Source organism: Marinomonas rhizomae (assembly GCF_003315485.1).
GTDB lineage: Bacteria > Pseudomonadota > Gammaproteobacteria > Pseudomonadales > Marinomonadaceae > Marinomonas > Marinomonas rhizomae.
The window spans coordinates 1-94,698 of record NZ_QNSE01000014.1 but is presented as its reverse complement, the minus strand read 5'-3'; the positions used below and the strand labels follow the sequence as shown (position 1 = coordinate 94,698).

The 94,698-nt window shown below is 43.6% G+C and carries 89 protein-coding genes; 33 read left to right on the top strand and 56 right to left on the bottom strand.

Annotation, left to right across the window (positions count from 1 at the left end; all coding sequences use genetic code 11):
- Positions 1-62: 62 nt before the first annotated feature.
- The gene (hydA, locus tag DFP80_RS17440) at positions 63-1,172 is read left to right on the top strand and encodes a dihydropyrimidinase (RefSeq protein WP_258546993.1); all 1,110 of its coding nucleotides are present in this window, start codon (positions 63-65) and stop codon (positions 1,170-1,172) included.
- 155 nt (positions 1,173-1,327) lie between these two features.
- Here the strand turns inward: hydA and DFP80_RS17435 are convergent, their stop codons facing one another.
- A complete protein-coding gene (locus tag DFP80_RS17435) occupies positions 1,328-3,841 on the bottom strand; it encodes a CoA transferase (RefSeq protein ID WP_113918093.1) in 2,514 nt (837 codons plus the stop codon).
- A gap of 527 nt (positions 3,842-4,368) precedes the next feature.
- On the opposite strand from DFP80_RS17435, the gene DFP80_RS17430 reads away from it, so the two are divergent.
- The 4 genes from DFP80_RS17430 to DFP80_RS17415 all read left to right on the top strand — a co-directional run bounded on the left by DFP80_RS17430 (position 4,369) and on the right by DFP80_RS17415 (position 9,895).
- On the top strand, positions 4,369-5,952 hold the full coding sequence (locus tag DFP80_RS17430) for a BCCT family transporter (RefSeq protein WP_113918092.1): 1,584 nt from the start codon (positions 4,369-4,371) through the stop codon (positions 5,950-5,952).
- A gap of 123 nt (positions 5,953-6,075) precedes the next feature.
- Positions 6,076-7,236: an iron-containing alcohol dehydrogenase gene (locus DFP80_RS17425; protein WP_113918091.1), complete on the top strand. Its 1,161-nt coding sequence runs from the start codon at positions 6,076-6,078 to the stop codon at positions 7,234-7,236.
- Positions 7,237-7,295: 59 nt separating this feature from the next.
- Positions 7,296-8,792: a CoA-acylating methylmalonate-semialdehyde dehydrogenase gene (locus tag DFP80_RS17420; protein WP_113918090.1), complete on the top strand. Its 1,497-nt coding sequence runs from the start codon at positions 7,296-7,298 to the stop codon at positions 8,790-8,792.
- A gap of 209 nt (positions 8,793-9,001) precedes the next feature.
- Positions 9,002-9,895, top strand: a complete 894-nt coding sequence (locus DFP80_RS17415) for a LysR family transcriptional regulator (protein WP_113918089.1) — start codon at positions 9,002-9,004, stop codon at positions 9,893-9,895.
- A gap of 86 nt (positions 9,896-9,981) precedes the next feature.
- Here DFP80_RS17415 and DFP80_RS17410 read toward each other — a convergent pair whose 3' ends face one another.
- The 5 genes from DFP80_RS17410 to DFP80_RS17390 form a co-directional block, all read right to left on the bottom strand.
- Complete coding sequence (locus tag DFP80_RS17410; RefSeq protein ID WP_113918088.1) at positions 9,982-10,464, bottom strand: phosphatidylglycerophosphatase A family protein; 483 nt, start codon at positions 10,462-10,464, stop codon at positions 9,982-9,984.
- A gap of 60 nt (positions 10,465-10,524) precedes the next feature.
- A complete protein-coding gene (gene thiL / locus DFP80_RS17405; RefSeq protein ID WP_113918087.1) occupies positions 10,525-11,475 on the bottom strand; it encodes a thiamine-phosphate kinase in 951 nt (316 codons plus the stop codon).
- A gap of 192 nt (positions 11,476-11,667) precedes the next feature.
- Positions 11,668-11,955: a DUF6172 family protein gene (locus DFP80_RS17400; protein WP_113918086.1), complete on the bottom strand. Its 288-nt coding sequence runs from the start codon at positions 11,953-11,955 to the stop codon at positions 11,668-11,670.
- Positions 11,956-12,074: 119 nt separating this feature from the next.
- Complete coding sequence (locus tag DFP80_RS17395) at positions 12,075-13,364, bottom strand: MFS transporter (RefSeq protein ID WP_113918085.1); 1,290 nt, start codon at positions 13,362-13,364, stop codon at positions 12,075-12,077.
- A 181-nt stretch (positions 13,365-13,545) separates the two neighbouring features.
- Positions 13,546-14,694 carry an MFS transporter gene (locus tag DFP80_RS17390; protein WP_113918084.1) on the bottom strand — a complete coding sequence of 383 codons (1,149 nt, stop codon included), beginning with the start codon at positions 14,692-14,694 and terminating at the stop codon, positions 13,546-13,548.
- Positions 14,695-14,792: 98 nt separating this feature from the next.
- Here DFP80_RS17390 and DFP80_RS17385 point away from each other — a divergent pair, with 98 nt between their 5' ends.
- Positions 14,793-15,707 (top strand): LysR family transcriptional regulator, encoded by a 915-nt coding sequence (locus DFP80_RS17385; protein ID WP_113918083.1) that lies wholly within the window; start codon positions 14,793-14,795, stop codon positions 15,705-15,707.
- Between the two features lie 124 nt (positions 15,708-15,831).
- On the opposite strand, the gene nusB is transcribed toward DFP80_RS17385, so the two are convergent.
- From nusB to nrdR, 3 genes are all read right to left on the bottom strand, one after another.
- Complete coding sequence (gene nusB / locus DFP80_RS17380) at positions 15,832-16,356, bottom strand: transcription antitermination factor NusB (RefSeq protein ID WP_113918082.1); 525 nt, start codon at positions 16,354-16,356, stop codon at positions 15,832-15,834.
- Between the two features lie 277 nt (positions 16,357-16,633).
- A complete protein-coding gene (ribD, locus tag DFP80_RS17375; protein ID WP_113918081.1) occupies positions 16,634-17,788 on the bottom strand; it encodes a bifunctional diaminohydroxyphosphoribosylaminopyrimidine deaminase/5-amino-6-(5-phosphoribosylamino)uracil reductase RibD in 1,155 nt (384 codons plus the stop codon).
- The gene (gene nrdR / locus DFP80_RS17370; RefSeq protein ID WP_113918080.1) at positions 17,785-18,297 is read right to left on the bottom strand and encodes a transcriptional regulator NrdR; all 513 of its coding nucleotides are present in this window, start codon (positions 18,295-18,297) and stop codon (positions 17,785-17,787) included. The genes ribD and nrdR overlap by 4 nt, the downstream gene beginning before the upstream one ends.
- Before the next feature lie 163 nt (positions 18,298-18,460).
- Between nrdR and DFP80_RS17365 the strand changes: the two genes are divergently transcribed.
- Positions 18,461-19,366 carry a DMT family transporter gene (locus DFP80_RS17365; protein ID WP_113918079.1) on the top strand — a complete coding sequence of 302 codons (906 nt, stop codon included), beginning with the start codon at positions 18,461-18,463 and terminating at the stop codon, positions 19,364-19,366.
- Between the two features lie 116 nt (positions 19,367-19,482).
- Entirely contained in the window at positions 19,483-21,144 is a 1,662-nt protein-coding gene (ettA, locus tag DFP80_RS17360; RefSeq protein WP_113918078.1) for an energy-dependent translational throttle protein EttA, read from the top strand.
- Between the two features lie 101 nt (positions 21,145-21,245).
- On the opposite strand, the gene DFP80_RS17355 is transcribed toward ettA, so the two are convergent.
- The 5 genes from DFP80_RS17355 to DFP80_RS17330 all read right to left on the bottom strand — a co-directional run bounded on the left by DFP80_RS17355 (position 21,246) and on the right by DFP80_RS17330 (position 25,303).
- A complete protein-coding gene (locus DFP80_RS17355) occupies positions 21,246-22,589 on the bottom strand; it encodes an SNIPE associated domain-containing protein (RefSeq protein WP_206610615.1) in 1,344 nt (447 codons plus the stop codon).
- Positions 22,590-22,670: 81 nt separating this feature from the next.
- Complete coding sequence (locus DFP80_RS17350; RefSeq protein WP_113918097.1) at positions 22,671-22,985, bottom strand: hypothetical protein; 315 nt, start codon at positions 22,983-22,985, stop codon at positions 22,671-22,673.
- Positions 22,986-23,539: 554 nt separating this feature from the next.
- Positions 23,540-23,944 (bottom strand): type II toxin-antitoxin system HicB family antitoxin, encoded by a 405-nt coding sequence (locus DFP80_RS17340; RefSeq protein WP_113918075.1) that lies wholly within the window; start codon positions 23,942-23,944, stop codon positions 23,540-23,542.
- Between the two features lie 32 nt (positions 23,945-23,976).
- A complete protein-coding gene (locus DFP80_RS17335; RefSeq protein WP_113918074.1) occupies positions 23,977-24,159 on the bottom strand; it encodes a type II toxin-antitoxin system HicA family toxin in 183 nt (60 codons plus the stop codon).
- Positions 24,160-24,346: 187 nt separating this feature from the next.
- Positions 24,347-25,303 (bottom strand): DMT family transporter, encoded by a 957-nt coding sequence (locus DFP80_RS17330; RefSeq protein ID WP_113918073.1) that lies wholly within the window; start codon positions 25,301-25,303, stop codon positions 24,347-24,349.
- Between the two features lie 136 nt (positions 25,304-25,439).
- On the opposite strand from DFP80_RS17330, the gene DFP80_RS17325 reads away from it, so the two are divergent.
- Complete coding sequence (locus DFP80_RS17325) at positions 25,440-25,901, top strand: Lrp/AsnC family transcriptional regulator (protein WP_113918072.1); 462 nt, start codon at positions 25,440-25,442, stop codon at positions 25,899-25,901.
- Between the two features lie 75 nt (positions 25,902-25,976).
- On the opposite strand, the gene DFP80_RS17320 is transcribed toward DFP80_RS17325, so the two are convergent.
- Positions 25,977-27,590 carry a methyl-accepting chemotaxis protein gene (locus tag DFP80_RS17320; RefSeq protein ID WP_113918071.1) on the bottom strand — a complete coding sequence of 538 codons (1,614 nt, stop codon included), beginning with the start codon at positions 27,588-27,590 and terminating at the stop codon, positions 25,977-25,979.
- Between the two features lie 302 nt (positions 27,591-27,892).
- Here DFP80_RS17320 and DFP80_RS17315 point away from each other — a divergent pair, with 302 nt between their 5' ends.
- The gene (locus DFP80_RS17315; RefSeq protein ID WP_113918070.1) at positions 27,893-29,218 is read left to right on the top strand and encodes a DUF2868 domain-containing protein; all 1,326 of its coding nucleotides are present in this window, start codon (positions 27,893-27,895) and stop codon (positions 29,216-29,218) included.
- Positions 29,219-29,221: 3 nt separating this feature from the next.
- Positions 29,222-30,598, top strand: a complete 1,377-nt coding sequence (locus DFP80_RS17310) for a DUF3482 domain-containing protein (RefSeq protein WP_113918069.1) — start codon at positions 29,222-29,224, stop codon at positions 30,596-30,598.
- Here DFP80_RS17310 and DFP80_RS17305 read toward each other — a convergent pair.
- From DFP80_RS17305 to DFP80_RS17290, 4 genes are all read right to left on the bottom strand, one after another.
- Entirely contained in the window at positions 30,595-31,320 is a 726-nt protein-coding gene (locus tag DFP80_RS17305; protein WP_113918068.1) for a 1-acylglycerol-3-phosphate O-acyltransferase, read from the bottom strand. The two genes, DFP80_RS17310 and DFP80_RS17305, sit on opposite strands and share 4 nt — an antisense overlap.
- Positions 31,321-31,365: 45 nt before the next feature.
- The gene (locus tag DFP80_RS17300) at positions 31,366-33,672 is read right to left on the bottom strand and encodes a putative bifunctional diguanylate cyclase/phosphodiesterase (protein ID WP_113918067.1); all 2,307 of its coding nucleotides are present in this window, start codon (positions 33,670-33,672) and stop codon (positions 31,366-31,368) included.
- A gap of 116 nt (positions 33,673-33,788) precedes the next feature.
- On the bottom strand, positions 33,789-34,772 hold the full coding sequence (gene rlmF, locus DFP80_RS17295) for a 23S rRNA (adenine(1618)-N(6))-methyltransferase RlmF (RefSeq protein WP_113918066.1): 984 nt from the start codon (positions 34,770-34,772) through the stop codon (positions 33,789-33,791).
- Between the two features lie 77 nt (positions 34,773-34,849).
- Positions 34,850-35,794: a LysR family transcriptional regulator gene (locus DFP80_RS17290; RefSeq protein WP_113918065.1), complete on the bottom strand. Its 945-nt coding sequence runs from the start codon at positions 35,792-35,794 to the stop codon at positions 34,850-34,852.
- Between the two features lie 112 nt (positions 35,795-35,906).
- On the opposite strand from DFP80_RS17290, the gene DFP80_RS17285 reads away from it, so the two are divergent.
- Entirely contained in the window at positions 35,907-36,872 is a 966-nt protein-coding gene (locus DFP80_RS17285) for a DMT family transporter (RefSeq protein ID WP_113918064.1), read from the top strand.
- Positions 36,873-36,888: 16 nt separating this feature from the next.
- On the opposite strand, the gene DFP80_RS17280 is transcribed toward DFP80_RS17285, so the two are convergent.
- From DFP80_RS17280 to DFP80_RS17235, 10 genes are all read right to left on the bottom strand, one after another.
- Positions 36,889-37,239, bottom strand: coding sequence for a DUF6164 family protein (locus DFP80_RS17280; protein ID WP_113918063.1), 351 nt, complete (start codon positions 37,237-37,239; stop codon positions 36,889-36,891).
- A gap of 86 nt (positions 37,240-37,325) precedes the next feature.
- Positions 37,326-38,879, bottom strand: a complete 1,554-nt coding sequence (locus DFP80_RS17275) for an EAL domain-containing protein (RefSeq protein WP_113918062.1) — start codon at positions 38,877-38,879, stop codon at positions 37,326-37,328.
- 254 nt (positions 38,880-39,133) lie between these two features.
- Positions 39,134-39,685, bottom strand: a complete 552-nt coding sequence (locus DFP80_RS17270; protein WP_113918061.1) for a DUF3833 domain-containing protein — start codon at positions 39,683-39,685, stop codon at positions 39,134-39,136.
- A gap of 30 nt (positions 39,686-39,715) precedes the next feature.
- Positions 39,716-40,444, bottom strand: coding sequence for a hypothetical protein (locus tag DFP80_RS17265; protein ID WP_175020633.1), 729 nt, complete (start codon positions 40,442-40,444; stop codon positions 39,716-39,718).
- Positions 40,445-40,449: 5 nt separating this feature from the next.
- Entirely contained in the window at positions 40,450-40,968 is a 519-nt protein-coding gene (locus tag DFP80_RS17260; RefSeq protein WP_113918060.1) for a DUF2878 domain-containing protein, read from the bottom strand.
- A 17-nt stretch (positions 40,969-40,985) separates the two neighbouring features.
- Positions 40,986-42,251 (bottom strand): SAM-dependent methyltransferase, encoded by a 1,266-nt coding sequence (locus tag DFP80_RS17255; protein WP_113918059.1) that lies wholly within the window; start codon positions 42,249-42,251, stop codon positions 40,986-40,988.
- A 45-nt stretch (positions 42,252-42,296) separates the two neighbouring features.
- Positions 42,297-43,076, bottom strand: a complete 780-nt coding sequence (locus DFP80_RS17250) for a DUF1365 domain-containing protein (protein ID WP_113918058.1) — start codon at positions 43,074-43,076, stop codon at positions 42,297-42,299.
- A complete protein-coding gene (locus DFP80_RS17245) occupies positions 43,070-44,320 on the bottom strand; it encodes an NAD(P)/FAD-dependent oxidoreductase (protein WP_113918057.1) in 1,251 nt (416 codons plus the stop codon). Before DFP80_RS17245 ends, DFP80_RS17250 begins: the two co-directional genes overlap by 7 nt.
- Before the next feature lie 66 nt (positions 44,321-44,386).
- A complete protein-coding gene (locus tag DFP80_RS17240) occupies positions 44,387-45,136 on the bottom strand; it encodes an SDR family NAD(P)-dependent oxidoreductase (RefSeq protein ID WP_113918056.1) in 750 nt (249 codons plus the stop codon).
- Positions 45,137-45,146: 10 nt separating this feature from the next.
- A complete protein-coding gene (locus DFP80_RS17235) occupies positions 45,147-45,590 on the bottom strand; it encodes a nuclear transport factor 2 family protein (RefSeq protein WP_241560301.1) in 444 nt (147 codons plus the stop codon).
- A gap of 265 nt (positions 45,591-45,855) precedes the next feature.
- Between DFP80_RS17235 and DFP80_RS17230 the strand changes: the two genes are divergently transcribed.
- The 3 genes from DFP80_RS17230 to DFP80_RS17220 all read left to right on the top strand — a co-directional run bounded on the left by DFP80_RS17230 (position 45,856) and on the right by DFP80_RS17220 (position 47,441).
- Positions 45,856-46,431 (top strand): sigma-70 family RNA polymerase sigma factor, encoded by a 576-nt coding sequence (locus DFP80_RS17230; protein ID WP_113918054.1) that lies wholly within the window; start codon positions 45,856-45,858, stop codon positions 46,429-46,431.
- Between the two features lie 5 nt (positions 46,432-46,436).
- A complete protein-coding gene (locus DFP80_RS17225; protein ID WP_113918053.1) occupies positions 46,437-47,129 on the top strand; it encodes a ChrR family anti-sigma-E factor in 693 nt (230 codons plus the stop codon).
- 129 nt (positions 47,130-47,258) lie between these two features.
- On the top strand, positions 47,259-47,441 hold the full coding sequence (locus DFP80_RS17220) for a PFL_1563 family small protein (protein WP_048814147.1): 183 nt from the start codon (positions 47,259-47,261) through the stop codon (positions 47,439-47,441).
- Positions 47,442-47,525: 84 nt separating this feature from the next.
- On the opposite strand, the gene DFP80_RS17215 is transcribed toward DFP80_RS17220, so the two are convergent.
- Positions 47,526-48,371, bottom strand: coding sequence for a MurR/RpiR family transcriptional regulator (locus DFP80_RS17215; RefSeq protein ID WP_113918052.1), 846 nt, complete (start codon positions 48,369-48,371; stop codon positions 47,526-47,528).
- A 198-nt stretch (positions 48,372-48,569) separates the two neighbouring features.
- Here DFP80_RS17215 and DFP80_RS17210 point away from each other — a divergent pair, with 198 nt between their 5' ends.
- Positions 48,570-48,758 (top strand): hypothetical protein, encoded by a 189-nt coding sequence (locus DFP80_RS17210; RefSeq protein WP_113918051.1) that lies wholly within the window; start codon positions 48,570-48,572, stop codon positions 48,756-48,758.
- 71 nt (positions 48,759-48,829) lie between these two features.
- On the top strand, positions 48,830-49,864 hold the full coding sequence (locus DFP80_RS17205; RefSeq protein WP_113918050.1) for a LacI family DNA-binding transcriptional regulator: 1,035 nt from the start codon (positions 48,830-48,832) through the stop codon (positions 49,862-49,864).
- A 228-nt stretch (positions 49,865-50,092) separates the two neighbouring features.
- Here DFP80_RS17205 and DFP80_RS17200 read toward each other — a convergent pair whose 3' ends face one another.
- Complete coding sequence (locus DFP80_RS17200; protein WP_175020632.1) at positions 50,093-51,136, bottom strand: ABC transporter permease; 1,044 nt, start codon at positions 51,134-51,136, stop codon at positions 50,093-50,095.
- A gap of 32 nt (positions 51,137-51,168) precedes the next feature.
- Positions 51,169-52,719, bottom strand: coding sequence for a sugar ABC transporter ATP-binding protein (locus DFP80_RS17195; protein WP_113918049.1), 1,551 nt, complete (start codon positions 52,717-52,719; stop codon positions 51,169-51,171).
- 495 nt (positions 52,720-53,214) lie between these two features.
- Here DFP80_RS17195 and DFP80_RS20720 point away from each other — a divergent pair, with 495 nt between their 5' ends.
- The 8 genes from DFP80_RS20720 to olsF all read left to right on the top strand — a co-directional run bounded on the left by DFP80_RS20720 (position 53,215) and on the right by olsF (position 64,097).
- Positions 53,215-53,352: a hypothetical protein gene (locus DFP80_RS20720; RefSeq protein ID WP_158601374.1), complete on the top strand. Its 138-nt coding sequence runs from the start codon at positions 53,215-53,217 to the stop codon at positions 53,350-53,352.
- Positions 53,353-53,454: 102 nt separating this feature from the next.
- Positions 53,455-54,351: a sugar phosphate isomerase/epimerase family protein gene (locus DFP80_RS17190; protein WP_113918048.1), complete on the top strand. Its 897-nt coding sequence runs from the start codon at positions 53,455-53,457 to the stop codon at positions 54,349-54,351.
- A gap of 520 nt (positions 54,352-54,871) precedes the next feature.
- Entirely contained in the window at positions 54,872-56,809 is a 1,938-nt protein-coding gene (locus DFP80_RS17185; protein WP_113918047.1) for a bifunctional 5-dehydro-2-deoxygluconokinase/5-dehydro-2-deoxyphosphogluconate aldolase, read from the top strand.
- Between the two features lie 11 nt (positions 56,810-56,820).
- A complete protein-coding gene (gene iolD / locus DFP80_RS17180; protein ID WP_113918046.1) occupies positions 56,821-58,671 on the top strand; it encodes a 3D-(3,5/4)-trihydroxycyclohexane-1,2-dione acylhydrolase (decyclizing) in 1,851 nt (616 codons plus the stop codon).
- 29 nt (positions 58,672-58,700) lie between these two features.
- Entirely contained in the window at positions 58,701-59,600 is a 900-nt protein-coding gene (iolE, locus tag DFP80_RS17175; protein ID WP_113918045.1) for a myo-inosose-2 dehydratase, read from the top strand.
- A 56-nt stretch (positions 59,601-59,656) separates the two neighbouring features.
- Positions 59,657-61,159, top strand: a complete 1,503-nt coding sequence (locus tag DFP80_RS17170) for a CoA-acylating methylmalonate-semialdehyde dehydrogenase (protein ID WP_113918044.1) — start codon at positions 59,657-59,659, stop codon at positions 61,157-61,159.
- A gap of 70 nt (positions 61,160-61,229) precedes the next feature.
- Positions 61,230-62,168 (top strand): sugar ABC transporter substrate-binding protein, encoded by a 939-nt coding sequence (locus tag DFP80_RS17165; protein WP_113918043.1) that lies wholly within the window; start codon positions 61,230-61,232, stop codon positions 62,166-62,168.
- Between the two features lie 198 nt (positions 62,169-62,366).
- Positions 62,367-64,097 (top strand): bifunctional ornithine lipid synthase OlsF, encoded by a 1,731-nt coding sequence (gene olsF, locus DFP80_RS17160; RefSeq protein WP_175020631.1) that lies wholly within the window; start codon positions 62,367-62,369, stop codon positions 64,095-64,097.
- Positions 64,098-64,107: 10 nt separating this feature from the next.
- Here olsF and DFP80_RS20715 read toward each other — a convergent pair whose 3' ends face one another.
- The gene (locus tag DFP80_RS20715; protein WP_158601373.1) at positions 64,108-64,254 is read right to left on the bottom strand and encodes a hypothetical protein; all 147 of its coding nucleotides are present in this window, start codon (positions 64,252-64,254) and stop codon (positions 64,108-64,110) included.
- Positions 64,255-64,625: 371 nt separating this feature from the next.
- Here DFP80_RS20715 and DFP80_RS17155 point away from each other — a divergent pair, with 371 nt between their 5' ends.
- The 3 genes from DFP80_RS17155 to betA all read left to right on the top strand — a co-directional run bounded on the left by DFP80_RS17155 (position 64,626) and on the right by betA (position 68,386).
- Positions 64,626-64,931, top strand: a complete 306-nt coding sequence (locus DFP80_RS17155) for an isoamylase early set domain-containing protein (RefSeq protein WP_113918042.1) — start codon at positions 64,626-64,628, stop codon at positions 64,929-64,931.
- Positions 64,932-65,227: 296 nt separating this feature from the next.
- On the top strand, positions 65,228-66,685 hold the full coding sequence (gene betB, locus DFP80_RS17150) for a betaine-aldehyde dehydrogenase (protein ID WP_113918041.1): 1,458 nt from the start codon (positions 65,228-65,230) through the stop codon (positions 66,683-66,685).
- A gap of 33 nt (positions 66,686-66,718) precedes the next feature.
- Positions 66,719-68,386, top strand: coding sequence for a choline dehydrogenase (gene betA / locus DFP80_RS17145; RefSeq protein ID WP_113918040.1), 1,668 nt, complete (start codon positions 66,719-66,721; stop codon positions 68,384-68,386).
- A gap of 167 nt (positions 68,387-68,553) precedes the next feature.
- Here betA and DFP80_RS17140 read toward each other — a convergent pair whose 3' ends face one another.
- The 6 genes from DFP80_RS17140 to DFP80_RS17115 all read right to left on the bottom strand — a co-directional run bounded on the left by DFP80_RS17140 (position 68,554) and on the right by DFP80_RS17115 (position 74,404).
- Complete coding sequence (locus DFP80_RS17140; RefSeq protein WP_113918039.1) at positions 68,554-68,760, bottom strand: hypothetical protein; 207 nt, start codon at positions 68,758-68,760, stop codon at positions 68,554-68,556.
- Between the two features lie 47 nt (positions 68,761-68,807).
- A complete protein-coding gene (locus DFP80_RS17135; protein WP_113918038.1) occupies positions 68,808-69,077 on the bottom strand; it encodes an EF-hand domain-containing protein in 270 nt (89 codons plus the stop codon).
- A gap of 96 nt (positions 69,078-69,173) precedes the next feature.
- The gene (locus DFP80_RS17130) at positions 69,174-69,851 is read right to left on the bottom strand and encodes a response regulator (protein WP_113918037.1); all 678 of its coding nucleotides are present in this window, start codon (positions 69,849-69,851) and stop codon (positions 69,174-69,176) included.
- Positions 69,852-69,854: 3 nt separating this feature from the next.
- Complete coding sequence (locus DFP80_RS17125) at positions 69,855-71,387, bottom strand: ATP-binding protein (protein WP_113918036.1); 1,533 nt, start codon at positions 71,385-71,387, stop codon at positions 69,855-69,857.
- A gap of 201 nt (positions 71,388-71,588) precedes the next feature.
- Positions 71,589-73,523 carry a bifunctional 2',3'-cyclic-nucleotide 2'-phosphodiesterase/3'-nucleotidase gene (locus tag DFP80_RS17120; protein WP_113918035.1) on the bottom strand — a complete coding sequence of 645 codons (1,935 nt, stop codon included), beginning with the start codon at positions 73,521-73,523 and terminating at the stop codon, positions 71,589-71,591.
- 203 nt (positions 73,524-73,726) lie between these two features.
- The gene (locus DFP80_RS17115) at positions 73,727-74,404 is read right to left on the bottom strand and encodes a zinc metallopeptidase (RefSeq protein WP_113918034.1); all 678 of its coding nucleotides are present in this window, start codon (positions 74,402-74,404) and stop codon (positions 73,727-73,729) included.
- Between the two features lie 107 nt (positions 74,405-74,511).
- On the opposite strand from DFP80_RS17115, the gene DFP80_RS17110 reads away from it, so the two are divergent.
- Positions 74,512-75,090 carry a DNA-J related domain-containing protein gene (locus tag DFP80_RS17110; RefSeq protein ID WP_113918033.1) on the top strand — a complete coding sequence of 193 codons (579 nt, stop codon included), beginning with the start codon at positions 74,512-74,514 and terminating at the stop codon, positions 75,088-75,090.
- 158 nt (positions 75,091-75,248) lie between these two features.
- Positions 75,249-76,439 carry a murein transglycosylase A gene (gene mltA / locus DFP80_RS17105; protein ID WP_113918032.1) on the top strand — a complete coding sequence of 397 codons (1,191 nt, stop codon included), beginning with the start codon at positions 75,249-75,251 and terminating at the stop codon, positions 76,437-76,439.
- Between the two features lie 91 nt (positions 76,440-76,530).
- Here the strand turns inward: mltA and DFP80_RS17100 are convergent, their stop codons facing one another.
- From DFP80_RS17100 to DFP80_RS17060, 9 genes are all read right to left on the bottom strand, one after another.
- Positions 76,531-77,409 (bottom strand): energy transducer TonB, encoded by an 879-nt coding sequence (locus DFP80_RS17100; protein ID WP_113918031.1) that lies wholly within the window; start codon positions 77,407-77,409, stop codon positions 76,531-76,533.
- On the bottom strand, positions 77,406-77,837 hold the full coding sequence (locus DFP80_RS17095; RefSeq protein WP_113918030.1) for an ExbD/TolR family protein: 432 nt from the start codon (positions 77,835-77,837) through the stop codon (positions 77,406-77,408). The genes DFP80_RS17100 and DFP80_RS17095 overlap by 4 nt, the downstream gene beginning before the upstream one ends.
- A complete protein-coding gene (locus tag DFP80_RS17090) occupies positions 77,834-78,256 on the bottom strand; it encodes an ExbD/TolR family protein (RefSeq protein ID WP_113918029.1) in 423 nt (140 codons plus the stop codon). Before DFP80_RS17090 ends, DFP80_RS17095 begins: the two co-directional genes overlap by 4 nt.
- Positions 78,246-78,926, bottom strand: coding sequence for a MotA/TolQ/ExbB proton channel family protein (locus tag DFP80_RS17085; protein WP_113918028.1), 681 nt, complete (start codon positions 78,924-78,926; stop codon positions 78,246-78,248). Before DFP80_RS17085 ends, DFP80_RS17090 begins: the two co-directional genes overlap by 11 nt.
- 476 nt (positions 78,927-79,402) lie before the next feature.
- A complete protein-coding gene (locus DFP80_RS17080; protein WP_113918027.1) occupies positions 79,403-80,146 on the bottom strand; it encodes an amino acid ABC transporter ATP-binding protein in 744 nt (247 codons plus the stop codon).
- A gap of 12 nt (positions 80,147-80,158) precedes the next feature.
- Complete coding sequence (locus DFP80_RS17075; RefSeq protein WP_113918026.1) at positions 80,159-81,265, bottom strand: amino acid ABC transporter permease; 1,107 nt, start codon at positions 81,263-81,265, stop codon at positions 80,159-80,161.
- 1 nt (position 81,266) lies between these two features.
- Positions 81,267-82,289: an ABC transporter permease subunit gene (locus tag DFP80_RS17070; RefSeq protein WP_241560300.1), complete on the bottom strand. Its 1,023-nt coding sequence runs from the start codon at positions 82,287-82,289 to the stop codon at positions 81,267-81,269.
- Between the two features lie 200 nt (positions 82,290-82,489).
- A complete protein-coding gene (locus tag DFP80_RS17065; RefSeq protein WP_113918024.1) occupies positions 82,490-83,509 on the bottom strand; it encodes an amino acid ABC transporter substrate-binding protein in 1,020 nt (339 codons plus the stop codon).
- A gap of 221 nt (positions 83,510-83,730) precedes the next feature.
- On the bottom strand, positions 83,731-84,402 hold the full coding sequence (locus DFP80_RS17060) for a GntR family transcriptional regulator (RefSeq protein ID WP_113918023.1): 672 nt from the start codon (positions 84,400-84,402) through the stop codon (positions 83,731-83,733).
- A 185-nt stretch (positions 84,403-84,587) separates the two neighbouring features.
- Here DFP80_RS17060 and iadA point away from each other — a divergent pair, with 185 nt between their 5' ends.
- On the top strand, positions 84,588-85,757 hold the full coding sequence (gene iadA / locus DFP80_RS17055) for a beta-aspartyl-peptidase (RefSeq protein WP_241560299.1): 1,170 nt from the start codon (positions 84,588-84,590) through the stop codon (positions 85,755-85,757).
- Positions 85,758-85,805: 48 nt separating this feature from the next.
- Here iadA and DFP80_RS17050 read toward each other — a convergent pair whose 3' ends face one another.
- The 7 genes from DFP80_RS17050 to DFP80_RS17020 all read right to left on the bottom strand — a co-directional run bounded on the left by DFP80_RS17050 (position 85,806) and on the right by DFP80_RS17020 (position 91,739).
- Positions 85,806-86,021, bottom strand: a complete 216-nt coding sequence (locus DFP80_RS17050) for a hypothetical protein (RefSeq protein ID WP_113918021.1) — start codon at positions 86,019-86,021, stop codon at positions 85,806-85,808.
- 147 nt (positions 86,022-86,168) lie between these two features.
- A complete protein-coding gene (locus DFP80_RS17045) occupies positions 86,169-86,753 on the bottom strand; it encodes a LysE family translocator (RefSeq protein ID WP_113918020.1) in 585 nt (194 codons plus the stop codon).
- A 73-nt stretch (positions 86,754-86,826) separates the two neighbouring features.
- Positions 86,827-87,654: an AraC family transcriptional regulator gene (locus DFP80_RS17040; RefSeq protein WP_113918019.1), complete on the bottom strand. Its 828-nt coding sequence runs from the start codon at positions 87,652-87,654 to the stop codon at positions 86,827-86,829.
- Positions 87,655-87,863: 209 nt separating this feature from the next.
- Positions 87,864-88,757, bottom strand: coding sequence for a helix-turn-helix domain-containing protein (locus DFP80_RS17035; RefSeq protein WP_113918018.1), 894 nt, complete (start codon positions 88,755-88,757; stop codon positions 87,864-87,866).
- A 183-nt stretch (positions 88,758-88,940) separates the two neighbouring features.
- Positions 88,941-89,735 carry a heme ABC transporter ATP-binding protein gene (locus tag DFP80_RS17030; protein ID WP_113918017.1) on the bottom strand — a complete coding sequence of 265 codons (795 nt, stop codon included), beginning with the start codon at positions 89,733-89,735 and terminating at the stop codon, positions 88,941-88,943.
- 24 nt (positions 89,736-89,759) lie between these two features.
- Positions 89,760-90,770 carry a FecCD family ABC transporter permease gene (locus tag DFP80_RS17025; protein ID WP_206610614.1) on the bottom strand — a complete coding sequence of 337 codons (1,011 nt, stop codon included), beginning with the start codon at positions 90,768-90,770 and terminating at the stop codon, positions 89,760-89,762.
- A gap of 51 nt (positions 90,771-90,821) precedes the next feature.
- A complete protein-coding gene (locus DFP80_RS17020) occupies positions 90,822-91,739 on the bottom strand; it encodes a heme/hemin ABC transporter substrate-binding protein (protein ID WP_113918016.1) in 918 nt (305 codons plus the stop codon).
- A 177-nt stretch (positions 91,740-91,916) separates the two neighbouring features.
- Between DFP80_RS17020 and DFP80_RS17015 the strand changes: the two genes are divergently transcribed.
- Together DFP80_RS17015 and DFP80_RS17010 are read left to right on the top strand one after the other, a co-directional pair.
- The gene (locus DFP80_RS17015; protein WP_113918015.1) at positions 91,917-94,001 is read left to right on the top strand and encodes a TonB-dependent receptor; all 2,085 of its coding nucleotides are present in this window, start codon (positions 91,917-91,919) and stop codon (positions 93,999-94,001) included.
- 20 nt (positions 94,002-94,021) lie between these two features.
- The gene (locus tag DFP80_RS17010; RefSeq protein ID WP_113918014.1) at positions 94,022-94,474 is read left to right on the top strand and encodes a hypothetical protein; all 453 of its coding nucleotides are present in this window, start codon (positions 94,022-94,024) and stop codon (positions 94,472-94,474) included.
- A 72-nt stretch (positions 94,475-94,546) separates the two neighbouring features.
- Here the strand turns inward: DFP80_RS17010 and DFP80_RS17005 are convergent.
- A partial coding sequence (locus tag DFP80_RS17005; RefSeq protein ID WP_147243845.1) for an IS3 family transposase occupies positions 94,547-94,698 on the bottom strand: 152 nt, incomplete at its 5' end.

Genomic DNA, 94,698 nt, shown 5'->3' with positions numbered 1-94,698 from the left:
GCATTGCTGAGCTAATGTGATTTTAAAAGCACGACTGTACTTTGACATAAAAAGAACCCCCAATGTTGTTTGTCCAACTATTGGGGGTCACTTCATTTCATGTGGCTATTACCTGGTGGGATGACACGGTCGCAGAGGAAATGAAAATCCTGGTAAAAGATCATGGCGTAAACAGCTTCAAACACTTTATGGCCTACAAAAATGCCATCATGGCAACGGATGACATTTTGGTGGCGAGCTTCACAAAATGTCTAGAACTCGGAGCAATCCCAACCGTTCACGCTGAAAATGGCGAGCTGGTTTATCACCTACAAAACAAACTTATGGCCGAAGGCATGACTGGTCCAGAAGCGCATCCGCTATCTCGCCCTTCATCAGTGGAAGGCGAAGCCGCCAACCGTGCGATTAGTATTGCCAACACACTCGGTGCGCCCATCTATCTTGTCCACGTTTCTACCGAAGAAGCCGTCGACGCCATTCGCTACGCCAAAGATCACGGACAAACCGTCTTTGGTGAAGTGCTTGCTGGGCACTTAACCGTTGACGACAGTGTGTACCAAAATCCAGATTGGGCCACCGCTGCAGCACATGTAATGAGTCCGCCCTTCAGACCAAAACATCATCAAGATGCGCTTTGGAAAGGCGTACAAGGTGGCACCTTACAAACTACTGCCACTGACCATTGCGCTTTTTGTGCTGAACAAAAAGCCATGGGACAAGACAACTTTACGCAAATTCCAAACGGCACAGCCGGAGTAGAAGAACGCATGATGGTACTCTGGGAGAAAGGCGTAAACGAAGGCAAAATCACCATGAATGAATTTGTTGCCTTAACATCAACCAACACAGCAAAAATCTTTAACATGTATCCAAACAAGGGTTGTATTCGTGTTGGCGCGGATGCTGATTTAGTGATTTGGAATCCTGCTGCGACCAAAACGCTTTCCGCGAAAACGCATCATTCGAAAATCGAGCACAGTATTTTTGAAGGCATGGAAATTCATGGTGTACCAGAAACCACAATTTGTAATGGTAAGCTCGCTTGGCATGACAATGTGCTAATCGCTGAATCTGGCGATGGACAATACATAGATCGCCCGACTTACGCGCCTTATTACGAATCTCTCAGAAAACGCAAAGAGCTGAATCAGCCTAAAGCAGTTACACGCTAACAACATCAAGAGCCTTACGCTTACCTATTTACACATCGCTGACTACTGTAAAAATGCATTTACGATAAATATTTAAAGCCCCCTGTTAATTGTCACAATTATCGAGGGGCTTTAAACACTAGATTATTTTTACTGTAGTGACGCTATTCTGCCACTTAGCTGGGTAGAAACTCCTTTCCCCATCCAGTTGCAACAACCTTTTTCTCTAGCATCATGTTGATATCACTTTCACAGTAACCCAAGTCTTGTAAAACTTTTATGGTCGAATGGCCAAACTTCTCTGTTGGCGTCGCGGCTTTAATAGTCGACTCCATTGGGCGAATCGCATATTGGTCAATTTGCGTGACACAATGCCCACTTGGGTGATCCGCATAAACAGAAAACGCATAGCTGCCTCGGTCGAGGCCAACCGTTTGATCAGCTGGACGACTGTTATTATCGCGCAAATGCTCAATCGACAAAGGCTCGGCACAGGCCACATCCACCTGACGGAAAGCGTCTAACCAAAACTCAGTCTGCTGCATGACAAAAGCATTCGTTAAAAAGTCTTCAATATTTTGACTGGTTTGAATGCCTTCAAGCGCTTTAATTTGACTAATTTTATCCAACTCCGTCGGTTTCGCATCCAGGAATAACCAACCATTTTGGGTTTGATAGAAATGAGACAAAGCATGACTACCAAGCACATATCGACCAGACGGCTCATCAAAAGGGCCTCGACCATCGTAATCAAACGCAAAAGGTAACTGAGCGATATTGGTCACCGCCGACAAGGAGGTTCTCACACGACTTACTTTGCCCGTTTTGCGTTTCTGATAAAGCGCCAGAGCCATGCCTAAACCGGCGGCAAAACCACAGTTCACATCAAGTGTACCTAAATGGGCATGCTCTTCTGGGGTTTCTGGTCGACCAAAACGACTCATGATGCCGCTGTTCGCTTGAATAATATCATCGTAGCCAATGTAATTGGTTTTGCGTCCTTTACGCGGCGCACCGAAGCAATCAAGACGACAAAACAGCACGTCTGGATTAATCGCACTCAAACTCGCTTGATCCAACCCTAACGGCACCATTTGACGCTCTGGGGCATTCATAACCACCATATCGACACTTTTCACCAGCTGCTCAAAAATTCCTCGGCCTTCCGGCGTCGTGATGTCCATAAGAGCACTCTTCTTGCCAACCCCTGCTTGAAAGGTAAAGAGAATACCGATTAACGGATCATAGAGAGGGGTTACTGGGTCTAACTTAATGATATCCGCACCGAAACGGGACAAAAAGGCAGACGAATGAGGTCCGGCAATCACATTGGTTAAATCCAAAATACGAATGCCACTTAACCATCCATCGCCGCTGGCCGCTTGAATGTCTGCTCCGCGAGGGCGCGTCGATTGATCTGTCATTTCAGCGCCTTTCAAACGCGTTATCGCCTCATCAAACGTGACGTTTTCTCGCGCTTTTGGTGACAACATCGGCTCAGCTTCGCCTTCAAACCACACAATTGGGCCTGGCTGTTTCATGGTACCAAATTCGGCATCATCCACTTCCACAATTAACCCAGACTCTTTGGTGTATTCACAATTCACCCATTCTTGTGTGGTTCGATGAGGCGCTCCCGGAATTTGGCCTTCACCAAAAATAACACCCCATTCTTCGGAGGTTTTTTGCAAAAAGGCGCGCTTCATTTTAGCGGAAATAATATCGGCCCATTTTTTCGGCAAGGGGTACACACCGATCGACGTTTCCCCTTCCCATTCCTGAATCGGAGCATGCAAATCTTTCACGTCCGGCAAGCCTTCGGCGATCAATTCATCATAAATACCCAAGACTTTTAAGGCTCTTTTGGCATGATTGCGGTGAGAAGGGCAAACACAGTAAAACATACGCCCATCCGCACACAGGTAAGTACGATAAAACGGATCTAGATACTCTTGTAACTGCTCATAGCTTAGATCCATTTCGATGTTGTTCAACTTACGGTGCTCTATTTCCAATTCACGCATGGTTTTATAGCGTTCAGGGAGTTGATCAACCACATAAGAATTGTAAGAAAGACCTTCCATCAAGGCCGCCGCAACCGGTACTTCAATAGTATCACCTCGACCTGTTTTTTCTCTTTCAAACAGGGCCAAAGCAATGGAACTGGCCGCTAACGTAATGGCATAAGCAGAACCTAAAGGCAGTGGCGAATAGCTTGGATTGACGCCCATTAGCACTCGATTAAAGCCCATGTCGGTAAACGCACCCGACGTGGCCGCGACAACGGCTTCGGTCGCTTTCCAGTCACGGCGAAGTTGGTCGTTACTGGCAAAACCAGGCATGGAAAGTGTGATTAATTCCGGGCGCTGTTGACGCAATTTAACAAAATCAATGCCCAAATTTTTCATCACATCTGGGCGAAAACTTTCAATCACAATGTCGGCATTGGCAATAATCTCTAGCGCTTGATCTAAGCCAGATTGACTCTTGAGATCCAATCGCAGTGACGCTTTATTTCGATTCAGAATAGCATTGGCAGGATGCTGCCAGCTGGGCCCAGTTGGTGGGTCTATATGTACCACCGTTGCCCCTAAATCGGCCAATACCATAGCCACAGCAGGACCCGCAATTTGCTGACCAAAATCGGCCACACGAATACCTGCCAAAGGTAATTGATTGTGTTTGCTCATATTCACTTCATCCTAGTTAACCTAGTGCCAAACCCGCTTATATAAAGGCTTTAAATAGATTGGCATTATTTATTTTTATACCGGTAACCCGGCTGCTTTTAGGTTTATACGACGTGATTGGTAATCGTGAATTTACCCAGCGAATCGTCGAAAGCAGAATCTTAGGAGTGAATTTGAACGCGAACCAGCAAAATAAAAATGGCCTCAGATATCATTTTTTTTATGTCTAAAAAATGGCAAAAATGACCCATAAAATTTATAGGGTCTAAGGTAAATTTTTTATTGCTTCTCAGTTCAGAGGAGATTCATAACAATGTTTTTCGCAACAAAGTCATTAAGACAAACCGACGGGATTTAATCTGCGTTAGTGGTCAATAAATGTCTTAACAATAAAATAAAAATAAAAGAGAGAATCGCAATATGAAACATACTATGCACGCTTGTCTCATCTACGCAGAACAGCCCAGGTTGGCTGAGTTTACTTTGCAAACTTCAAAGAAAAACAACGCGCAGATGGGGTCAACACGATGAATAACAAATCTTATGTTCTCCCAAAAAAAGGGTTGTTTTCCGGCACGCATCCCATTCTAGCTGTTGGCTCCGCCCTGCTAGTTACGGCATTTGTATTGTTTACCGTCTTCGATCCGACCCTTGCAAATACCCTTTACAGCTCAGCCAACAGCTATATTTCGTCTAACTTAGCTTGGTATTACATTGGGTTAATTAGTTTTTTCCTATTTTTCGCGGTTTGGATCAGTTTTAGTCCTTATGGTGATATTCGTCTTGGGAAAGATTCAGATCGTCCAGAATTCAGCAATTATGCTTGGTTCTCCATGCTGTTCAGTGCGGGAATTGGTATCGGCATCCTATTTTGGAGTATTGCCGAACCCATTTATCACTTCCAAAACAACCCGTTTGTCGCAGAATCCCAACAAAATACCGTTGAAGCTGCACAAGTGGCCATGCGCATCGCTATTTTCCATTGGGGTCTTCACGGCTGGGGATTGTTTGCGGTAATTGGGTTGGCATTGGCTTACTTTTCCTACCGAAAAGGCCTACCGCTTTCCATTCGATCTAGCTTACACCCAATCTTTGGAGACCGAATCTACGGACCAATCGGTCACGCGGCCGATTTGCTAGCGGTATTCGGTACTGTATTTGGTATTGCAACCTCTCTAGGTTTAGGCGCGCAGCAGATGAACGCGGGTCTGTCTTATTTGTTTGGCATCGAGATTTCCACAACCAACCAAATTATCCTTATTGCCATCTTGTCGGTGATTGCAACAGGCTCCGTTTTAACGGGCTTAAATAAAGGCATCAAGATTTTAAGTGAGTGGAACATGCACTTAACCATCGTGATCCTTTTGCTGTTCATTGTATTTGGTCCAACGGTGTATGTACTCGGCGCGTTTATTACTAACCTAGGCGATTATGTTTCCCACGTGGTAGAGCTGGGTTTCTGGGTCGATCCTGATCCGAAAGGTCAATGGCAAGGTTGGTGGACAATCTTCTATTGGGGTTGGTGGATTGCTTGGGCGCCTTTCTGCGGCATCTTCATCGCGCGTATTTCTAAAGGTCGTACCATTCGTGAATTCGTCTTCGGTGTATTAATTGCGCCAACGCTTCTTGCCGCATTCTGGATTTCCATTTTTGGTAACACAGCGATGTTTGTGGAATTGTTTGGCGCAGGTGGCATCACCGAAGCGGTGAACGCTGACACGACCATGGCCTTGTTCACCACCATTGAAAGCATGAACGCAGGGGATGTTATCACCATCATCATTTCAAGCCTGTGTACCTTGATGCTAGTCACTTACTTTGTCACCTCAGCGGACTCCGCCACCCTGGTTATTTGTACCATCGTGTCTTTTGGTGATGAGCATCCACCAGCAAAATTCAGAGTCTTTTGGGGCGCTGCTATTGGTGCGGTTGCGGCGGTACTTCTTTACGCCGGTGGATTGAAAGCCTTGCAAACCGCGTCGATTGTCGCCGCTCTGCCTTTCTCTTTCATCGTCATTATGGCCGCGTATGGACTGGTTAAATCCCTAAAAGCCGAGATTCGAACCAACCAAGACGAACAACTTAAACCCGTAACGGAAGCAAAATCTTAACCGATCGCCCAAGGTTTGATTAAACCGACAATCGCGATTTGCACCAGCATTAGCGCAAATCGCGATATGCGCTCGACTAAAGACGCAACCGTTTGTCTCACACACATAACATTAGGAAACAGTATGTCTACTCAAATCATTCTTCCGCGCATGTTACAAGTCGGCAAAGACGCCAGTCATGCCACTCCTAATATTTTAGAGAGCCTTGGCTGTCACCGTCCATTGATCATCACAGACAAAATGATGGTGAAACTGGGCTACGCGGAAAAAATCCAAGCCGTTCTAGCAGAGCAAAACATGTCAGCTGACGTCTTTGACGACACCGTACCTGAACCCACTGTCGCGTCGATTCAATCAGGCGTTAATAAAGTCAGAGAAGGCGATTACGACAGCATCATTGCCTTGGGTGGCGGTAGCCCAATCGACAGCGCCAAAGCCATCAGTATTTTAGGCAAATTTGGTGGTGAGATGCGCGATTATAAATTTCCTCGCGTCGTGACTGAAGCGGGCTTACCCATTATTGCCATTCCGACAACGGCCGGGACGGGATCAGAGGTCACGAAAGTCACCATCATTACAGATGAAAACACAGACGAAAAAATGCTCTGCATGGGCGTCGGTTTCATGCCTGTGGCGGCTTTAGTTGATTACAACTTAACCCTATCGCTACCAGCACGAACCACAGCGGATACTGGTATTGATGCTCTGACACATGCGATGGAAGCGTATGTCAGTAAAAAAGCCAGCCTCTACAGTGACGGTCAAGCCTTAGAAGCCATGCGTTTAATCGCCCCTAATCTTCGCCGTGTTTATCATGATGGCGCTGACGAAACCGCTCGTGAAGCCATGATGCTTGGTTCCACTCTGGCTGGTATCGCCTTTTCAAACGCCTCTGTCGCATTAGTGCATGGTATGAGCCGTCCAATTGGTGCGGCTTTCCATGTACCTCATGGTTTATCCAACGCCATGCTACTCCCTGCTGTCACCGAATATTCTATTCCTGCTGCCGTTCAGCGCTATGCCGATTGTGCCCGCGCAATGGGCATCGCGTCACAGCAAGACAGTAACGACACGGCCAACGAAAAACTGATCGCCGAACTTAAAGCACTAAACGAAGAGCTCAAAGTGCCTACTCCTGAAGAGTTTGGTATCGACAGAACCCATTTCATGGGATTGCTCGACACCATGGCAGAACAAGCGATCGCCTCTGGTTCACCGGGTAACAATCCAAGAGTTCCCAGCCCGGACGAAGTCATTGAGCTTTACAAGCAGCTTTGGGATTAAATTCGATTTAAACATAGAGAGCCCTTTCTACGGCTCAGATAATTTTTGAGGAAACATAAATGAATACCATTGGACAACTGATTAATGGCGAAGTCATCGTCGAAGGCACTCGTCAACAAGACGTTTACAACCCATCTACTGGTGAAGTCAGCAAGCAAGTAGATCTTGCCTCTAAAAGTACAGTAGAGAGCGCCATTGCAGCCGCTCAGGCCGCCTTCCCAGCTTGGCGTAATACCCCTGCGATAAAACGTGCTCGCATCATGTTTAAGTTCAAGACCTTACTAGAAGAACATGCAGATAAAATTTGCGCCATGATCGGCGAAGAGCATGGCAAGATCAGTCATGATGCAGCAGGTGAGTTGCAACGTGGTATTGAAAACGTTGAATACGCTTGTGGCGCTCCTGAACTGTTAAAGGGCGAACACAGTAAGAACGTTGGTCCAAACATCGATTCTTGGAGCGAGTTTCAACCACTGGGTGTGGTGGCTGGCATCACGCCATTTAACTTCCCAGCCATGGTACCGTTGTGGATGTTCCCTATGGCCTTGGTTTGCGGTAACTGCTTCATCCTTAAGCCATCCGAACGTGACCCAAGCTCAACGCTTTTCATCGCTCAGTTGTTAAAAGAAGCCGGTCTGCCAGACGGTGTCATGAGTGTGATTAACGGTGATAAAGAAGCCGTTGACACTTTACTGCATGATGATCATATCAAGGCGGTGAGCTTTGTTGGTTCCACACCGATTGCGGAATACATCTATACCACCGCCAATGCCAATGGCAAACGCTGCCAAGCACTAGGTGGTGCGAAAAACCACGCCATTGTTATGCCGGATGCAGACATGGATAATGCCGTAAATCAGCTAGTCGGGGCGGCCTTTGGTTCCTCTGGCGAACGATGCATGGCTCTGTCTGTGGCGGTTGCTGTAGGCGATGCAGCCGGAGATGCGCTAATATCAAAAATGCAAGAAGCCATGAAAAACCTCAACGTCGGTGCCTACTCTGATGCCACAAACGATTTTGGCCCTGTGATCACCAAAGCTCATCAAGAGAAAGTCATCGGCTATATTAATAGTGCAGAACAGCAAGGCTCTAAGATTGTCGTTGATGGCCGACAAACCAAGGTCGCCGGTTATGAAAACGGCTTCTTTGTTGGTGCCACGCTCATTGATAACGTGAGCTCAGACATGGTCAGCTACAAAGAAGAAATCTTTGGCCCAGTACTACAAGTGGTACGAGTCGGCACCATGCAAGAGGCGATGGATCTTATCGATGCCCACGAATACGGTAATGGCACCTGTATCTTTACTCGTGATGGAGAAGCGGCACGTTACTTCTCTGACAACATTCAAGTGGGCATGGTTGGCATCAATGTTCCATTGCCTGTGCCAGTGGCGTACCACAGCTTTGGCGGTTGGAAACGTTCATTGTTTGGCGACCTTCATGCTTATGGTCCAGATGCGGTACGTTTCTACACCAAGCGTAAAACCGTGACACAACGTTGGCCTTCAGCTGGTGTTCGTGAAGGCGTTGAATTCTCAATGCCTACCATGAAGTAAAAAAACGAACGCTAAGGACAGCAAAAGTGTTATCTTCTCATCGCCATAGCTCTAATGAATAAGAGCTATGGCTTTGTTTTATATGAAAATAAATATAAAAATGGTCATCTAAAAGTCTATTAAGTTCTATTTCCGTTTAGGGTTACTGAAATAGGAAGTTTTGGCATCAATTAATAGCTAACATTGAAATATATGTTGAGATTACGAACATGAAAAAAAGACTGCCTCCACTCAATTGGTTACGTTCATTTGAAGCCTCTGCGCGCCACCTAAATTTCACTCAAGCGGCCAATGAACTCAATCTCACCCAAGCGGCCATTAGCCAGCAAGTCAAAAGTCTTGAATCGCAACTGGGTACGACCCTGTTTAAACGACTGCCACGAGGTCTCGCCTTAACCGATGCTGGCTTAGCCTACATGCCCGCCATACATGACTCGATTGGCAGACTGGCTGCCGTCACAGATGAATTATTTGGCCAAGGCCAGAGTCGACAAGTGACCATTCGTGTCAGCTTGGTCTTCTTTACTACATGGTTGGCCCCAAAGCTGCCACTTTTTTACGAACAATACCCAGACATCCGAGTACGCTTTACCAGCAATATTTGGAAAGAAGAAAAAGAAAAAGACACGGATTTGGACATTCGCTACGGTCGAGGTATATGGTCCGATGTGAAAGCCGAAAGACTGACATGGGATGAGCTCTTTCCTGTCTGCAGTCCTGACCTTATCAAAGATCATCCACTGCCACTTGAAAAAGACTTGCTATCAGAGCACAGGTTACTGCACGTATTAGGTTATGAAGAAGGCTGGGGCTATTGGCTCAACCAAACCAGTACCGACTACCATGACAAGGGCCATGGAATTCAATTCGATACCTTAATATCCGCTCTTGAAATGGCAAAACTGGGACAAGGTTTTGCACTCGGTCGCACCTCATTGGTTTCCGGTATGTTGGAAGAAGGCTGTTTGATTGCCCCGTTTGAAGATAAATTAGAAACCTCAGAAGCGTTTTTCTTAACCCATACAGCCCCACAATTTCTTCACCCAAATGCAGAAATATTTAAAAAATGGGTGCTGGAAACGGCACAAAAACAACGTTCTTAGTACAAGCAATTAACATCAATGCGCTATGACAAACTCATTACAATGAACCGTTTGTCATAGCGATAAAACAAGCAGGCAAAAAACGCTTAAAAAACAAACTTCACCAAAGCCTGTAGAACAACAAAAGACATAATACCGGCCAAAATATCGTCCAACATAATACCAAAGCCACCATGTACGTTTTTATCGACCCAAGAAATTGGCCAAGGTTTCAATATATCGAATAGGCGAAATAACACAAAACCCAGCACGATATAGAACCATCCCGCTGGCGCTAGCCACATGGTAATCCAGAAGCCAACAAACTCGTCCCAAACAATACCAGCATGATCGTGCACTCCCATATCTTTCGAGGTTTTTCCGCAAAGATAGATCCCTACCAACGACGTCACCACCAGTACAATAAAATACGCCGTTGCGGTTAAATCTTGCAGAAACCAAATAAACAAAGGCACCGCGGCCAAAGTACCAAAAGTTCCGGGCGCTTTTGGCGCAGCACCAGAACCAAGGCCAAACGCCAAGAAATGTATCGGATTACGCCATACCGACGCCGGGGCTGAATTCACCATGAAGCCATTTACCTATTTAAATTAAAAACTAAAGATTCTTTACGGGCGTAATAGTCACCCCTAAAAATGTTGCCAGCCTGTTAGCTCGCCATCATACCCCTGAATACTAAAACCTTCCGCGACAATTTCACCCACCTTGCTACAAGGTAAGCTTAACGTTTGAGTAATCAAGGCGATTTCGGCAGCTTGTTCTTTCGATGCGGTAAAGCATAACTCGTAATCATCACCGCCGGTTAACGCTAATATCAGCGCAGATTCTGGCTGCCATCGTTGTAACTCTGCGGAAATCGGCACGCGACTCGCATCGATATTCGCTCCGACACCAGAGGCTTTAAGTATATGCTGGATATCTTGAGCAAGACCATCAGAAATATCCATCATGGCATGAACCACGCGCTTTAGTGCCATGCCTGCAATCAGTCTTGGCTGTGGTCGCCAATAACGATCGTAGAAACAATCAAAGCGCTCACTTGATACTTGCAACTCACCCGTCACAATCGGCACAGCCGCCGCCGCATCGCCTAACAAACCTGTAACATAAATATCATCACCGACTTTTGCACCACTGCGTTTTACCGCCATGTCAGCTTCTACATAACCATGCACTTGTAACGTAATCGTCAGTGGCCCTTTCGTGGTATCACCACCAACCAAAGCCAAGCCTATTGGCTCAGCCAGTTCTGCCATGCCTTGCGCCAAACCTGCTAACCATTGAGGATCGGACTCCGGAATCGTCAGTCCCAAGGTAAAAAAGGCAGGCTTCGCCCCCATCGCGGCTAAATCGCTGACGCAACTTGCCACAGCACGGTAACCAATATCGACAGGATCTGCATCGAAAGGAAAATGTCGCCCCTCGACCAAGGTGTCCATGGAGAACACTAGACTCTGGCCTTGCGGCACTTGCACTTGGGCACAATCATCACCGATGCCCAACAAAAGATCTCCGCGCCCCTGTGTACTAGCCATCACAGACGCTTGAAAGATATTTTGTATCAACTCGAATTCTTTCAACAGAAGGTCCTTTTATCCTAATTAATGGCTCAATCAAGACATTCGCCTAGCGATCAAGACAAGCCCGTTTAATGACCAAGAGGATACCGTATTGTCAACAGGATGTCAGAAGCAAAACAAGGCAGACTGCTTAACGCAGATCTGCCTTGTTTATTATATAAACCGTCGACTGAACTCGCCTTACTACTCGACCTACGAGCGCTTGGCGCGAGTCTTAGGTGTTGGAATAACTTCTAGGTAAAAAGACTTCCAATGCTGACTTTGCGCAGAACTAATATTGGTATTGATATCACCTTCGTGAATCGCTCTCGCCTTGTCTGCACCTTGACCAAACTTACAGTTAAATCCCCAGAAATCAGCCCCTTCTGGCAAGGCTTTATTACGCTCTGCTTTAATGTATTGCTTAACTTCGTTTTTCGCTTCTTCAATGAGACGCTGGTATGGTTTTTTGGGGTGAGATAAAACAAAGTTCTTTTTCATTATGATCCTAAAATTGTAGGGCAAGCTTACATAGTCGCCTTATTACCACGCATAATAACGGGTTCCCTATAAAGCAGCCATCCATATAAAGAATTATAAGAGCTTTTCTTCATGCTCTGCTAGGGTTCTTTATCCTTATACTCTTGTTCGGCATCCAAATCGGCTTGGTGCTCGGCATGATCGATAGCCCATTCGCCCGCAGCTTCCACCGCAACGGCAGACGTGGTTGGTAAAACGCCAAGGTAGCTATCCGTTTCTTCCACCGGCACCTGCCCTCCCTGCAGAGACATACTGTACAGAGCGAAGGCCGCAATTCCTAAAAACGTCACGCCAAGTACCAGCCAAAAAGCGCCCGCGCCAAGTGTTTGCATAAACCAACCACTCAATAACGGGCCTGAAATCGCCCCTAAGCCAAAGGTAAAAACAAGACCTCCTGACGCTGCAGGCATATCACTCGCTGAAAGAGAATCATTAGTATAAGCAAGAAACAAAGCATATAAAGGCGTGGTCACACCACCGGCAAAAAAAGCGGACACCATTAAAGGCCAAAAAGCACTATGGCTCACCCAACCAAATCCACAAGAAGCACCGCCAATACAAGAAGCCCAAAAGATTAATTTGCCTCGACTGACTCTGTCTGACATCCAGCCAATTGGATACTGCATAACCAAAGCACCGGCAAATAACATGGCAACAAATAGAGCAATACTGTTCGCTGAAAGGCCTATTTGACTGGCAAATACAGCCCCCATACCGGACTGAGTGGCGTAAACACATCCTAATAAAAAGATGCCGACAGTGCCCAAAGGAGACTCTTTCAGCAACACTTTAAGTGGCATTGGCCTTGTCACTTCTACAGCAGGTACCGCTGCGGCAGACAACAAAATAGGAGCAAAAGAAATAGAAACTAAAATAGAAGCACAAATAAATAGTACTGAAGTACTGGCATCACCCAACATCAGCAAGCCCTGGGCGCCGATAATACCAAGTGTCTGAGCAATCATGTAGGCAGATAAAACTTTTCCACGGGTGTCATTGGTTGCAGAATCATTCAACCAACTTTCTGCAGCAACATAAATCCCAGACATACAAAAGCCCAACAATAAACGTATTACTGTCCAAGCCCAAGGGTCAGTCAATAATGGAAAGGAAATTAGACCGGCTGACATAAAGCTACCTAACGCAGCAAACACTCTCACATGACCAACACGACGAATCAATAGGGGCGTAAACCGAGCACCGGACAAAAAGCCAACATAATAACCCGAGGTAATAATTGCCAACTCAGCTGAAGAAAAACCCTCAATCCCACCTCGAAGACCGATTAGAGTAAAATGCATGCCATTGCCCAACATAATAAGCACTATGCCAAGCAACAAAGCCCAAACTTTCGTAAGCACTTGAATCATCAACCATCCTCACATATTAAGCTGACAGGCCATTTATTAAGCCTCTCCCAAGAACAATCGAGCAACCCAAGCACTTAGCTGAATCTGCCAATCTAGATGGTTCCATTTGCCCTTACTCTACTCTAATACCTCCTTACTCAATCAACCACTTCCACCACAAAATTGACTATAAACGTCATCACTACTTTGGAATCACTTTCGCAGTAGCACTAATGGAAAAATACAAGAAGGCGGCGGCACTGCAACCTACGGCAAGAACAGAGCAAGCCAAGAAAACCTTATCGTGCGCTAAAGGTAGAAATTCCAAAATAGAAGTCACAAATTGCCCTGAAAATACGGACATTGCAAATAAGGATAAGTTACGCCCTAAATTACCGCTGCTGCTGGCTTCCACCGTTGAATGGTTAAGCAATGGAATAGACAAACCAAACCCTGCTCCAGCAAATACTGAAGCCGTAACAATGTGCCAATTCTCACTACTAAATGCGAATACTACGTGTCCAATTGCATACATTAAAAAGGCCATTCCTAAAGTATGTTTCACACTAAAGCGCGCCACCATTTTAGGCATGGTCATCGCAGAAAATACCGCCACCAAAGAAATAAAAGATAGAACATATCCGGTTTGTGCTTCGCTGTACTGTAAACCAGCAAGAAAGCTCGGTAAGGATATAATAAAACTAAAAAACAAGCCCATTGCCAAGACCGTAAACAATACAATCCACCCCATAGAGGATGAAGGAGGCGCAACGTCGGCATGATTTACTTCCTGTGTATCTACTGATTGATGCTGGGGAACAAAGCATACGGTCAGAACGACACACAAAAAGGCCATTACATACAATAAAAATGGCGCCTGCCAGCTCAACTCACTCAGTAACCCACCAACAAACAAAAAAACAACACCACCAAGTTCTATTGCCATGCCTTGCTTAGCAATCATATTCAGTCGTGCTGTCCCCTGATACCATTGAGAAATCACTGCTGTGCCAGAAGCCATTAATCCCGCAGCAAAGCCACCAAGCATGATGCGATCTATCGCAACCTGCCAGGGACCATGCAAGTAAGCACCTCCAGCTCCCAAAAGAAAATAGCCCCATAAGCCAATCAACAATGTGGTTCTCGCACCAATACGGTCGATTAATTTACCAAAAAAAGGGGCAAAGATAATCGCGCCTAACGCTGGTAATGTTATAAGAAAAGTAGCGTATTCACTGACGCCTAACCCTTCTGCAACACTTTGTAACCCTGGTGCCAGAGCAGCGCCTACCATGATGGTCAACATGGCAACTAAGAGCAATGAAAGCTCGCCTAAACGGGACAACCGCATAAATAGCCTCTAAAAATATTAAAGAGAGATACTTTACAAGGTTAGAACTAATGCGTTAAATGATAAAAATAACCTATATTTATCTTTTTTGAGCATAAATGAATTTTAAACACTTAAAAACTTTTATAGAAGTTGCCAACTGTAAAAGCTTCTCCGTTGCAGCAACTCGCCTACACACGGTGCAAAGCGCTATAAGTCGACATATCAATGCCCTTGAAGAAGAGCTTGGTATTAGTTTGTTTGAACGTAATACTCGGCATGTCGCACTCACCGCATCCGGTGAGGTTTATTTCGCCCATGCGAAAGCGATTCTGAATCACTGCGAGCAAGCTAAAAACGACGCTCAATTAGTTGCTCAAGGGAAGCTGGGAGTTTTACGAATTGGTTATTTAAGTTCGGCCTGTGCTCATTTTTTGCCTTCGGTATTACGACGCTTTAACGAATTCGTACCCAATATAGATGTGAAAATTTTTGAAATGACAGCCGCCCAACAATTACATGCTTTTGTAGAGGGGAGCATAGATATTGGTTTTTCACGCCCCATTGACTATGGTTATGACGGCTTAATCAGACACAAGCACTTAAGCAACGACCCAATTTACCTCGTGGTAAACGACTCCCACCCTTTAGCGCAAAAAAATACAGCACGCCTTACCGATTTAACCCCTTATTCATTAACGCTTTTTGCTCGTGATCAAGCATCTAGTTTATTTGACACCATTATTAGTGCGTTTCACCAACACGAGATAAGACCTAAAGTTCACAGTGAACCTATCTCCATGCAGGCATTATTAACGCAGGTTGCAAGTAGTCAAACCGTCGCTTTAGTTCCAGGCTGCGTCCGTAACTTACAAACCAAGCAATGCTGCTTTATTCCTCTGGATATCCCATTATTTACCCCATTAGAAATGCATTGGACAGCCAGCCCATCCGCCACAGCCAAAACATGGCTTCATTGGTGCGAACAAGATATCAATTTGGAAAAAGAAACGCCTTCTCACAGCCCGTCATGACCTTGTTCAAAATATTTCCTAGCAAAAATGCAAAAAAAAGCCCCGTTATTAGCAAGTAATAACGGGGCGCTTTTAATTGTCTATTTAGGATACTTTAAACAATATTTAAATAATCGTTTCTCGATTACTTATTCGACTCTTTATTCGCCTCTCGACGAGCGGCGATTTCTTCGCGGCGCACGCGTTGTGCTAGTTTATCTAGAATACCGTTTACGTATTTATGGCTTTCTGTCGCGCCGAAGCCTTTTGCCAGCTCTACGCTTTCGTTGATTGCAACGCGGTATGGCACATCTAGACGTTGAGATAATTCAAATGAACCAATACGCATCACGGCCAATTCGATTGGGTCCAGTTCGCTTAGTGGACGATCTAGTAATTCTTCAAACAAAGCGTCCAGTTTTTTCGCGCTAGCAGTAACGCCTTGCAGCAATTCACGGAAGTAAACTTTATCACAAGAATCCATTTCTTGATCTTGGTTCATCACGAATTGAGTTTCGATCTCACTCACTGTAGATTGGTTCATCTGCCACTGGTAGACCGCTTGTAATGCTAAACGACGAGAAGCACTGCGTAATTGCGAACGTGAAGGCTTTTTGCTCTTACGTTTTGGTGCTGGTGTTTGGTCGTTTGTTGTTTCCACTTCGCTCATTTTTCGCCTCAATTGTCCAGACTACGCCGCCTTATGGGCTGACGTTTTTTGTCTGTTTGAACGTACCCTTGGTTGTTAAAGAGCTATATAGATGCTGCCTTTTGACAGTATCTGAGTCATATCGACCAAAGGTACGAATATACGGGTTGTCTTGGTCGGCGATTATAGCAACATTTATTCTAGGTTTCTCGGCAAAGTTCTCTAAATATCAGCAAGAAAAAACGATTTTCAGGCTTTTCTTTAAAAAAGCCTGAAAAAGCAATGACTCAGCTTTTCACTATTCCTCAAAATCGCCTTCAAAATCTTCATCTAAGTATTTTGGCAAATAGACTAAACGAACATCTTGTCCTACTTGGCGAACCGATTTAAGCGTCAAATCAACCGCTTCACCCATTGCCTCTAATGGCAATTTAAATAATGGGCGCGCACTGGAGCCCAGTAATTTTGGAGCCATATACACCACAATCTCATCAATCAGACCTGCTTCTAAAAAACCACCAGCCAGTTCAGCGCCCGCTTCTAACAGCACCTCGTTGATACCTGCGTCTGCCAGTTGCTCCATCGCGTCCAATAAGTCGAGCCGCCCATCTTCACCCCGTGGAGCAAAACACACAGTCACACCTTTCTTAGTGAGCACTTCTAAATGTTCTGTTTCGACCTCTTCTTCGACCGAAAACACCCAAGCTTGATTGCTTGGATAGAGAATTTTCGCTTCTGGAAGAATCGACAACGCGGTATCCATCACCACTCGAATAGGTTGACGCACACTTTTCGAATCAGCGTTCTGGTCATCATTATCAATGCGCACTGTCATGCTTGGGTTGTCTGCCAACACAGAGCCAATACCGGTAACAATAGCGTCACTTTGTGCGCGCAAACGCTGAACATCAAGACGCGCTGCCGCATCGGTAATCCATTGGCTTTCGCCCGATTCCATCGCAGTGCGGCCGTCCATGCTCATGGCCAGTTTCACTCGCACATATGGAAGACCTTCACGCATGCGCTTAATAAAACCTGGATTTAACGCTTCGCAATCCGATTCCAATACAGGCCCAATAACTTCGATGCCCGCTTTTTTGATTTTTGCCAAGCCATTACCAGACACTTCCGGATTGGGGTCTTGCATGCCGTAAACAACGCGCGCTATACCTGCTTTAATCAAGGCATCGGCACAAGGCGGTGTTTTGCCTTGATGGCTACAAGGTTCCAAAGTGACATAAGCGGTCGCGCCAATAGCATCTTGTTTCGCATCCGCCAACGCATTGACCTCCGCGTGGCCTTCTCCAGCTTTCACATGAAAACCTTGACCAATAACTTGCTGGTCTTTCACCAACACACAACCAACGCGAGGGTTAGGGTGTGTTGTATAGCGGCCTTTTTTCGCCAGTTGAATGGCTTTTGCCATCCAATATTCGTGATTGTAAACTGTCATACTTCGTCTTCTTTTTTCGATTCTGGGGCGTTTTTTTCCGACTCTTGAACAGAGGTACCATGGCTTTCTAGGCGATCTATCGCCTCACGAAATTCGCTAATATCTTTAAAGCTTCGATACACAGAGGCAAAGCGAACATAGGCCACTTGATCAAGGCGTTGAAGCTCCTCCATCACGGCTTCGCCAGTCCAGCGAGACGGTAACTCTCGTTCACCAGTAGCTTGCATTTTTTCTTTGATGCGAGTGATGGCAGTTTCTACTGCTTCAATGCTGACAGGCCGTTTTTCAATGGCTTTAATAATGCCATTACGTAATTTGTCTTCATCAAAAGCTTCTCGACTACCATCACTTTTTATCAGTTTAGGCATTTGTAATTCGGCTACTTCAAAAGTGGTGAAGCGCTCTTGGCAATGACTACAGGTACGACGGCGACGAACCTGTGCGCCTTCAGAAACCAATCGAGAATCCACTACTTTAGTATCTTGAGTTCCACAAAAAGGACATCGCATGGTGCTTCCAATATGACTAATTTGGTGTAAGAATGCCTGTTAATTAGGCCATTATTTAATGGTTTAAATGATAGCAACCCCGCCATAATTTAGCTACCGAGCTACTGTGTGTGCTTTTACCATTCTGCTTACTCAGGGAATACATAAGTTTATAAGGATTTATATGCCATTCGCAGAATTATCAGGTTTAGTAGCCGCCTTATGTTGGACTATTTCAAGCCTAATGGCGCCTAACTTAATTCAACGTTTTGGCACCATGCGCTTTAATACTTTCCGTATTGTTATTGCCAGCTCCATCTTGTTAGTCATTTGCTTAATCACTCAGCGCTTCAATGCAACTTTATGGCAACATACTGAGATAATCATGCTGTCTGGCTTATTGGGGATTTTCATTGGCGACACCATGCTGTTTACCGCAGTGCACCGCTTAGGCCCTCGGCGTGCTGGCGTACTTTTTGCTACCAACGCTCCTATGTCGATTGTATTAGGCTGGTTATTTTTAGGCGAAAACCTTTCCTTTAATCAGCTTTTTGCCTGCGGTTTAGTGCTCATCGGCGTGGTGATTGCCATTCTATTTGGTCGCAAAAATAGTCTTCATGCTTGGGAGCAAACCAAAGGCAAGTTAAGCATAGGCATCATACTTGCTCTGGGGGCTGCACTAGGTCAAGCCAGTGGCGCTTTACTCAGCAAACCGGCCTTAATTGATGGTGCTGACCCTGTTGCTGTGTCTGCGTTGCGCGTTGGCACTGGTGCTCTGGCTCTTGTTTTGGCTTATAGCTTGTTCTATCGACATAAACAGCCAGTGGATGCTATTCCATTTAGACAGCTCACACGCTTTGACTTCATCGGTATTGCTACCCTCGCCACGATAGGTATGGTTATCGGCATGAGTGTATTAGTCTGGGGAGTCGGCAACGCCAATGTTGGCATCGTCACGACCTTATCCGCTGTTGTGCCCGTATTAATTTTACCCGGCTTATGGATTACTACCGGACAGCGCCCAGCCTTTGGTGCATGGATTGGTGCGATTTTCGTTGTGGCAGGCGCGGCTTTGATTATTCTGAAATAGCCTTGCCTGTGCTATCCTTAACGCACTCATTTTTCAATCGGCTCTCCGTCGATTTGCCTACTTTGTATTTGGTGAATCTGCGGAGCGTTTTTTAATCTAGGATAAGTGGCATTTCTATGGCTCAGTTCGTATATAGCATGAACCGCGTTGGGAAAGTTGTTCCCCCGAAACGCGAGATTCTAAAAGACATTTCCCTTTCATTCTTCCCTGGCGCTAAGATCGGTGTATTGGGTCTTAACGGTTCTGGTAAATCGACTCTTCTACGCATTATGGCGGGTGTAGATACCGAGCATAATGGTGAAGCACGCCCAATGCCGGGGATCAAAATCGGCTACTTGGAACAAGAACCTCATCTTGATCCAGAAAAAAACGTACGTGGCATTGTTGAAGAAGCCTTCTCTGACGTTATTGAAGCCATGGCACGTTTGGATGCGGTTTACGCAGAATACGCAGAACCCGATGCAGACTTTGATGCCCTAGCAAAAGAACAAGGCCAACTTGAAGCTTTGATCGAAGCAAAAGAAGGTCACAACCTAGAGCGCGCCCTTGAAGTAGCAGCCGATGCGCTACGTCTTCCTCATTGGGATGCAAAAGTAGAGCATCTTTCTGGTGGTGAACGTCGTCGTGTTGCTCTATGTCGTTTGTTGCTTAACAAACCAGACATGATCCTACTAGACGAACCAACCAACCATTTGGATGCGGAATCCGTTGCTTGGCTAGAGCGCTTCCTAAAAGATTACCCAGGCACTGTTGTGGCGATTACCCATGACCGTTACTTCCTAGATAACGCTGCAGGCTGGATTCTGGAACTTGACCGTGGCCACGGTATTCCATACGAAGGTAACTACTCTTCTTGGTTGGAACAAAAAGACGCGCGTCTACAAACTGAAGCGAAGCAACAAGCTTCTCACCAAAAAGCCATTAAATCTGAGCTTGAGTGGGTTCGCCAAAACGCCAAAGGCCGTCAGTCTAAATCCAAAGCCCGTTTGGCTCGATTCGAGGAAATGAACTCGCAAGAGTTCCAAGATCGTAACGAAACCAACGAATTGTACATTCCACCAGGACCACGTCTTGGTTCTAAAGTCATCGAAATCGAAGGCGTTAGCAAAAGCTTCGAACACAAGATGCTACTAGAAGACTTCAACATGGTGGTGCCACAAGGCGCGATCGTTGGTGTGGTTGGTGGTAACGGTGCGGGTAAATCGACTCTGTTCAAAATGATCGCCGGCATCGAGCAACCTGACACAGGTACCGTCACCATAGGTGAAACCGTACAGCTTGCTTACGTTGACCAAATGCGTGAACTGGACGGCGACAAAACTGTCTTCGAAGAAATCGCTGACGGTCAAGACATGATCACGGTTCACAACTACAAAGTGCCGTCTCGTGCTTACATTGGTCGCTTTAACTTCAAAGGGTCTGATCAACAAAAATTGGTTAAGCACTTGTCTGGTGGTGAGCGTAACCGCTTGCACCTTGCGAAACTGCTTAAAGAAGGTGGCAACGTATTGCTACTGGATGAGCCAACCAACGACCTTGACGTAGAAACCTTACGTGCACTGGAAGACGCGTTACTTGCCTTCCCAGGCGCCGCGATTGTTATTTCCCATGACCGTTGGTTCCTAGACCGTATCGCAACACACATCCTAGCGTACGAAGGCGACTCTAAAGCCGTCTTCTTCGAAGGGAACTACGCAGAATACGAAGCCGACTACAAAGCTCGTACCGGCAATGAAGCCACACCGACTCGTATCAAATACAAACGTATTGATGCGTAATTCTATTTAATAGGATTGGTTGGCTTGAATGGAAAGCCGCTTATCGAAAGGTAAGCGGTTTTTTTGATGAGCTTACGAATTAACTTTTTAAAAGCACTCTTTTATGCAGTAGCAGTTAAACGCAAACTTTCATAGTAGTCTTCTGCCAAGGCAGTCATTTTAAAGTCTGCCTCAGTCCCTACGACTTTCTTAACAGCTTCTTGAATCTCTTCTAAATCGACATTAAAGAATTCTTTACGAGTATTAACAGCATTAACACGCTGACGATGAAACTCACGATGCAATGCCGATTCTAATGCTGGCGCATCATCTGTATAGATCATAGCGTGAACATCGAATGAGAACGGCACACTTGCATCACCCAGTTCTTTAACCCTATCCATAGGCTCTAATCTACGAGTTAAACCAATTTTATAGACATCCTCTCCAAATGAACCAATATTACTAATGACATATACATGACCTTTACGAGTTTGTTCGGCCATACTTTTGGCTCGCTCTTCTTTGGCTTCGGCTTCCGCTAATTGCTGCTCTAAAATGGCAATTCTTTGTTCCATTTCACTACGTTCTTGATCCGTAGCTTTAAAAAGCTCATCACGAGCCTTATCAAGAAGGTTACGATACATTTTTTCTTCTTTTTCAGCTTCCGCAATAGCCTTTTCATACTCTTTAATAGCTCGTTGCTCTTCTCTGATCTGTTCTTTTATTAACCTCTGTTCTGCAACCTCTGCTTGTTTCTTCAACATAAATTGGTATTGAAGCTTACACTCCTCAAACTTTAGTTCGATATAATTAATATCAAAGCCACACTCTAATATCGCTGCAGATTTTTCAAGAGTATTAGCTAGCTTTTCAATGCGCTCAAGTGTACGACCAAATGAGCTTGGAGATACTTTACCTATCAATAAATCACACTCAATGTTGAACGCTGTGAGCATCAACTTGACTTGACCATTAAGTATTTTTTTATTGAAAGCACTGTTATCGGAAATGACTTTTGACTCGGGGAAAATAATAGCTGTTTTGTCTTTGATCATATCCTTTTGCTGCTGCCGAACGTCTTTTATTTCTTCGGTGTAGCGATCTGACGTTTCATAAAGGTATTCGGGCATTTCAAAATGACCATGAGATGTGTATTCCTCGAGGCGTGAGTACAAATCTATACTGCTCATTAATTCGTCTAAACTTTCTTCGTTTTTCTCAATATTAACTAAAAGATCGTTTAAAGCGTTTTGATTTTTTTCAAATAATTCATTTTGTTCTCTAATACTTGATTTAATAGAACTCTCTTGTCCTTTCAAAGCTTGTAATTCGGCAGTCTCTTTATCAATTATTGAAAGTTTTTCCTCTGCAAAAGCATTCGTTTTTTTTAACTCTTCGTGCTCTTCTTTGCTTTTCGTTAACGCCTCATCAATAGATTTAAACCCTTCAACCTTTTTGTTCACTGATCGCTTCGTTAATATGTAAGTTAAAAGAATTGCTATTAAAGATATCCCTATAATTATCAACAAGTTATTATACATTTTTTACTTTAAAACCTCTTTTATAAATTGTTTTCTCAAGACTGCCCTTTCCTCGCATCGATCGTTATATTCTTCTTTTGCATCTTCTAGCGCATCTTTCAAAGCTTGTTTTTTTGCTGTCTTATGTAACCTAGCTTGTTTCTGCTGCTCTCGTTGAGCTTCACGTAATGACTTTTCATGACTTCTAATAGCTTGGGCGTCTGCTCTTTGACGCGCTTTTTCTCTACGCTCAGTATCTCGAATAGCCTGTTTATTAGCTCGATCTATTGCTTTAAAAACCTTTACAGCAGTTTTGAAACCACCTCCTCGTCTAGCCAATTGCTTCCTCCTTTGAACCATAAAACCATAGCCAAGATTAGTTTTCATAAAAACTATAATAAAAGGGTTATTAAAATAAAAATTTTCTTACTTCATGATACTGCTTTTTTCAAAATAGAGCTAATTAGTGAAAATCACTATCTAAGTTTAAACCCATATTCGGAACCTATAACAAAGAAAAAGCAATTAACTCTTATGTTAATTAAAAATAAAATACTAGTAAATTTAATAAATTTTGAGAGACAAGAAGCGTACTATCTCATTTATCACCTAAAGTGAGACAAAACTTCCTACAAGTACGGATTGTCTTGGTCATACTAAGCAGTAACTTCCACCGATTGTTGCCTCTCTCAAAAAAGCACTTTCAGCGCGGCGCCTCTGGGCTTGCTTTCACCTTTCTTTGACTCCGACATCTAGTTAGAGAGCATAAAGCATCAAACTGACGCATGGTGGTTTTATCAATCGCACCTGCTTCTTTAAGGCCTTTGGCAGTCTTATGAACAGATTTAAAATATATCTCATGACTACACCTCCTTCGTTTAGTCAAAAAAAGATTAGCTTAACTGCAAAACCTTCTTAGACGCTTCAGCCAAGAACCCAGAACGAGATTTGTATTTCGGATTTGCAGCCACCATTTTGTCGATTTTGGTAATCAGCAAGTGCGGTAAGGTGACGTTAATTTTTTCGCTTTTACCCAACAAGGGTGTGATATCGACATTCACCACAGCCCACACGCCATCGGCGTAGTCTGGGTTGTCTTTATGAACAGAGATTGGACTGGCGGTCGGGATGTCTTCACCGTCTTCCAACAAGAGTTCAAGGTGAGAAAAGATCGCTTCTTCAGCCATTTCCAATGCCTCATCAAATGTATCGCCAGCTGAAAAACAGCCGGGCACATCTGGCACAGTCACGCCGTAACTAACGCCATTGTCGGTATGTAATACAATTGGATATTTCATTGTTCGTACCTCTGCTAAAGCCACTAACGAATTTAGTTGAGCTGAGCTTGTTTCTTTATGCTGTTGAAAGTGCCAATCGGTATGTCTTTCTTCGGATGGGGAACCGTCACTGTGCCTCTTTTATCGGGATGCTTAAATTGCACATGACTACCCTTCGCTCTAAGTTCATACCATCCGTCTTCGACTAGCATTTGGATTACCTCTCGGCTTTTCATATAAATCCTTTCGCCATTCCTTTCCTTAGGATAATTAACAATAACCCTGATAACTCTTGAAAACCAATTGCTTTTCTATATAACTCCAATAACCCTTTAAATAAATAGCTATTACTTTCTGAACGTATAAAAAACAAAACCCCACTTACCATGGGCAAGCGGGGTTGTGTGTTGCTAATTAGTGCGGCTATCGTTTTTTAAAGATGCCGCTGGCGATGACGACGCCGATGCTGACGAAGATGAGTCCGGCGATGGAGTAACCTTCTAGCTGTTCGCCAAGTACTGGAATAGCGATAAGCGCGGCGAGTACTGGAGTGAAGGCGCCGATGGCGGCCATGTTTTCTGCGCCAAGTTTTTGGATGGCGTAGCCGTAGGAAAATCCTGTCATTAAGCCAACCAGAAGGCTTTGTACAAGAATTTGTCCTGCCAGCATGTCCCAAGAAGCCTCAGCCAAGCCGCTAGAAGCCAACCCAGTTGCCCATAAAAACGCGAGTGCGATTAGGGAGACTAAGCCCATCAAAGCGGTTGATACCAAAGGCGGCAAGCCAGCAATCCGTAAACTGACGGTATAAACCGCCCAGAAAAAACTCGCGGCAAGCAGCAGTAAATCGCCTTTCCAAGTGTTCTCAGGCGCTGTTAATAGCGACAAGCTGAATAAAACAATCACTCCGATGCAAACTAAACTCAAGCCCATTTTACGCTCTCGACTGACTTTTTCTTGATAGAAAAGCACAGCTAATAACGTCACAAAGAAGGGAAAAGCACCTAGTATTAACAAACCCGCATGGGATGCTGGCGCGTATGTCAAACCTGTAGCACTAAGGTAGAAAAATGGCAAACCTGCGCCGCAGACAACACCCAACAAAAGTATCGGAGAAACCGCTTTGACTTGCGCTCTTGCGCGCCACAAAAAAGGAAACAGTAACAGAGCAGGCGGTGAGTATCGCAAAATGCCCAGATCAAAAGCGGTCAAGGTGTTGGTCATACCGGCACGCATACTCACCAACCAAGAAGCCCAAATCAAGATACTTACAAAGGCCGCCAATAAGCCAAGACGAAAGCCCCAACCTGTGGCGTATTGTTTGTATTTTGGTGGATCTTGAGCGGGTATTGACGGTGCGTGTTGTATCACTGTTTGGGGCATAACCACCTCATGGGGAATCGATAGCCTTATTATCTGCTCCAAATCGCGAGCATGTCCTTGCTATTTACCCTCAATAAAGGCTATTTTTTAGCATATAACGCTCAAATAAAACCTAAAAAAGATAAAGTGTGCCAATATGAACAAAACCGACTTAGATATTCTTTCCTATCTTCAATCTGATGGCCGCCTTACTAACGTGGCATTGGCAGAGGAAATTCACTTATCGCCCTCACCTTGTTTACGCCGTGTGAAGCAATTAGAAGAAGCTGGCGTGATTGAGGGTTACCACGCTCGCATTGATCGTCAAAAAGCGGGTTTTTCTATGACGGTCTTTGTGGAAGTGCGTTTGAAAAGCCACGCTGGCGACAAGCATATTGTGTTTGAAAAGGCGATTTTAGAAATGGAGGACATCATCAGCGCGCACTTAGTCTCTGGTATTGCAGATTATCGATTAGAAGTCGTCGCGGTGGATTTACAAGACTACGAACGTATTTTGCAAGCCTTACAATCTTTGCCTCATGTAAAAGACATTCAAAGTCATTTTGCAATTCGCTCTGTCAAAACAGCGGCACCATTACCTTTGAAAAAAATCTCTTAAAATGATCTGCCCCAGCATAAACGAAAAAACCGCTTACCTTTCGATAAGCGGTTTTAGGTAACACTGTGAAAAGGGCTAAACTTTAAAGCTACCCACTTGTTGATCTAGAACTGTGTACAGTTTAGTAATATCTTTGGACTGCTGTTGAATAAGGTCCGATACCGACTGAACAGAGTCCGTTTGGTCTTTCAAAGACACCATATTGCGGTTGATATCATTGGAAACAATCGATTGTTCCTGTGTCGCCTGCGCTGTATGAGCCGCCATATCCTGAACTTTCGCAAAAGATTCCTGCAAGCTATTGAAAACGCTGGTTACTTCACCAAAATTGCTCACTGTAGACGATGCATTATCTCGACTGTTTTGAATCGCTTTAGAAGACTCTGCTACGTTGACTTTAAGCTTTTCAATCATGGATTCAATTTCATTGGTACTATCTTGTGTACGAGTCGCTAAGGTACGCACTTCATCCGCAACCACTGCGAAACCACGCCCCTGTTCACCTGCGCGAGCCGCTTCAATTGCCGCGTTCAACGCCAATAAATTAGTTTGTTCGGCGATATTACGAATAACTTCCAATACCGAAGCAATACTTTCTGAACTCTTCTCAAGTTCACCAGAACGACCAAGCGCTAGCTCAATGTCCGACACTAACTCAGTAATAGCATGTTGAGATTTATTAACTGCTGCCATACCACTTTGCGTCAAACTATTAGAATTTTTCGCTTCGTCTGCGGTATCACGCGCCACTGTTGCCATTTGCTGATTAGACATGTCCATTTCATGGCCAGCACTAACAATGGAGGCTGAGGCATTTGCCAGTGCAGTTGTAATACCTGCTGTTTGTGAAGCAACATTATTGAGCTGACCTGTCATTTCACCTAGCGCATCGGATTGTTTATGAATACTGCCGATGATGCCTCTGAGACGTCCAACAAACTCGTTAAATTCATTAGCAAGATCACCTAATTCATCTTTAGTAGAAAATTCGATACGTTGAGTTAAATCGCCGTCGCCTTCCGATATTTCTCGTATACGCTGCCCCAGGTAACGTACTTGATTGGTAAGCGTTTTAGGTGTTGAGTAGCTGAACCAAGCCGCAATCAACAGACCTATAATGACAACAATAATCGCCATTTTTTCAAACTCTTCCTCTTGTTCTATTACGAGTTTTTTAGACGTTTCTGCATAATTATTTACGGCTTCGCCCGCTTGATCCAGTATGTCTCTAAGAGCATTAAAATCGGCGATATTTTTTTGCTCTACAGCGGCAAAATTTGGAGCATTTTTTTCTAATGCTACAAAGGCGTTGGAAGAGTTTAGCCAAGCAGTAAAGGCTTTATCAAAGTCACCTAGTGACTTATAGACTTGAGGCTCTGCTGACAAGTACTGACGGAATAAGTTAAAACGATCTTTTACTTGTTGGGCATTTTCGACACGATCTTTTTCTTCGTCATCAAGCTTGCCCACGCCAACAACAATACGTTGCTCAGCAAGCTTAGCTTGGTAAAGGTCCCGGTCGGCATTTAGAATAACCGCAGAAGCTTTTCCGTAAGAATCAGCCTGTACATTAAGAGCAGTGCTTAGCTGGTTGATAATATACCCCATCGAAACTAGGGCTGTAATAAAGGTAATACTCATCACAAGAACAGGCAAAGAACTTTTCACCCTAATGGAATTCCAACGCATAACTTTGTCTCCTAACAAAAAAGCACCGTATCTACAGCATATACCATCATAATAGAGTTTCTTCATGCTATGAAGCAATCCAGCTTAACAATTACCTACACTTATACTGTACTTAATAACTTATAGACACTGTCTTTTTGACCTAGCGCAAGAAAGCAAACATAACCCTTTAAGTAATTGATAGAATTAATCTTTAAAAATTAACATTTAAATACTAATCGCTCTTTTGCCTTTACAGACAACATCAAGTAAAACAAAGTGGATATTAAAATAGTCACAAATGAAAAGAGCAACGCGATAACATGACTTTCCCAACAGCCCGAGCAAAACTCGCCCTTGCCGCTTGGCTAGAAACTCATAGTGAGTTTCGATTGCCGGCTCACGCACGCCATTTGCCAGATGCTCTAAAAGAGCTAGAAAACTCACCGGCTCCCACCAGCTACTTAGCTCAGTTTAGCCAACTAAAGCGCTACTTTAATCGTGGAATTTTAGGTTTGTTGATCGTTTCCTTGCTATTGGGCTTTATGGCTGTACCACCTGCTTTTGCGACAAGCCAATCTAATCAGGTGAATATTTTCTGGTTGTTCATTATCTTGCTGGGATTTCATGCGCTAAATTTTTGTGTTTGGCTTATCACTATGCTGATGACCATCAAACAGAAAACCGATAACAAGGGCATCTTGCTAAGCCTACTGATTTTCTTAAATAAAAAGATAAGTAAATACTCACATACAGATAAAAATGTAAGCGCGGCTTACCTACATTGGCAGTGCCCCACTCACTCAAATAAATGGCTGATCAGTAGTATTTCCCATGGCGCGTGGAGTTGTTATTTATTGGCGGGCTGGATAATGACTCTACTTTTACTGCTTACCAATCAGGTTAACTTTGCTTGGGAAACCACACTTTTAAGTGACGATGCATTTATTCAACTAACGCAAACCCTCAGTATTATTCCACAGTGGTTTGATATCGCTTTACCGAATCACTTGGATATTCTGGCTAGCCGTGTTGATCTTGTTTCACAAACTGCATCTACAAGACAGCATTGGGCCAATTTCTTACTCGCCAGTATTTTTATTTACGGCGTCTTACCAAGGCTAACCTTTACCGTGATTTGTTTAGGTATGTATCACATTAAACGAGCAGCACAGCCACTGAGCACGGCAGAAACAATCATTCAAAATCGTTATCGCCAACAAGAACACCAGAGTCGAACTATCCTAGACTCGGATCATCATAACCATCCCATATCTACGATAAATACGAGCGAAACTAATATTGCGTCTCTTGCCGACGATGCATTTGCCCAACATTGGGCTTTATTTGAATGGAGCCAAGCGAAACCCGATTATTTAAGCCAAGCGCGCTCAGTATCCGTTTTAAACAGCCGAGAGGAACAAGACCAATTTTTAGCCTCATCCAGCGCCGAGCCTGTTTATATTCTGGTCAATGCAAAGCAAAGTCCCGATCGAGGCACTAGACGCTTTTTTTCCCGAGCCAGTATGGCGCATCCTTCGTTAATATTAGTGATATCCGTGGCTGATAGCGTCACATTCGCCGAAGATTGGCAACGTCTTGCCAGAGAAACACGCCTTAACTCTACACAACTCAAGCAAAAGGACTAAACTGTGTCTATATCCCTTTTGGTCGTTGGCCACGCTAACACAGGCAAAACATCATTGATCCGCACTTTACTGCGAAAGCAAGATTTTGGCGAAATAAGCGATAGAGCTGGAACTACGCGTCATGTAGAAAGCGTGAAGATCAAAATCGGCCAACAATCAGTCATCACATTAACCGACACTCCGGGATTTGAAGACTCCATTGGACTTTGGCATATCCGTCATTCCGACACATTTCGTTCCTACCAGGGCGCAGACTGGCTACAACCATTTAGTGAAAGCCACTTTGCACAAGATGAGTTTGAACAAGAAGCGAAGATTCTTAAGCAATTAACCAAGGCCGATATCATTTTATATGTAATTGATATCCGCCAAGCACCACTTGGCAAGTATTTGGATGAACTGGCGTTACTAGCCAGTGCCAAGAAACCCATTATTCCTATCTTGAATTTCAGCGCATCACCCAGTGCACACTTAAAAGCTTGGCGGAACGTCTTAGCTGAACGCCATTTACACGCGGTGATAAAATACGACACAGTGGCATTTTACTTCGAAGATGAAAAACGTTTATACCAAAGTATTCAAAGCCTAGTGCCAGAAGATTATGACCAGATCAAGCACCTAATTGAATCCCGAGAAGAGGCGGCGCAATTACGCCGTACTATGGCAGTAAGTCAATTAACCGAATTAATACTAAAAGCGGCCAGCACTCGTATTGAATGCTCAAACTACCCGCCAACAAGCAGTGAGTCCTCCACTTTCGAAGATAAAATACGCGCACTGGAAGGCCGTTATATTACCAACCTATTACACCTTTATGAATTCCACGAAGATGACTTAAAAGCCACCCCATTGGCGATTAAAAATGATCGTTGGCAACAAGATATTTTTGATGCTGATACGCTAAAAGAATGGGGAGTAGAAACGGGAACCAGCGCATTAACTGGCGCAGCGATTGGGGCAGGCATTGATGTGATGTCAGCGGGATTAACATTAGGCACAGCAACCACCATTGGCGCTATTTTAGGCGCCACATGGAAAACCGGCCAACGTTATAAAGACACACTAAAAAGCAAACTGACCAAGCGCTATTTCTTGTGTCTTGATAAAGCCACACTAACACTGCTATGTCTTCGCGGTTTATCTGTAATTCACCATTTACACCAACGAGGCCACGCTTCTCAGCAAACCTACGAGCTAGCGAACCAACCCCATGACGAAGGGCTTATTGATCAGATAAAACCTTACTGGAAACAAGCTCAACAACACCCAGAATGGGAGACGCAAGACTTGTCCGATTCTCATCCAAGCAGGCAAGGCTTACAGATCATTTTAGAAAAAGCATTAAAGTCCGTACAAAGTCCTGATAAAAAAACAGACTAACTTTGCTGCTCTAGCAGCTCCTGATCCAAACGCTGCTGAGTTTCATGCATTTGTTGCTCACAGAACGATAATAAATTCACTACGTCGGTTTCATGCATTCCAGCGGTGTCTATTGGCGGCAACATTTCGACGATGACCTTGCCATTATTCCAACGATTTAAGCCAACCTGCCCATGAGTACTACTGCAAACAATCGGAACAATAGGAACACCCGCTTGGACCGCAGCATGAAAAGCGCCGCGTTTAAACGGCAACCAACCTCGTCCGCGACTTCGTGTGCCTTCTGGAAACATCCAGATAGATAAGCCTGTCTTTTTCATGTTGGAGACGATCTGATCAATGGTAGCAATTGCTTGTTTGCGGTTCTCTCGATTAATTAAGAAATTGCCACTGGCCCAATACAAAACACCAAAAAAAGGAATCCAGCGCAAACTGGTTTTACCGACCGTCACGACGCCTTTGGGAACAACAGCCGCTAAAGTGAACAGATCAAAGTTATTTTGATGATTCGCCACATAGACAGCTTGAGGAATATTTTTTGCGGATTCGGCCACTCGGCCTTCTACCGATATACCAAACAGAGGGGCAACTTGAGCAAACACACAACCAAAATAGTAGACTCGATTTCTGGACCACAAGGTAAGCAAGCAAAACACTATGCCTAACAAGGTTACGCCAACAATCAATAATAATAGCAGTGCCATCCGTATCAAAAGCAACATACTGGAATAAACCTCACATTAATAGCGTGTAAGATTGAGTAGAGATTAATGCGAATGAAATGTTTCACGCCATTTAAAAAACTCTTCTGCAACCAAAGGCTTAGAGAAAAAATAGCCTTGTATTTTATCACAATGATACTGCCTTAAAAGTGCAGTCCCTTCGGCATTCTCCGCGCCCTCAGCGGTTACCTGAAAGCCTAAGCTATGAGACAGCTCAATAGTCGCTTTCGTAATAAATTCATCCCCTTTATTGGTATCAATAAACTGAATAAAAGCTCGATCAATTTTCACTTCATTTACGGGTAATTCGCGTAAATAAGATAACGAAGATTGACCGGTACCAAAGTCATCAATCGCAAGGTGAATGCCCATTTCTTGCAAGGCTTGCAAAATACTAATTACCTTTGCTCGGTCTTTCATTACCGCACTTTCGGTTACTTCCAATGCCAAGGCCCGAGTAGGCAATCCATTGGCTTGCAACGCTTCAGATACAATAAAGGGCAATTTTTCATCTAACAAATCATGGGCGGATAAATTCACCGCAACACGTATTTCTTGTCCTTGCGCCCACCACGAACTCAGTTGAGACAAAACCGTATTCAACACCCATTTTGTTAATTGCTGGATACTACCTGCGTGTTCCAACAAAGAAATAAACTCATCAGGTGGAAGAAAACCCAATTCTGGGTGAACCCAGCGTATAAGTGCTTCTGCCTCATGACAATCGTCTCCAGCTAGACCTACCTTAGGCTGATACACAACAAACAGTTGGCCACCTTCTAAGGCTTTCGGTAAATCTCGAATAATCGTCAACTGGCGACGGTGATTTTCATCCTGACCGACTTTATAAAATACGCATAGCGCACTTGATTCCCGAGCCTCATCCGCCACAATGTCCAATCGCCGTAAGGCGCTATTTACCGTGGCAGTAGCATGCTCAAATGGAAGCACAGCAATACTAATGTCTAAACGAATGCCAGACCCTTTTTCTACTTCAAATTCTTCACTGAAAATACACTTTAAATGACTGCAATCTTGATGAGTAATTTCTCTACCAAAAATAAATAGAAATTTGTCGCCGCTTAATCTAGCCAACATATTGGCATCATGCCCCCATGTTTGCAGACGTTCCGCTACTTTTGACAAAAGTAAGTTTCCTACATCAAAGCCCAGCATATTATTAATATCTTTAAAATGACGAATATTAATAAGCACCAAACCACCCTGCTCTTTAGGTAATGTATCGCTTAAATATTGCTCAACCGCACTCTGATTAAATAACCCTGTGAGCTGATCATGAGAAGCCCGATGCGTCAGTTCTTCTTCCCTGTTAATAATCGAGTCTTGCATTGTTTTCATGGTATGAGACAAAACCCCAAATTCACCACCAACATCCGGCGCACTAACTTTATCCTTCGCCCCCCCCAAACCGATCTTCTTAGCATAATCAATCAATCGGCTAATCGGTTTAGTCATATTTCGAGCAAGAGCAATCCCGAAAAGTAGAGCAAGAGCGAGCGCACCAGTAAAAATCAAAACTAACTGATTACGAGTGTTGTTATAACTCTGCAACCAAGGGCCATAAGGTAAATGAATAATCCCCCACTGATTTGGCATGCCTAAGTCTACGCCAAGGGATAGATATTTTTCATCATTCGAAAAAACGGGAGATTTGAGAATACTTTCCACATTACCAATATCTTTAAGTAACGCTTCTTTTTCTTCCTGCGGCAAGGTCGACCCATCCGAAAGAGTGTGAGCATCACCCACGTCGTAAACAAAGCTAATGTCTAGCCCGGTTACATTTTTGATCTGCTCAGCTAAGGCTTGATCTAGTAAAAATGCCATACCAACCCAAGCCACCACATTCGGTGCTTTGATAGGCACTAACACCAGCTGATAAGCACGATTTTCAAAGCCAATCATAGTGCTGATGGATGAGCCACCAGACCGGCGTGCTGCTAAGACCAGTTCGGCAATCGTATTGCTAATATTCAACTCTTGAGTCGCTGTAATTAATTCGCCTTTGGGGGAAACAAGAAGAGATATATCTGCATTAATTCGCGCGCCATGATTTTGTAAAACGGAACGAATCGTACCGGTTTCTCTGGTCGCTACCGCTTGTTTAAAACCAAAATCAGAGGTCAGAATTTCAACCCCCTTGGTTAACTGCTCGGCACGCGCTTCTAAAAATAAATCAAAAACATTACGTGATACATCGATGGAATGAACGCCTTGTCTGTAGTTATCCTCTTTTAAAGAAGATAAAACGGCTAACGCTGTTCCTAATTGCACCAGCGCAAGCAACACTAAAACAAACATAATGAGTCGTGCTTGAAAGCTTTTTAACACCTTAAAACCTCTTTAATGATAACTACCTAGGCTGTTTAGCTTAAATTCCAGAAACACAACGGATAATCAAGAATAATAGGGCTTATCCCATGTTTATGCCATCTCTAACAATTGCTCTAATTTTTCCAGTAATTATCTTTCCAATAATCCACTTGATCATCGCCAAGAAAGCTCCAAGCAACAAATCGACTGACTTTCTGGCCTTGCGCCATTTCAATCGTTTTTACTTGGCGAGCACCGACGTCTTTTAGTGTCCGATAAATGACCTCTAAATTTCCCTGCCGTGCCACCAAGGACGTAAACCAAAAGCAACGGTCCGCGTACTGCACACTTTCTTTTACCATGCGCGAGACAAAACCCGTTTCGCCACCATCACACCATAACTCTGCAGCGGTTCCACCAAAGTTCAGTACTGGCTTAGCTTTCGTCATTGCTTTGCCTTTTACACCACGCCATTTACGTTGCGATTCGTCGATCATTGCCGACTCACTAATATGGAAAGGTGGGTTGCATAAGGTCAAATCGAAGCGGTCTTTTTCCTTCCACACACCATCGAATAACTTAGCAGGTTGAGTTTGTAAACGCGCACTAATCGCGCCTTTTAAACAGGCGTTAGACTTAACAATGGTATCGCACGTTGCGACAGCAACAGGGTTCACGTCAGACCCAACAAACTGCCAGCCATATTCTTGATGACCAATAATCGGATACACACAGTTAGCTCCAACCCCAACATCTAAGACTTTGATGCCCTTTCCCCGAGGAATAACCCCTTGATTGCTGGCGGCTAATAAATCAGCTAAATAATGAATGTAATCCGCTCGGCCGGGAATCGGCGGGCAAAGATAACCAGGAGGAATATCCCAAAAGGCAACGCCATAAAAATGACTCAGCAAAGCTCGGTTTAAAGTTTTCACCGCATTGGGATTGGCAAAGTCCACTGACTCGTTACCATATTGATTCAGTTGGATAAAACCAGAAAGTTCAGGGCAAGAATCCGCCAATAAAGCAAAATCATAACGCGCCCGATGCGGATTACGAGGATGAAGCTCCAGCTTATTGGTACGTTTGCTTTTCGTATTCTTACTTTTTAAGACCACTGTAATGCCATTGTTTTAAACCAAAACGCGAGTATAACCGAATTCCTCAGTTTGGACTAAATGTGCTGAAATATCACTCAGCTAGAAAGGCACAATTCTGGGTAAGGAATTAAGCCTTTGACTACCCGTTCACAAATGTCTCTAAACCAAATCACACCAGGATCCTTTTCTATCGATTTTGGCCAGCTTGAATAATAATGAATAAAGGGAAAATCCATCGGTAGGTCTTTTATCACCAAGCCAAATTGCTGTTGAAAGCGCTCTGGTAGCAAGCCACTATTACTCATTAACAGCGACGTTCTACCTACCGTTTCCAAGGCGGCCAGCATGTAAGGCGTACGAAAGGCAAAGTGCCGCTCCCGTGCGCGTTCGCCAAGTAAAGCATCACTAATGACAGGGTTAGAACCGCCCAAATTCACTAAGACATGGGAGTAAGCCAAATAGTCATCTAGAGTAATACTGTCTTTCGTGGCTAATTCATGATTCGCGGACATAACACAGCGAAATTTTTCACGCCCCAATAGATGTTTCTCAAAACGATTAGGAAGCTGAATGTAATCACTACACAAGGCAAGATCTAAAGAATGCTCGGCTTGATTAAGTAAACTGGTTTCAGTCAGTGTACTGGTTTCCAGTAAGGCAAACGGTGCTTCGAGATAAAACTGTTCAGCAATCGCAGGAATATAAGCTTGCGCCTGATAATGAGTGGTTTGCATGCGAAAAGTTCGATGGCTACTTTGCGGCTGAAATTCAGATTCAGTCCACAACCCTGCCATTTGCTCCAACATAAGTTTTAAAGGCGCTTCTAGGGCTAACGCTTTCGACGTCGGCACCATGCCTTTTGCAGTACGAATAAACAAAGGGTCATCAAAAGCATCTCGCAATCGGTTTAACAATCGACTCATGGCGGATTGGCTCAAGTAAAGACGATCTGCCGCCCGACCAACGTTACGCTCTTCCAATAAATAGAGAAGTCCAGTCAAGGATTTAAGATCCAAATGTTGTAGCGAACTAGGAATCATAACCAAATCTCGAATTGTGCATAATGATTAGAACTATTATGCATTGGATTTAATAAGGAGGGAAAGCCATTATGAAATTTCTGATTCTCTTCACTGTTATAAGGCTACTCCCATGCTAACGGCAAAACAGACTTTCTTGTACGGCCTCTTTTTTAGCTCTATCACGGTACTGTTTTGGGGAATGCTGCCCATTGCGCTCAAATTGTCTGGAGGTTTTTCCGATCCTATTACACTGACTTGGCTACGCTTTTCGGTGGCTGGAATTATTTTGGGCTTATGGCAATGGCAACGCGGTAAACTAGTTGAGTTTAAATCGCTCACGAGAAATAACTGGTTACGTCTGTTCGCCGCAGGGACATTTTTAATTGTTAACTACACCTGCTTTGCATGGAGCTTGAACTTTTTATTACCGGGTTCAGCGCAATTGAGTTTTCAAATCGCGCCTCTGTTTCTTGCCTTGGGTGGTTTGTTCTTTTTGAAAGAAAGCATTAACTGGCAACAATGGTTATGTTTTGTGGGAATCGGTTTGGGGATGTTGGTTTTCTTCCACCCTATTTTTGGGCAAGGCGGTCATGGCTCAATTTGGACTGGTTTTGCCATAGTACAAATGTCTGCGGCGGCATGGTCTATGTATGCTTTGCTGCAAAAGTCATTATTCAAACATTTAGCGCCTTCCAACATTTTACTGGCCATTTATATCTATGCCTTGGTCGTTATGTTGCCATTTTCTTCACCAAGCGAACTATTAAAAATGTCTTATGACGATGCTTGGATTGCCGCTTTCTGCTGCCTTAATACATTGATAGCCTATGGCGCGTTTGCACAAGCTATGCGTTATTGGCAGACCGTACAAGTCAGTGCTTCTGTAGCTCTGACGCCTGTAATGGCTTTCATATTAACGGAGTTCTGTATCGCATTTGGTTGGTGGTCAGACAGCATCAGTTCATCTCATGCGGACTTGCTCAGTTTGTTCGGTATGTTGATTGTCATCGTCAGCGCGATTAATGTGCAATTGATTAGTGCAAGAGTGCAGCGTAAAGCCGCGTTACTAACAAAGCCATTAAATGAAGCCACTTAAATTGACTATCCAGACATTACAGCCACAGCGTAAATGGAACGATTGAAATGCCTAAAATAAGCAACACGGCAATTAAAGTAAAAATGGCTTCCGCTGGATTTTGACGAGCGTGTTGTAAATAGCCCAATATCCACTGCCCAAATGTAATCGGACGCATAGTTTGCGCACGAGCGATTTGGTCTTCTCTGATCAATTCCCGCGCTTTGATGGCTTGCTCTTTGTCTTTTACCCACAGTCCAGCCATAGAGATCTGCCAGCGTCCTGCTGTTGTTTCGTAAAAGGCTATGTCATGGTCTGCTAATAATTGGCGAATATCGTCCGCTTCCTCGTCAGGAACATATTTAAGCCGAAAAACCAGTGTTGCCATAGTGTAAAAACCTTGAACGTAGAAATTGAGCGGTAGAGGGTAAGAGAAGCCAAGTCATAATACAATCCTGCATCACAATCACGCCTTTAATTAGCGGCGTTTTCTTCAAACCAAGCAATAACCTGATCTTTCGGCAAAGGCCGACAGAAGTAGTAACCTTGCACTCTGTCTACACCCAATTCACGAACCGCATTTAGTTGATCTTCACGCTCAACCCCCTCAGCCACCAATTCCATATTTAGCTCTTTGGCCAATTTAGTAACTGAAGTGAGTATCTGACGAGTGAACTGATCGTCCTTCAAACTGGCGATAAAAATTTGGTCCAGCTTTAATGTGTCATATGGGAAACGGCGCAAAAAATCTAACCCCGCATAGCCTGTACCAAAGTCGTCGACGGACAAACCAATACCTAGGGCTTTAATATCTTCGAAGCGGCTCACCATCAAAGGTAACTCAGCAGAATTCAGTGCGGTGGTTTCTGTGACCTCAAGGCCAAGCCGGCCTTTCAGCTCCGGATACTCGCCAAGAATAATAGATAAGTTTGGTGCAAAATAATCTTTAAGGAAACTGTGCCTATCAACATTCACTGAAATTTTAATATCTCTGAGCTGTTCTGGGTATTCTCGGTAAAAATCTCCTACCTTGCGGATCACCATCCAAGTAAGATCATCAATCAAGCCCAGTCGATCAGCCATATCTACAATCACCAGTGGCGAGACTTGACCATGACGAAATGATCGCCACCGGATAAGCGCTTCCATTTCATGAAATCCACCCTCACTTAGTGAAACAATCGGCTGAAAATACACTTCCATTGCGTTATTTCTAATCGCTCGCTTAATGCAGTGGCGTAAAGAGCGACGATAATAAATCAGTACTAAATGACCAATATAAAAGACTGCGAACAAGAACCCCCAGCTCAATAATATAAACGGAGAAATCGACCATAAATGATGCCAATATAGGCTCGAAGGCAAAAACACCACCAGCGTCATTGACCAATCTGCTAAAGACTCTTCTTGCTTAGCAAGCACATCTGAACCAATACCTTCTCTATTGGAAGAAAATACTTGCTTTCCAATGGTCAGCTCATAAAAGTAGTCAGGTAATAGTATTTGATCGACACTGATCGCAATGTTCTTTGGAGGCGCTAATCCATTCACACCAAGGCCATCTGCTCTTTGATAAAAAGCAAAAAAAGTCGACTCACCCAACGTATTAGAATTCACTAAAGAAACCGTTTTACGATCCTTACTCTTTGTGATTCTTGCTGCTATCGAGCTATAAATTTTAAAATCTGTCGGACCTAAATTTGAACAGTACACTCTAAAGTCAGAGTCAAACAAGCCAATTTCTTTCAAGGTTGGAGAATAAAATACCACACGCCTCAAACGTGTTAAGTCCGCTTTTTCACAGGATAGATCGCTATCCTCTGCTGCCTGTTTTAACTCAGTAAAAATGCCATTCATTCGGTCCGACAAGGCTTTTTTAGCCGCGTAAGTACGATCACTGACATCGCTCAACAAATAAAAATAAAGACCTAGAGTAAATATAGCGAGGGTAATAAACAAAGAAAGTAAGCCATAAAAAAAGATGACTCTTTTTTTCGAAGGCTCTATTCCAGTGATAGTCTTAAACACTAAGCTGCCTCCTTATCCTTATGTTTAACCTCAGACTTAAAACACACTTTGTGCAAAAACATTGCACACAATATAATGATAATTACATAGATATTAAAATGTACCAATAAAAAAAGACCACCCGAAGGCAGTCTTATGTATATAACATAGAAAATAAGGTCTTTACTCGATAACTCTACCCAACTAATTCATAAAACATTGGAAGCGTTATTCAACTTTGTATAGAGACTCAGGAAGTCGTTCTGTAACGAGCTTTACTGTGGCGTTTTTTGAATGACAATCGACAAGTAACCCACTTCAAAACCAAATTTCGTCATAACCGATTCATTCATCACGACGCCCTCTTTAACCATGTACATACGATCGTCTACATTAACGTCAAGTAAGTCTCCGTCATAAGGGACTCGCAACACATACTTCATAAACAAAGCATTGCCAGCAAGGTTAATGTCGCCCTTCCCGATAACATCATTGGCTGTTGCGGTGTAATGACCTTGTGCATCTGGAGTCATTATCCAAGTTCTTTTTTGCACCTCCCCATCATCAAACACAAACACTTCAGCGAGTGTTCCAACCCCCTTGTCCCAACTGCCCTCTAGAGTGGCATTGAAATAACGAATCACTTCACCACTGCGATTTTTTAAGATGCCGTGAGCGGTCAAAGAGCCTGAAAAAAATTGTTGTAGCTCAAACTTAGGCTCATTCTTTGCGTATAAAGAAACGTCAGGTGTAGAGCAAGCCGCCAACAACAATGCACATAAAACAACAGCAATTTTGCCTGAAATAGAGCGCCATAGATGAATCATATTGCTTCCTTTGAACACTAAAAAATATGACTAAATGTAATGATATTGAATATCAACCGTTTGATACTTGCCTTGTTCGTCACAAATGTTGGCTCGGCCGGTAAAGCGTAATAATCTTTTATTGGATGGATCATAAGCGACTACAATAGGGTCTACCGCCATCCTGACAAACCAAGAAACAGGCTTAAGCGCGAAGCACATGGCGCCTTCTTTTGTGCCATCAACACAGGTGATCTGACTGAAACGAAAGCTGAATGTTGACTGACGGCTCGGCACCAGATATTCAATGTCCATCTCTTTCCCAGATATTAGACTTCCCCAATACTGTTTTACAAAAGCGTCAAAACCCGCATCAACTACCATTCCTGGAGCTAATTTCAGTACATTTTTTTCAATTTTGGCGTTACTGTTTTCTCGATAACGTATTTGGAGTTGATCACCACGCCGAGTGACATCAATTTTTTCACCATTGCGCTTATTCAATTGAGAGAACGTTGGGGTAATTCGTGATTTGGAAAAATCGATCGTTTTATCCGCAAAAACACGCCCATTTGGCTCTGAGTACTCCACCTTATAAGTATCTTTGCTAACTTGTTGATGAGTTTCTCGGTACAACAAAGCGCCTGTTTCGACACTATAGGCACTGCCAACCAGTTGCGAGAAAGAGTCATCGGCTGCGCCAAAGGAACGACATGAAAAAATCACAATAGCGACAATAAGAGACCACTTTGATAACGGTAGAGCACAAACACGTTTCATCCTCTTTATTCTCCTTCTTCTGGAAATAGAGCCCATTTCTCACAGAGCCATACACCCAACAATAACACCATAGACCAGATGAGAGCGACAATGAACAAACTCAACATAAGGGGCTCAGCCAATCTAATACCCGCTAAATTTGCCCCTGCAAAATAACTCATAGTGGGTCCAACCGCACCAAGTAATGCGCTGAAGAGATAACGCGAACGCAGAAAAGCCAAACTATGAGCGAACAAGGTGCCGACACTCACCCAAAGACAGATCAACCACACTGGTGGCGTATTAAAACCTTTGAGCTCCTCTGCGTTTGTCGAGAAAACACCTATTTGAAATAAGCTGCCGTCTATCACTAAACCAAGAGCAAAAAAGACAAACAACAAACGCCACTCTTTTCGAGTTTGCATAAAATAGCGATCATGCAAAATCAAATAAATTAGAGTAGCGACCAATGCCCAAGTGCTACCTGCCAATAAACAAATAAACCAGACAACTTGAAACAAAATGGCATTCATCAGAGGTTTCATGCCATTCACTCCTTTGATCACTGCGCGATGGACAAACGGTGATCAGGCTTAGCAAAAATGAACTGCCCAGTGCTAATCGCACGCTCCTTAAAACCACCCTCACAATAGGCAAGATAAAAATCCCACATGCGACAGAAAACTTCATCGAATCCCATATCCGTCACTTCGCGACGCGCAGCATGAAAACGTGTACGCCAGTCAGCAAGGGTTTTTGCGTAATGTTCTGTGATGTCTTCTAAGCCGACTATCTGCATGTCTGTTTTAGAGGCAATTTTATGAGCGATTACTTGGTTAGATGGCAGACAACCACCAGGAAATATATAACGCTGAATAAAGTCCACTGAACTGCGGGCGTAATCGTAACGCTGATCAGCAATCGTAATCGCTTGAATGACCATCACACCGTGCGGCTTCAATAGCGCACTACACTTAGAAAAATAGCTGTCGTAGTATTCATGCCCTACCGCTTCGATCATTTCAATCGACACCAATTTGTCATATTGGCCTTGCAGATCACGATAATCTTCAAGCAATAAAGTAATCTTGTCCTGCAAGCCTTCAGCTTCCACTCGCGCTTTGGCAAATTCGTACTGCTCTTTCGAAATAGTGGTCGTGGTCACTTGGCATCCATAATGTTTTGCAGCATGAATCGCCATCCCCCCCCAGCCAGTACCGATCTCTAGCAAGTGATCTTCTTTACTAAGCTGAAGCTTTTGACAGATGCGATCTAATTTATTCACCGAAGCTTCTTCTAGAGAAGAGTGAGCTTGGGGATAAACCGCAGAGGAATACATCATGGTAGGATCTAAAAACAAAGAGAAAAAATCATTACCCAAATCGTAATGAGCAGAGATATTGTCCTTGGAACCCTTCTTAGTATTAGCATTTAGTTTATGAACAATTTTTGTACCGATTCGGCTCCAAATGGGGCGTTTCGCGTCCATTTTATTGATCAGGTTTAAATTAGCGACCATCAAGCGAATAACACCAACCACGTCTGAAGAAGACCACCAGCCTTTCATATAGGCTTCGCCAGCACCAATACTGCTGTTTAAGAACACATCGCGGTAAGCGTGAATATCATGAACATGAATATGGGCGATGTACTGAGTATTTTCTTTCGCTTCACCAAAAGAATAAGTTTCCCCACTCTCCTCCAAAGTAAGATGACCCACTTCCAATTTACCCAACATGGTAAAAACCATCTTACGGGCTAAGTTGTCGAACCATGTGGTTGTGCGATTTTTTCTCACTTTTTGATTATCCATACTGACGGAGTTCATACTGGTTAGTCTCCTATTACATTTGTGCTACAAAATTTATTGTTTCTATTTCGTAGTGGTAGACGATGAATTCGGATGTGAATAAAAAGGTACTTTCTTCATCCAAAGCTTAAGTGCTTGCCAATAAATACCGAATGCGACTTTCATCGTCATGACCGGATAACTAAACAGTACCCTAGCCATAGAACTTGATGTTAGCGTCATTCGAGTCAGGGATAATGTGGCATCAAACACACATTGCTCACCTACTAACTCCCTGTTCTGCATGTGCACCGCTAACTTCTTATTCGGAACGTTGCTACGCCAATCGTAAAAATGTTCCATCGGGTGAAAAGGCGATACATGCATGGCCTTATTAAATTGAATACGCTGCATTTGATCGCTTGGATCACATTTTAAAACGTAAGGGATTTTTTCTTTCCACGGAGTGTTAGTCACTTCAAGCAACATAGCTTGCAGTTGCTCATGTTCATCAAAGCAGTAATAGATGGTAATAGGGTTGATGATAAAGCCAAAGTATCGACAATTAGTCAGCATACGAACTGAGCCAGATAAACTCAGCCCCAGACGGCTATTCACTTCCGATAACACCGCTTGTTTAATGGAGAGAGATTCGTTCCCAAAATAATCCTTTCGAGAAAATCGAGCGAACGACCAATGCTTCATTGACCACCAAGGGCTCATCGCCAACACATCGTCTAACTCGTCTAAATCGAAATACATCATAAAAACACGATAGCGAAATGCATGGGAACGCGGCGTAAAGCGACGATGTCGCACCATGCCATGATAAATAGCGCTGTGCTTAGGAACAAAATCTACCATGAAATACCAAGCCCATTCGCGACACGAACACCGCTCCAACAACCATCTTCGTGAAAACCGTTACGCCAATAAGCGCCACAGAACCATGTTTTATTGACGCCATTAATCTCTGACCAACGATCCTGCGCCTTGATGCCTTCCAAAGTAAAGGTAGGATGAGAATACTGAAAGCGCCCAACTATTTTGTCTTCCGCGATCATATCCGTCTGGTTTAAGGTGACGACATAGGTTGTATCACTTGAAAAATGCTGCAGAATATTCATGTTGTAGCTAAGGGTTGCAGGCTTGGTGCGGTCTTCACCTAAATGATAATTCCAACTCGACCAAGCCAATTTTTTCTTCGGCAATAACTCTATATCAGTGTGGAGCATCACTTCGTTATTTCGATAAGGGATGGCTCCCAAAATTGCTTGTTCGTCTGGTGAAGAATCTGCCAACAAAGCCAAGGCTTCATCACTGTGACAAGCAAACACCACTTGATCGAAAACCTGTGTGGAGCCATCAGCAAAGTGAATTACTACGTTCTCTTCGCTACGATGGACTTTCGCTATATTCGCTCCTAGCTGAATTCGATCTTCGAATGTTTCCACCAGTGGTTTTAAATACGCTGACGAGCCTCCTTCAATGACGCGCCATTGCGGACGATCGTTGACACTTAGCAAACCGTGATTCTTAAAGAAGCGAACAAAAAACACCAAGGGAAATTCCATCATTTCATCCAAGGTAGACGACCAAATCGCACTGCCCATAGGAATTAAATAGTGGCTCGCAAAACGACTACCGTAACCCTTTTCTTTCAGATATTCCCCTAGCGTTACCCCTTCTTTTAATTGGTTACTTTCTAGATCTTGGATGGCCTCTTTATTAAAACGCAAGATGTCTTTTAACATGCCAATAAAAGAGACATTCAGCAGATTGCGACGCTGAGCGAACAAGGTATTTAGGTTATTGCCACCATACTCTAATCCGGTACGCTGACAGCTGACACTAAAACTCATTTCTGTTGCCTTAGACTTCACCCCCAACTCATCCATCAAGCGAATAAAGTTCGGATAGGTCCAGTCATTAAAAACAATAAAACCAGTATCAATTGCCCGAGTACTTCCTGCTTCCTCTACTTGTACGGTCGCGGTATGACCGCCGATCCGCTCTGCGGATTCAAACACCGTTACATCATGTTGCTGCTGTAAAAGATAAGCGCTGGTTAGACCCGAAATCCCTGATCCAATAATGGCAATTTTCACTCATTGTCCCCTTAAAACATATTTTGTTATGACCAGCCAAGCTGGTTTTTTTAAAATTCGAAATGGTTATTTTTTCGGTGCTAACTTAGCAAACCATAATTTAGGAAAGTGCCTTCCAATCCATAACATAGCGGTTAATCGCTTAGGGAAAGCATATTCATATGGACGAGATTCCAAGGCATCAAACATGCGTTTTGCGGCTTCTTCTGGCGACATCAAAAATGGCATATCAAAAGTATTTTTTTGCGTCAAAGGGGTATCAACAAAACCGGGTAACAGACAAGTGACATCAACATTGAATGGTTTCAAATCCATGCGCAAAGAAGATAGGAAATATCGAATCGCCGCTTTACTTGCTCCATAGGCTTCTGCTTGAGGGAAAGCGGCTTGTACGGCTTGAGAGCTCACACCCACCAGATGAGGGCGTGATGCCTTTTTCAGTAAGGGCAAACACACTTCGACACAGTTCACCAAACCCAAAAAGTTAACCGACATAATGCGATTCATCATTTTCCAGTCTGGCTCATGTATGTCTAAATATTCACAAGTACCAGCGTTTAATACAGCACAATCTAAATGAGCTGAATAGGTGCTCAAAGTGTTTTGGACAGTGCCTATTTGGCTATCATCTGTCATATCAAAAGGCACAAAAGTGAGCCTATCAAACTCTTTTAAGAGACTATCAAGCCCACCAGGTGTTCTCGCGCTGGCCAATACCCGCCAACCATCCTCTAAATAACGCCTGCTCAACGCAAGGCCGATGCCAGAGCTTGCTCCAGTTACCCAAACGACTTTTTCATCCACGACAGTGCTCATAATACTCTCCTTAGCTCGCAAGACGTTTCTTTAGACCTTTCACCGCAACCCCTAACAAAGGGACATGTTCATAAAGCATTTGCCCAAGGTCATAAACGTCTTCATGAAAGTAAATACGTTCATTAAATTGCACCTGACTAATACCACGCACTGTAATGGTTTTATTACCTAACTTGGGGTGTTTAAAGTGCATATTCCATTTTATGTAAGCCGTATTTTCAGCAATGACTTGATCCAAATATTCAAAACGACCACTACGAACGTTGACACACATTTCAGATAAATAGGCATGCAAACTTTCAGCTCCACGTAACTCATGGACCGGATCTTTGAACAATACATCTTCTGTATACACGTCATCTATTTTGTCTAGCTTTGGATGCTTTACATCAAGATAAAACGCTTTAAAGCGCTCTATTAACAAAAAATTGGAGTCCATTTTAGAGTCCGCCATGCCCATCACTTACCTTAGCCATCTTGGCTTGTAGAATAGATCGAGATCGATTCGTTTTATTTATTCTAATTAAACGTAGCCAAACACGTTATGGATCACTCTTTTTATATAGAAGGTACAAAAATGGATATTTTTCAGCCTCTCTATTTTTCAGCATTTAAAATACTGAATTTTTTTACTGTTAAAAAAAACGAATGTGATCCATCCTTCTAATCACTGCGTATATTTATAAATCGACATATCAGCTTTCCTTTTGGAGCAATAAATGGAACGCGCAATAGAAATAGAACCAGATGAACAACGCCTAGCGGATATGCTTGCTATTGCGGAACACAGAGATCAAGCGGCACTCGTTCGCCTATTTGATCATTATGTTCCAAAAGTAAGAGCCTTCTGCCTAGCGGCACAACCTGGCGCAAATTTAATGGCCGATGACATTGCTCAAGAAGTGATGATTCGTATCTGGAACAAAGCTCACACTTATAAGCCAGAATCCGCATCCCTAAATACTTGGGTTTTTACTCTAGCAAGAAACGCACGTATTGATTATTTGCGTAAAAACAGTCGCCATCAGTCAGATATTGATCCTGAGTATCTTTGGCAAAATGTAGTCGACGAAAATGCAGACCCATTTAAAGACGCTCAGCAAAAAAGAGATCAAGAACGGATTCAACAAGGCCTAGAAAAATTGCCTGCAGATCAAAAACAGGTTTTAGCCAAAGTTTACTTAGAAGGCAAAACCCACAAAGAAGCAGCGGAAGAGCTATCTCTTCCTCTCGGAACGATAAAGTCTCGTGTTCGCCTTGCTTTGCACAAACTCACTATTTACGTTAAGAGGTAGTATCGATGATTAACTACCATCCATCGATTGAAATACTGACCGACTACGCTGCCGGTTCATTACCATTAGCACACTCTTTATGCGTATCCACGCATCTAGAGCGTTGCCAAGAATGCCAACAGCAAATTCGTAAGCTGGAAATGCTGGGGGCGCACCTTTTTGATAGGACTCACACTGATAGTCGTCAGTTGAGCAATTTAAAAGACAGTTTTTTCGAGAAACTAAACGCCCAAGTCGAACAAAAAAATGAAAGTCTAAGTGTTGAAGAAGAGCCTGTAGAAATTGATTGGGATAACTACGTCATTCCTAATAGCCTGCGGCAATTTATTAAAAAAAGTTATGATGATCTGAATTGGATGCGCTTATCACCCTCGTTTAAGATTGCCACACTTTACAATGAAGAAGGCGGTGCTCAAATTGCGCTGACCAGAGTCAAAGCTGGCGCCCACATGCCAACTCACACGCATACGGGCGATGAAATTACACTTGTATTGGAAGGCGCTTTTTCAGACGAAAGCGGTGTTTATCGTCAGGGCGACTTTATTAATCGTGACGCTAGCCACAAACACAAACCAATAGTCACTAAGGATGCAGAATGCATTTGTTTGACCGTGCTAGACGCACCGATTGAGTTTACTGGTTGGCTAACGCGACTACTGAACCCTCTTATTCGCCGATACCATCCACATTCAAGCTAATGTAAACAGACTGTGCCTATCAACAGAGCCAACGATAGGCACACGATTGCAGACGTTAGCCAATAACAAGCAAATTTTGTGAAAATCTGGTATAGTCCTTGTTCAAACTAAAAACAAGGACTATTTATCATGGCAACTAAGAAGAAACAGCCAGCAGCTTCGGAGACGTCTGAATCCATTGAAAAGCAAATGCAAGAGTTTCTAGCTCGCGGTGGACACATAGATAAAATCGATTCAGGAGTTAGTGGACAATCTCAGCTAACAGGATCACGTCATATTTCTCTAGGAAATAGCAAAACGAAAGCACAATAGGCCTTCGTTTTATTCCGCTAAGACTATACTCATTAGTGAAAGAATAACGCAGACTTGGCTTCCTTTATCAAGCCTGAAGCCAGTCTATGCGTTCTTCCTCTCTAGTTCATAAGCCAAGCCAATCGACAATGCCTGCGCTAAACATAGCGAAGAGGACAAAGAACGAAATGAATCTATCTCAGCTTCTTTGACAACAAAACACACCGACGCAATAGAAGCCAATGGACTAATTTGATTGTCTGTAATAACAATAAGCGGCACATTTTTTTCTGCCGCCGCTTTAGCAACACTTTGCGTTTCCTCAGCATAAGGGTGAAAACTCACCGCAATAAGCACATCATTCTTGCCTAAAGCGCTAGCCTGTTCCTTATACATACCACCTACGCCATCGACTAAATATGCTTTTTGATCAATATGACGCAAAGCATAGGCAAAATAGCTAGCGACAACAAACGCACGCCTCACCCCAACAATATGCGCAGCATGTGCTTGAGACAATATTTGTATTGCCTTATTTAAATCGTCTGCTGCTGTTGTTTCCCCCAAATGACCAAGCGCTATCGCATTCGCATGGGAAAAACGAGTTAATAATTGAGACGGTGACTGCTGATTACTTTCTTCCCCAAACGCCTCTCGCGCCAAACGGATACGATCTTGATAACTAGGCGCTTCCTCCATTAAATTCTGCTGGAATAACTTCTGCATTTCACTAAAACCACTAAAACCGAAAGCATTCGCAAACCGAACCCATGTCGAAGGATGTACTCCAGCGTCTTTAGATAAAGTTGCAACGGTACCAAAGGCAACTTCGCTTGGCGCATCTAATACAAACTCAGCTACTTGGCGTAGTCGTTTACTTAATGTTGAATAATGCTGTTTAATAATTTCTTTCAAATCTGTTAAAGATTCTGGAGCAAGGACATCTGACATGAAATACTCTCTGTACTCAATACTCTCCCAACTAAGGTAGTCATAGCCACATAGAAAAATAGTGAGCCTATTGAGAGAGAAGTAATTATTGCAATGTTAGAATAAAAATTCTAACTTAGTAGTTACTAACATGTCTAGTCTCAAAACATCTAGACAAAGACACTTATTCAATAAAAACTACAAAATAGGATATTGACATTGAACGAAGCAGATCTTAAATTTTTCCGCCCTAAATGGCGTCGTGTTACAGCTACTGTGTTTTGTTTTGGCTGGACATTAGTCGAGTGGCTATCAGGAGAACCTTTCTGGGGGATCATTGCAGCAGGCATTACTTTCTATTGTTTATGGAATTTTTTTTATCAATTCGATGAAAATCAAGATGCATAAGGCATTATGCTGCGCGCTAAAATATCTATTCAAATAACAATAATGTACGGCATATTATCAGGTTATTTTCTATGTCTAAAAGACCAACTATTCACGATTTAGCTAATGCAGCAGGCGTTAGCATCGCCACCGTTGATCGGGTATTAAATAAGCGCTCCAAAGTACGAGAATCAACCTCTCAGCGCGTTCTAATAGCGGCCGAAGATATTGGCTACCACGCGTCAGGCTTACTGAAAAGACGCGTACGAGAATCTAAACCGGTTAAGCGTTTGTCTATTTTACTACAACGTAGCAACGATGAATTCTATGAAAGATTAGGTGCTGCTATTCGCAAAGCCTGCGCACAGGAAACCCAATTCCAATTTGAAACACGAGTGATCTTTATGGATGAAGTCACACCAGAGTATGTCACCGAACAAATAATCAAAGAAAGCAAACACACTGATGGTATTGCAATCGTCGCCTTGGATGATCACACCCTTAATCGACATATAGAACAATTGGTTGAAAAACACACACCTGTCTTTACTATTTTATCTCCTCTTTCTACAAACACCTGTACCGGACACATTGGTGTGGACAATAGAAAGGCCGGACGCACTGCCGCTTGGGCTATTTCTAAACTGGCTAAAACAACCGGTAAGGTCGGTATTTTGCTTGGCAGCCACCGCTATTTAAACCAAGATATTGCTGAGATTAGCTTCATTTCCTATTTTAGAGAAATTAAGCATAACTTCGATTTACTTACCCCTCTCACCAACCTAGATGATGACACGCTCGCTTATCAAGCAACCAAAACGCTACTTACCAAGCACCAGAACGATTTAACCGCCATTTACAGTGCTGGAGGCGGCGTAAGAGGTATTATAAGAGCCTTAAAAGAAGCAGGAAAAAGCCGACAGATAACACTTATTTGCAATGAATTAACATCTTGCACCCGCCTAGCATTAAGTGATGGCACCATAGATATGATTATTGCGACCCCAGTACAAAAACTAGCGCATCAACTGTCAGACCTATTCGCAGAATCTTTTAGTCATAAGAAGTACCGACCTCTTGCTCCAGTCCAACTCTCAGTCGAGCTACATGTAGCGGAAAACCTATAAACTTTTAGAACAATTTTTATAGGTTATAACCTTATTTTATCTGTTTAACTACCCTCTGTCCTAGACTCTATCCGCACAAAGCCAATCCTTTCAATAAGCCTAAAGAATACATTTAACCTTGTTCAACTCCTACTCAGACCTTAAAATCCACACATAAAAAAGCAGCTCGATGTACAACAAAGAGCTGCAATAGGGAATTTAGATCCCCGACAGAGACAGTAAATAACGCTATGTTGTCTTCTTACGCTTGTTCTGACGTTGTTGGTCAATAACCACTGCAACAACGATAATAGCCCCTTTAATAATGTCTTGGTAATAAGCGTCGATCCGTAAAAAAGTAAAACCAGACAACATTACACCTAAGATTAAGGCTCCGACTACGGTTCCTGCAATACGCCCTCGGCCACCAGAGAGAGAAACCCCACCGATAACGGCTGCAGCAATCGCATCCAACTCATACATTAAGCCCATACCAGCTTGAGCGGTTTTAATACGAGCAATTGCAACCATTGCCGCCAAACCAACAAGCAACCCAGCTATCGTATAGACTTTGATTAAATGACGGTCAATATTGATACCGGAAACGCGTGCAGCCTGAGGGTTTGCACCAATTGCATAGGTAAACTTACCAAATCGTGTGTAGCGCATAACAATATGGAAGATAATTGCGACAACAATAAAGATAACTACTGGCATCCAACGATCTAAGGCATTACCGAGCATCGCGAATTCTTTTGTGAAGCCAGATACAGGGCTGCCATCTGTATACCAACGAGCAACACCACGCGCCGAAACCATCATGCCTAATGTTGCAATGAATGGTGGGATTTTCGTCTTCGTGATCAACCAACCGTTCACAAAACCAGCCAATGCACCGACAATGAGGCCGACAATTAAAGGCACCACGAAGGGTAAATCCGTTAACGCAGGCGAAATCACTTTAGGCCAATTACTAGATTGCGCAAATGTCGCAGCAATCATGGCAGACATCGCCACCACAGACCCAGAGGATAAATCGATTCCTCCGGTGATGATCACCATAGTCACCCCGATGGCAATGATCCCAATTACTGAAACTTGCAAAACAATAATCTGTAGACGACTCATGTTCATTAAAAAGCTTTGACCAATAAAGATCCAGCCAAGTATTTCAAACATGATAGAAATACCCACTAACACAAGAAGAATACTCACCTCAGGAGGAATTCTTTTTGTCTTCTTGGCCCCTTGGCTATCTTTAGCCGTTTTCATGGTGTCATTTAACGTAGTCATAAAAAAACCTCTTATTTTTCTAATTTTTTATACTATTGTGCGGCCAAATTCATTACAGATACTTGGTCAGCTTCAGAACGGTCCAAAATGCCAGTAACATGACCTTCGTGCATCACAAGCACCCTATCACTCATGCCCAGTACTTCAGGTAACTCAGAAGAAATCATAATGACAGCAACCCCTTTATGAGCGAGCTGTGTAACTAATGTGTGGATTTCAGACTTAGCCCCAACATCAATCCCTCGAGTAGGCTCATCCAAAATCAAAATGCGCGGGTGGGTAAGTAACCAACGACCTATTAATACTTTTTGCTGATTACCACCTGAAAGATTCTCAATAGACTCTTCCATATTCGGAGTTTTGACGCGCAATTTGCGGCACAACTCTTCGGATTCTTCGTTTAACTTAGTTTGATCAACAAAACCACCGTTATTAACAAAATTTTCATGCAAAACCGCTGATTGAATATTTTCTTGGATATCTAAAGAAAGAAAACAGCCCGTTTCTTTGCGGTCTTCAGTTAAAAAAGCCATGCCTTGTCTAATGGCATCGTTTGGATTTTTAATGTTAACTTCTTCTCCACTAATCCAAACAGTGCCTGAGTCTGCTGGCGTCACACCGAAAATAGCTTCAGCGACATTTGAACGTCCCGAGCCAACAAGGCCAGCAAAGCCTAGAATTTCACCAGCTCTAACATCAAAAGAAACATCGTGAAAAACCCCATCTAACGTCAGGTTTTTTACAGATAATAAGACATCACCTAATTCCACTTCTTCTTTTGGAAACATCTGATCAACACTGCGGCCTACCATCATCTGGATAATGTCATCGCGAGTTACGTTACTAGATGCATGCGTTCCAATGTATTTTCCATCACGGAAAACCGAAAACTCATCAGCAATTTCAAACAGTTCGTTCATTTTGTGTGTGATATAAACAATACCAATACCTTGTTCACGCAGACTACGAATAATTTCAAAAAGGTGAGCCACTTCCGTTTCAGTAATCGCCGAAGTTGGCTCATCCATAATCAATACATCTGAGTTAAAAGACACGGCTTTAGCTATTTCCACCATCTGACGATTAGCGACCGATAGCGTGCTGATCTCTGCTTCAGGATCAAGCTGAATATTAAGGCGTTCAAAAAGCTCCTCTGTCATTTTGTGCATTTCAGAGTGATCAATGAAACCAAAGGAGTTCGTTGGCTCGCGTCGAATCCAAATATTTTCAGCCACTGTCATTTGATTCATCAGCAACAGCTCTTGATGAATCATGGCGATACCGGATTCTTGGGCTTTCAGAGGAGTTTCTAAGGTGATTTTTTCGCCGCGCAACTTGATTTCACCGCGATCAGGCTGATAAATGCCAGCAATAACTTTCATTAAGGTTGATTTGCCAGCCCCATTTTCTCCCATAAGAGCATGCACACTTCCTGGACGAACCTTTAACATCACATCATCCAATGCCAGCACACCAGGAAACTCTTTGCGTACATTAACAACTTCTAAAACGTATTCGAATGATTGCTCTCGGGGAATTGCGCCATTAACAGGCACTGCTTCCTCAACTGCTGCGCTACTCATAACGCAATCCCTCCAATTTTTATTTTAATTTAATGGATTTCTAGTCTTTTAACTTCTAACTATTATTTCAAAATATTTTTTTATTTTGCGATCACCCTAGAAGATAAGCATTTATACGCTTTATTTGTTTTATTTTTCCAATAAGGCAAATAAGCAATTCAATACATAAAGATTTCTTTCTTCTAAGCACATCGCGGAGACGCTACTAATTAGAATATATATATTCCACAAATAAGCATCCTTGGAATATATATTCCAATTTGCTTGATATGACTAATTTTGTCAAGCCTAAAGTTACAATTTTATAGAGATTCATCATTCTCACCAAATGATGTTATTTGATAGTTTATGAATAAATCACAACATTCTTGATTGACGATTTTTTTTTACAGGCGGTACTATGCCAAGGTAAAAATAATTCTAAAATCGCACCCTTGTATTACTTAATTCGTACTTTAAGCAAGAAATACAAGACACTCTTTAAAGGTAAGCAATATGTCTATACGCTCAAAACGCGTCGCTCTAGAAGCGATTGATGCCGCTGATCAAAAAGATAGATTCTACCTAGCCCATGACATATTCCATCATAAAGTTGGAAAACATGAGCCTTTTTCAGAAACATATGGCATTTAAAAATCCAAAACGAGCAACTCAAGACAATATTGATTTTGTTAGTCAAACACTAGTAACTGACCAAATTCATTCTATTAAAATAAATAAAAGGGCTTTATTACTATGAAAATTGCACTCGATCCTTATATGCACCGCCACCTTTCTTTGGAAGAGCTATGTAGAGCAACCAAGGAAATGGGGTACGATCACATTGAGCTGTCACCTCGCGCTGACTTTTTACAGTGGTGGACACGCCCTCGCGTTTATCCTGAGCGTTTACAAAGCTTTAAAAAGGCCATGAAAGATCACGACGTTTCTTTGTCTACTATCCAACCTATGTATCGTTGGTCTAGCCCATACGAAGACGAATGGAAAATGGCCATGGACAATTGGAAGCGAACAATTGAAATCGCCGTTGAACTGGACAATCCATTATTAATCTCCGAATTTGGCCGCGGAGGTTCGCCTGAACGCTCCAATGCGGACCGCCAAGGCATTCACACGCCAGAAGCCTGTGAAAATGCGTTCTGGCGCTCAATGGACGTACTTGTCCCTTTGCTAGAAAAAGAAGGGCTGACCCTATGTGTGGAGCCACACCCGGAAGATTGGGTTGAGGAAATGGCGCCAGCAGTCGAGATTATCAAAACCATCAATTCGCCAGCAGTTCAGTGTTCCTATATCGCACCCCATTCTTTTTATTATGGGGAAGATTTAGCCGAAACTATTCACGCTACCAAAGGTATTTTACAGCATGCGCGAGTGGCCGATACCTACAACCACAAAGGCTCTTCACAGCTACGCTATATCGTCAACCCGCCAGGCTCCAATGCCCGCGTACACCAGCACCTGGATATGGGCGAAGGCGAAATAAATTGGGATATATTCTTTAAAAATTTGCATGAAATTGGCTTTGATGGCGTGCTATCCAGCTGCGTATTTGCATGGGATGAAAGAGCCGAACAGTCATCTCGCTTCATGCGTGATGAAATCCAACGTTATGTTGATAAGTACTGGAAATAAAAACCCTTTATTGACAGCGACCAAGAATAAATCAAAAAAATAAACTCATTATCAGGCCTTGGTACAACCGTTTATAATGGATGGTCACAGGGCTATTAAGAAACCAAGCGATGCCGCCCTCACGATATCAGGGCGGCATCCATGATGAATATCATCTAGCTGCCACATAAATTTATTCTGCTAACAACCACCAATCACCCAAGACCATCAACACACCCCATCAGAGTCCCTAATATTCACACCTAATAGAATACAGGCCGATCGCTTCAAACCTAAAAATTCGCTTTTTTAGGTCAATCTGAAAAACCATTTCAAAAAAAACCTTTAAAACGTTGATTTTTATTGCTTTTTAAAACAAAAAATGAATTTGGAATATTTTATTCATGTGTATTGAAAATATAGAATATATGTTCTAACATTGCTTTAGGTATATTAAACAATAAAAAAACAGCCACTTCATTTTCGACAAAGTACTAATTCACCTTGTTGTCATTTCGGCTGATACAGGAGATGAAGAACCATGCTCAAAGATAAAACGCTAGATCTTATTTGTCTTGGTCGCGCAGCAGTCGATATGTATTCAGAGCAAATAGGAAGCCGCTTAGAAGACGTTAGTAGTTTTGCAAAATACCTTGGAGGCTCATCCGGCAACATGGCATTTGGCACCGCTCGTCTTGGTTTAAAAAGCGCCATGTTAACTCGTGTTGGTAATGAACATATGGGACGCTTCGTAAAAGAAGAGTTGGACCGTGCAGGCGTAGATACCAGTCACATTATTACCGACCCAGAGCGCTTAACTGCTTTGGTAGTACTCGGCATAAAAGATCAAGATACTTTTCCATTAATTTTCTATCGTAATGACTGCGCCGATATGGCGGTAAGTAAAGACGACTTTGACGCAGACTTTATTGGTTCTGCAAAAGCCCTTGTTATTACAGGCACCCACTTCTCCACAGAAAGCACGTACGAGGCCAGTAAACAAGCCATCGCATACGCCAAACAAGCAGGCACTAAATGCGCCTTGGATATTGATTATCGCCCTGTTCTTTGGGGCTTAACAAACCCAGGCGACGGCGAAACACGTTTTATTTCCAATGAAAAAGTTTCGGCGCACATGCAAAGTATTTTGGCTGACTTTGATCTTATCGTTGGTACCGAAGAAGAAGTCCATATTGCTGGCGGCAGCACTGACACTATTACAGCACTGAGAAAAATCCGCGAACTAAGCAACGCCACTATCGTGTTGAAGCTTGGCTCTCAGGGTTGTACGGTTCTTGAAGGAGCTATTCCTGACTCTATGGACGCGTTTGAGCTGCATGTTGGCGTTCGTGTTGATGTACTCAATGTACTTGGCGCCGGCGATGCTTTTATGAGTGGCTTTTTACGTGGTTGGATTCGCGGCGAATCAGCAGAGCAATCTTGCACTTATGCCAATGCATGTGGCGCTTTGGTTGTATCTCGCCATGGTTGTGCTCCTGCAATTCCAAGCGCTGAAGAATTAGATAATTACATTGCTCGGGCAGCACAAATTAAACGCCCTGATTTGGACCGTGAACTGAATCATTTGCATAGAGTCACTACCGAAAGATTACCGTACGACTGGCAAGATCTATGTATTTTTGCTTTTGACCATCGTAAACAGCTCTTTGATATCGCTCGCGAAGAAGGTGCTGCCCCAGCTCGAATTAAAAAGCTCAAGCGCCTATTGGTTGATGCATTAGATGTTGGTGCTCGCGAACTAGGTAACAGTCAATACGGCGTATTAATCGATGACACTTATGGTCAGGACGCCCTAAACGCGGTTACTGGTCGTGGCCTTTGGATTGGTCGCCCAGTCGAGCTACCCAGCTCTCGGCCAATTGAATTAGAAGGTGGACGCAGCATTGGTTCACGCCTAAAAAGCTGGCCGAAAGAGCACATCGTAAAATGCCTTGTTTTCTATCACTCTCAAGATGAAGTGGAAATGCGTGCCGCTCAAGAGCGCCAAGTGATAGAACTATATAAAGCGTGTTGTATTTCTGGTCATGAGCTATTGCTAGAAATTATTCCACCACATGGCAAAGACTTCGACGACAGCCTATTCACTGATTCGATCAAACGCTTCTATCACTTAGATGTGCGCCCGGACTGGTGGAAACTGCCACCTCAATCTAAAACGAACTGGCAAGCCATTACAGACATTGTTCATCATCATGATAAACACTGCCGTGGTGTCGTCATGTTGGGATTGGATGCACCAATGAACGAATTAAAACAAGGTTTCGCCAACAGTGCTGGCTTTGATATTGTCAAAGGTTTTGCGGTAGGCCGTTCTATTTTTAGCGAGCCTAGCCGCGCATGGTTGGGGAATCGTTTTAATGATCAGCAACTCATTGACGCCATCGTCTCTAACTATTTGGAATTAGTATCCTACTGGAAAGAACGCCATAGCACTCAGCCACAACAGAAACAGGCTTAAAGGGAATACACATGACAACAATAAAACTGACCATGGCCCAAGCCGTCATCCGATTTATGATGGCGCAAAAGATTGAAACAGACGAAGGCACTAAACCCATGTTTGCCGGAGTTTGGGCGATTTTCGGTCACGGCAACGTCGCCGGACTTGGTGAAGCGCTTTACCATGTAAAAGAGACACTTCCAACGTACCGTGCCCATAACGAACAAGGTATGGCCCACGCTGCGATTGCGTTTGCTAAGACCAAAAACCGTCAGCAAATGATGGCGTGTACGGCCTCAGCGGGGCCGGGTGCCGTCAATATGGTGACAGCAGCGGCTGTGGCACATGTTAACCGTCTGCCTGTGCTATTTTTACCAGGTGACACCTTTGCAACACGTATGCCAGACCCCGTTCTGCAACAAGTTGAAAATTACCATGATCATACACTGACATCGAACGATTGTTTCCGTCCAGTCAGCCGTTTCTTTGATCGTATTACGCGTCCAGAACAATTGTTGACATCCTTGCCACAAGCTATGCGTGTACTAACGGACCCAGTTGAATGTGGCCCTGTCACCTTGGCTATGCCACAAGATGTGCAAACTATGGCGTTTGATTTTCCAGAAACGTTCTTTGAAGAAAAAGTACATCGTTTACGTCGTCAGGGACCGGATGCCTTTGAATTGGCACAAGCCATTGACGCCATTAAACAGGCAAAAAACCCCGTGGTGATAGCGGGTGGTGGCGTGCATTACTCTGGCGCAATCGAAGAGTTGGATCAGTTTGTCTCAGCGCTGAAGATTCCTGTCGGTGAAACTCAAGCAGGGAAAGGCGCCCTTCCTTGGGACCACACACAAAACATGGGCACCATCGGTGTTACCGGTGCAGGCTCAACCAACCGTCTTTGCCAAGAGACCGATTTAATCATTGCCATCGGTACTCGCTTAGGCGACTTCGCTTCGGGTTCACGTTCATTGATCAACCCTAAGGCCAAGTTGCTGTCTCTGAACGTGGCGTCTTTTGATGCCATCAAACACAAGGCTGTGTCGTTGGTCGGAGATGCAAAACTGACGCTACCTTTATTGACCGAAGCATTAAGTGACTATCAAGCCGATGGTGCTTGGATTGATCGCGCAGAAACCGAGCGTCTGGCATGGAATAAAGACGTCGATGAAGCCACACGAGATCGTGGTACGGATTTACCGAGCGACGGAGAAGTGGTGGGAGCGGTTAACCGTGCTGCCGGCGAAAAAGACATCGTAGTATGTGCCGCAGGTGGTTTGCCAGGCGAACTACAGAAACTGTGGCGTACCCGTTACAGTCGTGGCTACCACATGGAGTACGGCTACTCCTGCATGGGTTATGAGATAGCGGGAGGTGTCGGCACCAAAATGGCGGCTCCTGACTCGGAGGTATTCGTTATGGTTGGAGATGGCTCTTACCTAATGATGAACTCCGAGATTGCCACCTCTGTCATGTTGGGCCTAAAAGTCGTTTTCGTTGTACTAGACAACCGCGGCTACGGTTGTATCCATCGCTTGCAACAGTTCTGTGGCGGCCCGGGGTTCAACAATATGCTCGAAGACTGCTTAACAGTCGAAGATGGCGCTCCAAAAACGGACTTTGTCGCACATGGTAAAGCACTGGGTGCCAAGGGTGAAAAAGTAGCTAACATTCAAGAGCTTGAAGCGGCACTTGAACGAGCAAAAGCGTCTCCGATTAGTTATCTCATCGAAATTGATACCGATCCCGCCATTGTTACGGAAAGTGGTGGACACTGGTGGGATGTTGCTGTGCCAGAAGTATCAGAGCGTGAGCAAGTACGTGACGCTCGTAAAGTATATGAAGAGCATAAAGCTCGCCAGTTTAAAAACCTTTAATGCCCACTATTTTTGAGCGGAGAATAACAATGAGCGTTCGTATAGGTATTAACCCTTTATCATGGACCAACGACGACCTGCCTACTCTTGGCGCGGATACAACATTGGAAACATGTTTAACAGAAGGCAAACAAGCGGGCTTTAGCGGCTTTGAATTGGGACAGAAGTTCCCACGTGATCCTGCTGTATTAGAGCCGATTTTAAAAAATTATGAATTAGACCTAGTGTCAGGCTGGTTCAGCGGTGAGCTTCTTACTCGCAGTGTGGAGGAGGAAATCGAAGCCATCAAGCCGCATTTACACCTACTCAAAACATTAGGCGCTAAAGTGATGGTGTACTGTGAAGTGACCGACTGTATTCACGGTGAAATAGACACGCCGCTGTCACACCGCCCTCGCCTTACAGAAGAGCGCATCGCAGAGTTCGGCAAGAAACTGACTCAAGTAGCGGACTTCACGTTGTCTGAAGGCGTTCAGATTGCATATCACCACCATATGGGCACTGTGATTCAAACAGAGGAAGACGTCGCCCTTTTGATGAAGCATACCGGGCCATCTGTCGGGTTGCTGCTGGATACAGGACACATGACGTTTGCAGGCGGTGATCCTTACGCCGTACAAGAACGCCATGCGGACCGTATTAATCACGTCCACTGCAAGGATATGCGTAAAGACATTTTAGCCGATGCATTGAACCGCGACTTACCGTTTTTACGGGCGATGTTAAACGGTACATTCACCGTTCCAAGTGATGGTTTCATCGATTACGGTCGTTTATTTAAACAACTTAAAGCAAGCAACTACTCTGGCTGGTTAGTCGTTGAGGCCGAACAAGACCCTTCGGTTGCGCACCCTTTGACTTACGCGACTAAAGGCGCAAATGGTTTGAAGCAATTCTGCCAAGATGCGGGTTTAGATCTGATCAACTAATTTCGTGAATGTCACCTTTTGACAAATAAAGGCGACGCCAACAAAAAGGTAATGTAATGGAAACGTTAGGAAACTTCATCAATGGCCAGCATGTGGCTAGCCAAAGTGGCCGCCTAGGCCCTGTTTATAATCCAGCTACGGGCGCACAAAGCCTAAATGTGTCTTTATCCAGCGCAGACGAAACACGTGATGCCATCGCTGTTGCGGAGAAAGCCTTCGAAACATGGCGTAAAGTGACACCTCTTAACCGTGCTCGCGTATTGTTTAAATACAAAGCACTGCTAGAGCAACATGCTGACGAAATCGCTGAGTTAATCACCAAAGAACACGGTAAAGTTTTCTCTGATGCTAAGGGTGAATTAACACGCGGCCTTGAAGTCGTTGAGTTTGCTTGTGGCATTCCACACCTGCAAAAAGGTGAGCACAGCTTAAACGTAGGTCGCGGCGTAGACAGTATGTCTTTGATGCAACCATTAGGGGTTTGTGCGGGTATCGCACCGTTTAACTTCCCTGCGATGGTTCCTATGTGGATGTTCCCTGTCGCCATTGCTTGCGGTAACACCTTCATTATGAAGCCGTCTGAAAAAGACCCTTCTGTACCTTTGCGTCTTGCTGAGTTGCTAACAGAAGCAGGCCTACCTGATGGCGTCTTTAACATCGTTAACGGTGATAAAGAATCTGTAGACGTTCTACTGACAGACGAACGTGTTCAAGCCGTGAGCTTTGTCGGCTCTACGCCAATCGCTGAATACATTTACTCTACGGCCTCCGCGCACGGCAAGCGCGTTCAAGCATTAGGTGGCGCGAAAAACCATATGATCGTCATGCCAGATGCTGACCCACAACAAGTTGTGGGCTCACTGATGGGTGCCGCCTTTGGTTCTGCAGGCGAGCGCTGTATGGCAATTTCTGTTGCTGTCTGTGTCGGTGATGACGTAGCGGATAACTTGATCGAAAGCCTAAGCAAAGAAATCGATGGCATGCGTGTGGGTCCTGGTCTGGGCCTTGCAGACGAAGCACACATGGGCCCTGTCATTTCGAAGGAACATTGCGCGAAGATCAAAGATTACATCGGCGTCGGTATTGAAGAAGGTGCGACCATCGTTCGTGATGGTCGCGAGTTCGTCGTAAAAGGCCATGAGAACGGCTACTTTGTTGGCCCAACATTGTTCGACAATGTTAAGAAAGGCATGCGTATTTACGAAGAAGAAATCTTTGGTCCAGTGTTGTGTGTGGTCCGTGCTGAAAGCTACGCACAAGCGGTGGAAATGATCAACTCTCACGAATACGGTAACGGTACCTCTATCTTTACACGTGACGGTGATACCGCTCGTCAGTTCTGTGAAGAGATTCAAGTGGGCATGGTCGGTGTTAACGTTCCTATCCCAGTACCGATGGCGTTCCACAGCTTCGGTGGCTGGAAGCGCTCATTGTTTGGACCACTTCATATGCATGGTCCAGATGGCGTTCGTTTTTACACTCGCATGAAAACAGTGACCGCACGCTGGCCGACAGGTCTACGCGCTGGTAACGAGTTCTCCATGCCAACAATGAAGTAATCACATTTTGTCCGCTGCGCTCACTGTGAGCGCAGCATTCTTCTAAAATAACAACACTAGGAAGAACATCATGAGTACATTCAAAGCACTAACCCTAAGTACCAGTTTGATTGCAGCTTCGTTCGCATTACCTGCACAGGCAGCCAACATAGGTGTCACGATGACATCCTTTGATAACCCTTTCTTAAACATTTTGATTAATGGTATGAAGTCTGCGGATCAATCAAATGACGATATATCACTACAGTTTGAAGACGCTAATATGGATATTGGTCGTCAGTTAAATCAAGTTCAAAGCTTTATTGCAAGTGGTGTCGATGCCATTATCGTTAACGCTGTAGATGGTGACTCAACTATGGCCATCACACAAATGACCGATGAAGCAGGTATTCCTTTAGTTTATGTAAACCACCCGCCCATCGATATTGATCAATTGCCTGATACAGCCAGTTTTATTGGTTCAAATGAACTAGATTCAGGCACATTACAAACAGAAGAAGTATGTCGCCTTTTAAACGGTAAAGGGAATGCTCTTGTCATTATCGGGCCTCTCGAAAACCATTCTGCGTTAACACGCACCAAAGATGTCGAAGAAGTATTGTCTCGCCCTGAATGCTCTGGCATTAAAATACTAGATAAACAAGTTGCAAACTGGTCGCGTACGCAGGCCTACAACCTAATGACAAATTGGATTACTTCTGGAATCGAGTTTAACACTGTCATTGCCAATAATGATGAAATGGCAATTGGAGCCATCCAAGCTATTAAGGCATCCAATCTAAACATCAACGATATTATTATTGCTGGAATTGACGCAACATCGGACGGTTTGGCTGCAATGAAATCTGGAGAATTGAATATTACAGTTTTTCAAAATGCTAAAAAACAAGGTCAAGTTTCTGTTGAAACAGCCTATAAAATGGCTCAAGGAGAAACTGTCGAACGCAACCTTTGGATTCCATTTGAATTAGTAACACAACAGAACGTTTCCCAATACTCTTCAAAGTAGCGGGATCACCCTAGCTCAGTCGCGGATTGTTTATTGTCTGACTCTCTAGTAAGCGGCTATTTAGCCCACCTTTTGGTGGGCTTTTTTTTATTCTGCGCTCATTCACATATTCGCCACATAACCGTCACGACGTTGTCATATTAACGCCCTACTCTCATTAATAAGATACCTAAAAGCTTATTAGAGCGGAGCGTCACCGTGATACAAGTCGAGCAAATGATTGCCAGTAAATCTCCTCAGTTTTTTGATAAAAGCCCACTGATCACTCGCCCAACGTTAAGCGTGCTAAAGCGCTTATTCCACGAAAGTGAAGTAAACCAATTCCTGGAAAAAAACCACGGCTGTGTCGGCTTCGAATTTATTGATCGAGTTCTGGATCACTTCAACTTTAGTTATCAAGTAAGCCAAGTTGATCGTCGAAACATTCCCGCCAGCGGCCGGGTAATGATCATTGCTAATCACCCTCTTGGCGCATTAGATGGCCTTGCTTTACTTAGGTTAATCGGTGAAATTCGCCCAGACGTGAAAATCGTCGCGAATGATTTGTTAATGGGCTTTGATGGTTTAAAACAGCTGACTCTTCCTGTCGACAACCTCGGTGGAAAAACCGGACGCCAGCAACTCAAAGCCATCATGAGCTGCCTACATAACGAAGAAGCCGTGATTATTTTCCCAGCAGGCGAAGTGTCTCGCATGTCGCCAAGCGGCGTAAAAGATCAGCAATGGAATCAGAACTATCTAAAACTGGCGCAAAAGACCAACAGCCCATTATTGCCCGTTCATATTGGTGGTCGTAACTCCATGCTGTTTTATACCAGTTCGCTTTTATATCGCCCACTATCAACCATTCAGCTCGCTAACGAGATGTTTCGTCAACGCAACCGTAAAATCCCCATGCAAGTTGGCCAAGCTATTCCGATTCAAGAACTGGCTCAACTGCCACTAAGTGATAAAGAAAAAAACAAACTGGTAAAACGTCACTTATACCGTATCGCTAAAGGTAAAAAGCCGCTGTTAAAAACCGAAAAAACGGTTGAGCACCCACAGAACAGACAGATGATCAAACAAGAGCTCAAGGTTGCTGAACACCTTGGCAGCACCAAAGACAATAAACAAATTTACCTGTTTGATTATGATCCGATGTCAGTAACAATGAAAGAGATCGGGCGCTTACGCGAAATCGCCTTCCGTAAAGTCGGTGAAGGCACAGGTGAACGTTCAGATTTGGATAAATTCGACCAATACTATCGCCACCTGATTCTATGGGATGAAGAAGAACTGGAAATTGTTGGCGCTTATCGTATTGGTGAAGTTGCACGCTATATGAAATCAGATACACCAAATCGCATCTATAGCGCTGAATTATTCCAATACTCTTGTGATATGGAGCCTTATTTCGAGCAAGGTATTGAGCTAGGGCGCAGCTTTATTCAACCAAAATATTGGGGCAAACGCAGCTTAGATTATTTGTGGTACGGCATTGGCGCTTACTTAGATAGACACCCTGAAATTCGCTACATGTTTGGCCCCGTGAGTCTGAGCAACAGCTACCCACAAGCAGCAAAAGATTTCATTGTTTCTTTTTACAAGCTCTATTACGCCGACAAAGAACACTTGGCGCGCTCTTTTACGCCTTATCAAATCAACGCCGAACACGCTGATATTATTTCAGCCATGTTCAGCGGTGATAATTATGACGAAGACTTTAGAACACTAAAAGAGCAGCTCAGCCACTTCGGCGCCAGCGTACCAACACTGTTCAAACAATACAGTGAATTATGTGAAGCAGGTGGAGTTCGCTTCTTAGACTTTGGAGTCGATGCCGACTTTGGCTACTGTGTGGACGGTTTAGTCCTAGTAGACCTAAATACAGTAAAAGAAGCGAAAAACAAACGTTACCGCGGTCACAACGATGGCACTCAAGCTTGAGTGACTACCTTTAATCGTGATGATGTTCACGATAATGGCGACTGTGGGAGTGATGGCTATGTAAGTGGTCATCATCATGTTGTTCCGGGCGTTTAAAGACAACCAGATACACAATCTTAACGACTAACATTATGCTTAATACAATAAGAACGATCATTTGAATATCCATAAAACACCTCGTTTTTTTTGTTGGTGTCATTTGAGTATAGGGCATGAAAACCGTTTTGAGTGTGAACGAGTGTGAATTTACGTCTTAAGTTTGTATTGATGTGATAGGCCCAAAAATAGCGCATTTAACATCATGAAAAACACTAAGATGGACCAAAAAGATTAAATAGCAAGCAAATAAAAACATCTTTTATCTTACAAAATAATCAGTTGAAAAATATGGCGTAACCTTTGCTTCGTTGCTAAAAAGCCTGTTTAAAATGCTTTTTCAAAGATTAATTTAAAGAATTCGTTTCATCTACCGTCGGGCTTGTGTCGTAGCCTTACACATTTGTCTATCGCTAAACCATGGAGCTGGAAATGATTGAAAAAAACTATTTGAAAACCAAACCCGAATGCAAAGTAAAATTCACATTACCTGCTGACATCATTGGAGATGCCAAAAGCGTCGCTGTGGTTGGCGATTTTAATAATTGGGACTGCAAAGCCAACCCAATGAAAAAACAGAAGTCAGGTGTTTTTGCCTCAACTCTAAACCTGGATATAAAAAAATCTTATCAATTTCGATATGTTCTAGACGACACAGAATGGTTAAATGATGAGATGGCGGATGCCTATGTTCCAAGCCCTATAAGCTACGACACAAATGGTGTCATCAGCTTATAAAAGTGATTCGCTACTCACATAAAATGCGTCTTACTTATAGACTTTAAGCCAAGACGCTCACCTCTGCTAACCTTACTTTGAGGGGGCTTATACACTTAATCTCCCAAAGATTTGATCAGTCACTTTCTTCCTAGTACACCACCCTTTTTTGCTCCAAAACTACTAATTCACGGATTCGAGCTGCAATTTATAGTCAAAATCTGTACAATTGTTTTTATTAAACGCGCGTTTAATAAAAACTCAAATACCTCAACGACTCGAAACTGAGCGCTGAAACAGACATAAAGAGGCACATCATGGCACATCAGCAGCAATACATTCATGGCCGCTACCATGCATCCACCAGCGGTGAACACTTTGAGACAATCAACCCAGCTACCGGCGAAGTGATTGCAACAGTAGAACACGCAGGACAAGCTGAATTAGATGCTGCTATTGAGTCTGCAAAACAAGGTCAAAAAGTATGGGCAGCAATGAGCCCAGTTGAACGCGGACGCATTCTTAAAAAAGCCGCTGATCTATTACGCGAAAATAACGAGGAACTTGCTCGTCTCGAAGTACTAGATACAGGCAAACCACTGCAAGAAGCCATTTGCGTGGACATTCAAACTGGCGCTGATGTGATCGAATATTACGCAGGCCTAACTGATAAGATTCAAGGCGATTACCAAGATCTTGGTACTGGTAACTTTTTCTACACTCGCCGCGAGCCACTTGGCATTTGCGCTGGTATCGGTGCGTGGAACTACCCTATTCAAATCGCCATGTGGAAATCTGGCCCTGCGCTGGCTGCAGGTAATGCGATGATTTTCAAGCCTTCCGAAGAAACACCGCTTACAGCACTGAAACTAGCGGAAATATACACGCAAGCAGGTTTACCTGATGGTGTTTTCAACGTCATTCAAGGTGACGGTCGCACAGGTCAAATGATCACTAACCACCCTGGCATAGACAAGGTGTCCTTCACTGGCGAAGTTGGCACTGGCAAAAAAGTCATGACAGCGGCTGCGCAATCGTTGAAGCAGGTAACCATGGAGCTTGGCGGTAAGTCGCCAATGATCATTTTCCCTGACATGCCAGTAGATCAAGCTGTCTCAGCGGCGATGTTGGCTAACTTCTATACACAAGGCGAAGTGTGCACCAACGGTACTCGTGTTTTTGTTCACGCAGACATGCTGGATGCTTTCACTAAAGAACTAAAAGAACGCACTGAAGCCATGATCATTGGTGATCCAATGGATATGGATACGCAAGTCGGCGCGTTGATTTCCAAAGACCACATGCAAAAAGTTTTAGGCTATATTCAAGCAGCCAAAGACGCTGGCGCAACCTTGCTATGTGGTGGTTACCAAGTCACTGAAAACGGCTTAGACAAGGGCGCGTTTGTCGCTCCGACCGTCTTCACTGATTGCACCGACGACATGCCACAAGTGCGCGATGAAATCTTCGGCCCAGTAATGTCCGTACTTAGCTTCACTGACGAAGACGAAGTAATCGCACGTGCAAACGACACGAAACTCGGCCTAGCAGCGGGTGTATTCACCAAAGACTTTGCGCGTGCTCACCGTGTCATTGCCCAAATGCAGGCTGGTATCTGCTGGATTAACGCATGGGGAGCTTCTCCTGCCGAAATGCCAGTAGGTGGCTATAAGGAATCAGGTATTGGTCGTGAAAACGGCATCGAGACCTTGTACCACTACACACAAAACAAGAGTGTTTTTGTCGATCTGAACGACATTCAAAGTCCCTACTAAGCGAGACTCTTACTCAATTAAGCGAGATAAGTCATGGCAAACGAAACATACGATTACATTATCGTCGGTGCTGGCTCTGCAGGGTGTGTGCTGGCAGATCGACTAACAGAAAGTGGCGAAAACAAGGTATTGTTATTGGAAATGGGCGGCTCAGATAAGAGCGTCTTTATCCAAATGCCAACCGCCTTGTCTTACCCAATGAATACGACAAAATACGCATGGCAGTTCCACACGGACAAAGAGCCTGGCCTTGATGGTCGAGAAATGCATTGTCCTCGCGGCAAAGTATTAGGCGGTTCGTCATCTATTAACGGCATGGTCTATGTTCGTGGTCACGCTTGTGATTTCGACCAATGGGAAGAAAACGGCGCCAAAGGTTGGAACTACCAAACCTGTCTGCCCTACTTCAAAAAAGCTGAAACATGGAAGGGTGGCGCGGACTTATACCGTGGTGGCGACGGCCCATTGTCGACCAACAACGGCAACGACATGACCTACAATCCGCTTTACCAAGCCTTTATTGATGCTGGCGAAGAAGCTGGCTACGGTAAAACCGACGACTACAATGGTTATCGCCAAGAAGGTTTTGGCCCTATGCACATGACGGTAAAAAATGGTGTACGTGCTTCTACGTCTAACGCCTATTTACGTCGTGCTATGCAACGCCCTAACCTAACGCTAAAAACCGGAGTGCTCAGCCATAAAGTATTGTTCGATGGCAAAAAAGCCACAGGCATTGAGTTCAGCAAAAACGGCCAAACTCAACAAGCCACAGCCAATAAAGAAGTTATTTTGTCCGCTGGCTCCGTTGGTTCACCACAGTTATTGCAACTGTCTGGTGTAGGACCAAAAGACGTCTTGGAAAAAGCTGGCGTTCCTATGGTTCACGAACTGTCAGGCGTTGGTGAAAACCTGCAAGATCATTTGGAAGTGTACTTCCAGTACTACTGCAAACAGCCTGTAACGCTAAACAGCAAACTGGGCTTAATCAGTAAAGGTTTAATCGGTACTCGCTGGATGCTGTTTAAAACCGGACTTGGCGCGACTAACCACTTTGAGTCTTGTGGCTTCATTCGTTCACGTGCGGGTCTTAAATGGCCAAACATCCAATACCACTTCTTGCCTGCTGCCATGCGTTATGATGGTCAAGCAGCGGTTGAAGGCCATGGTTTCCAAGTACACGTTGGTCCAAATAAGCCAGAAAGCCGTGGGAAGTTATGGATCGAATCAGCTAATCCAGCAGCGAAACCGCGTATCTTGTTCAACTACATTTCGACCGAACAAGACAAGCAAGACTGGCGCGACACCATTCGCCTAACACGCGAAGTACTGCAGCAGTCTGCACTAGACTGTTATCGTGGCGATGAAATCCAGCCTGGCATGAACATCCAGAGCGATGAAGAAATCGACCAATGGGTAAAAGAAAACGTGGAGAGTGCTTATCACCCATCTTGTACCTGTAAGATGGGCGACGACAAGGATCCAATGGCTGTGCTAAACGAGCAATGCCAAGTCCGCGGAATCGAAAACCTACGCGTGGTGGATTCGTCTATCTTCCCAACCATTACCAACGGTAACTTGAATGCGCCGACTATCATGGTAGCGGAAAAAGCCGCCGATATGATTCTTGGTAAATCACCATTGCCTAGTTTAGAAGCGCCCGTTTGGATTCACCCCGAGTTTGAATCAAAACAACGTTAAGCTTTAGCGCCATAACTTAAAACGCCAAACGGATTCCTGTTTGGCGTTTTAAGTTAGAAGTTTCATCACATCCAACCCATCTCCTGAAAGAAAAGCTCTTCCATCGGGTTTTCAACGATCTACATCGCTTTCGTTTTCCATCAAATCGATACTAAATACCTTTAGCACTAAAACACATTATTAGAATAATCAGTACGATCACCTACCACAACATAACGATCAGACAGGCTCGCCAAAACAGAGCTGGTTGCCACACCCGCATTAAAATTCAACGCTAAAAAACCAAAAGGCGGACCACTATGTCCTCTAGGTCCGCCAGCACAACCAGCCAAGCTTAAACAGCAAGCAAGCACGAGAATTGAACGAAGTCTCATCTTTATCTCCCTAACCTGATAATACGCTATCGCTTTCAAATCACGGATTACGAACGCTTTTGTGGATGGCTTGGCGGTGCGGGAAGTTCGTCTTCTGTTAATGCCCCGCTTTTATCTAGATCCAATCGACCAAAATCATCAAGCAATGGACCTCTCAGCTCCTCTTTTGTTAAAAGTCGATCACCATTTTTATCCAGTTCTTGAAAAGAAGGTGGCTCTCTTGGAGGCTGTTCACTCGCCATACTACTTATAGAAAATAAAGCCAACGTAGTAGCAGTCATTACAGGCGCTCGTAACAGGGATAATAGTAGGGACATAACATACTTCCTTCCGTATTTTTAACAGACAACATTAATAATGGGATGAAGGAAGTATATTTTGAAAATTTGTATTTAATATGGAGATAACGCTTGTTACACGTCAAACTTATAGCCGACACCGTACACTGAACGAATACAGTCTGTCGATGGATCAACATCAGCCATTTTTTTGCGTAGGTTTTTGATATGGCTATCTATTGCACGATCAGCAACCACTCTTTGATCATTATATATATGATTCATCAACTGATCTCGACTGTAAATTTTTCCGCTATTTTTAAAGAGAAAAGCTAGAATTTTAAACTCAGCTGGAGTTAATGTCAGAACTTGTTGATGGTAAGTTACAGTCATCGCGAGATCATTAATGACTAAGTCTTTTTGCTCAACCAATGTAGAAACGTCATTACGACGAAGTATATTTTTCGCTCTCACAACAACCTCTCGCGTGCTGTAAGGCTTACAAATATAATCGTCTGCCCCCAACTCAAGGCCAATCAAACGATCAATTTCTTCTATTTTTGCGGTCGCCATCATAATAGGAACATGGCTAAACGTACGAATATCGCGATAAATATCCAGTCCACCTCGGTTTGGTAACATAAGATCTAAAATAATGAGATCTGGCATATTTTCTTTAACAAAGTCCACCACAAGAGCGCCATCATCTAAACTTTGAGCATGAAAACCATAATGCTCAAAGTATTCACAGAGAATTGCGGATAATGTCGGTTCATCTTCAACCACTAAGATAGACTTTTTTAAATCACTCACTTTTTACTCTCTTATCAATCTAATTTCGATCATTAATCCGCCTAAGGCAGAAGGTCTCGCTAAAATATTGCCGCCATGCATGATGACGATATTACGACAAATAGACAAGCCTAAACCTGAGCCGCCATATTGACGGCTGCGAGACTTATCTACACGGTATAAACGCCTAAATAAATTAGGTAGATGCTTTTCACTCACACTTGGTGAAGAATCCTCTACCCGCAAAATAAGATTATTTTCCAGTTCAATAATTGAAATAAGAATCTGTCCCGGTGCATCCGTATAGCGCAGACTGTTTTCTAACAAGTTTACATAAAGCTGCTCTAACGTTTTTTCGTCGCCTTTTATAAAAACCGCGTGATCCGGCTTAATCAGCTCTATACCCAATCCTTTTTCAATAACACGAGACTCAAATTGATGTATGACACGCTGTGTTAACACAGAAATATCAAGCTGTTGCACGTCCATCTGGTAAACACCAGAGTCAGTTTTTGACAGTAAATACAAATCATCAACAAGCCGTCTAAGCCCCATAACTTGATGATGCATCGAGTTAATTCGTTGTTCTTCAGGTTTACGAATACCATCTTGGATAGCTTCTAACTCACTTCGAAGTACAGCAATCGGCGTGCGTAATTCATGAGAAATATCAACTAGCCACTGCTCTCTGCTCTCTTTTTGCTTTTTCAAACTGCGACTAAGGGATTGGAAACTATCTGACAACTCGCCAAACTCATCATTACTCAGGCTCCCAAAGGAAAAGTCATAATCTCCCTCTGACAAGGCATTCGCCCCTTGTTTTAACCTCTTTAAAGGCGCCAAAAAATAACGCACTAAAAATAATGCAACGATTAAAGACGCCAAGCCTGCCAAGCCAATAATCCAAAACAGGTTACTTTGTTGCTGCTCATAGAATTGCGCAACTAAGGGGCCAGACAATAAACTTTTTTGTTCTAATACTAACCAACCTACCGTTTTTGAATTCACTTTGATCGGAACGTTTAACAATTCTGACGTCGCTTTTTTTTGCAACTGTGGCGCAGCGCCCACAATCCAGTTACGCTGCTCATCTGCCAAATATATTCGGTGACTAAGTGGACTTAACTCTTCCGGCATTCCAGAATCCCCTTGGGGTGGAGGAAACGGGCCTTGGCCAGGCCTTTGTGGGCCTTGAGGTGACGGTTCAAAACGACCGAATTCAGGTATAGGCCTTTGATGACCTTGAGGGGGCGGTTCAAAACGACCGAATTCAGGTATAGGAGCTTGCTGGTGAGGTGGCAAAGGACGATTAGGATCAGCAAACATTTCTTCCCATATCTCAGGCCGATCTCGTAATATACGCCATCCATACTCATTGGAATAATATTCGGCAATATCAGATGCTAATTCAACTACCTGCTTTTCTTCTTGTTGATTAAGATAGTTTTGAAATCCAGTCTTAAAACTGTGACTTACCAAAAATGCCATTCCAGTCACCAACAAAACGCTAGTCACAAAGAGTGAAATGAACAACTTAGTCACTATAGGGATACGCACACAGCTTCCTTATTCTCTATATGAAACACATCTTTTTGATCAAATGAATGCGTGATAATAAACCCTTTTGCAAAGGTTCAAAAATAAAGATGCCAAATCAAAAGTAGAAAGAAAAAGAATACGACAAAAAAAGAACCACTGCATTGTAAAGAAAAACGCTCACCCTTCGCCAATGCAATGGTTTTACATAGAAAACGGGGGTTATTTCAATTCGAAAACAGCAAACCCATTGTCATCTAAAGACTGATACGTCATGTTTTTAGCCGCGGCTTCTTTTGCTTTTGGAGTCGTTGTGAACAAGACTTTTGCCTTACCAAAATCCGTAAACGACCAATTGCCGTCTGCGGTAGGATTAATGCTCTTCTGGCTAAGCAGATAATTTGCCACTACATCACGGTTCTTATCTGGTGCATCAATCACGATAGTCTCACCATTCAAATTCGGGAAATGACCACCGCCACCAGCACGATAATTATTGGTGGCCACCAAAAACTCGTCTTTCATTCTTACTGGCTCGCCGTTAAACATCGCCTTGGAAATACGATGCGCGCCTTTGTTTACCACCTCCCCATCGCCATTGTAACGAGCAGGCTGGGTGACATCGATCTTATAAGAAATACCGTCAATCACATCAAAGTTATAGGTTGGGAAAGACGCATTCACCAATTCTTGAGACTTGGTGGAAGTCGCATCAATTTGATTAAACTGTCCAGCCGCGGCTTCTAACCACTCAACCACTTGCGCGCCGGTCAACTTAACCACTTTTAAATCATTTGGATATATATACAAGTCACTGACGTTTTTCAGCGCAATGTCACCTTTTGGCACATCTGTGTAATACTCTGGGCCACCGCGACCACCGGCCTTGAACGGCGCTGCGGCAGACAAGATTGGCAAGCCTTCATAAGACGTACCACGAACGATATTTTCCACATACCAAATTTGCGCATTGTTCACGATCTGAATGGATGGGTCGTCTTGCACGAGCGCAAAAAAACTATTGATGTCAGCCGTGGATTCACCCACTTTGCGACGCATATAAGCCAAAGTACCTTCGTGCTCAGTTTTCACGGCGTCATTAATACTCGCATCGGCCTCCACCAAAGCCACTGTAGTTCGGCCTTCACGACGCGCAATGGCACGCACTTCAGCTTTTCCATCGGCGACTTTCCAACCATTACCAGCAGGCTCAAGTTTTAAATCAATTACCCCAAGGTGAGAACCCCAAAAGCCGGGCATGGTTGCAGGCTTACCAAATACCGTGCCTTTTTCGCCATCCACACCATCGAAAGCGTCTAAGGCTTTATCGCCAGGGAAAATGCGATGAGAGTGACCAAACAAAATAGCATCAATGCCATCGACTTTCGCCAGATGATAAGACGCATTTTCTTCGCCTTTCATATAAGGCGAATTCATCATGCCACTGTGGGGAATCGCGATAATCACATCCGCGCCCTTGGCTTTCATTTCAGGAATGTATTTGTTGGCGGTTTCGATAATGTCTTTGGCGATGACTTTATGGGTTAAATTGTCTTTATCCCACGTCATAATTTGTGGTGGCACAAAGCCAATGTAACCTACTTTGACCGTTTGTTCTTTGCCGTCAGAATCGACGAAGGTTTTGTCTTTGATAATATAAGGCTGGAAATAAGGCTGATCGTTAGACGCATCGTTGTCGCCATCGTCTACATACACATTCGAGTTAACGTAAGGGAAATTAGCACCACTTAAACTCTTCATTAAAAAGTCTAAACCGTAGTTAAACTCATGGTTACCGATATTACCCACATCGTAATCCAACAAATTCATCGCTTTAAACGCCGGATGCGTCTCACCAAAGCGCAGTACTCGACCTTTAGCAACATAATCGCCCAACGGCGTGCCCTGTAATAAGTCACCGTTATCCACCAATACAGAATTCGTCACTTCCCCACGTGCCGCTTTAATCAAAGTCGCCACACGAGACAAGCCCACCGCATCGCTTTTCTTATCGCCGTAATAATCGTAATCCACCAAATTCATATGAATATCCGTGGTTTCCATGACTCGCAGGTCAATGGTAGAAGCCTGCGCCATTGCAGAAAACAGCAAAGAAGAGGCAAAAAGCGTCGCCCCCTTAGGAACAAAAAACGTCATGAAAATACTCCATTTATACAATCATCTTGCGTATCAAAAATACTAACCAAACAGTCAGCTTTCATAGTAAGACGATTTTATGCGAACTTCATGCCTTTTTTGTGACAGTTGTTTATCGATTTTGTGTGTGTAAAGGGATTAGAGACGTCGGATCACGGTCGTGCCTCCCTCATTCAACCTACGAGGCGGAGGAAAAAAAAGGGTTACCGCTTAAACCAGCGCCAAACGAAGAGTACTTTGATGAGTGCGGCAGCGACGTAGGTCATGGCGCAGGCGGTAAGAATTTTTTTCACTTTGGGTAGATCTTCCTGTGGAATGTAGTTGCCTTCTCTCAAAATAGGCAGAGCCTTGTTAAAGCTGGCATCCCATTCTTCCGGCAGTATCGCTAACTGCACGATAACCGCTAATAAACCTGATAGCCCAACCACCAATGCGTGCAAAGGCACGGCGTAAGGAATATGCAATAGCAAGCTCAATGCGGGCCAACCAAGCAGTAAAGCTGCTGTAATTTTTCTCGCTCCATGAGCAAAAGGCAAATAGCGGGAGCTTAAATGGGAAATTTTTTGCTTTTTTTCATGAGCAATCGCATGCCCTACTTCGTGCGCCGCCACAGCAACAGCGGTTAAAGATCGGCCATTAAGTATGCTTGGGCTCAGACGAACTGCATGTTGCCCAAAGTCAAAATGATCATGACCTTCTTGTGCTGCTTCTACTTTTACCTCATTTAGTTCAAAGCGTTTTACCAAATGTGTCGCCAGCTCACCGCCTGTTCCAGGTAAATCTTCACGATCCGTGGCGTAGCGCTTTAAGGTATATTTTACCCACGCGCTCGGCCCAACAAACAATAAAAGAGCGATAACAATACCCAAAATCCATAACATAACGTTGTCTTTCTATTACCCAAGTTAAAAAAATTCCGGCTCAACTTTGACCCTTTTTAGGTTCATCACATACACTGTAGTAAATACCTAAAGTATACGAGCTAGATATGAAAAATCCTTTAGTTGGTCCGATTCTCGCGATCCTAAAAAACCACCCAAATGGTATGAGTGAGTTTGACATACTAAAAGAGCTAAAGATCCAGCTAACAGAATTTAGTCAGCTCGCGGACGACCCTAATTTACAACTGTTTCGTCAGCACTTTCTTATTATGAACGCCTTATACCAATTGCAAAGCAGCCTTTGGCAAGAAGAGAGCTTGATGCTTAACATCAGCGCTACTCGGATTCATATTCTTAGCGCTGCGCAAATAACCTTGTCAGACAGCACCAGCTTAAACAATAGCGTTGATGCAAAATTAGCGGCTTACTACCTAGACTGGGAAGAATACGAAAAAACGGATGCCGATGAAGTTTCTCGCCTACTTAATAGTTTTTACAAGGGCATCAGTTTATCAGGCAATCGAGATTCTGCCTTAAAAACCCTGCATATTGATAACAGTCATCCGACCAAAGCGACGATCAAACAGCAATATAAAAAGCTTGCCCAGAAGCATCACCCAGATAGAGGCGGCGATCAAGAAATCTTCATTGGACTCAGGCAAGCCTATGAATATCTCATGTTTTAATCTCCATGATGTTGGCAAAGTGTAAAACTCTTCTTCTATCGTTGCTTTCATTTCTATAAAAACTCAAGATGAACCTCGCTCTTTATTTGCGGTCAAAACTACGACCGGTAGTGGTCAAGTAAAACTGGCAACCGATTCATTTTATAGAAATAGGGCTTATGATTTTTTCTACTTTTTTACGACCGTTTTTATTACAAACAAAAACACATCTACACGACCTAATTCGCCCACTTTGCCTTGTTTCTTTTACCCTGCTCAGCAGTTGCAGTGTTAATGAAATCGATAGCTCGAATGACTTCAATAACAATGGCCGAGACACGGCAGCATTAAAACGTGAAACCTTATATTTAAAAGAAAGCCTTCCACCTGGTTTGCCCATGCCTGACGCGAGTTTCGAAAGTGGCTTGCAGCAACAGATCAAGTACCTAAACCGGATTGGTGATAAAGATTTCGTGCTTGAGAACACACAGACCAACGTGGCAGATCTAAAAGTTGTTGCGCAAGAAATTGGAAAATGGCTGCACAACCCCGCGCAGCAGCCGCAACTCATTGCTCATCAATTATCAGGACAAGACCAAAGGGGTAACGTGCAAATCACAGGATACTATGTGCCTGCTTTGCCCGTTCGACACCTGCCGGATGAAGTCTATCGCTACCCGCTTTACCGCAAGCCAGAACACCGTAATCTAGATGGAACTTACCCATCTCGTGAAGAGATAGATTTTGAAAATGCACTCGCGGGACAAGGGTTAGAAATTGCTTACACGTCTAGTTTGGTCGACAATTTTTTCTTGCACGTGCAAGGCTCGGGTGTCGTCGAATATGAAGATGGCGAGCAAAAGCTTTTATCTTGGGGGGGGGGCAACGGTCATGCTTATCGAAGCTTAGGAAAAGAGCTCATTGAGAGAGGCGAGATTGATCGAGCCAATATTTCGGCCCAAAGCATTCGCCAATGGTTAAGCGATCACCCAGATCGTAACCGCGAAATTTTATCTATGAATCCAAGTTATTTGTTTTTCAGCGAAGGGCCCAAAAGTCCAGTTGGTGCTGCAAACGTACCATTAACCCCTTTGTATTCTGCTGCAGTCGACCCTAAAGTCATCCCTCTTGGCTCGATTCTGTTAGCGCAATTACCCAAACTCGACACCTATGGTAATTTAATCGGTCATGAATTTCGTCTGTTGCTAGCACAAGACAAAGGCGGAGCGATTAAAGGGCCAGGACATATCGATTGGTATCAGGGGATAGGAGAAGAAGCGCATTTTCATGCTGGCCAGCTAAAACATTTTGGCAAGGTTTGGTTATTGCTACCAGAGAATCCAACACCGAAAATACTTATTGCTCAATAAGCTTTTCCGAAGAATAAAACTAAAAACACCGCGTTTAAATCATACAACGCGGTGTTTATTTATCGTAACAATCTCTTTAAATAACAATAGATTATCTTAAATCACTTAGTTTGAAAGATACGGGTAAATTGATACGTAGCTCTTTCTCTGCCATCCCTGGGGTAAATCTAGGCAAAGGTACCGAGCGCTTTATCATGTCCAATACCGCCTTATCCAAACGCTTATGACCAGAACTCCCGGTGATTTTCACATCTGACACAGAGCCATCCGCATGAGCAACAAAAGACAAAGAAACAACACCCTCTTCATTACGGCGGCGGGATGCTCTTGGATAACGTTTATTCTGCGCCAAGACTGATTTTAACTGTGTAAAATAGTTTGCCTTAGCCCCTGGATTACCACCACTCGTTGCTGAGTTCGAACTTCCTGTCGTTGCCTTTTGATTGGCCATTGATTTCGGTGCCACTTTCTTAGGAACCGTTTTTACCACTGGCTCTTCTTTTTTCGGCTCAGGTTTAGGTTCTGGCTCAGGTTTAGGTTCTGGCTTAGGCTTAGGCTTAGGTTCTGGTTTAGGCTCTGGTTTTTTCACTTCAATTGGCGAAACTTGCTTCACTTCAACCACAGGTTCAGGCTCAACCACAGGTTCAGGCTCTGGTTCTGGTTCTGGTTCTGGTTCTGGTTCTGGTTCTGGTTCTGGTTCTGGTTCTGGTTCTGGTTCAATAATAGGCTCAGGCTCAACTTCTGGCTCAACCTCTTCTTGCACCTCTTCAACTTCTTTTACTTCTTCTTGAGCCGCTGTAGTTTGTGCTGCAGCACCAAGGTCGCCAACCATACCAAGATCGAACTCAATACCTTGAGAGCCCGCAGACTGACTGCCTACAGTGGGAGCGTAAAATACTGCATAGAAAGCACCAGCATGAACAGAAATAGCCAGGCTGCCAGCAATAATCCAATGATGCTTAGGTATCATTCGCTTCCTCGCTCTAGCTGTGTAGCCAAGCTAACCTTCGTGAGGCCCGCTAAACGCACCTGATTAAACACTGGACGTAGCTTTTCCAATGAAATGGCGCCATCAGCTTTGATTTGTACCCAAAAACCGTCTTGATTCGATGCAGAGGAAAATTGTTGCTCCAGATAAGATTGAACATCTTCTACCGCAAACAATTTATCATCAACATAAAGGCTATCATCCGCACCTAAAACAATTTCAATACTTGGATCGGTCGAAGCACGGTTATCATTGATAGATTGAGGAGGAATAACAGCAATTGGATCCGCTTTCTGAATTTGTCCAGCAACCATAAAAAACACCAACATAAGAAACACTACATTAATCAGCGGTACCATGTTGTCATCGCTATTGGTATTTCTCGCGGCGTATTTTTCGCCTATTTTCATTTCGTCTCCGGCATAGCAAAAGCATTCGCAATAGATACGGTTTTTGCACCGTTTAATTTTAAGCGATCAGCAAGATGCATCAAGCTCTGTAGAGTGACGCCATCTTCGGCTTGGATGATAAATACACCCTCATTATTATCAGTTACGAGGGTTTGAAAGCGTGATTGATCCGAGAAACTAAAGGCTTGACCGTCAACCCAAACCTGATCATCATTTTGCTTCAAGGTCAGAATGAGGTTGTCTTTTTCTTGAGGTGTTGCTTGCACATCAGATGCCACTGATAAAGGTGTATCTACAATGCGCCAAGGCACAAAACTTGAAGTCAGCATAAAGAACAACAGAAGGATAAACACCACATCAATCAATGGCGTTAAGCTAATTGCATTCTTACGTTTAGGTTGGGACAGATTAAGCGGCATGTAACAACTCTTCATCGGCCTTTTTAGCTAATTTTTTTGCCTGCTTACTGGTAAATACTTGAGTAACTGCATCATTTATATTGTGAGCAATACGTTCTACTTTACGTTCTAGCCAACTGTGCAATGTCACGACAGGAATCGCAACGGCCAAGCCCACCGCTGTTGTTAGCAATGCCTGCCAAATACCGCCAGACAACACTGATGGATCAACTTGATTTCCCGCACCTTCCATTTGTTGGAAAGCGGTAATCATGCCCAATACCGTACCTAGCAAACCTAGCAAAGGACTCAAAGTCGCAATGATTTCTAAAGGACGAAGGTAAGAACGTAGCTGATTTAGCTGGTTCATCGCTCGACGTTCAACTTCTTCACGAATTAAATCGGCCTGGGTATTTGTCGCTAATAAAGCGCGCATTGTGTAACCTACTAAAGCATCAATAGGACGCTTTTCATCTAATTTTTCAAGCGCCTTATCGCCATTATCTTCACTGCGCCATTGATCTAAGGCTAAATTACTTGTTCTAAGACTCTCTGCTCGAAGAGAGGAAAACTGCCATAGCTTTAACAAAACAATTGTCAGAGCAACGACAGAAAAAACCATCAGTATCCAAACAACTGGTCCACCGACCTGTAAAAAGTCGATAATTTTCTGCTGAACTGAATTTTCCACAATCTTCTCCAATAAATAAAAATACCACTCAAATAATAGTCATTCTCAACCACGTTTTCAATAAGTAATTACTCAAATAGAAAGATATACCGACAGGAGCGGCCACATTAATAATAAAACATGCAAAGGAATAGAAAGAGAGGAGGAATAATAATATAGGACTCTATTAAGCTACCCATTTTTATAGTGATAGTGTATTTAAAAATCTATGATCAACTGCGGTTCTTTAAATAACATTGAGGTACAAATACTAAAAAAGATATCAGGCTTAATACTGCAGGAATAAAATCAATCAGCACCCATTCTGGCATGAGGTTACCATTCCTTCCGCAGATACTTACAAACTAATCTTGACGACAAAAAAAAGGCAACACAGACTCAGCCGCATTGCCTCAAAAAAGACCTTTCCCTGGGAGGAGATGGTCTACTTCTTATCGAGTTGGATAAGAAACTTTAAAATGCCATAACAAAAACTATCAGTGCGCTAAAATTTGATCCAAGAAAACTTTGGCACGTTCTGTTTTTGGCTTCACGAAAAATTCTTCTGGCGGCGATATCTCAATCACGCTGCCCGCTTCCATAAAGACAATACGATCCGCAAATTCTTTGGCAAACCCCATTTCGTGAGTCACACAAATCATCGTCATGCCGTCTTTCGATAGTGAGCGCATGATTTCCAATACTTCAGAAATCATCTCAGGATCAAGCGCTGACGTTGGTTCATCAAACAACATAATATCAGGAGACATGGTTAATGCTCTGGCGATGGCAACTCGTTGCTGCTGACCACCAGACAGTTGACCTGGATATTTTTGTTCTTGATCACCAATTTTTACTTTATTAAGTAAATCGCGAGCAACCTCATTTGCTTGACTCACAGGCATACCCAACACATGCCGTAGACCAAAAGTACAGTTATCTAACACCGTCATATGAGGGAAAAGGTTAAAATGCTGGAATACCATACCAGTATGACGACGAATTTTTTCGATGTCTTTGACGTTCTCACTGATGGTGATATCACAAATTTTAATGCCTCCCTCATCATGTTGTTCTAAGTTATTAAGACAGCGAATCAAAGTCGATTTACCTGAGCCAGATGGCCCACAGATAACGATAGTTTCACCTTTGGCTACGGCTAAATCGATATCACGTAGCGCATGGTATTTACCATACCATTTATTTACTCGATCCAGTTGTACTACTGTTTGTTTAGACATGATGCTTTCCCATTAATGTTTTGTGCGTCTGATGCGTCGCTCTAAATACGCGCCATATTGGGCGATAGAGAAACAGGCAACAAAGAAAAAAGCAGAAACCACAATAGGACCTTCTGCATGAAGACCGAGCCATTCAGCATTATTGAACGTCGCTTTAACGGCGCCCATCACTTCCAATAAACCAAGAATCATCACCAAGGTAGTTTCTTTGAATAGGCCAATAAAGTTTGAAATCAGTGCGGGAACTGAATTACGCAGCGCTTGTGGCATCACCACATACGCCATGGTTTTCCAGTAGCCACAACCCATCGCATAAGAGGCTTCAATTTGCCCTTTTGGTACAGCTTGAATTGCACCACGAATGATCTCAGCTTTATACACAGCCGAAACAAAAATCAGCACGAATAAGACTCGGAACAGTACGTCGATAGACACACCACCCGGTAAGAAAAGTTGCAATACTAAAGACGCCATGAACAAAAAAGTAATCACCGGAATACAACGCACTAGCTCAATGTATCCGACGCATATCCAACGTAAAATAGGCAATTTAGTTTGCCGCCCCAACGCCAATAAAATCGATACTGGCAACGATAAGCACATAGCAATAATGCCTAGAAAAAAAGTCAGTGTCAGACCACCAAGAGCACTGGTTGAAATGTCTTCAAAAATAAAGCCACCTTTCAGCAAGACCCAAAGCAATACAGGTAAAAACAGAATGTACCCGATAACTATTTTTTGAGGAATACGCTGTGTGAACAGTAACGGAAAAGCGAATAAACCAACGGCGAACGCTGAATTTACTCGCCACTGTTCAGACTCAGGAAACGGCCCATAAATGTAATAGTCAATATATTGTCTAATTGGAATCCAACATGCCGCGTCTGGTGAGCAATCCGCTCGTCCGGCACCAGAGAATGTGGCAGAGAAAAATAACCAATCTAATGCTTTAGGTAATACGGTACCAAGCAGCAAAATAATCAGTAAGGTGATTATGCTATCGAACCAAGAATTAAAAAGATTACGCTTAACCCACTCAACAACGCGATTAATGCTTAGCTGACTGGCTGCTGGCTCTCTCGCTTCTATAGGCTTACCTGTAAAATTCAGGTCATTCATATTAACGTCCTTTCAGCTGCATGGCATTATTGAAGCGCCCCATGACGGCAGCCAGAATCAAATTCAAAAACCCGTAACTTACCATCACAATCAAAATACACTCGATAGCTTGGCCGGTGATGTTTAAACTACTTCCACCCATAGTCCCCATAATATCCATAAAGCCAACAACAGAACCTAATGCAGCGGCTTTTAGAACATTAATATAGATAGATGTCATCGGAGGAATAATTGAATGCAATGCCTGAGGAATGATCACTCTGTTCATCACAATATTGCGTTTCACACCCAGCGCTAGACCCGCTTCCATTTGGCCTTTTGAAACCGCCAAAATACTGCCTCGAATAACTTCTGAGCCGTGACTCGCAGAATAAGTACTAACCGCCACAATCAACATGATGAATTCAGGAGGAAGTGTCCAACCGTATTTGAAGTTAAAGCCGACTAATTGAGGAACGCTAATACTCACAACGGGCGAAAACATCAGACTTGCGGATAGGATTAAAATCACCGTAGTAAATAACATCAAAAGTCGACGACGCCCTTTACTCGGTACTTTTTTTTGCATTAAAAAACACAGGCCCAGCCAGAGAACAATCAATACGATGGACGGCCAAAGACTATAATTCCACACCACACTAGGAAGAGATAAACCACGATTAGATAGATAGGACACATCGCCTAAATTAAAGGCCTGACGTACACTAGGCAAGGTTAGAGAGAAGACATACCAAACCGTAATATGCACCAAAATAGGCACATTTCTCATATACTCGACAACACAAAGTGATACAGAAGACAGCAAAAAATTATGAGATAAGCGCATGACCGCAAGCAACAGCGACAACACGGTGGTAAATAAAATAGCAACAACGGCAAACGCCAGAGTATTAACCATTCCAGCGACCCACGCCATTAAATGCGTCGATGTTTTAGGGTCATAATGCACAAGGCTATAGCTAATATCATAGCCTGCACGCTGAAAAAGAAAGTCAAAGCCGCTCGTTAAGCCTGCATTACTCATATTAGTCGCCGCATTCATAACAAGGTACATTGCCCCATAACATACGCATGCGAGAAAAATAAGTTGAATCAGTGCATCTCGAACTTTTCGATTATAAAAAAAGGATTGCATAAACAACTGCCATTAATGAATGGTGATATTTTCGAATTGTTATGAAAAGTCAGCTTACCGAACAATAAAAGTAAGCTGACTAACACCACTTAACGGAACGGATACGCGTATAGTAGACCGCCGTTAGTATAAAGAGCGTTCAAACCACGTTCAAAATTAAGAGAAGAACCTTCACCAAGATTACGCTCAAAAATTTCACCGTAGTTACCCACCGCTTTGATCGCATTGTAAGCCCACTGATTATCTAGGCCGAAGTTTTTACCTAAATTACCCTCAGTACCAAGTAAACGTATCACATCAGGCTTTGTGCTTTTTAGCTTTTCATCAACATTATCTTGAGTAACACCAAGCCCCTCAGCTTCAATCAATGCCATTGCCGTCCAAGTAACTACTTGGCGCCAATCATCATTACCCTGTTTAACATAAGCACCAAGTGGTTCTTTAGAAATACGCTCAGGTAAAATGACGTTTGCTGATGGATCTGGCATACCTTGGCGATCAGCCGCTAGTGCGGAAGCATCATTGGTCACTGCATCACAACGATTCGCCAGATAGGCAGCCGTAGATTCTGCGCTACCTTCTACGATGAGCGCTTTGTAACTTAAGCCTCGTGACTCAAAGTAGTCATTAATGTTTTTCTCGCTCGTCGTACCTGGGTAAGTACAAATAGTCGCGCCGTCTAATTCCTCAATAGAGTTCACACCCAATTCTTTTTTAACCATCAAAGCTTGGCCGTCATAGAACCAAGGCGTTGTTACATCGACACCGTTCAAACCATCACGTGTTGCCGTAAACGTTGTTGAACGCGCCAACATATCAATTTCATCTGTAACAAGGGCGGTTAAGCGATTTCGAGAGTTCATTGTAATGAACTCGATTTTAGAGGCATCGCCAAATACAGCAGCAGCCACAGCCTTACAAAGCTCAACATCCAACCCTGTCCAATTACCTTTTGTATCAGGCGTTGAAAAGCCCGCTTTACCAGGATGAATGCCGCATTTCATAACACCACGTGCTTTTACTTCTTCCAGCTTGTCCGCTGCGTAAACAGAAGCGCTAGCGGATAATACCCCAGCACCAATGATCGCAGTCGCAATTAGTTTTTTCATTGTTGTAATCCTATATTGAGTTCCAATGTGACAAACAAAGAATACTTTGGATACATATTAATAGTCAATAATGAATAAATGGATACACAAAATTGGGTAGATTGTATTTCTTTGAATACACATCACCTAAAAAAAGAAAAAACGCATCAACAATGAGCAACCTCTTAGAGGCAACCCCTAAGAAGGTGACGTGAAAATTAGGGTGAGTTCATGCAGAGGCTTTACAACGAGGAGGTTTGGCGACGTTTTAATTGTTGTGATTTCAACTGTTCAGCAAGTGCATAAGCACTCATCATGATATGGCTTTCCAATGCATAACAAGCACCTTCTATGTCTTGGCGTTCACAACGATCAATCAACTCATCATGTTCGCGTAATGAACGAGGCGTGTTGCGATGACTCAAAATAAAAGATTTTAAACGCGCATAATGGCGATGATGTAAGTCTTTGATGACATTCTGCATCAAAGGACGATTGGCAGGGTTATATAGGATCTCATGAAAGAGATAGTTCAATGGCATCCATTCTTCAGGAGCACATTTCTTCAGGCTCTCATTGATTTCACGAGCTTTTTTAATATCTTCTGCGCCCATTAAAGGAATGGCTAACTCTAGCAATTTCATTTCAATTAACGCTCTAAGCTCACATTTTTCAAGAAAGCTTTCGGGAGAAATGGTTGTAACCGTTGCTCTTCCAGTATCACGAATTTCAACCAGCTCTTCCCCTGCTAATATCTGCAAAGCTTCACGCACAGGCGTACGACTAACCTGATAGGTACTGGCAATATCGACCTGAGAAAGCGCCATTCCTTCGGGGTACGTTCCATCCAAGATCTTAGCTCGTATGTCTTCCGTAACGGACAATACTGCTTTTTGTTTGTTATTTTCGCTCATGAAAGCCTATCTAATTGAGATTAATGAGTTTTCTGAATAAAACCGCATAAAATACAAACAAGATTTTAGCATAGAGCCACCCTGTCTGCGACCAGCAGCAATATAAATAAAGATGATAGGAACTTGATTAATGTACTCACTTAATATAAAAATATCATAAAAATGTATCCATTATGGTTTTATATATGTTCACTCTCGTCAAAAATGCAAATGTGTATGCTCCAGAAGCGCTTGGTATCAGAGATATTTTGATCGCTGCGGGCAAAATTTTAAAGATAGAAAACAAGATGGATATCACTGGTATCGATGACATCAACATTATTGATATACAAGGACAAACTCTTATTCCAGGGTTTGTAGATGGTCATGTACATTTAATTGGCGGCGGCGGCGAAGGTGGTTACCACACTCGTACACCTGAAGTATTACTGAGCCATTTGACGTTATCTGGCATAACTACAGTGGTAGGATTACTTGGTACGGATTGCGCAACACGTCACAATGACAGCTTATACGCTAAAGCCAAAGCTCTGACAACAGAAGGTATCACAGCCTATATGTTTACTGGTGGCTACAAGGTTCCAACTGAAACCATCACCCAATCAATCCAGAGAGATATTGTCTTTATCGACCGAGTTATTGGTTTAAAAACCGCTCTTTCGGACCACCGATCATCGCAACCAAGCACTGAAGAGCTTTCACGTATGGCTTCAGAAGCCAGAGTCGCGGGCCTTATTTCAGGAAAGTGTGGGCGAGTTGTAGTTCACCTTGGCAACTCTCCAACAGGCTTTAATCCTCTATGTGATGTCATAAAACAATCAGATATTCCCGTTTCTCAATTCATACCAACTCATGCAAATAGAACAGAACTACTCGCAGAGCAGAGTATGATGTGGTTAAAAAAAGGGGGATATATCGACTTAACCGCAGGAATAAATCCTGACAAAGGAGCAAAAGGCAGTGTAAAAGCGTCTAGCTTTTTAGCTAAATGCAAAGCCAATGGCATTGATACCAGTAAAGTGTGTATTAGCTCCGACGGCAATGGATCCATTCCACTATTCAATGAAAAACGCGAACTTATCGGCTTAAAAGTAGCTGGGTTTGGCTCTTTACTTTATCAGCTAAAGGAAATGATTCAGACAGAAAACATGTCGATCACTGAAGCGGTTATTCCTCTCACCCAAGCACCGGCTCAATGTCTTGGGCTAGAAAAAGACAAGGGGGAAATTTCGCCTGGGAAAGACGCGGACTTTTTAATTCTTGATAAAAATCTCGACATACAACACACCTTTGCTAAAGGCGTTTGCCATGTCAGAAATGGAGTAGCTCAAATCAAAGGCACGTTTGAGGACTAAACGAAAAGACCTTGCTCTTTTTTAGAGCAAGGACTCATCTATTCCTTATCAGAGCTGTTCTTTTTTTGTGGCCATCAATACACAGATAGCCACTAATTCTTTAACCAAGGTAAATAGATTACCTTTGCTCACTTCGGTTTCAAAACTGTCTTGCATGATGCCCATGTCTTTACGCAGTTCATGAGGCAAAGACGCCAACTTCTTACGAGACCGGTAACGCTGAAAACACGCCGAAAAATTCTGTAATAATGCAATGATGATCATACCAACCTCCTAGTCAAATAAGCTGCCTGAGTGAACAATGATAAACGCCTTAATACCAGCCAAACAGACGCAGACAGATCATTAAAAAGGCACACAGAAAACAATACAGGCGATCTGTATGGGGATTTTTTAGATATTCTGTGTGTTTTACGGATTAACAATAAATCGATAGGCGACATAGAACAACAAAAGAGCCATCAAGCGATTCACCCACGCCATCACCTTAGGATTCATCGCGACGTGTTGTAGTCGAGACCCCGCCAACAGATACACACTTGGTGCACCAAGGGCCATGGCTGAAAGAATCAAAGACCATACCGCAATCCCCATTCCTGTAATCTCATAGCGTGGATACTGTACCGTCACAATAGGCACGATCGCGACCAAGGCCTTCGGGTTACAAAGCTGTAAGATCAATCCCGTTTTGAAGTGAATCATTGAAGCGTCTGTCGCGATGGCCTGCGAATGGAAACTGGCTTGCATAATTTTCACGCCCAGATAAGCAATATAAAGCCCGCCCAGTATCGCAATAACCACTTGATAACCATCTGGTATAATTTCACCACCAAGATACCCAAGCAGTAAAAACAAGATCAACATCGCAAGCCCAACACCAACACAGTATCGAAGTGCGCGCCATCCCTGTCCGTTGACCCCCGCCAAAAGCGCCAAGGTATTCGCTGGGCCTGGACTGTACATTACCCCAAACGCGTAAATGATTATTTCAAGCATAGAAAAACCTCAAAAGACAATTGATAAAGATTAGAAACAGAAGAGTGGGTCAGTACTGAATCTCGTTACATCGCTAAGTCCGCAACAAGGTGCGCCTAAATTGATGGGGCGTCAGACCAAACATGGGTTTAAAACGTCGATTAAAATAGCTGACATCCGAGAAACCAAAAGTCAGCGCGACATCGGTCAATGGCATGCCCATTGAAAGAGCTTCTTTGGCACGATTAATACGATAATTTTGCCAATATTGATGAGGTGTCATGCCAAAATAATCACGAAAACAGCGTAATAAATGATACTTAGACATGTGTGCGATTTGACTCAATTCATCAAGCGACACGTCGTCACTGACATGTTCATGTAAATAGTCTCTAACGCGTTCAAAAACAGGGTCTTTGGTACTTCGTTTTGGTTCAATTTGTAACCCTTTTTGACGGGCAAGGCATTCTGCAAATTCAAATAAAGCCGAAGAATACGCCAAACCAGAGGCGGCCTTACTTTCAACTAAGTTTGCGAGACGAATAATATGATGTCTTAAGGCAGGATTGTTTTGTACGGTTTGCTCAATACGATAATGTTTTGAGTGACGCACTCCTGCACTATTAAGCATAGGGCTTAATTGATCAGGATGAACATAGAGCATTTTATAATGAAGTGTATCGTCCGTGCCGGAATGGCCGTCGTGAGCATCCTCTGGATTGAACACAATCACATTGCCCGAATGACTTTTGTGATGCTCTCCTAAGGCAAAAAAGTCTTGCCGTCCCGACAAGGTAACACCAAACGAAAATTCCTCATGTGCATGGGTTCCGTAGGAAAAATCATTCATCGACGCTTCAAGTAACATCACTTCATCGAAGGCCGCGCTTTTCACAAACTGAAAACGATTTTCTGCCGACACCACAACCTCCTCATCACTTAACAACGCTAATAGGAATAGCATATCCAGTTTAGAGATAAAAAGATTGGACGATATTGCGCAATGCCATTAATTTGGCAAATACGAAAGTGCTCAAATCGCTTCAGATTGGCAATGAAGGACAACGAACTGATGCTCAAAGAGGGTCAAAGCGGTTCGAGTGATCGGGGTTAGGAGAACCGTTACTGTATCTATTGTTTGCGCCATACGTTAGGCGTCACTCCGACAATGCTTTTAAACGCCGCCGAAAATTTACTCGGGTTAGCGTAACCGACTTGTAATGCGACATCCGTAACCATCAAAGATTTATCAACTAATAGTCGTTTGGCGTATTCCATACGACGAAAGGTAAAATAAGCATAAGGAGAAAAACCCGTTGATGCCTGAAATGATCGAGTAAACGAGCGGACGTCTTGATCGGTTAGGTGCGCCAATTCAGCCACACTCACATCCCCCCCAAGCCGACTTTCCATAAGATCTAAAGTCCGCTGTAAACGCCGACCATTTAACGGATAAACGATGTTCTTTTGCGAATGCTTCGGCTCATAGCCAACCAATCTATTTAAGAGTGTATGAATGCCTTGCTCAAAAAACGCCCCGGATAAACCATGGACTTCAGCATCTCGCCATAATGCGGTCATAACAGCCGTGAGTAATGGATCATTATGAAGTTGAGACGCTGCAGGAATAAGGTTCTCAACATAAAAACCATCTCCATTATCTAGGGTAAAAGCGTCAAGTTTAATCGCTATGCCTAACATCTGGGTTTGAGGCCAGTACCCTGAAGCAATGGTGCCCGGTAATGCCATAGCAACGGTACCTGGGCGCAATACACCTTCCAGCGATGGTCCTTCACCTTCTCGTTTCATACGACCTATATGGCCTGTACACAGATTGAGCATTAGAAAAGGAGAGGGTTTTGCTGAAAAATCGCCTTCAAATGCCATAAAATCGGCATGTGCTAATAAGCACTCGCCTTTTTTATCTGAAATAGAAAGTGTGGGGACAATTCCTAAATCCTGCATGCGGCTATTAAACCCTTTTAACTCATTTTGAGAAGTGTGGCCCTTTAACGAATTCATCATTCAAAACACCTTAAAAGCAATCTCGTTCCTGAGACATGACGCGTTGCGATTATAATCTATCTATTCATTCAAACTACCATAAATGAGAATGATTATCAAAAATTAATAACATCAATACATCCGCATATTAAGTGTCTCTTTTTCGGGACATTTTGAATGCTCAAATGCCTCACATTGATGAATTTATTGCTGTTGATCGAGTAAAACGGAAGGCTTTACTGCCACAGAATGATGATAGTATTCCGCTTTTATGCCATACACTTTTTCGAGGTGTGATCGCTGTAAAACGTTTTCAGGCCGACCTTTCGTGACCATTTTTCCGTTATTTAATAGTACTAATTGATCCGCAAAACTGGCGGCTAAAGACAAATCATGGATCACTGCCAATACACCAATATTACGTTTCGTCAGCGCTTTTGCCAGTGACAGGACATGATACTGATGAAACACATCCAAACTGGATGTTGGCTCATCAAGAAACAAATAACGGGCTTCGTCCTGCTCATAAGGCAACCACAGCTGAGCTAACACTCTCGCCAGTTGAGTACGCTGCTGCTCCCCGCCTGACAAAGTCATAAAACTGCGCTCTGCAAGGTGCTCTATTTCCATAAAATGCATAACATCCTGAAGAATATCGAGTTTCTGAACTTGGGAGATGTCTTCTTCGTAGTTAAAACAGCCCATAGACACGACCTCTATGACCGTGAAATTAAACCCCATTTGATACGATTGAGTCATCACGGCTCGTGTTTTAGCCAACTCAAGAGGAGAAAAAGAAGCAATGCTTTTTTGGTTAATAAAAACGTCTCCCTTACTGGGCGGCATATCACCAGAACAGGCTTTCAGTAAAGTGGATTTTCCTGCCCCATTCGGCCCAATTAGCAGACTTAATTCATTGGGTTTAATGGTTAAATCGATGTCGTCTAAAAGTGTTTTTTTATCAACAGAGATGGACAAGGCTTGTATTTCAATATTCATACGGTGTTTCCTATCATCTCAATATTAATATCGACCAGTTTGTTTGTATAAAACAAACAAAAAGAAAGGCCCACCCAATGCACTCGTCACCAAGCCAATGGGCAGCTCAGCCGGAACAATCACAATACGAGCAATGACGTCTGTTATGGTTAAAAAGCTGGCACCAAATAACATGCTGACGGGAAACAGAAAGCGATGATCAGGGCCAATAAGAATTCTGACTAGATGAGGGACGACAAAACCAACAAAACCAATCATTCCACTAATAGAGACAGCCGCACCAACCGCCATAGCAGTATAAATAAAGACCTGTCTCTTTAAATGCGATACCGATACGCCAAGATGTTGCGCTTGAGCTTCGCCTAGTAAATACAAATTAAGAGGTTTCGCCAGCCGACTAAGGCCTATCAGGCTTATTAAGATTAACGCTAACACTGGTAATGTTAATGCCCAGCTATTACCGCCCAAATTCCCCATGGTCCAAAACGTCAGTTCTCTTAACTCACTGTCGCTACTCACGAGTGTCAAAATACCAATGAGAGAGCCCACAATCGCATTTACCGCAATGCCAGAGAGTAATAGAGTAATGATGGTAAACTGACCTTGGCGATTGCTTAATCTATAGATAATGGCACAGACCCCCAAGCAGCCCAGCATAGCGCCTATTGGTAGTGCATATTGACCGATCACCGCCATTGCCTGAGGCCATAAAGAGTTACCTAGCACAATAACAGTAACGGCCCCCAGAGCACCGCCACCAGCCACTCCGATTAAACTAGGGTCGGCAAGTGGGTTTCGAAACAGCGCCTGCATGGCGGCACCGCACAACCCTAATGCACCGCCTACACAGAGAGACAAAATTGTTCTCGGCAATCGAATCTCAAACAAAACCCGAGTACTTAATGAACTGTGACCCTCTGCAAAGCCGTGACTAACATAGGTTAAAATGTCACTTTCCGATAAGGGCACAGCGCCAACGACCAAAGCCCAAAAAGTCGAAAACAGCATTAATCCCAACGTAAATGGGATCGCCATAAGTTGACGCTTCCCTCGTTTTTGGTGAAGCGATATCATTTTTTGCATCGCTTATTGCTCTGCCATAGAAGGTAAATCGTCTCGTGGAGCACGGAACTCATAGCCCGTAGGCAAAGGGAAGTCTTTGTATATCATGGTGCCTAGTTCAACAATCGCTTGCGGTGTACGAGGACCAAAGCCAAGGAGGTAAATACCATCTATGATGTACACCTCTTTATTGCGTACCGCTTTCATATATTTGAAGTGAGGAAGCTCGTTTATTTGCTTGAAGACATCTTGGCGTCGATTCATGACAATAATGACATCGGGATCTAATGCCAAGGCAGACTCAGGAGACAGCTTTATCCAGCCATCATAATCGGCTAATAAGTTGATGGCTCCAACCTCTTCAACAACCGTATGAGCTGGCGTGCCAGTTCCAGAAGCAATCGGTGCACCATTTTCTAATGTGAGGAAAAATAACACTTTAGGCGGTGATTGTTTGACCGATTCAGGAAGGTGTTGTTTCGCATAAGACAATGCATCAAGATCAATTTGAAGATCCTCTAAAAGAGAGTCGCCTTTTTCTTTAACGTCCAGTAAGGATGCAATCCGCATTATTTTTTCTTGTAAGGCTAAGAGGGTATTATCTTTTTCTATTATGTCTGTTTTTACCCCGACGGACGCTATTTGCTCAAGTGCTTTAATAGGACCCGTGTCCTCCTCTCCTAACAACAAATCAGGGTTTAAAGACAATACACCTTCTACCGCAATATTTCGGACATACCCTAATACTGGAAATTTTTGGGTGTCTTCAGGGTAGATGCTCGTAGAATCCACTCCTACAATACGATCCTGCTCTCCAAGACGATAAATAATCTCTGTAATAGAGCCGCCGGCCACGGCAATCCGCTCAGGAGGCGCTGCCATCGTGATGGTCGTATTTAACGTCATTAGACAACTTATAAACAATAATCGATATTTCGTCATACTCAATCCACAAAACAAGAATAACAAAAATGATAAGCATTAGTATTTGAGTGTCAATGGAATTGAAATATTAGTCCCGCTATTGGAGTGTTCTGGACGCTTTTGGAGTGGTTTAAAGATTGCCATCGAAATAATATTAATGATAATTATTATCGTTAATATTAGAGGGCTCAGCTAATGCTCAACAAAACATTACTCTCCACTCTGTTTTTGCCAATGGTGTTGGTGACTGAAATGGCACAGGCAGAAGAGAATACAAATTCGGTATCAGATAAAACGCTTACTCTGGATACCCTTATTGTCACCGCAGGATTACTGGATCAATCCGTTCAAGAAAGTGCGGAAAGCGCCGAAATTTTTGATGAAGACGACATTCAAAATCAAGCTGGCATAACCACACTCAAAGACATCCTAGAAACAGCATCTAACGTTTCAGTTATGGATGGCACAGGAACGGTACCGACAGTACGAGGCATAGACGGTACGGGGGCGGCTCAAAACGCCATCGCGCTGTTTGCTGGCGGCAGATCGAGGTTGAGTTACGAAGTGGACAATAGACCGATGTCGTTCAATGAAGTGGCCTATAGTGATCTCAATTTGTTTGATGTCAATAAGGTCGAAGTCTTACGTGGCCCACAAAGTACGCTAGTGGGTCGAAATGCCATGGCAGGCACAGTAAACATCAAAACAAATGACCCTGTATTCGAAAACGAAACCCTATTACGAGCCGCAACAGGCAATCATAATCACCAGCAGATCTCCGCGGTTGTTAACAGACCGATCACAGAAGATTCTGTGGCCTTTCGTCTTGCCGCAGATTGGAGCAAAAAAGAGTCTTCCGTTCACTATGAGCCTTATGATGGCGTCGATGATCCTGGGCTATACGAAAGCATTAATCTCAGAGGTAAGCTTCTTGTCGAACCCGACACAGAAAACAACGCTAGATTACTCATCGGTCTGTCTCATTCGGATTACTCAGGACCCGCAAACGAAGTGGTCTCAGAGCCCTACAAAAAGAAGGTATCAAACGCAGTAAAACAACCACAGCATAATCCTGTGACCAACACAGTCTCCGTGGATTATTCTCAAGACCTTTCCGCCGACTTCCAATTTAAACTAAACGCTTCTGTCACAGACGTAGACTTTACCCGTACGACTGTAGAGAACAGCACCAATACGACGATTGATACCCGTGAATATGTCTTAGAGCCTCAGGTTTACTTCGATGATGGCAAATGGAATGCTGTCGCAGGACTCTATTATTATCGCGCCCGAGAAGAACAATTCTCAGAGCTCTTTAGCGCTGGTGATCTGCACTACCAAGACGACACAGACACCTTGAGTGCCTACGCAGAAAGTTCTCTTGCGTTGTCAGAAGATCTCGCCCTATCACTAGGATTACGCCATGAGTACGAATCGAGAAACCGTCATGGTGGTGATTACAGTGGTGGCGTAACGGCAGACGACTTTAACCACGATGAAAGTTATTCAGAATTACTACCTAAAGTGGGCATCAACTGGCACCAATCTGACCAGCTCAGCTGGGGTGCGCAAATATCCAAAGGCTATAACGCAGGTGGGGCTGGCTGGACGCTGAATTCCGCCACCTTTGCGGTAAATGACTATGAATACGAAGAAGAAACGTCTTGGACTTATGAGGTTTATGGCCGACAAACTTTCTTAAATGGGCGTGTTAGCAGCACACAAAACCTGTTCCATACTCGCTATAAAGACCTTCAGTTAGCTTACAGTACAACGGGGGATTGGGGTAACGATGGCGCCTATTCGATTGTCAATGCTGACAAGGTCAATACTTGGGGTCTCGAACAAGGCTTAACGGTACTCATTTCTGATCAACTCACATTGTCTGGCTCCGTCGCCCTACTCAAAACTGAAATCGTGACGTTCTCCGATGATACGAGTTTAGAAGGCAACGACCTTGTGACGTCGCCAACCGTCACATCTAGCCTCAATTTGGACTGGCACAAAGAAGCCTGGCAAGCCAGCTTAAATGTACGTTACTCCGACCGCTATTTTACCTACCTAGCCAACCAGCCTGAATCGAAAACAGACGCGTACATTGTGACAAACGCGAAAGCCTCTTACACCTTAGGTAACGCTGAATTATTTGCCAGCATTGAGAATCTATTCGATGAAGACGCGGTTATTTTTCAGCGCTCTGACGCTGGCTCTTCCTCTGCTGATACAGCGGTCCTGCTTCAACCAAGAACCTTCTTAGTGGGCATTCAGTATCAACTATAACGGCGACGATGGAAAAAATAATGGGTAAATTAATACACGACAATACGCATTGGCCTTTGGCGCTAACCATCGCACAAGAAAAGCTGACATTTGAACAACATATGGCCTCTTTAGAAGCGTGGAACTCATGGTTTGACAAAAACGAGCCTTTCCACGTCATTCGCTTCTATACCGACAAAGCCTCACTGGAACAAGATTCTGGCGTCGGTAAAGCAACACTGGAATGGATGTCAAAAGGGGCTGACATAAAGTTTCGGACTCTTGTGAAAAGCATGATGATCATTGTCCCACCCGATCAATATCCTCGTATGAAAAATATGGATGTGACGGCGGTGTTTGGTATTCCTGGCGGGATATTCCCTACTCTTGACGAGGCATACAACTGGCTTGAAGGTTCCGTTAAGAGCACGGATTTATCTGACCTTAAACCAGATTGGAAGCAAATGATAAAGCAAACGCTCAAACTATCTTAGCAAAGTGTTGTGACAAAAAAGCCTCTATCAGACGACTCTGAGTGAAGTGACCCCATAAAGTTGGACTCTTTATTAACCGGCTAACAATGCCTGATTTCGGTACTCTACCGGAGTCAGGCCATTTAACCCCATTTTTATTCGTTTCGTATTGTAGTAATCAATATACTCTTCAAGTTCTTGGATCAGATCATCTTCGTCCTCGAAGGTTTCGCCATGGAACATTT

What these genes read in the sequence shown, in the direction of transcription:
- DFP80_RS17165 (WP_113918043.1), top strand. Translation starts at nt 61,230, where the DNA reads ATGAGTACATTCAAAGCACTAACCCTAAGTACCAGTTTGATTGCAGCT.
- DFP80_RS17420 (WP_113918090.1), top strand. Translation starts at nt 7,296, where the DNA reads ATGAATACCATTGGACAACTGATTAATGGCGAAGTCATCGTCGAAGGC.
- ribD (WP_113918081.1), bottom strand. Translation starts at nt 17,788, where the DNA reads ATGACAGTTTACAATCACGAATATTGGATGGCAAAAGCCATTCAACTG.
- DFP80_RS17215 (WP_113918052.1), bottom strand. Translation starts at nt 48,371, where the DNA reads ATGTCAGATGTCCTTGCTCCAGAATCTTTAACAGATTTGAAAGAAATT.
- iadA (WP_241560299.1), top strand. Translation starts at nt 84,588, where the DNA reads ATGTTCACTCTCGTCAAAAATGCAAATGTGTATGCTCCAGAAGCGCTT.
- DFP80_RS17260 (WP_113918060.1), bottom strand. Translation starts at nt 40,968, where the DNA reads ATGAAACCTCTGATGAATGCCATTTTGTTTCAAGTTGTCTGGTTTATT.
- DFP80_RS17395 (WP_113918085.1), bottom strand. Translation starts at nt 13,364, where the DNA reads ATGATTCAAGTGCTTACGAAAGTTTGGGCTTTGTTGCTTGGCATAGTG.
- DFP80_RS17195 (WP_113918049.1), bottom strand. Translation starts at nt 52,719, where the DNA reads ATGAGTAGCGCAGCAGTTGAGGAAGCAGTGCCTGTTAATGGCGCAATT.
- DFP80_RS17115 (WP_113918034.1), bottom strand. Translation starts at nt 74,404, where the DNA reads ATGTTATGGATTTTGGGTATTGTTATCGCTCTTTTATTGTTTGTTGGG.
- iolD (WP_113918046.1), top strand. Translation starts at nt 56,821, where the DNA reads ATGACAACAATAAAACTGACCATGGCCCAAGCCGTCATCCGATTTATG.
- DFP80_RS17075 (WP_113918026.1), bottom strand. Translation starts at nt 81,265, where the DNA reads ATGAATGACCTGAATTTTACAGGTAAGCCTATAGAAGCGAGAGAGCCA.
- DFP80_RS17205 (WP_113918050.1), top strand. Translation starts at nt 48,830, where the DNA reads ATGTCTAAAAGACCAACTATTCACGATTTAGCTAATGCAGCAGGCGTT.
- hydA (WP_258546993.1), top strand. Translation starts at nt 63, where the DNA reads ATGTTGTTTGTCCAACTATTGGGGGTCACTTCATTTCATGTGGCTATT.
- DFP80_RS17120 (WP_113918035.1), bottom strand. Translation starts at nt 73,523, where the DNA reads ATGACGTTTTTTGTTCCTAAGGGGGCGACGCTTTTTGCCTCTTCTTTG.
- nusB (WP_113918082.1), bottom strand. Translation starts at nt 16,356, where the DNA reads ATGAGCGAAGTGGAAACAACAAACGACCAAACACCAGCACCAAAACGT.
- DFP80_RS17385 (WP_113918083.1), top strand. Translation starts at nt 14,793, where the DNA reads ATGAATTTTAAACACTTAAAAACTTTTATAGAAGTTGCCAACTGTAAA.
- DFP80_RS17365 (WP_113918079.1), top strand. Translation starts at nt 18,461, where the DNA reads ATGCCATTCGCAGAATTATCAGGTTTAGTAGCCGCCTTATGTTGGACT.
- DFP80_RS17100 (WP_113918031.1), bottom strand. Translation starts at nt 77,409, where the DNA reads ATGATACCTAAGCATCATTGGATTATTGCTGGCAGCCTGGCTATTTCT.
- DFP80_RS17050 (WP_113918021.1), bottom strand. Translation starts at nt 86,021, where the DNA reads ATGATCATCATTGCATTATTACAGAATTTTTCGGCGTGTTTTCAGCGT.
- DFP80_RS17390 (WP_113918084.1), bottom strand. Translation starts at nt 14,694, where the DNA reads ATGCGGTTGTCCCGTTTAGGCGAGCTTTCATTGCTCTTAGTTGCCATG.
- DFP80_RS17090 (WP_113918029.1), bottom strand. Translation starts at nt 78,256, where the DNA reads ATGCCGCTTAATCTGTCCCAACCTAAACGTAAGAATGCAATTAGCTTA.
- DFP80_RS17015 (WP_113918015.1), top strand. Translation starts at nt 91,917, where the DNA reads ATGCTCAACAAAACATTACTCTCCACTCTGTTTTTGCCAATGGTGTTG.
- DFP80_RS17235 (WP_241560301.1), bottom strand. Translation starts at nt 45,590, where the DNA reads ATGGCGGACTCTAAAATGGACTCCAATTTTTTGTTAATAGAGCGCTTT.
- DFP80_RS20715 (WP_158601373.1), bottom strand. Translation starts at nt 64,254, where the DNA reads ATGATCGTTCTTATTGTATTAAGCATAATGTTAGTCGTTAAGATTGTG.
- DFP80_RS17010 (WP_113918014.1), top strand. Translation starts at nt 94,022, where the DNA reads ATGGGTAAATTAATACACGACAATACGCATTGGCCTTTGGCGCTAACC.
- DFP80_RS17285 (WP_113918064.1), top strand. Translation starts at nt 35,907, where the DNA reads ATGCTAACGGCAAAACAGACTTTCTTGTACGGCCTCTTTTTTAGCTCT.
- DFP80_RS17135 (WP_113918038.1), bottom strand. Translation starts at nt 69,077, where the DNA reads ATGTCCCTACTATTATCCCTGTTACGAGCGCCTGTAATGACTGCTACT.
- DFP80_RS17315 (WP_113918070.1), top strand. Translation starts at nt 27,893, where the DNA reads ATGACTTTCCCAACAGCCCGAGCAAAACTCGCCCTTGCCGCTTGGCTA.
- ettA (WP_113918078.1), top strand. Translation starts at nt 19,483, where the DNA reads ATGGCTCAGTTCGTATATAGCATGAACCGCGTTGGGAAAGTTGTTCCC.
- iolE (WP_113918045.1), top strand. Translation starts at nt 58,701, where the DNA reads ATGAGCGTTCGTATAGGTATTAACCCTTTATCATGGACCAACGACGAC.
- DFP80_RS17065 (WP_113918024.1), bottom strand. Translation starts at nt 83,509, where the DNA reads ATGAAAAAACTAATTGCGACTGCGATCATTGGTGCTGGGGTATTATCC.
- DFP80_RS17265 (WP_175020633.1), bottom strand. Translation starts at nt 40,444, where the DNA reads ATGAAACGTGTTTGTGCTCTACCGTTATCAAAGTGGTCTCTTATTGTC.
- nrdR (WP_113918080.1), bottom strand. Translation starts at nt 18,297, where the DNA reads ATGCGATGTCCTTTTTGTGGAACTCAAGATACTAAAGTAGTGGATTCT.
- DFP80_RS17305 (WP_113918068.1), bottom strand. Translation starts at nt 31,320, where the DNA reads ATGTTGCTTTTGATACGGATGGCACTGCTATTATTATTGATTGTTGGC.
- DFP80_RS17270 (WP_113918061.1), bottom strand. Translation starts at nt 39,685, where the DNA reads ATGATTCATCTATGGCGCTCTATTTCAGGCAAAATTGCTGTTGTTTTA.
- DFP80_RS17325 (WP_113918072.1), top strand. Translation starts at nt 25,440, where the DNA reads ATGAACAAAACCGACTTAGATATTCTTTCCTATCTTCAATCTGATGGC.
- DFP80_RS17430 (WP_113918092.1), top strand. Translation starts at nt 4,369, where the DNA reads ATGAATAACAAATCTTATGTTCTCCCAAAAAAAGGGTTGTTTTCCGGC.
- DFP80_RS17340 (WP_113918075.1), bottom strand. Translation starts at nt 23,944, where the DNA reads ATGAAATATCCAATTGTATTACATACCGACAATGGCGTTAGTTACGGC.
- DFP80_RS17070 (WP_241560300.1), bottom strand. Translation starts at nt 82,289, where the DNA reads ATGAGTAATGCAGGCTTAACGAGCGGCTTTGACTTTCTTTTTCAGCGT.
- DFP80_RS17240 (WP_113918056.1), bottom strand. Translation starts at nt 45,136, where the DNA reads ATGAGCACTGTCGTGGATGAAAAAGTCGTTTGGGTAACTGGAGCAAGC.
- DFP80_RS17095 (WP_113918030.1), bottom strand. Translation starts at nt 77,837, where the DNA reads ATGAAAATAGGCGAAAAATACGCCGCGAGAAATACCAATAGCGATGAC.
- betB (WP_113918041.1), top strand. Translation starts at nt 65,228, where the DNA reads ATGGCACATCAGCAGCAATACATTCATGGCCGCTACCATGCATCCACC.
- DFP80_RS17110 (WP_113918033.1), top strand. Translation starts at nt 74,512, where the DNA reads ATGAAAAATCCTTTAGTTGGTCCGATTCTCGCGATCCTAAAAAACCAC.
- DFP80_RS17140 (WP_113918039.1), bottom strand. Translation starts at nt 68,760, where the DNA reads ATGAGACTTCGTTCAATTCTCGTGCTTGCTTGCTGTTTAAGCTTGGCT.
- DFP80_RS17330 (WP_113918073.1), bottom strand. Translation starts at nt 25,303, where the DNA reads ATGCCCCAAACAGTGATACAACACGCACCGTCAATACCCGCTCAAGAT.
- DFP80_RS17220 (WP_048814147.1), top strand. Translation starts at nt 47,259, where the DNA reads ATGGCAACTAAGAAGAAACAGCCAGCAGCTTCGGAGACGTCTGAATCC.
- DFP80_RS17225 (WP_113918053.1), top strand. Translation starts at nt 46,437, where the DNA reads ATGATTAACTACCATCCATCGATTGAAATACTGACCGACTACGCTGCC.
- DFP80_RS17415 (WP_113918089.1), top strand. Translation starts at nt 9,002, where the DNA reads ATGAAAAAAAGACTGCCTCCACTCAATTGGTTACGTTCATTTGAAGCC.
- DFP80_RS17020 (WP_113918016.1), bottom strand. Translation starts at nt 91,739, where the DNA reads ATGACGAAATATCGATTATTGTTTATAAGTTGTCTAATGACGTTAAAT.
- DFP80_RS17030 (WP_113918017.1), bottom strand. Translation starts at nt 89,735, where the DNA reads ATGAATATTGAAATACAAGCCTTGTCCATCTCTGTTGATAAAAAAACA.
- DFP80_RS20720 (WP_158601374.1), top strand. Translation starts at nt 53,215, where the DNA reads ATGTCTATACGCTCAAAACGCGTCGCTCTAGAAGCGATTGATGCCGCT.
- DFP80_RS17230 (WP_113918054.1), top strand. Translation starts at nt 45,856, where the DNA reads ATGGAACGCGCAATAGAAATAGAACCAGATGAACAACGCCTAGCGGAT.
- betA (WP_113918040.1), top strand. Translation starts at nt 66,719, where the DNA reads ATGGCAAACGAAACATACGATTACATTATCGTCGGTGCTGGCTCTGCA.
- DFP80_RS17200 (WP_175020632.1), bottom strand. Translation starts at nt 51,136, where the DNA reads ATGACTACGTTAAATGACACCATGAAAACGGCTAAAGATAGCCAAGGG.
- DFP80_RS17080 (WP_113918027.1), bottom strand. Translation starts at nt 80,146, where the DNA reads ATGTCTAAACAAACAGTAGTACAACTGGATCGAGTAAATAAATGGTAT.
- DFP80_RS17410 (WP_113918088.1), bottom strand. Translation starts at nt 10,464, where the DNA reads ATGGTGAATTCAGCCCCGGCGTCGGTATGGCGTAATCCGATACATTTC.
- DFP80_RS17320 (WP_113918071.1), bottom strand. Translation starts at nt 27,590, where the DNA reads ATGCGTTGGAATTCCATTAGGGTGAAAAGTTCTTTGCCTGTTCTTGTG.
- DFP80_RS17155 (WP_113918042.1), top strand. Translation starts at nt 64,626, where the DNA reads ATGATTGAAAAAAACTATTTGAAAACCAAACCCGAATGCAAAGTAAAA.
- DFP80_RS17435 (WP_113918093.1), bottom strand. Translation starts at nt 3,841, where the DNA reads ATGAGCAAACACAATCAATTACCTTTGGCAGGTATTCGTGTGGCCGAT.
- DFP80_RS17045 (WP_113918020.1), bottom strand. Translation starts at nt 86,753, where the DNA reads ATGCTTGAAATAATCATTTACGCGTTTGGGGTAATGTACAGTCCAGGC.
- DFP80_RS17400 (WP_113918086.1), bottom strand. Translation starts at nt 11,955, where the DNA reads ATGAAAAAGAACTTTGTTTTATCTCACCCCAAAAAACCATACCAGCGT.
- DFP80_RS17425 (WP_113918091.1), top strand. Translation starts at nt 6,076, where the DNA reads ATGTCTACTCAAATCATTCTTCCGCGCATGTTACAAGTCGGCAAAGAC.
- DFP80_RS17025 (WP_206610614.1), bottom strand. Translation starts at nt 90,770, where the DNA reads ATGGCGATCCCATTTACGTTGGGATTAATGCTGTTTTCGACTTTTTGG.
- DFP80_RS17190 (WP_113918048.1), top strand. Translation starts at nt 53,455, where the DNA reads ATGAAAATTGCACTCGATCCTTATATGCACCGCCACCTTTCTTTGGAA.
- DFP80_RS17290 (WP_113918065.1), bottom strand. Translation starts at nt 35,794, where the DNA reads ATGATTCCTAGTTCGCTACAACATTTGGATCTTAAATCCTTGACTGGA.
- DFP80_RS17035 (WP_113918018.1), bottom strand. Translation starts at nt 88,757, where the DNA reads ATGATGAATTCGTTAAAGGGCCACACTTCTCAAAATGAGTTAAAAGGG.
- DFP80_RS17060 (WP_113918023.1), bottom strand. Translation starts at nt 84,402, where the DNA reads ATGAGCGAAAATAACAAACAAAAAGCAGTATTGTCCGTTACGGAAGAC.
- DFP80_RS17170 (WP_113918044.1), top strand. Translation starts at nt 59,657, where the DNA reads ATGGAAACGTTAGGAAACTTCATCAATGGCCAGCATGTGGCTAGCCAA.
- DFP80_RS17255 (WP_113918059.1), bottom strand. Translation starts at nt 42,251, where the DNA reads ATGAACTCCGTCAGTATGGATAATCAAAAAGTGAGAAAAAATCGCACA.
- DFP80_RS17335 (WP_113918074.1), bottom strand. Translation starts at nt 24,159, where the DNA reads ATGAAAAGCCGAGAGGTAATCCAAATGCTAGTCGAAGACGGATGGTAT.
- DFP80_RS17250 (WP_113918058.1), bottom strand. Translation starts at nt 43,076, where the DNA reads ATGGTAGATTTTGTTCCTAAGCACAGCGCTATTTATCATGGCATGGTG.
- DFP80_RS17185 (WP_113918047.1), top strand. Translation starts at nt 54,872, where the DNA reads ATGCTCAAAGATAAAACGCTAGATCTTATTTGTCTTGGTCGCGCAGCA.
- DFP80_RS17280 (WP_113918063.1), bottom strand. Translation starts at nt 37,239, where the DNA reads ATGGCAACACTGGTTTTTCGGCTTAAATATGTTCCTGACGAGGAAGCG.
- mltA (WP_113918032.1), top strand. Translation starts at nt 75,249, where the DNA reads ATGATTTTTTCTACTTTTTTACGACCGTTTTTATTACAAACAAAAACA.